Source organism: Streptomyces sp. NPDC088254, from assembly GCF_044740925.1.
Classification (GTDB): domain Bacteria; phylum Actinomycetota; class Actinomycetes; order Streptomycetales; family Streptomycetaceae; genus Streptomyces.
Map to the genome: position 1 here is coordinate 1315915 of NZ_JBIURQ010000001.1, position 82362 is coordinate 1398276.

An 82362-nucleotide genomic window follows, 5' to 3' on the forward strand; every position below is an offset into this window, starting at 1 on the left:
CAGCGGCGCAGCGCCGACTCCATCTCGCCGTCGTCCAGCCCGAAGCGGCTGTGCGGCTGTCCGGGAGAAAGGCGACGCAGCAACGTCCGTGCGGTTCGGCCGAGTTCGCCCGCCAGCGCGAGGACGCGGTCCAGCTCGTCGAGGGCGTCGACCGCGACGAGCGCGCCGTGCAGCACGGCGACGCGCAGCAGATGGTCGTCCTTGGCCGGTCCGGTGACGATCAGGTCCGAACCCCGCACCCCGGCCGCCAGCGCCTCGCGCAGCTCCCCGTGGCTCGCCACGTCCACGCCCAGGCCCGCGACGGCCGCCCGCTCCGCGAAGACGGCGGCCTTGTTGGCCTTCTTGGCGTAGTAGACCCGGCCGTCCACGCCCGCCTCGGCGAACGCCTGCCGGAAAGCGGCGGCGTTCGCGTCGAACCGCTGCGGGAACAGCAGGTGGTAGGGCCCGCCGAGGCCGTGGCGCAGCTCGTGCAGGAGAGCACTGCCGGGCGGGGTGAGGAGCGCGCGCGACTCCTCGGTGGTGTGCGGAGGGAGGGCGGTGCTCACGTCCACAGCGGAACCGCCGTGCCCAGCCCCTGAGCGAGCGCGAGTTGTGCGAACCGGTGGCCGAGGGCGATGTCGGTGACGACGAGGCCGCTGTTGTACGCGAAGATCCGCTGCCCTGGCTCGGTGCGTCCTGCGGCGCGGCCGGCCAGCACCTGAGGCAACTCGGCGTGCACATCACGGAGTTGGCCGTCGGCGTCGGCCATGTCCGTTCCCGTGACGCGCATCTGGGCCTCGCTGGTGGCGACGACCCGGTCGGCGGTGTGCAGGGTGGAGGGGGCGATGCCGTAGCCGATCAGCACGGACAGCGCGGACGGCTTGAGCCATTCGGCCTCGACGGAGGCGGGGGTGCCCGGCCCTGCGGTGGCGAGGACGATGTCCGCGTCCCCGGTGACGGCCCGCAGGTCCGTCACCACCTCCAACTCGCGCTCGGGGAAGTACGCGTGCAGTTGCTCGCGCACGGCGCGGATGCCGTCCGGATGGGTGCCGAAGAGCATCAGCCGCTCCAGGTCCGGCAGCGTGGTCAGCAGGAACGGCAGGGCGAGCCGGCCCTGGGTGCCGGTGCCTATGACGAGGGCGCTGCGACTGCCCGGCGCGGCGAGTTCCCGGGCGAGCAGCGCGGACACCGCCGGGGTGCGCAGGGCTCCGATCCGGCCGCAGTCGAGCATCGCGACCGGCACCCCCGTCTCGTCGTCGTACAACGTCAGGGTCGTGTAGTAGTGCTGCTTGTCGCGGTCCTCGTGGAGTCCGTGCTTGTAGGAGGTTTTGATCGCGACGACCCCGCGCTCCCCGTCCCGGCCGAGCATCGCATAGGCGACGGAGTGGCCGTCCTCGGGCTTCACGGTGAGCTTGCGCGGGTTGTCGGAGCGGCCGTCGGCGAGCGTGCGGTAGGCCTGTTCCACCACGGAGACCACATCGGGCAGTGTGATGTCGATGCCGGCCACGTCGCTGGTGCTGAGGATCCGCAGGGTCCTGTCGTCGGGCATCACGGCCGCCTCCTCCTGGTTGTCGATGCGGGTCATGCGTACGCCTCCACAACGGCCTGTCCGTAGCCGTGCTCCGCCTCCTCGGCGGGCGGTCGGGTGCGGCGGCCCTCCACCCGTACGGAGGACCGCTTCAGCCAGCGGTCCGTGCCGTCGTACCGGGCCTTGAAGGGCACCCGGCCGTGGCTGACCAGGTCGTTGTCCACGACCAGGACCTCACCGGGGTCCAGGACCACCGCCACGCTCACACGGGCGAGCTCCCGCTCCAGTCGGGCGTAGGCCGCGCGGTGGTCCGCGGGCGCCCGGTGCAGCGGGGTGTACGCGGGATCGAAGCGCAGGGTCAGGCCCTCCTCCGACTGCCACAGCGTGGATACGGCCGGGGGTTCGCCCGTGTAGCCCCGGGCCTCCGCGTAGGCGTCGTCGGGCAGGATCGGCAGGACCGGGCGGCTGAGCAACTCGACCTCCGAGGCGGTGAGTTCGACCTTGCGGACGCTGGAGGCGGTGGTGGCGACCGAGTCGTGGTTGCGCATGCAGCCGAGGACCAGGAGGTGAGCCCGACCGGGGTGGAAGGCGTCCTCGGTGTGCGGGCTGAGCAGCACGGCGCTGCTGGCGCCGGTCTGCTCCTCCTCGTGGCCCGCGGACGGCACGATGTTGTGCACGAAGCGGCCCTCCTGCTGGCCCTCCCAGGCGATGGGCGTGCCCATCAGCGTGGAGAGCAGCAGCACGATCACGTCGTGCACGGCGCCGGCGTCACCGGCGGTCGACCAGTGGCCGGGGGTGGGGCCGATCTCGGTGTCGTCGACGGCCAGACCGCGCAGTACGAACAGGCCGTCGGCGGTGTCGACCGGGCGGCAGGCGTGGCGTAACCCGTCGCCCAACGAGGCTGCGACGGCGGGGACTTCGGCCAGCAGGCCGGGGTGGGTGGACGAGCCGTCGAACTCGGCGAGGAGGCTGCGGGCGGCGGCGGTCAGCCTGGCCGCCGAGTCGGGATCGAGCAGGCGTACGGGTGCGGGTCCCGTGGGCATGGGCGATCTGTCCGTTCCAGTGCGGGGGCGTGCGGGGCGCGTTGCAGTGGTCTACGGGCATGGAGGAGAAGACCCGCCGGAGCGAGCCGCGTGATCGGAGCGCGGTGGCCGGGGGCTCTTCGGCAACATAGCCAGCCACCGAAGAATAGGCAAGCCTTACCTAATTAGGATCTAGTCCACGTGGAGGCGGTCTTGTCATGGAGGAGCCCCGCAGGATAGGTAAGGCTAAGCAAATCTCGGCCAACTGCGCGAAAACGAGGGACAAGTGGAGCTGACGCGACGTCATGTGCTCTGGGCGGGCGGTGCGATCGGGGCGAGCGCCCTGCTCAGCGCCTGCGGTGGCGGCGACGAGCCGACCGCATCCGCCACCGGCGGTTCGGCCAAGCCGGTGAAGGGCGGAACCCTCCGGGTCGGCGCACTCGGCCGCGCCGGCGCCCTCACCCGGGACCCGCACGGCACCCAGGCCAACGAGAGCGACTACCTCATCATCAGCCTCGTCCACGACACCCTGACCGTCCCCGGCGTCAAGCCCAACACCGTCCCCCGCCTGGCCGCGAGTTGGAAGGCCTCGCCCGACCTGAAGACCTGGCGGTTCACCCTCGCCAAGGGCGCCGCGTTCCACGACGGTTCCCCCGTCACCGCCGAGGACGTCGTCTTCTCGCTCAAGCGTCTGCGCGCCACCCCGGCCGGCGCCTCCCGGCTGCCCGGCATCCAGGAGAAGAACATCTCCGCCGAGGGCGACGACACCGTCGTCATCGTCTCCGACTACGCGAACGCCGAACTGCCGCTGCTGGTCCGGCTCACCACCTTCGTCATCCCCAAGGGCACCACCGACAAGGACATAGCCACAGCCCCCGGCACGGGCCCCTTCAAGCTCGACTGGTACCGCGGCGGCAACGCCCGCCTCGTACGCAACGAAAACTGGTACGGCGGAGACGTCCTCCTCGACGCCGTCGAGGTCAAGATCTTCGAGAGCCCGCAGGCCATGGCGAGCGCCCTGCTCGCCGGCCAGATCGACCTCGCCTCCAACGTCGGCGCCGTCGCCGCGCGCACCGCCGAGAACCGCAAGGACATCCAGACCGTCCGCCGCCCCAACGACATGGCCATGCCCCTCGTCATGCGCACCTCCGGCGGCCCGTTCGCCGACGCCAGGGTCCGACAGGCACTGCGCCTGGCCGTCGACCGCGAGGCCATGGTCGAACAGGTCCTGTCCGGCTACGGCACCGTCGCCAACGACATCCTCGGCACCGGCGACCCCGCCTACGACAAGAGCGTCCCGCAGCGTGCCCGCGATCTCGCCAAGGCCAGGCAACTGTTGAGGGAAGCCCGGTTCGACACCTCGAAGACCTACGAGCTGTACACCACCGAGGACATCGCCGGTCTCGCCGAGTCGGCCACCCTCTTCGCCACCCAGGTCCGCGAAGCCGGCGTCAAGGTCAAGGTCGTCAAGCAGGAGTCGGCCACCTTCTGGGACAAGACCTGGCTCAAGGGCGACCTCTACACCACCTACTGGGGCACCAACGACTCGGTGGTGTTCTTCGCCAGCAAGACGCTGGTCTCCGACAGCGGCCAGAACGAGGCCGGCTGGAAGGACCAGGCCTTCGACGCGGCTTACGAGAAGGCCATCGGCACCGCCGACGCGAGCGCGCGCACCGACCTGCTGAAGGAACTCCAGCGGATCGAGCACGACAGGTCCGGCTACCTCCTGTGGGGCATGGCCGATGGCATCGACCTCGCCGGGGCCAAGGTCAACGGGCTCCCCAGACTGCCCGGTTACGGCAGGGTCCAGCTCGAGCGCGCATGGCTGGCCCATTGACCGCTGACACGGCCGCGCCCGCGGGGCCTCCTCCCGGCGTGGACAAGGCCCCGCGGGCGCGTGCTCCCGTCACGCTGCTCGCCGCCCGGGCCGGCCTCGTCGTAGTGAAACGTGCGGTGCTGCTCGCGGTGCTCCTGGCGTCGGTCTTCGGCACGGTCGAACTGCTGCCGGGCGACGCCGCCGACGCCACCTCCGAGCGCGGGGAGAGCGCCGCCGACACCGCGGCGCGACGCAGACTGCTCGGCCTGGACCGGCCGGTCGTGGAACGCTTCTGGGACTGGATGAGCGGCCTTCCCGCCGGGGACCTGGGCGTGTCGGCACGCGGCGAGAAGGTCACCGACCTGGTCTCGTCGGCGTTCCCCAACACCCTCCTCCTCGGCGGCCTCGCGCTGCTGCTGACCGCCATGGTCTCCCTGGCCCTCGGCTGCTGGGCCGCGCTCCGGCCCGGCGGGCGCGCCGACGGCCTGATCTCCACCACCGCCACCGCGGTCCTCGCCCTGCCCGAATTCGTGGTCGCCGTCGCCCTGGTCCTGGTGCTCTCGCTGTGGACGGGCTGGCTGCCCGCCGTCACCCTCACCGGCGCCGACGGAACCCCCGCGGACTGGACCATGCTGATCCTGCCCGTGCTCGCCCTGACCATCCCGCAGGCCGGCTGGAACGTACGCATCGTGCGAGCCGCCCTCGCCGACGAGGCCCGCGCCCCGCACGTGGAGGCCGCCGTCCTCGACGGGCTCCCGCCGCACCGCATCCTCACCCACCATGTCCTGCCCGGCGCCCTGCCCACCATCGCCGCCGGCCTCGCCACCTCCACCGGCATGCTCCTAGGCGGCGCCGTCGTGGTCGAAACGATCTTCAACTACCCCGGCGTCGGCTCGGTCCTGGCCTCCGCCGTGACCGACCGCGACAGCCCTGTCATCGCCGGCGTGACGGCCCTGTCGGGCGCGGTCCTCACGGGCGTGCTGCTGCTGGCCGACCTGGTACGGGACCTGACGGCAGGAGTACGCCGATGAGCACCCGGTCACGGGCCACCGCCCTGCGGATACTGCCCGCGATGTTGCTGGTCTGCCTCGCCCTCGCCGGGACCTGGCTCGCTCCGCATCCCATCGACGCCCCCGTCACCGCGCCGTACGCGGAACCCGGCGGGGACGCCCTGCTCGGCGGCGACCAACTGGGCCGTGACGTGCTGAGCAGACTGCTGGCCGGCGGGCGCGAACTGGTCCTGTCCTCGCTGCTCGTCGCGGCGCTGGTCACCGCCGGTGCCGCGGTGCTCGGCGCGATCGGCGCCCTGCGCCCTCGCGCCGGACGCCTGGTGGAACGGACCGCCGACGTGCTGATGCTGCTGCCCGCCGTGCTCGGCATCCTCCTCGTCACCCTGTCCTGGCCGGACGGAGGCCGGCTCGCCGTGATCGCCGCGGCCGTCGTGCTCGGCGTGCCCTACGCGGTACGGCTCGCGGCCGGCGCGGCGGCGCCGGTGGCAGCCTCCGGCTACGTCGAGGCCGCGGCGGCGAGCGGCGAACGACTGTGGCATCTCGTGCTGCGCGAGATCCTGCCCAACCTGCGCGCCACCCTCCTCGCCCTCTTCGGCCTGCGCTTCGTCGCCGCCGTCTACCTCGTCGCCACCGCGGGCTTCCTCCAGGTGGGGCCCCAGCCTCCCGCCGCCGACTGGTCACTGATGATCCGCGAGAACTCGTCCGGCATCATGCTCAACCCCTGGTCCGTCGTCGCCCCCGGTCTCGCCATCGGCTTCCTCGCCCTCAGCGTCAACCTCGCCGCGGCGGCCCTCGCTCCCCAGACCGGCCGGAAGGCGGTGACCGTCCTGTGAGCCACACACCCGACCGGTCAGCCTTGCCGGCCACCGCCGCGGCCCGGGTCACGGACCTCACCGTGGCCGCCCCCGACGGGCGGATCCTGCTCCAGGACGCGCAACTCACCTTGCGACCGGGCCGGCTGGTGGCGCTGACCGGCCCCTCGGGTTCGGGCAAGACCACGCTGCTGCGCGCCCTCACCGGCCTCCTGCCACCCGGTGCCGAGCGCACGTCGGGGAACGTCGAGGTCCTGGGCCGTGACGTCTTCGCTCTGCCCGAACGGGACTTGCGGGCCCTGCGCCGCGAACGGCTCGCCTACGTCGGCCAGGACCCCGCTTCGGGGCTGAACCCCCGGATGCGTGTCCGCTCCCTCCTGCGCGAACTCTCCGGCGACCGCTCCCCGGAGGCGGTACGGGCACTCCTCGCGGAGGTCCGGCTCCCGGACGACGGCCGCCTCGTCATGCGGCGGCCCGCGGCCCTGTCCGGCGGACAGCAGCGCCGCGTGGCTCTTGCCCGCGCCCTGGCCCGCCGCCCCCGAGTCCTCCTCCTCGACGAGCCGACCGCCGGCCTGCACCCCGAACTACGTTCCGACATAGGTGAGTTGCTGTGCCATCTGGTCCGCGAGCACCAGCTGGCCGTCGCGCTGTCCTGCCACGACCCCGAACTCGTCGAGCAGATCGCGGACGAGGTGGTGGAACTGCGCACGCAACCCGTACGACCGCGCGCTTCCCGCGTGACCGCCACACCCCGCACGGACCCGGCGGCGCGTGGGCCGCACGAAAGCGGACCCGCCCACGCACCCGTGCTCGACGTGAGCGACCTCCGGGTCACTTTCGGCCGACGCTCGAACGCCCCGGTACTGGACGGCGTGACGCTGTCCGTCGCCCCCGGATCGGCGACCGGCATCGTCGGCGCCTCGGGCTCCGGAAAGACCACCCTCGTCCGCGCCGTGGTCGGACTCCAACCGGCCGGCGCCGGCGTGATCCGCCTCGACGGCGTACCGCTCAGCACCGGTCTGCGCGGCCGCGCCCGCGAACAGCGACGCCGTATCCAGCTCGTCACGCAGAACCCCCTGGGCGCGCTCAACCCCAGCCGCACGGTGGGCGGCGCGATCGGCAGGCCGCTGCGGCTGCACCGGCGGTGCGCGCCCGGTGAGGTGCGGACCCGGGTCGTCGGTCTCCTCGAACAGGTGCGCCTCGCAACGGATTTCGCCTCCCGCTATCCGCACGAACTGTCCGGCGGGCAGCGACAGCGGGTCGCCATCGCCCGAGCGCTGGCGGCCGATCCCGACGTACTGATCTGCGACGAGGTGACCTCGGCGCTGGACCCCGCCACCGCCGAGGCGATCATGGACCTGCTGGTCCGGCTCCGAGAAGAACGCGGCACAGCCCTTGTGCTCATCAGCCACGACCTCCCTCTCATCGCCGCCCGCACCGAAACGGTCACCGTCCTGGACGCCGGCCGCACCGTGGAATCCGGCCCCACGCCAACTGTCTTCACCGACCCGACCCACCCGGCGACGCGGGCCCTCCTGCAAACCCCGGCCGAGTCCCGCCATGAGGCGGCCACGCACTCCGGACACGACGATCCCCCGTCAAGCGCCTCACCCGCGGCACGACAGCCGACCTCAACCACGTTCGGCTCGCCGAGGACCTGAAGGGGATGCTCCCGTACTGCGCCCCCATGGCGAGTGCAGGCACTCGCGGCCGCTTCCGCTCCACGGCCTGACGTGTCCCGGCCGGACCGAGGGGAATCACGAGCTGCCGACCGCCACCTCCGACACCTCCGCCACCTCCGCCGCCGCGGCCAGATAGGCCAGTACCAAGGGCCGTTCGTCGTCCCGGTGGGCAGCCACCGCGAGCCGGGACGGACCGACCAAGGCGGCGCTGGAACAGCTGTCGGAGGGCCTGGCGGACGAGGTGACCCCGTTCGGCATCGAGGTGCTGATCGTGGAGCCCGGCGCATTCCGCACCAACCCGTTCGCCAAGGGGGCGGCCTACTTCTCCACAGAGCACCCGGCGTACGCGGAGAAGGTCGGCGCCACCAGGAGGCAGGTGTGCGATGGCGACGGCGCCCAGCCCGGGGACCCCGCGAAGGCGGCCGCCGCGATCCGGCTGGCACTGGACGCGGAGCACACCCCACTGAGGCTCGCCCTGGGCGGCGACGCGGTGGACCTCCTGGTAGGACACCTCGGCTCGGTCCGCGCCGAACTCGCCGAATGGGAGAAGGTCTCCCGGGGGACGAACTTCGACACACAGTGACTGGCTGACGCGGCTACCGGAGTATGGCGTCCGTGACCGGCGCCTCGTCTCCTCCGCCGCGCAACGTGTCCGAGCGGCGAAGGCCGGACGAAGCCGCCGATCCTTACGCCGTGACGCGGAGGAAGGGTTCCGACCCGGCGGTCCTTCTTCTTGGCGACGGACTGACCTTACTCAGGCGGTGGTTGAGTACGTGCGCCCATGCCTGGTGCTTCTGGCGCGGGCAGGATTCGTACAGCGGCGCAGCAAGGAGCGCCGGTCTGATGCAGCTGATCCGCTGGGGGTTCCTCGTGTCGCGTCGTGTCGTTCTGTCCCTGACCGCCGGTGTCGTCGTCCTGGGCGGTGCCGGGGCCCTCGCTCTTGCCCACGCCGGGGGCCGGCCCCCGGCGCTGGCGCACAGCACGGCCCGTTACGCCGCCCCCGAAGGCGATCGGGATGGTTCGTTGACCTTCACCGCTGACGTCATGGCGTCCTCCGGTGTGAAGAGCCTGAAGGTCCTGGCCTGGCCGGCGAAGTCGACGTTCGCGAGGAAGGGGCTGACCGCCGAGGACATGGCGGCTGCGGAGGCGGCGGTGTGCAGGCCGGCCGGTGGGGACGTCGTGCGCTGCACCTACAGGGTCCCCGTGGCGCCGGCCGATGCCGAGGGGTCTCCGCGCGGTCTGTGGCACGTCGCCGTCCTGGCCACCGCGAAGGACGGCGACACAACGCTGAACACCAAGGCGGCGGACTTCACCGTGATGTGATCCGCACGCACGCGATCGCGGCACCTGTGCGGTTCAGGCCAATGTGCGCCCGCATGTCCGGGGTCGAGGTCAGGCTGGTGGAAGACTCCTTCGCATGAATCGTCGACGGAGTCGAAACATTTCGAAGCACATCGAGGCGGGGTTCCGCGGCTCGGCAGCCGGGTGTCGCAGGTCAGCGGCGTGCCCTCGGAAGTGGAGAGGCGCGCCGACGAGCCCGGACGTCGGGGGATGTTGACATGCTCGAAGGTCTCTCTAGTATCCGTGACGCCTGACTTTCCGAACGACGCATCGAAAGTGCGAGTACGGAACCCCCATGGGTGTCATGAGCGTGACATCCCCTCCCGTAAAGGAGCCCCGGTGCGCAGACCCAGACGATCAGGCGGACGAGGACTGCTCCAACTCCTCGCGGCCGCCGTGCTCACGGTCACCGCGTCCATGACGGCCTCCGCGCCCTCCGCCGCCGCGCCCGGCAGTCCCGCGCTCACGCCGCCCCTGGGCTGGAACAGCTGGAACAGTTTCGGCTGCGGGATCACCGAGGCCCAGGTGCGCCAGGCCGCCGACGCGATGGCGTCCTCGGGCATGCGTGACGCCGGTTACCGGTACGTGGTGGTCGACGACTGCTGGTTCGACCCGCAGCGTGACGCGGCGGGCAACCTGCGCGCCAACCCGACCAAGTTCCCGAGCGGGATGAAGGCGCTCGGCGACTACATCCACGGCAAGGGCCTGAAGTTCGGCATCTACCAGGTGCCGGGCGAGCGCACCTGCGCGCAGACCAGCGGCGCCTATCCGGGGTCGACGGGCAGCAGGGGACACGAGGCACAGGACGCCGCCACGTTCGCGTCGTGGGGCGTCGACTACCTCAAGTACGACTGGTGTTCCTCCAGCGGCACCCGTGACGAACAGGTCGCTCGCTTCACGCTGATGCGCGACGCGCTGCGTGCCACCGGGCGCCCGATCGTCTACAGCATCAACCCCAACAGTTTCCACGCCATCACCGGCTCCACGTACAACTGGGGCGAGGTCGCCGATCTGTGGCGGACGACCGAGGACCTGCTCGACATCTGGCAGAACGGCAACACCAACAGCTACCCGATGGGCGTCGGCAACGTCCTCGACGTCACCGCGCCGCTGGCCTCGCAGTCGGGTCCGGGACACTGGAACGACCCCGACATGCTGGTCGTGGGCCGGCCCGGCCTGTCACTGACGGAGTCCCGCTCCCACTTCGCCCTGTGGGCACTGCTGGGCGCCCCGCTCATGGCCGGCAACGACATCCGCACCATGTCCGCCGACGTGAGCGCGATCCTGCGCAACCCGCGTCTGCTGGCGGTGAACCAGGATTCCCTGGGCGCCGGCGGGCGCAGGGTGCGCGACGACGGCAGCACCGAGGTGTTCGCCAAGCCCCTGTCCGACGGCTCGGTCGCGGTCGGCCTGTTCAACCGGGGATCAGGCGCCGCCACGGTCACCACCACGGCCGCGCAAGTAGGCCTCACCGGCGGCTCGTTCAGTCTCACCGACCTGTGGACCGGCGGCACGTCGAGCACGTCCGGGCAGATCTCGGCGAGCGTCCCTGCCCACGGTGTGGCGGTGTTCCGGGTGACCGGCGGCAGCCCGCTGGCCGCCACCACCTCGCGGCTGCGCGGCAACGCCTCCGGCCGCTGCATGGACGTCGACAACGCCTCCACCGCGGCCGGGGCGACGGCACTGATCTGGGACTGCCACACCGCCGCCAACCAGCTGTGGACCACCTGGGCCGGCGGCGAGATCCGCGTCTACGGCGACAAGTGCCTGGACGCCTCCAACCAGGGCACCGCCGACGGCACGCGGGTCATCATCTGGCCCTGCAACGGCCAGAACAACCAGAAGTGGACCGTCGGCTCCGACGGAACTGTCCGCAACGTCCACGCGGGGCGGTGCCTCGACGTCAACGGGTCCGGCGCCGCCAACGGAACCCCGCTGGTGCTGTGGAGCTGCAACGGCCAGACCACCCAGAAGTGGACGCGCACATGACCCACGCAGCGCACTCGTCAACCTCACGTCCGCCCGTCGACGCCCTCCGGAGGTCACGATGATCCCGGCTCCGCCGTCGCACGCCACCGGCACCAGGCTGGCCCGGGCAGTCGCCTGGACCCTGGGACTGCTGCTGGCGTTCGCCGTCGTTCCCGCCGCGGTCGGTCCCACCGCCGCCCGGGCCGACAACCCCCTCGTCCAGCACGTCTACACCGCCGATCCGGCCCCGTTGGTCCACAACGGGCGGGTCTACCTCTACACAGGGCACGATGAGGACGGCTCCACCTACTTCACCATGAAGGACTGGCGGGTGTGGTCCTCCGCCGACATGGTGAACTGGACCGACCACGGTTCACCGCTCAGCCTGGCCACCTTCAGCTGGGCGTCCGCCGACGCGTGGGCCGGACAGGCCGTGGAGCGCAACGGCCGGTTCTACTGGTACGTACCCGTGAAGAACCGGGCGACCGGCCGGATGGCCATCGGCGTAGCGGTGTCGAACAGCCCCACCGGCCCGTTCCAGGACGCCCTCGGCCGTCCGCTGGTGGAGAACGGGGAGATCGACCCTACCGTCTTCATCGACGACAACGGCCAGGCATACCTGTACTGGGGCAATCCGAATCTGACGTACGTCAGGCTGAACGCCGACATGACGTCCTACTCGGGCAGCCCCACCAGGATCCCGCTCACCACCGCGGGCTTCGGCGCCCGCACCGGTGACCCCAACCGTCCCACGCTGTACGAGGAGGGCCCCTGGGTCTACAAGCGGAACGGCCTGTACTACATGGTGTTCGCGGCCAAGTGCTGCTCGGAGTTCATCGCGTACTCCACGGCGCCCGGCCCGACCGGGCCCTGGACCTACCGCGGGACGGTCATGCCCACCCAGGGCAGCAGTTTCACCAACCACCCGGGGATCGTGGACTTCAAGGGCGGTTCGTACTTCTTCTACCACAACGGCGCCCTCCCGGGCGGCGGTGGCTTCACCCGCTCGGTGGCGGTGGAGAAGTTCGCGTACAACGCCGACGGCACGCTCCCGGTGATCAACATGACGAACGGCGGCGCCCCCCAGAACGGCACGCTCAACCCGTACGCACGCCAGGAGGCCGAGACGCTCGCCTGGGGATCCGGGATCGAGACCGAACCGGCCGGCGAGGGCGGAATGAACGTCGGCTGGATCGACAACGGCGACCACATCAAGGTCAAGGGCGTGGCCTTCGGGCCGGGAGCGTCCTCCTTCACCGCGCGCGTGGCCTCGGGCAGCGGCGGCGGCACCGTCGAACTGCGCCTGGGTTCGCCGAGCGGGACGGTCGTGGGCCGATGCAGTGTCCCGAACACCGGGGGCTGGCAGAACTGGACGACGGTGACCTGCCCGGTTGCCGGCGCGGCGGGAACCCAGGACCTCTACCTGCGATTCACCGGCGGCAGCGGATACCTGCTCAACATGAACTGGTGGCAGTTCACCCCCAGCACCCCGGGCACCACCGCGAAGGCACCGCGGTAACCGCAGAAGGGCAGTCGCACGATGACAAGGACAAGATCCCTCTTATGGCCCGCCCTGGTCGCGGTGCTGGTCGTCCTGAGCATGGGCGGCACGCCGCTGGGGGCGATGGCCGGGGCGGCTTCGCATCGCCCTGACTCCGGAGCCGCGGGCCCTTGGGACGGCTGGGACGGCTGTGCAGTGGATCTTATCGGTGGTCTACTGGGTGCCTGGTCCGGCAGCAGCCGGCATGAAGCGAGAGAAGAGCATGTCTGCAGGTAGGAACGAACACGGTCAGCCCATCGGCCGACCGCTGCCTGACTGGACGGTGCGTCCGGCGCCCGCCCGGGTCACCCTCGTCGGCCGCTTGTGCCGGGTGGAGCCTCTTGACGTGGACCGCCACGCCGACGACCTGTACCACGCTTACGCCCTGGCGGCGGACGGCAGGGACTGGACGTACATGATGGCCGGTCCGTTCGCCGACCAGGACGACTACCGCAGCCATGCGGTGGCGATGACACAGACAGACGACCCCCTGCACTACGCGGTCGTCGACCTCGCCACCGGCAAGGCGATGGGCACCCTCTCCCTGATGCGCCAGGAGCCGTCCGACGGTGTCGTGGAGGTGGGGAACGTGGCGTTCTCGCCCTTGCTCAAGCAGACCCCCGTCTCGACGGAGGCGCAGTTCCTGCTGATGTCCTACGTCTTCGACGAACTCGGCTACCGGCGCTACGAGTGGAAGTGCGACAGCCTCAACGCGCCCTCGCGCAAGGCGGCACTGCGGCTCGGCTTCACCTTCGAGGGGATCTTCCGCCAGGCCGTGGTGTACAAGGGCCGCAACCGGGACACCGCCTGGTACTCCGTCATCGACTCCGAGTGGCCACAGGTCGGAAAGGCGCTTCGGGAGTGGCTCTCGCCCGACAACTTCGATGCGGACGGCCGGCAGCGGCAGTCCCTGTCCGCTGTACGCGCCGCCGGTGCGAACACCGGCGCGGAGCGGGCGCTCTGAGCTTCGGTGCAGTACTGCGCACCCGGGGCCGGCACGCACCCCGTGTGGGTGGGCCGTCGCGCGGCGGGTGAGGTGGTCGGCGTGGTGGTATCGGTGGATGGAAGGCCCAAGCTGCTCGCGCGGAAGGAGACCGACGCCGCCGTCACTTGCCCCAGATCCTCCGGTACGCCTCGCGGTAGCCCGCTGGATCCCACGTCGTCGCGCCGTCGCTGTTGCCGGCCGTGGTGATGTGGACGGGGGCCACGTAGCCACTGGCGGGTCGGCCGGAGAAGGCACGGTTGAACTCGTCGACGATCTGCCAGCCCTGCTGGGACAGCGGTTCGGGCACGGTGGCGGCCTGGTACAGCCTGTCGTCGATGCGCTGGAAGGCGGAGGGATCGCCGTCGCCTGCGCCGATGTTGAACGGCGGACCGGAGCCCTTCTCGCCGGCCGCTCGGAACGCGGCGGCCGCGTCGGCGAAGTACAGGTCGTTGATGGCGACGGAGTGGGTCCACCTGCTCCGGAAGCGGGAGAGGAGAGAAGCGATCACCTGAGGGGTGCGGCTGCTCGCGTCCGGGATCGGGATGTTCTCGTACGCCAGGAGTTCCACGCCCGAACAGGTGGCCAGCTCCTTTCTGATCAGGTCCGACTTGTGCCTGGCGAAGGGGATGGATGCGTCGGTGATGACGACGACTCCGGCTCGACCGTGGGAGTGCGCGATGATCCACCGCGCGCTGATTCCGGCGACGTCCTCGACCCGAGTGGTGACGTTGGTGAAGAGCTCGGGCCGTCGGCTGGGACCGGGAGCGGCCACGGCGTGCCAGCCGACGAGCGGGATGCCCGCCGCGTCTGCCCGGGAGACCTGCTGTGAGGTCGAGTCGGGGTCGAAGCCGCCGACGACGATGCCGGAGGGCCTGACCGCCACGGCTTGGCTCATGGCTGCCTGGATGCCGGCCGGGGTGCCCCCGCCGTCGATCACCCGGACGTTCCAGCCGATGACCCGCGCCGCTTCCCGTACTCCGTTCGCGGCGCCGGCGACTCCGGGGTTGGTCATGGTCTGGGCGACATAGACGATGGTCTTGCCGGGTGCAGCGGCGGGGCCGGTGGTCGGCCCGTTCCAGAACACTTCTTTCTTCTCCGCCCTGCTCACAGCGGCCTGAGCCCCGGCGAGGACCGCGGGGCAGCCGCTCGGGCCCCCGGTGGACTCGCCGGCTCCGATCTGCGAACCGCGTTCGCAGCCCGCGAGGACGGCTGCCGCGGCCAGCAGGGCGCAGGCGGCGAGCCGTACCCGGTGGCGGGCGATGGTGGCCTTGCGGTTGCCGTCGCTGTGCACGAGAGCTCCTCACGGAGTCATGGGCGGGAGGACGTGGCCGGACAGGGAGGCGTCGCCCGTGGTGTGGGTCATGGGGCGGTTCCTTCACGGCCACCGTCCCGCGTCGGGGGGAACGGCGGGTCCGTCGGTCCGGCGGGCGAGGCGCGGGGGGCCGCAGCGTCGGTGCGCAGTCGACGGCGGGCGGAGTAGCCGGCCAGTCCGACGGCGAGGAGCAGGGTGGCTCCGTGGAACAGCGGGACCGTCCAGAAGTCGGCTCCCATCTGGCCGATGCCGGTGAGGCCGACGGCCAGGACGGCGACGGCGACCACGGTGCCCAGGGCGTTGGGCCGGCCGGGCCTGATCGCCGTGGCGCCGAGCAGTGCGCCGACGAAGGCGGGCAGCAGGTAGTCGAGCCCGACGCTGGGGTTGCCGATCTGCTGCTGCGCCGCGAGCAGCACCCCGGCGAAGCCGACGATCAGTCCCGACGCGGTGAACGCGTAGACGGTGTACCTCGGAGTCGGGATGCCGACCAGGCCGGCGGCGCGCGGATTCGACCCGATGACGTACAGGTACCGGCCGAGCGGCAGCCGTTCCAGCACCAGCCAGAGGACGACCGTGAGCGTGAACACGTAGAAGGCGGGGACGGGCAGGCCCAGGAACGTGGAGTCGTAGACGTCGGTGAACGCCGCGGGGAGGCCTTGCGCTCCGGGGACGATCCGGCCGCCGTCGGTGACCCAGCCCGTCACGGCGTACATCATGCTGCCGGTTCCGAGGGTGGCGATGAAGGAGTCGATCCGGCCGAACACGACGATGACACCGTTGACGACGCCGACGGCCGCCCCTCCGACGATCACCGCGAGACAGGCGAGCGGCCAGGGCCACCCGACCTCGACGATGAGCTGCATCACCATGACGTGTGCGAGCCCCAGGCCGTAGCCGATCGAGAGATCGAACGCGCCGGTCACGACGGGGACCATCGCGGCGAGCGCGAGGACGGCCGGGATCGACTGGTTGGACAGGATCGAGTCGACGGTGGCCGACGTGGGAAACGTATGCGGCAGGGTGAGGGAGAAGATCAGGAAGAGCACGCCGGTGAGGGCCGGCAGGCCGTAGGCCCCGATGAGGTGACCGCCTCGGCCCGTCCTCCTCGGCCCGCCCGGTCGGCCGAGCCGGCTCAGCGCGCGCGCTCGCCGGCGTCGGGGCCGGGGCCGGGGCGAGGAGGGTGACGGCGAGGCGGTCATGGATTCGTCGCGGTTCCGGAAGGCGGCAATGCCGAAGCCGACCGGGTGAGCCCGGCGACGGTGAGGTCCGGTCCGCTCAGCTCCGACGTCACGGATCCGCCGACGAAGACCAGAGCCCGTCCGCACACGTCTGCGACCTCCTCGAAGTCGGTGGAGATGAGCAGGACCGCGAGGCCGTCCGCCAGCGCCTCGTCCAGCAACCGGTAGACCGCGGCCTTGGCTCCCACGTCCACGCTCGCCGTGGGTTCCTCGAGGATGAGCAGGCGCAGGTTCACCCGGAGCCACCGGCTGATCATCACCTTCTGCTCGTTACCACCGGACAGGGTTGCGATGGGAGCCTCACAGTCCTGGGGCTGGATCGCGAACCGCTCCATGAGGGCGGTGGCCTCGGCGCGTTCGCGAGGGGGGTTCATCCACCGCGGTGTCGGCGGGCCGCCTGCATGGGGATTGGCCAAGAGGTTCTCCCGCACGGTCAGCCCGGCGAGACAGCCCTCCCGCTGTCGGTCCCCGGGCACCAGGCCGACACCCAGACCCACGGCGTCGGCGACCGTACGAGGGCGGTACGGTCGGCCGCCGAGGAGTACCGTCCCGGCGAGGATGGGCCGGGCGCCGGCGAGGGCTCGCCCCAGGTCCATGTGTCCGGCGCCCGAGAGGCCGACCAGGCCCAGGACCTCTCCGGCCTTGAGTTCCGCACTGACCGGCCCCGCGCCCGCGGTCCGTACGCCCTCAAGGGTCAGGACGGCGGGGCCGTCGGAGACCACGCGGGCGGGACGGCGCTCCGCCGGTTCCTCGCCGACGATGTCGTGCACCAGGCGGGCACGGCTGCGGTCGGCGAGCCGGCCGTGCACGACGAGGTGTCCGTCGCGCAGAACCGCGAAGGCGTCGGCCACCTCGTACACCTCGTCCAGGCGATGGCTGACGTAGAGGATGGCGTGCCCCCGGTCGCGCAGGGCGTGCAGAACCCGGAACAGCCGGGTGCAGTCAGCGGCCGGGAGGCGGGCGGTCGGCTCGTCGAGGACGATGACCCTCGCCCGCGACGCGAGGGCGCGGGCGATGGCGACCAGGGAGCGTTCGGCGGGGGAGAGGCGGGCGATCGGTGTGTCGGCGTCGAGATGCGCTGCGACGATCCGCAAGGCCCCCGCGCAGTTCTCGCGGGTCCGCCGCCACGAGATCAGTCCGGCGCGGCGCGCGTACCCGGTGCACAGGGCGATGTTCTCCGCGACCGACATCCACTCCACGAGGCCGAGGTCCTGGTGGATGAAGGACATGCTGTGCGATGCGGCGTGACTTCCCAGTGGATGCCCGTCCACCGTGATCTGCCCCTCGTCGGCCCGGTGGACGCCGGAGAGCACCTTGATGAGCGTGGACTTCCCGGCGCCGTTGGGGCCCAGGAGGGCGAGGACGCTGCCGGCGTGGACGTCGAGGTCGACCCCGGACAGCGCGACGGTTCCGCCGAACCTCTTGCGGAGCCCACGGATCCGGACCAGAGGCTCCGCTTCGGGGAGCGGAATCGACTGGTCAGAGGTGTCGGGAGCGTCGTACACGGACATCTCCCCGGGCTCGGCGTGGCACGTTCTTCCCGACTTTCACGAGAGGCACCGACAGATCAGATGATGACATTTCGGCCATCGCATGTGAGGCATTGCCGTCAAACACCGGCGAGCCCGCACTCGGCCCAGATGACCTTGCCCTGCGGGAGGTAGCGCGTCCCCCAGCTCCGTGACAGCTGCGAGACGAGGAACAGGCCACGGCCGCCCTCGTCGGTTCCGGCCGCGCGACGCAGGTGCGGGGCGGTGTTGCTGGCGTCGGAGACCTCACAGATCAAGGTTCGGGCATGGAGGAGCCGTACCCGGATGGGCCCGGCGCCATGGCGGACGGCATTGGTGACCAGCTCACTGATCACGAGCTCCGCGGCGAACGCGGCCTCGTCGAGCCCCCAGTCGGCGAGCTGCCGGACGGCGGCGGCGCGCACTTCGCCGACCAGGGCCGGGTCGGCGGGCAGTTCCCAGGTGGCGATCCGGTCGGGGTCCAGGGCGTGGGTACGGGCGACGAGCAGGGCGATGTCGTCGCAGGGATGAGCGGGCGCGACGGTGTCCAGGACAGCTTGACAGGTCTCCTCCGGCGTGCGGCCCGAGTGGGCCAGGACGCCCCGCAGCTGGTCGAGGACCACGTCGACGTCGCGTCGCCGGTCCTCTATGAGTCCGTCCGTGTAGAGCACGAGCCGGCTGTCCCCGGGAAGGTGGAAGTCGGCGGCCTCGAAGGGCAGGCCGCCGAGACCGAGAGGAGCTCCGGGAGGCAGTTCGGGGAAGGACACCGTGCCGTCGGGGTGGACCACCGCGGGCGGAGGATGGCCCGCGCGGGCCATGGTGCACTGTTGCGAAGTCGGATCGTAGATCGCGTACAGGCAGGTGGCGCCGATGGCGCCACCGCCGTCCGAGGTCGGGTCCTCCCGGTCCAGGCGTCCCACCAGGTTGTCGAGGTGCGTGAGGACGTCCTCCGGAGGGAAGTCGAGTTCGGCGAAGCTGCGTGCGGCGGTGCGCAGTTGGCCCATGGTGGCGGCGGAGAGCATGCCATGGCCGACGACGTCCCCGACGAAGAGGCCGACACGGGTACCCGAGAGGGGAACCACGTCGTACCAGTCTCCGCCGACGTCGGATTCGGCGGGCAGATAGCGGTGCGCGACATCGACGGCACCCTGATCCGGCAGACCGTGCGGGAGCAGACTGCGCTGCAGGGCCAGGACCATGGTGCGTTCGCGCGTGTAGCGCCGGGCGTTGTCGATGGACAGGGCGGCTCGGACGGCCAGTTCCTGGGCCAGTCTGCGATCGTCATCACCGAAGGGCGCGGTGTCCCGCCCTCGGTAGAAGCCGGCGATGCCCAGCACGACACCGCGGGCGACCAAGGGCACCGCGATGAGGGAGTGCAGGTGGCTCAGCAGTTGCTCGGTGAGCTCGGGGTCCTGCGCGAGCCAGCCCGCGGCGGCCTCGAGGTCCGGTTCCAGCACTGCCTGTCCGTCGGTCAGACACCGTAGGTGGGGCGTCGTCGGGCCGTACTCGACCCGCTTGCCGACCGGCCTGAAGGGAAGGCCGTCGCGAACGCCGTGGACCACTGTGCGACGCAGGTCAGTGCCGGCAACGGCGGACTCCGCACCGCGCAGTACGGGCTCGGGCAGGTCGATGGTGACGTAGTCGGCCAGTCGCGGCACCGCCGTCTCGGCGAGTTCCTCGGCGGTGCGACGTACGTCCAAGGTGGTGCCTATGCGGGCGCTGACTTCGGAGAGCAGCTCCAGGCGGCGTCGCGCGGCCAGGGCGTGCCTCCCCACGTCCGGCTCCCCCACCAGGACAAGCCCTCGCACCGGGTACGGAGAGCCGGGACGCCGGTCCGTCGCTTCGCCGGCGTCGGTGGTCGTGCCGCCCCGGTCGGATTCGACCACGCGCAGATGCCGGGACGATGCGTTGACGGAACCGTGTCGGGGCGCCGGGGCAGCATGCAGCGCTGCGGACAGCTCGAGGCCGGAGACGTCGGCAAGCCCAGCGGAGAGGCTCAGCGGCTCGCCGGCCTGATGCGGGGTGGCCCGGGACCTTCCGGAGACACGGTCGGGAAGGAGGGCTTCCACGGCGATGCCCGCCACCCCGGAGGCACTCGTCACCGGACGGCTCACGAGCGTGACCCGCCGGCCGTCGGACAGATGCACGTCGACGGTGGACGGATACCCTCCGGAGATCAGCTCGGTGGCCTTCCCCATGAGGACGGACCTGTCCCGGGGGCGCAGTTCGAGGGCCAGTTCCGTCACCCCGACGCGGTGGGGGAGACCGGCCGCGTTTCCGGCTCCGGCGTCCGACCAGGCCCGCAAGAGAGCGCGGCCCCGCGCGGAACTCTGCCCGAGCAGCCGCCGCTCGATGGCCTCCGCCGCTTCGCGTATCACGGTGGCCAGCGCCGGGTCCTCGGCGCTGCGCGGATAACCGAAGCACAGGACACCCTCGATACGGCCGCTCAGCAGGTCCCGGACGGGGAGCGCGCGGCAGGCGCTCTCCTGGGAACGCTCGGCGAAGTGCTCGGCGCCGTAGACCCGGATGAGCCGACGCTCCGCCAGGGCCAGACCGATGCCGTTGGTGCCGGCGACCCTCTCGGAGAACACGAATCCCGGAACGCGTTGAATCGCCGGGAGCGCTGTGGCCAGAGACGCGTCTCCGAAACGACGCAGGAGGACGGTCCCGTTCGCGTCGGCGACGGAAATGTTCATCGGCCTGCCGGAGAACCGATACTGCAGCCGGTCGAGCACGGGCACGGCCGCGCGCACGATCGGCTTGTCCGGATCGAGATCATCCCGGTACGGAAGGTCGTCCTGGTCCGGCGAGAGCCCCAGGGATCCGCAGCGCTGCCATGATTTCAAGATCGACGCTCGCACGCCCGTCTCGACCGGCTCTCCCTGCAGGAACCGCTCACGAAAACGAGCGAGCCCTGCGCCGTCCATCGCAGGCCCCGTAGGCATCGACTCCCCGCCGGGCAGAACCACGCCGCGCCTCACTCCCGCCTTCAATAACCTGATCTGCGGAGATATCCGGCATTGACGAGAATACGGGACATCGGGGGGAGAGGGGTACGATTCCCAGAGCTCCTCACCCAGAGTAACCGGACGGGGGCGCCGTCACAGGACCGCGACCGGGGTGACGGGTGAGCCGGTCCCGCCCGGGATGTTCAACGGCGCCACCACGAGCATGAATTCATGCCGCCCCGCCTCGGCGGTCGCCGCGGAGAGCGCCTCCAGGTCGAGGTTGTCCAGCAGCGGCACCCCCATCGCGGCCACGGCCAGGGCGTGCACCGGGGAGTGCACGCCGTCCACCGGTGAGGGCCGCACATCGCTGTCGCCGTCTCCTCCCAGCATCGCGACACCGCGTTCGGCCAGCAGCGGTACGGCGTCCACATGGAGGCCCGCGCTCGCTGTGTCGGGGTCCCAGGCACCGAGTTCCCTACGCCGGCGGACCTGTCCGGAGCGCAGCAGCAACGCGTCGCCCTCGCCGATCGTCACATCGAGCGTCTGCTCCGCCGCGATGATGTCGTCCGCGTGGACCGCCAGCCCCGGCTCCAGCCAACGGATCTTCCGGACGGCCGGGAGGTCGAGGAGCACCCCCTTCGTGACGAGGGAGCCGAGCATCGACACCGCTCCGAAGCGGGCGCCGGCGGCGTCGACGACCTCGCCAGCCGTCCGGCCGTCGTAGAGCCGCCCCTGATAAGCGATGTGGCTCAGTGCGTCGAGATGGGTGACGCCCTTGCCGTGGTAGTCGGCTGCGATGAAGTCCTTGTGAGTGGAGGGTTCGGGGGCTTCCACCTCGCCCAGATCGGTCATGTGGTGCAGAGCCGGTCTGCGGTTGTCGGGGCCGGGCCGGGTGTTCCAGGGCAGCGCCATCGGGACGACAGTCCCGGACCGGACCAGGGCCGTGGCCCGCCGGACATGCTCCGAGGTCACCCGGTTCCATGCGCCACGGTCGGCCGGGACCCACCGTCCCCAAGTCCGAACCGCCTCGAAGAGGGCGTCGAACTGCTCACGCGACACGGCAGGACCATTGGGCTCGGGGTCCGGGACCCGGGCGGAAACCGAGCTCATCCGTCCTCACCGATCCCTCCGGGGCCGGCCGCTCGACGCGGCAGAGTCCTTCGAAGGCGTCCTGCCCGAGTCTCCCTGGGGCCACCGCGTCGGCGGCCGCCTCGAAGAGCCGAGCGCGCGCATCCTCGCCTGACTACCGATTGTCGACGAACGTGCAGTTCGTCGCGAACGACGACGCCCGCGTCAGGAGTCGCTCTGTCCGCCGCGCTCATGCGCACGCCGGGGCGCAGGCGCAGCCTGTCCGCCTGGCGTGTGCTGCCGGATCACGTGATGGATGGGTTTGTCTGCCGCGGACCGGGCGAGCGGCGGCTTGCTCCAGCTTGGGAGCAGCGGCATGGTCATTTCTCGTCTGCGCGCCGGGGATGTTTCCTGCCCCGCCACGAGGACGCCCGCCCTCCTGTGCTCGGCGTCAGGTCGCCTCCAGGCCCCCCGGTGTCGGGCCCGCGGCTATCGAGAAGGCGAGCACGAGACCGTCGCTCGTGGCGTACGCGGAAGTGAGCGCGACCCCGTGGGGCAGCCCGGTGAGGGGCACGGTGCGGGGTGCGAGCTTGTCCCGCAGCCCGGAGGCGGCCGGCAGGGCGGCGAGGTCGTCAGCCGTCACACTGCGGTCGAGGACGTTCACCGTCGTGGGCGTGAGAGTGAAGGCGTCCGGCGTCGTGGACAGCACGGCCCGCACACTCACCGGCAGTCCCAGACGGCCGACGCTGCCGCTGAGAATCAGGTCACCGTCCTGGCCGCCGGCTGTCAGGCCGTCACCGAGCGTGCCCATTCGCCGGGTGACTTGGTCGTACCCGACGGTGGCGGTCCCCGTGCCGCCCGCACTGTCACCTTCCGTCGTGACGTCCTTCAAGTGGATGCTCACGTCCACCACCGCGTGCTGACGGTGCACGCCGTCGGCGCTCACCCGTACGTCCCCGACCTCTCCCCCGAGAGTGCGCAGCCCCGCGAGCGGGGTGGTGAGACGGGCTTGCACCGGCCCCTCCGGCTTCAGTCTGCGCGACGCCTGGGCGGCGATGCGGTCCTCGGCCCGGTGTTCGACCAGGAGGTCGGTCGCAAAGACGAGGGTGGTCAGGGCCACGCCCGTCGCGACGAGAAGACGCATCTTCTTGCGGCGGTCAGATGTCACTCGGCTCACTGGCTTCCGATCGGTCGGTGGGGTCGCAGAGTCAGGCGTGCAGGCGGGGGAGTACGCGGTCGAGCCGGCGGGGTATCCACCAGTTGGCCCGGCCCATTAGGAACATGGCGGACGGCACCAGGACCAGGCGCACCACGGTGGCGTCGAGGATCACGCTGATCGCCAGCCCGAGGGCGAACATCTTCACGACCACGGTCGGCGACGCGGTGAAGGAGAGGAACACCGCCGTCATGATGAAGGCGGCGGCGGAGATCACGCGGGCGGTGGCGGACAGTCCCTCTCCCACCGCGAGCCGGTTGTCACCCGTGCGATGCCAGACCTCGGCGATGCGGGAGAGAAGGAAGATCTCGTAGTCCATCGACAGGCCGAAGACGATCGCGAACATCATCATGGGGACGTACGACTCGATGGGCACCGGCTCGGACAGCCCCAGCAGTGAGTCGCCCCAGCCCCACTGGAAGCACGCGACGAGCACACCGTAGGACGCGGCCGTGGTGAAGAGGTTGAGGGCGACGGCCTTGAGGGGGATCACGACGCTGCGGAACACCGTCATCAGCAGCAGGAACGCCAGGATCAGCACCGTGGCGACGATGACCGGCAGCCTGTCGCCGACCGTGTCGCGGAAGTCGGCCTGCCCGGCCACGGCGCCGGTGAGGTAGGCGTGGGCGCCCGTGCCGTGGAGCGCCCTGGGCAGGGTTTGTCCGGAGAGGGTGTCGAGCAGGACGCCGGTCGCGGCGTCCTGCGGGCCCATGGCCGGGATGACGGTGGTGAGGAGGATCTTCTTGTCGGCACTGGCCTTGACGGGGGAGAAGGACGCGACACCGTGCGTGTCCTTCAAAGCGGCGGTCACGTCGTCGCGGATGCGGGCGACGGGCGTGCGCGTGCCGCTGACGTCGACCACGGTGAGAACCGGGCCGTTCGCTCCCGCACCGAAGCCCGGTCCCTCGGCCTGCGTGATCCAGTCGTACGCGGTCCGCGTGCTGCTTCCGGGCCGGTCCGCGCCCGCGTCGACGTGCCCGAGGCGCATCGACAGCGTCGGTACGGAGCAGACGCCGAGGACGGCGAGACCGACGGCCAGGAACGTCCACGGCCGTCGGGAGACGAGGCGCGCGTAGCGTTGCCAGCCGTCGTGCCTCCCGCCGCTCTCGGCGACGGGGCGGCGCAGCCGGAGCCGATCGATACGCCTGCCGACCAGGCCCAGGGCCGCCGGGACCAGGGTCACGGCGGCGCCGGCGGTGACGACGACAGCGAGGGCGCCCGCCAGCCCGATCTTGCCGATGAAGTTCAGCCCTGACGCGTACAGGCTCAGCATGGCGACGGCCACGGTCGCGCCGGCGATGAGGACGGCGCACCCGCTCGTCTGCGCCGTACGGGCCGCGGCGTCGACCGGATCGCGTCCGTCGACGAGGTCCTGACGGAAGCGCGTCGTCAGGAAGAGGGCGTAGTCGATGCCCACGCCCAGGCCGATCATGCCGGCGAGGGTCATCGACGAGGTGGCGAAGGAGAGGACGGCCGCGACGAGGCCCACCAGACTGAGACCGACGCCCACGCTGATCAGTGCGGTGACCAGCGGCAGCAGCGCGGCGAGGACACTGCCGAAGGCCAGCAGGAGGATGACGAGGGCGGTGGCGAGGCCCACGCCCTCGCTCAGCTTGTCGTCGGCCGGTTCCCGGACCACCTGTTCGAGGTCACCGCCGTAGGCGACGCCGAGTCCGGCCGCGCGGGCGGGCTTTGTGGCGGCGTCAAGACGGTCGGTGTAGTCGTGGCCCAGGTTCTTCAGCTGCACGTTGAAGGAGACGGTGGTGTACGCCGTACGCCCGTCGTCACTGGTCACGGGAGGGGAGGCGGCGGTGACGTGCGGCAGGCCGCGCAGGTCGGCCAGCGTCAGGTCGACGGCTGAGCGCCGGTCGGCGAGGGTGCCGCTGTCGGCGTGGAAGACGATCTTTCCGTTGGGCCGGCCCGCTTCGGGCATGGAAGTGGCGAGGAGCTCGGCGCCCCGGTCGGAGGCGGTGCCGGGCAGGTCGACCTGGTCGCTGAAGGTGGGCGCGGCGAGATGCCGCCCCATCAGGGAGGCCATGAGGATCAGCAGCCAGCCGGCGATGACCGCGGCCGGATGCCGGGCGCAGAAGCCACCGAGCCGGCCGAGTGCGCTGGACAGCGGAACGCGGTCCTCCGGTGATCCCGTGCCGGTCGGCGAGACCGTCGGCGCCGAGGGGTGCTGTGCGGGTCCGGGCACGGTGGGCTCCCAGGGAAGGTTCGTCGACAAAGCGCACGCTAGAGCAGAAGTGTCACGGATGACAATTGTCAGTCGTGACATTTTCTCCCCGGCGTCGAGCATCGGCACAGCTCAGCGTGGTGCCGGGCGTCGATTGACAGGGGCGACACCATGGCCGAGGCTTCGATGCATGCCGAGGGAGACCACCGCCGCCGGACTGCGTGAACGCAAGAAGGAGGAGACGCGACGCCTCCTGCTGGAAGGGGCCGCCCGGCTGTTCAAGGAGCGCGGTTTCGAGGACACCACCGTCGCGGACATCGCCGCCCACGCGAACGTGTCGGTCCGTACGTTCTTTCGCTACTTCGAGAGCAAGGAAGCGCTGCTGCTGCCCGACGGCCTCGAGGTCTTCACCTACGTCGAGAACGCGCTGGAGCGCCGTCCGGCGGAGGAGGATCCGCTGGACGCGGTGTGCAACGCCCTGCTGGAAGCGGTCAAGCCGTTCACCGCGTCCACCCTGACCGCCCTCAGCCACCCGCTGGAAGGCCTTGAGCACGTCATCACGACCCGCCTCGTGCAGGCCTTCTCCGATTTCGAGGAGCGGCTGACCGCCCTGGTCCGGCGCAGGCTGCCTCGGGACACGCCGGACGCCGACCTCAAAGCGGCCGTGATCGCCTGCGCAGCGCTGTCCGCGGTGCGTGCGGTGCTGCGGACGCGACGGGCGCGCCGCGCGTCCGGCATCACGGACGACGGCCCCGCGCCATTGCCGCAAGCCTTCGACATCCTGCGCGAGATCGGCTCTCACGACCCGCTGTGAACGACCTCAGGCCGTCGGGCCACAAGGAACCGGCGTGGTGGGCTGCATGAGTTCACAGGCGTGGTAGCCGAGGTCGGCAGCGCGGTTCCCGGCTTCTCCCCGGGCGACCCCGTGGCCGTCGGCAACATCGTCGACTCGTGCGGCAGGTGCCGCATGTGCCAGGCCGGCCAGGAGAACTTCTGCCGTGAGTTCCCGACACTGACCTACGGCGGAGCCGACCGGCAGGACGGGTCGACCACACCGCGCGGGTACTCCCGCGAGTACGTCGTGAGCAATCAGTTTGCCTACCACCTCCCTGCCAACCTCGACACAGCCGCCGCAGCCCCCCTGCTCTGCGCCGGCGTCACCGTCTGGGAACCGCTGCAGGCGCTCGGAGTGGGCCCAGGCAGCACCGTCGCCGTGGCCGGGCTGGGCGGCCTGGGGCACCTCGCGGTCAAGATGGCGACCGGGCTCGGCGCCACGACCTCCGTCATCAACCGGACCCCGGACAAGGCTGACGAAGCGCGCGGCCTTGGGGCGCAGGGATTCGTCGTGTCCACCGACCCGAAGCAGACGGAAGCGGTCCACGACCAGTTCGATGTGGTCATCGACACCATCTCCCCCCATGACCTGGCTTCGTACCTGCGTGTGGTCGCCATGGACGGCACCCTCAGCCATCTCGAGCTCTTGGAGCGCAATGACGTCCGCTACCGCTTCGTGCTCGACATGTCCGACCTGGACCGACCGAGGCGGCGTGTCCAACAAGGCAAGTCCGGCAACACCACGAGAGCCGCCCGGACGCAGTCGGGCGCGAGAGCCACCTGGGGACACCGGGCGCCCGTGACCGCCGCGGAGGATCTACTGTCTGGGTGCCGGGTGCGATGCCGGCCATCTGGTCCCCCCTGCTCATGAGCCGACGATAGGTTCCATTTCTCGGGTGTCCGTAAGAGCGCGGTCCCCAGCGACGCTCTAATCCTGGTCTCAGGTTGATCGGCGACAATGAGCGGCAAAAACATCGACTGGAAGGGGGGCGGGCCGACGTGCGGATCATGATCGCGGATGATGAAGCGGCCATCCGTGAGTCGCTGGAGCGGGTGCTCCAGGTCGAGGGGTACGACACCAGCACGGTCGCCAACGGTCTCGCCGTGCTCGACGGGGTCGGTGGGGCCGACGGCGACACGCTGGATCTGCTGATCCTCGACGTGATGATGCCCCGCCTCGGCGGGTTGGAGACCTGCCGGCGGTTGCGGGCCGCGGGTCGGGATCTGCCGGTGCTGATGCTGACCGCCCGTGACCAGGTCGCCGACCGGGTCACGGGGCTGGACGCCGGCGCCGACGACTACCTGCCCAAGCCGTTCGCCACCGAGGAGTTACTGGCCCGGGTGCGGGCCCTGCTGCGCCGGCGCACGCCGACCGACGAGGAGTCGCAGATCCTGTCGTTCGCCGACGTCCGGCTCGATCCCGACAGGTTCCAGGCGTGGCGGGGCGGGCGGCCGCTGCGCCTGACCCGGACCGAGTTCTCCCTCCTGCAGGTCCTCGTGCGCAACGCGACCCGGGTCCTGACCCGCGACGCGCTGTTCGAGGCGATCTGGGGCTTCGACATGAGCGCCACCGCCAACAATCTCCAGGTATACGTGAGCTACCTGCGCCGCAAGATGGAGGCCGAGGGTGAGCCGCGATTGATCTACACGCTGCGCGGCCTGGGATACACGTTGCGGGAGACTCCTCCGTGAGCAGGCCCGCCGGCCGGGAACCGCGCCGGCTGACCCGATGGTGGCGCCGGCGGTCCCTGCGGACCAGGCTGACGGTGATCGCGGCGACGGCCATCGCGGTCAGCGTGTTCGTGGCCTTCCAGGTGGCCAGCGAGCTACTGGGCTGGGAGCTGCAGGACGCCGCCGAGAATCAGCTACGCGCCGACTCCCGCGTCCTGGCGACGAACGCGGAGCGCGCCGGTCTGGCGCAGGTCCAGCTACCCCCGTATCCCGGCTCCGGTCGGCTGGTGCGGGTCATCCTGCCCGACGGCTCGACCCGGACGCCGGCCGGCCAACCCGCGCTGCCCCCCGTCAGCGAGCACGCCGGGCGCGTGGCGCAGGGTGCGTCGGCCGACCTGATGGAGTCCAACGACAGCGACGAGGACGGCTACCTCGTCTACACGCTGCGGGCAGGCGACGGCGCGGTCCAGGTGGCCCAGGTCGCCGACGACAGCCCGATCAACCGGTTCGGGTTCGGCATGCTGCTGATCGGGCTGCTCTGCGTGGTCGGCGGCGCCCTTGTCGGGCGGACCGTGGCACGGACCGGGCTGGCACCGATCGACCGGCTGACCGCCGCCGCGGTACGTGTCGCGCACACCCGGGATCTCGACGCCGACATCCCGGATGAGGGCGGTGGGGAGATCCGGCGGCTGATCCAGTCGATCAACGACATGCTCGCCGCGCTCCGGGACTCCCGGCGGGCCCAGCGGCTGCTCGCCGAGGACGCCGCCCACGAGCTCAAGACCCCGCTCACCAGCCTGCGCCTCAACGTCGAGCTGCTGATCCGGCTCGATCAGCGCGGCACCCTGGACAGCGCACTGCCGGCGGAGAGCAGGACCCGGCTGCTCAACGATCTCGGCGCCCAGGTGGCCGAGTTGAGCACCCTCGCCGCCGAGCTGACCGACCTGGCGCGCGGTGACGTCAGCGACGAGAGCACCGAGGTGCTCGACCTCGCCGACGTGGTGGTGGCCGCCGCGACCCGGGCGCGTTCCCGCATGCCCGACATCGAGGTCGCGCTCGACGTGACCTCCGTGTGGGTGAGCGGGCGTCCCGCTGCGCTCGAGCGGGCGGTGCTCAATCTCATCGACAACGCCGGCAAGTGGTCCCCCGCGGACCAGCCGGTCCAGGTCCGGCTCCGTCCCGAGGGCGCCTCGGCAGTGCTCGACGTCGACGACGCCGGGCCGGGCATCGACGCCGCCGACGCACCGCGGGTGTTCGACCGGTTCTACCGTGCCGACAGCGCCCGCGCGTTGCCGGGATCCGGTCTGGGGCTGTCGATCGTGCAGCGGGTCGTCGACGCCCACGGCGGCCGGGCCACCGTCGCCCGCTCCGCACGCGGTGGCGCGCTGCTTCGGGTCGACCTTCCGGCCGCGGCCCCGCCCGCCCCGATCGCGCGGCTCACCGCCGGGGATGACACCGTGGTGCACTGACCCGCCCCGGCGGCGCGGCGCAGGACAAGGAACGGCGGCCCTCGGGAATGGCCCCGCGCGGCTCACCGTCGGAGATGACACCGCGATGCGCCGACCCCCGCCCCGGCGCGTGGCACAGGACCAAAGAGCGGCGACCGTCGGGCCCATGAAGAGATCCGGGACGGGCCTGGGTCCCCGTCCCGGATCTCTTCATGGGCCCGAGCCGCCGCGCTCACCGTTGCAGCGCGGGCTCCTCGCCGTCGGCGAGCGGCTGTTGACCGTCCGGCAGCTCCGCCGCTGGACGGGACAGTCGGCTCGGCCACCAGATCCGCCGGCCGATCAGCAGGGTGAGGGCGGGCACCAGGACCGACCGCACCAGCAGGGCGTCGAGCAGCACGCCGAAGGCGACCAGAAACCCGACCTCGATCAGCATCACCAGCGGAAGTGTGGCGAGGACCGCGAACGTGGCCGCCAGGACCAGGCCTGCCGAGGTGATGACGCCACCGGTGGCGGAGAGGGCTCTGAGCATGCCCTCTCCGGTGCCGAGACGCACGGTCTCCTCCCGGGCCCGGCTGGCCAGGAAGATGTTGTAGTCGACGCCGAGCGCCACCAGGAACAGAAATGCCAGCAGCGGCACCGAATAGTCGATCCCCTTGAACCCGAGGATCGTGTCGAAGACGAACACACTGCCGCCGAAGGCTGCGGCGAATGAGACGATCACGGTGGCCATCAGGGCCAGCGGGGCCAGGATCGCGCGCAGGAGCAGCCCGAGGACGATCAGGACGACGGCGAGCACCAGCGGGATCACCAGCTTCTCGTCGCGCTCGGTGGTCACCTCGGTGTCGAGGTTCTCCGCACTCGGCCCGCCGACGATCGCCTCCGCCCCGCTCACCGCGTGCACGGCGGTGCGCACCCGCTTGATCGTGTCGTACTCTGCGACGGTGTCCGGCGCGTCCTTCGGGAACACGGAGATGTCGGCCCAGCCACCGCTGGTCTGCTCCGGGATGGCCAGGGCCACACCGCGAGTGTGCTTGACGACGTCGAGCACCCGCTCCTGGTGCGCCGGCCGCGTGAAGATCGTCATCGGCTGGCCGCCGAGCTCCGGGAAGTGCTGGCGGAGAACGGTGAAGCCGGTGACCGACTCCGGCGCGGACAGGAACTGGTCCTGCTCCCGCAGGGCGCCGGTGTTGCCCGCCAGCCCCAGGGCGAGCACGCCGAGGACTCCGAGCGAGCCGAGCATCGCCACCCACCGGCGGCGGCTGATGGCGGTGCCGAGCCGTCCCCACAGCCCCGGCTTCTCCTCCACGGCCGTGCTGAACCGCGGGATGGCCGGCCAGAAGATCCGCCTGCCGAGCACCACGAGCACCGCCGGGAACAGCGTCAGCATGGCCACCAGCGCGCACAGGATGCCGGCCGCGCCGATCGGGCCCAACCCGCTGGTGCTGTTCAGGTCCGCGACGAGCAGGCAGAGCAGGCCGGCGACCACGGTGGCCGCGGACGCGACGATGGCCGGCGCCGCGCCGCGGAGCGCGTGGACCATCGCGACCCGGACGTTCTCGTGGTGGTGCAGTGCTTCCCGATATCGAGCGATGAGCAACAACGCGTAGTCCGTGCCGACGCCGAACACCAGGATCGTCAGCAGCGCCGAGTTCTGGTCGTTGACCACGATGCCGAAGCCCTTGACGAGCAGGTAGACGGTCGCCATCGCGGTCAGTGCGGCCGCACCGACGGCCACCAGCGGGATGATCCACAACACCGGGCTGCGGTAGGTGAGGATGAGCAGGAGCGTGACGACGACGATGGTGGTGAGGAGGACCTGCACGTCGATGCCGTCGAAGACGGCGTCCATGTCGCCGTCGATCGCGCCCGGACCGGTCACGTCGAGTTCCAGGCCGGAGGGGCGGTCCTTCGCGGCGTCACGCAACGGGCCGACGATGGCCTCCGGTGCGCCGTAGGTCGTGCTCACATCGAGGGTGAACATCATCGCCTTGCCGTCGGTGGAGGGTCTCATCGGTGAGCCCTCGTCGTCCTCGCCGGCCGCCGCCGTCGCCTTCGGCGGATACCGCTCGGCAAGGGTGTTGTAGTGGCGTTCGACCGTCGCGCGGTCGGCGTCGGTCATGCCGCCGGCGCGGTGGTACACGAAGACGAACGTATTGCTGTCACCGCCGGGGAGACTGTCGTCCAGCACCGCCACCTTGGTGGACTCGGCACCGGCCGGCAGGGTGTCCACGGCGCTGTCGGTGGTGACCGAGCTCAACTTTCCGCTCAGCGGCACCATGCCCGCCGCCAGCACCAGCCATAAGCCAATCACCAACCAGGGCACCCACCGGCCTGCCAACCTGCCGGCCGGCGCTTCCCCGGACGGCGCTGCATTGACTGCCATCACTAGCCTCCTACATACGGGCCGCATCGCTTGTCTGGACGCCTACTTCGTACCGAGCGAACCTGAGACGACTGTTAATACGGTGCTCGGGCCGGTTGGCCGAACCGTGTGCCCAGCGCACGCCGACACGCCGCGGGGGAGCCGGATCGGGTCGATCAGCGGGCAGGCGCGCCGCCGGCCGGCGGACTTCCGGCAGCAGTTGCGGGCACAGGGAGCGGGGGAGCATGACCACGGTGCGGGAAGAGGCGCTGCTGGAGACGCGCATCGCGGACATGGCGGGCGTGAAGGTCGACGATGCCCGAGACGTATTCGCCGCACACGGGCTGCCGCTGGTCGTCTCCCCGGCCCGCCCGCGGTCGCTCAGGATGCACCGGCTGCGGGTGGCCGGCGAGCGCACCGGAGACGTGGAGCCGGGCCCGTTCGACGAAACAATGTCCTTCTCCGCAGACCTGACCGCGCTGGTCGCCTCGTACTTCCGGGGCGGGACGTCGGTCCGCACGCGGGCCTCGCCGCAGCCGGCCACCTCGAAGAGGCCGATGTGCGCGAGGATCTCCTGCGGGCCGGGCATCGTGCTTCCGCGGGCCGTTGCGGTGCGCCGGCCGTGGAGGCGGGACGGTCCGACGGGGTTGCCGCGAAGTCCCGCGGTAGCGCGGGCTGTTCCGGCGGCGGGCCCGTGAGGCCGACGGCGACTGCCAGTGCGGCAGCCGCCACGATCGGGTCTGGGTGCCGACGCCTGCCGTCACCCCTGTCGGCCGGCGAAGTGGCGGGCCGTCAGGACGACCGTCACCGTGACCACCCCGGCCGCGCCGGCCCACGCCGGCCACATGCCGGAGGAGTTCGGGGTGACCGCAGCGCCGCTGCCGCCCGCGTCGACGCCCCGGGGGGCCGATGCCATGCCGTTGAACGACCGGGTCGCCAGGGCCAGGTTCTTGTCGTCGGCGCTGCCCCAGGCGTAGACGACGTTGCTGGTGCCCTCCTTCAGGGGCAGTTCGATCGGGCCGATGGCCACGGTGTCCGTCCCGGCGAGCACCACCTCGGCGTTGACTGTGCCCGCATCGACCTCGGCGGTGTCCTGCTTCGGGTTCGTCAGGTCGGTGAAGACGGGTCGACCGCCGGCCCGGACGTCCACTGCGGGAGCAGCCGCAACATGGCGGACCGTCACACGCGCCTTGCCGACGTCGACATCGGAGACGTCGTTGGTGAAGGCCGTCAGCCGGGGCTTGCCGTCGGCGGAGAGGTGCGCGGCGACCGTGGCGTTCCCGCCCTCGGGACCGCCACCTCCCCGACACCCCGCTGAGCTCACCGGCACATCCCCGCGCAGCCTGCTGCACTGGTCGAACTGGCGTGGACACCACCAAGCCACAGACCGGCGCAGCCACTACCGGCGACGACTCGCTGCCCCCGCAACCGGGTGGTTCACGAAGTTGCATGGAGTACTGGGGGGCGTCACCACGACACCTCGCGGACCTCGGCCCGGCTCTGCGGCTGGATCGTGGCGGTGATCTCCGACCGCCGGCGGCTCGCCGAGAACGTCACCGTGAGGGACTGCGCCTCTGTCCGGCTCGTGGTCACAGTGAATCCCCGGTTCGGCACCGCCGAGATCAGGCACACCGCGTCGTCGCCGAACCGCACGGTCGCCTTGCCGCCCTGGGACGGCACCGTATAGACGCCGGCGCCACCTTCCTGGCACCCCGAGCCGTCCGCGCCGGTCGGCACTCCCCGGGGACTGGTCCGCGCGGTGGGCGTCGGCGGTGGCGTCGGGCTGAGATCGGTCACCGGCTCGCTGCTCCGGGGCGGCGGGCTGGGCCTGCGGCTGCTCGCCGACGGACTCGGGGAGGGTTTCGCGGTGGTGGGGCTGGGCCGTGGGGGCTTGAGGGGCTCACTCGGCGCGGACTGCGCGACCGGCGCGGTCGGCCGGGTCGACCCCACCACGAAGTGAATCGTGAGGATCACAGCGGTGACACTGGCTGCCGTGCAGGCCAGCCATATGATCAGGTAGCGCAGGAGGCGGGACACGACACCATACTGACGGACCGGCTAACGTGCCTGCTCATGGCCTCCGTACTTGTCGTCGAGGACGACCCCGTCATCCGGGCCGCGCTGATCGAGGTCCTGACCGGGCACGGCTACGCGGTCAGGACCACCCACCAGGGTTTCGAGGCACTGCGCGAGATCACCCAGAGCCCGCCGGACATCGTGGTGCTCGACCTGGGGCTTCCCGATCTCGACGGCCTCGACGTGCTGCGCATGATCCGGGGCATTTCCCGCCTGCCGGTCCTGGTCGCCACCGCCCGTGACGACGAGAGCGAGATCATCCGGCTGCTCAACGCTGGGGCCGACGACTACCTGGTCAAGCCGTTCTCCGGCGGCCAGCTCGCCGCCCGGCTCGCCGCCGTGCTGCGCCGGTCTGTGCCAGCCGACGTAACTGCGGCCCGGCGGCCCGTCCTCCAGGTGGCGGACCTGCGCATCGACCCGACCGCGCGCACCGCGCACCTGGATGGCCGGGAACTGCCCCTGACCCGCCGCGAGTTCGATCTGCTCGCCTACCTCGCCGACCACGCCGACCAGGTCGTCACTCGGCAGCGCATCCTCGCAGAGGTGTGGCAGCAGCCGTACCTCGAGGACCAGACGGTCGACGTCCACCTCTCCGCACTCCGCCGCAAAATGGGAGAGAAGCCGCGAAATCCCCGTTACTTGCGCACGGTTCGCGGCCTGGGCATCAAGTTGGTCAGCTCCCCATGAGACGTGCCCTCGCCGGAATCGCCCTGGCCGTCACCTCGATGGTGGCCCTGTCCTTCCTCATCCCCCTCGCCCTCCTCGTACGCGAACAGGTACGGGACCGGGCCACCACGGCCGCCGAGCAGCGGGCGTCCGCCCTGTCTCCGGTGCTCGCCCTCACCACCCGGCGCGCCGACGTGCAGCAGGCCGTCGCCGAGCTCGGCTCCTCCGACCAGCTCGTTGTACGTCTGCCCGACGGCGACTTCGTCGGCGCCCCGCACGCGCCCCGGGCCGCACTCGACCGGGCCGTGCGCGGGCGCGAGACGCTGGCTGTGGACACCGCCGGCGGCTGGGTCTACCTCCAGCCCGTCGTCCTGCAGGGCGACCGGGTCGCGGTCGTGGAAGCCTTCGTGCCCGTCGCAGACCTCACCCGGGGCGTGGTCGCTTCCTGGGGCGTCATGGCGCTGCTCGCGCTGGGTCTGGTCGGCGGTTCCGTACTCGTCGCCGACCGACTCGGCGCCCGCGTCGTCCGCTCGTCGCGCAGTCTCAAGCGCGCCTCACTGGCTCTCGGCTCCGGCGATCTGGACGTGCGGGTCGAACCCGACGGCCCGCCCGAACTGCAGGAAGCCGGTGCGGCGTTCAACACCATGGCCGACCGCGTCCTCGACCTGCTCGCCGTGGAACGCGAACTGGTCGCCGACCTCTCGCACCGGCTGCGCACCCCGCTGACCGCTCTCTACCTGGAGGCCGACCGGATGGGGTCGACGCCCAGCGCCCGGCGGGTCGCGGAGGCGGCCGGCCAGCTGGAGAGCGAACTGGACTCGATCATCGCCGCGGCACGTACACCGCTGGCGTCGGCGCAGTCGGCCCGTGCGGCGGCCGGCGCCACGAAGGCGTGCGACGTCGCCGAGGTGGTCGCCATGCGCCTGGACTTCTGGTCGGTCCTCGCTACCCAGCAAGGACGACCCTACGAGCGCTCCCTCACGCCGCGACCGGTGCCCGTAGCCTTCCCCGAGGACGACCTCGCAGCCGTCGTCGATGCCCTGATCGGCAACGTCTTCCGGCACACCCCGGAGGGCACCGCCTTCGCCGTGCGCGTGGAGCGGGCGGATCGGCACGTGTTCCTCACGGTCGACGACGCGGGACCGGGCGTGGCGGACCCCGGCGCAGCGCTCACGCGGGGTGTGAGCGTCGGAGGTTCGACGGGTCTGGGCCTGGACATCGTGGCCCGGGCGTCCCGCGCGGCGGACGGCGAACTGACGATCACCCGGGCGCCCTTGGGCGGCGCCCGGGTGCGGGTGTCGTTCGTACTGGCCCACGCGGGCGGGGCCGGCGGCGGGATACGGTGAGCGGGTCAGCGACGGGCGCCGAAGTCCTGCGTCCACCAGGGGCCGCCGTCGCCGAGGTGGACGCCCACGCCCAGCTCCTTGAAGGAGCAGTTCAGTATGTTCGCGCGGTGCCCGGGGCTGTCCATCCAGGACTTCATCACCGAGGCGGCGTCCGCCTGGCCCCGGGCTATGTTCTCGCCCAGGGTCGACCACTGGTACCCCGCGGCCTCGACCCGGCTCGTCATCGTCGAACCGTCGGGGCCGGTGTGGGACATCACGCCGCTGCTGGCCATGACGTCGCTGTAGTCGTCGGCGGCCCGGGTGAGCCGGTCGTTCGCCGTGACCGGCGAGCAGCCCGCCGAGGCCCGCTCCTTGTTGACCAGCGCGAGCACCTGGGCCTCGGGCCCGCCACCGGACTCCGAACCCGACCCGGAGTCCGGTCCGGTGCTGCCCGGCCGCGTGCCGCCGGTACCGCTCGCCGACCCGCCGCCGCTGCTCTTCGCCGTCGTCCCCGCAGGCGCCTTCGACACGGGGACGGTCGTCTTCCGTGCACGGGTGGTCGGGCTCGCCGATTGCTTCCGCTTCTCCTTCGGCCTCGCGCTCGGCGAGCTGCTCGCCCTGGTGCTCGGGCTCGCCGAAGCAGAGGCGAGCGGCGCCGCACTGTCGGCGGCGTCCCCGGCGCCCGGCGTCCTGTGAGTGCTGTTCGCAACCACCCGGTCCGAGGCGTGGCCGTCCTCGCCGCTGACGACGGCCACGGTGATCCCGACGCCCGCGATCGCAGCGACGGCTCCCACGGCCAGCGCGGGCCCGCGCGTTTTCGGCCCACTGCGGGGGCGGGCGGGGAAGCGGGACGAGCGAGCGGCTCGGCGGGAACCCATGCAGGACACCTCGGTCTGTCGGTCGGATGACTCGGCCCCGCATTCCGGTGGTCGCGATCGCGACCACCGGAATCTGTGGGGGTGTTCGAGAGCCTAGGACCCGGCCGGGGCCGAGACTTCCATTCGAAGGTCATCTTCAAGAAGCCTTAAGAGAGCCGCCAAAGTCCGCTGAGGAACGGCTGGAAGCGTCCCGACCCGTCACGCGCCGGCTCGGTCTCCACCGTTGCCCGGCAGCCAGAATCCCGATGAGCCGTTAGGCCTTCGGACGGCCCCGGCCCCCGGCTCGCTCGCGAGCCCGTGCGCATGCCGCATCTCAGTCCCCGCCACCGCCCGGTGTCGGCCGTGCGGCGTGCCGGGCCGTGGGGTTCATTGCCCGATGTCGCGGGTCGGCCACCCGGTTGATCGCCGACTCGACGGCTGCGATCCGGTCGGCCAGGAGACCGAGGGCCGAGACGGCCCGGGCGATGTGGTCGTCCTCGGGGCCGCCGAGGGACTGGGCTCGGACGTGGGCCGCCTTCAACTCGGTCCAGCGGGCCGACTGCTCGGCGTTGAGAGTGCCGCGCAACTCGGCCAGCTTGAGGAGATTGGCTTCGGCACCGCCGGTGAGGGTTTGGGCCTCGGCCCGGTACTGGTCCTCGATCAGCGCGGCCAGCTCGTCGTCGTTCATGACGGGCTGGACGCGCTGGGCGATCTTGTTCATGGTGCGGTAGGAGCCCTGGAGCCGGAAGGGTGGTTCCGTGCGCGTCGTGTCCGACTGTGCTGCCGAGGCGATGTACGCCGCGTTCACGGCCAGGACCGTCTCCCGGGCGGTCAGCAGGTGACGCAGTACGGCCAGGATTCGCTCCAGCTCTACGGGGGCGTACGGATGCGTCAGGCGGTCCGCTCGTGCCGCCGGGTCGTGCTGCGCGAGGCGGATCAGCAGGTCGAGGTCGGCGCGGTCGCGGCCGGCGAGCGGGGCGAGGACCGGGTTGGCGGTGAGGGCGTTCTCGATGAAGCTGAGCGCGAAGACGTCGTCCTTGCCGGTCAGGACGTCGCCGAGGTTCCACACGTCGGCGCGGTTGGCGAGCATGTCGGGCACCTGGAAGCGGCTGCCGGACTCGGTGTAGGGGTTGCCGGCCATGCAGACGGCGAAGCGTTTGCCCCGCAGGTCGTAGGTGCGCGGTTCGCCGTCCCGCACGCCCTCGATGCGGCGGGTGGCGTCGCAGAGGGGGATGAACTTCTGCAGCAGTTCGGGCGAGGTGTGCTGGATGTCGTCCAGGTGGAGGAGGGTGTTGTTGCCCGCCGCCAGCGCAAAGTTGATCTTCTCGACCTCCTGGCGGGCGGTGGCGTTCGGCGCCTCGGCCGGGTCGAGCGAGGTGACGGTGTGGCCGAGTGCCGGGCCGTCCACCTTGACCAGGATCATGCCGAGCCGGTCGGCGACGTACTCCATGAGGGTCGTCTTGCCGTAGCCGGGCGGGGAGATGAGCAGGAGCAGTCCACCGGAGTCGGTGCGCTTGGACTCGCCCGTGGTGCCGAGCTGCTTGGCGAGGCTGTCGCCGACGAGCGGCAAGTACACCTCGTCGATGAGTCTGCTGCGGACGAACGCCGACATCACGCGCGGCCGGTACTCGCCCAAGCGAAGACGGGCACGTTCGGCGTCCACCAGGGCTGTACGGCGCTGCTGGTAGGCGCGGTGGCCGGGTACGTCTCGGGTGCGGAAACGCCTCGTGCGGGCGAGGAGTTCGTCGACGCGGACCGTGAGGGCACGGCCGGTGATGCGGGGGTGGGTGCCGAGCAGGCCCGTGACGGTCTGCGTGAGCGGCGCGTCGGACTCGTAGCGGGGTAGCCCGGGGCAGAGTTCGGCGGTCACCGCCTCGGCCAGGTCGCCGGGAGTGAGGTCGGTACCGGTGGCGGTGGTGTACGCCGTCAGCCATGCCTCGACCAATTGCTCGCGGGCGGCCGGGGCGGTGAGGGCGGTGAGGTCGTCGTCATAGGCCGAGGTGCCCACGGTGCGGCGGAACTTCTCCAGCAGGGTGCGGGTGCCTGAACTGATGACGAAACCGGGCGGGCCGCTGGTCAGCTCCTCGAAGAGGTACGTGGCCGCCCCTTCTCCGCCCGCTACGTCCGCCAGCTCCCGTTGCAGGTCGGCGATCGCGGGTGCCAGGCCGAAGGTGTCCCGGGCCCGGGCCAGGGACACCGCGCGCCCAGTCCAGCTCCGGCGCTCCCCGTCCGTGGTGCCGTGCTCCCAGAACATCTGGGCGGCTGCTCGCGCGGCCGGCTCGTGGCGCAGCGGACCGGCGCCCTCGCACAGGCGCAGGAGCGCGGTGAGGATCGCTGTCGCGTCGTGGTCGTGGACCCCGCGCTCGTAGCCCTCGTCGTACGCCGTCTCGGCGGCCTGCCGCACGAGGGCGGGCAGGTCGGCCTCCGTGAGGGCCTCGGGGCCGTGTTCGTCGAGCAGGCGGGCGGCGAGGTGTTCGGCGCGGTAGACCTCGGGTGACTCCGAGGGCAGGGGACGGTCCCAGTACGGGCGGGTGGCGGTGAAGGTGGGGTCCGCGACCGGGGAGCGGTAGTCGGTGCCGGTCAGGGCGAAGGCGAGGGTGTCGCCGTGCGGGACGAGGGTGAGGTCGAGGGACTGGGTGTTGACGGCGAAGCGGTGGGTGCCGAGGCGGATCGTGCGGCCGTCGTCGGTGTAGAGCTCGGTGCGGTCGCGCAGGGCGCGCAGCGCCTCCTGACGGGCGGCCTTGAGGCGGCCGTCCAGCTCCTCGGCCCTCACCTGGTCGCCGAGGTCACGCAGTTCGTCGGCGGCGCGGCGGACCTTCGCGGGCATCGGGTCGGAGGTGAAATACGTGCTGACGGCGTCCGTGTCAGGCTGGGCGGCGGCCCGGCGGGCCACGGTCCGCAGCACGCGGGCCGCCGAGTCGGCCAGGCGTTCGGCGCGCCGGGCGCGGGCGTCGGCGAGGGTCTGCTTTCGGGCGGAGAACGCCTCGTGGATCTCATCTCGCTTGTCGGCGAGGGCGGTGAGGAAGTCGTCGAACTCGGCGAACCGGGACTCCAGGTTCTCCACCTGTACGAGCAGGCGGGCGAGCTGCTCGTCGCAAGCCTCCGGGCTGTCGGCGGCAGTGAGCGCGCCGGTGACGGACTGGCCCAGCAGGGCGAGTTCGGCGGAGAACTCAGCCCGCCCCTCCCGGTCGAGGAGCTCGCGGCGACGGCCGTCGAGGGCGGCGCGGGCACGGTTGACGCCGCCGAGGACCTCGGCGATGCGCTCCAGGATCGCGGTGCGGACTGTGGCGTCGCCGATGTCGAGACCGGCGACGACCTCGGTCACCGTGCGCAGCTCGTCGGCGAGTTCGTCCGTGCGGGCTGCGACGGGCGCCGCCTCGGCCACGGTGACGACCGCCTCGGCGTCGGCGACGAGCCGCTCGACCTGCGCACGGTGGTCGACGAAGGCGTCCTCGCGGGCGAGGTGCGCCACGGCACGCCGGCCGAAGGCGACGAGGTCGGACTCGGTGTCGGCGGCCAGTTCGTCGATGCGGGCGGTGTCCGCGTACCGCATGTCCTTGAGGGTGAGCAGATGGCCCTGCGCGCGGCGCAGCTCGGTCAACCCGGTCACCCAGCCTGCCGCACCGCGTGGGGTCTCGCCCCGCAACCGTCGTACGACCTCGGCGACCCGCGCGGCGGCTTCGGCGAGCGCGTCCTCGACCTGCTGGGTGAGAGCCTGGACGGTCTCGAACTCGGCCAGGACCTGTTGTGCCGTGTCGCGGAGTTGAGCCAGTGGCGTGTGGAGGTCGCCGAGTTTGGGGTCGGCCAGCCAGTGGTGGGTGTCCGCCGCCCGGGCGCAGGCGGCCAGCAGCGCCTCATACACCTCGGTCGTGGGTGTCGTACCGGCGACGGCGCCCGTCACGGAGAGGCAGTCGGAGATGCCGCGCACGAGGTCGGCGTTGCCGATGCGTGCCAGGGGACCGGTGCCGACCGGCTGGGCGGCGGCGTGGGTGTCCGAGACGTACGGGGAGTTCCACAGCTGCACAGGGTGGACGCGCTGCGGTTCCCCGGCGTCGGCCCGGAGGATCGCGAGCAAGCCGTCGTCGAAGAGCGCCCAGCCCTGGCAGGGGAGGGGGTTGGCCATCTCCTTGCGGATCGTGTTGTACGGGAGAAGGAGGCCGCGGCCCTGCACGCGTGCGTGGAAGGCGTAGAGCACGTCCTCGCCGTTCGGGGAGCGGATCTCCCGTTCGAACTCGAGTTCCGTCGTGTCGAGTTCGTACGCCTTGTGGCTGCCGGTGGCCAGGCAGCAGCCGCCGGGGAAGACGATCCCCTGGTCCTCGGGCAGGCGGCGGCACGCCCGGCCGATGCCGTCGAGGCGGACCACGGTTCTGGTGAGGGTGTTGAACACCAGGTGACGGTCGGTGTCCTCCTTGTAGGGGCGGACACGCAGCAGGACCAGGGCGCCCACGCACGCGTGGGCGATGTCCGCGTCCGCGAGGGACTGAAGTGGCTCGTCGACGGGCTCGGTGTAAACGCCTTCTGCCGTCTCGGTGTCGTCGTCGACCTTGACGGTCAGCACGCCGCCCACCGTGGAGACGAACACCTTGCCGTGGATGGAGACGAGCGGGTGCCGTCCGAGGACGTGGTCCTCGCGCGTGCTGTCGATCCATTCGACGTCGTGGGACGGGGGGAGGACGTGGTCGCGATCGCCCCGCGCGTCGAGGAAGGTGGCCCGTCCGCCGTCGGAAAGGGCCCAGCGCAGCACCCGCGTGTCGTCCGCCTTCTCGCCGGTCTGGAAGACGGCGAGCAGCTTGCCCTCGGTGCGCCGGAGCCGGAGCAGGTGGGCGTGGCGGTAGTAGCGGTGCAGGGCGGTGAACTCGCGGACGAAGGCGGGGTCGTCGAGCAGGCCGGGGACGGCGTCGTCAGGCAGCCGTTCCAGGTTGCGGTCGTACAGGGCCAGGACGTCGCCGACGCGTGTGTCGGCCTCCCGGCTCGGGACTGCGTTGCAGCTGAACAGCAGCACCTCACCCACCGCGACGACGTCCCGGGGCACCGCCGCGTGCTCGGTGCGCAGTCGCTTCGTGCCGGCGAGCTCGAACCGCGTCGAGCCGAACTCCTCGATGCGGCGGGCGTTGAGCGCCTCGGCGCGCCGGGCCAGTTCGGCGGCCTGGGCGGTGAGGCGGTCGCGCAGCACCTCGTACGTGCCCCCGTCCACGGGGTCGTACGTGCCGGCGTGCGGGACGGTCGTCATGGCATGCCTCTCGGGAAGTGGAGGAAGGTGGTCCGGAGCCGCCGTCCCCTGTGCGGCGGCTCCGGACCGAAAGGGCGGGTCAGGCGTGGACGGCACTGCCGTTCAGGGTGGTGAGCGGCTTGTCCGCCAGGCCCAGCTCGCCGGCCCTGTCGAGCAGTTGCTGGAGCTGCCCAGAGTCGGACCCGTCGGTCTTCATCAGCTTCATCAGCAGCGCCGAGACCGTCAGGTTCTGCACGTCGGCCGTGGTGACCGAACCGAGGATGCGGCCCAGGTCGTCGGTGAAGCTGGAGGTGCCGTCCAGCCAGGGCCGGGCCAGGGCCTGCGCGGTCTCGGAGTGCTGGACGAACCCGTCGACGCCCTTGCCGAGGGCGATCGAGGACATCAGCCGGTCGAAGAAGACCGACTCGCCTCCGACGATGTTGATGTCGGCGCTCTCCAGACCGGTGGCGAGCACTGTGGCCTGCGCCTGGGCGACCTGCCGCTGCACGTCGAGGCCCGCGAGGCGGATCTCCTTGTCCGCCTGCACACGCAGCCGGTACTCCTCATGCCCGCGCGAGGCGTCGTCGAGGGCGGCCATGGCCGCGGCCTTCTGGGTCAGGCCCTCGGCCTCGGCCTTGAGCTTCTCGCCGATGGCCGCGGCGTCCGCGAGTGCCTGGGCCTGCGCGCCTTCGGCCTCTGCCCGCAGCCGGGCCTCGGTGGCGGCGGCTTCAGCCCGGCCGGCCTTCTCGATGACGTCGGCTTCCTTGTCGCGGACCTGGACGGCCGCGAGCCCTTCGGCAGCCGCCTCGGCCTGAATGCCCTCGGCGAGGCGCAGCTTGGCCTGCGCGTCGAGGTCAGCCGTCTTCAACCGGGCCTCCGCCAGCGTCAGTTCCTCGGCCGCGCGGTGGGTGGCGGCCTGCTCGGCGGCTTCGGCGGCCTTGATGTCCTTGACCAGCTTCTCCTGCGCCTCGGCTTCGGCGGCGATGATCACGGTCTGCCGCTGTCGCTCCGCCTCCTCCACGGCCCGCAGCTTCTTGATCGACTCCTCCTGCTCGGCGACCGTGCGGTCCACGGCGACGCGCTCGCGGATGACCTCGGCGATGTCCCGCTTCTCCGCCTCGACCTCCTTCTCGGCGGCGATCCGGGTCAGCTGCGTCTCCCGCTCCCGGCCGATGACTTCGAGGAGCCGGTCCTTCTCGATGCGCTCGTTCTCGATGGCGATGACCCGCTCGCGGTTCTTCGCGGCGACGGCCACCTCGCGGGCCTGGTTCTCGCGCTGCACGCCGAGCTTCTCCTCGGTGGCCAGGAAGGCGCCCTGGGCTCGCAGCCGCTCCTCCTCCACCACCCGCGCCGTCTCGGCCTCCTCCCGGGCCCGCACGGTCGCGATCTCCCGCTTCTGCTTGGTCTCCGCGTCGGCCTGCCGGCGCTCCAGCTCCAGGATGGCCTCGCGGGCGTCGACGTTCTGCCGCGTGATCTCCTTCTCCTCGGTGCGCTGCGCCTCGTTGGTGCGTACGTGCTCGATGACCGTCAACTCGGTGATCTTGCGGATGCCCTGGGCGTCGAGGACGTTGGACGGGTCGAGCTGGGCGACCGGCGTCTGCTCCAGGTAGTCGATCGCCGCGTCCTCCAGGTGGTAGCCGTTGAGGTCGACGCCGATGACGTCGATGATCCGGTACCGCAGTTCCTCGCGCTTGGTGTACAGGTCGGTGAAGTCCAGTTGCTTCCCGACGGTCTTCAGCGCCTCGGAGAACTTCGCGTGGAACAGCTCCTGCAGCGTGTCCCGGTCGCTCGCCCGCGCGGTGCCGACGGCCTGCGCGACCTTGATGACGTCGTCGACCGTCTTGTTGACCTTGACGAAGAACGTGATCCGGATGTCGGCCCGGATGTTGTCCTGGCAGATCAGCCCGTCCTTGCCGGTCCGAGTGATCTCGATCGCCTTCACCGAGATGTCCATCACCTCGGCCTTGTGCAGCACGGGCAGCACGACCTGCCCGGTGAAGGTCACGTCGACCTTCCGCAGCTTGGAGACGATCAGCGCCTTGCCCTGCTCCACCTTGCGGAACAGCAGGGAGACGACCAGCACGGCGAGCAGGGCGACGGCGACGAGCACACCGGCGCCCAGGAGGATGACATTCATGGCATACGTCCTTGAGGCGTGAAGAAAAAGGAAGTGCGAGGGGGACGGCGTCGAGGGCCGACGGGGGTACTGCTCAGGCGGCGTGGTCCACGTGATCGCGTGCCCGGCAGCGATCGGGCAGGCCGGGTTCGTCGGGGAAGAGCCGGTGCAGGGGCCGCACGAACAGGCAGGTCAGTCGCCATGCGACCGGCAGGGCGGCGACGGGCAGGACCATGCGCAGCAGACCGGTGACGGCACACGGCGGCGCGCACACGGCCAGCAGGAGGACGCCCCCGACGCTGAGGAACCAGGCCACGGCCGTCAGCATGGTGACGGCTACCGCCACGGGTACGCCGCCCATCCCCCAGACCCGGAGGTCGGCGTCCGCGTCGAAGGCGCCGACCGAGGTGAGACCCGCGGCGACGAGGAGCCAGAAGCACAGCAGCACGACGAGGGCGGTGGTCAACAGGATCGTGGGCGGGCCGGTGACGACCGGGAGCAACGTCCGCATGCCGTACCCCCTCAGTCCGCACTGCCCGTCAACCGCGCTCCGCGGAGCACCGCTCGCTCAGGGTTCCGGTGCCGGACACCTGCCGGTGTCCGGCACCGCATTCCCCAGCAGTGCTCCCCGCAGCCCATGCTGCACCCCCGGCGCCCGCCCGCGCATTGCCGGTTCCCGGCAGCGTTGTCTAGGGTCTGCATGCCGGTCAGCCGCCAAGAAGTCGTCAGCGGCGCGTCAAGAACTCGGGGGAAGCATGGTGGAGTTGCAGATTCCGGAGCAGTATCTGGAGGGCTACGCCCAGATACTCGGAGAGGTCGCGGCCACAGGTCGGCGCCTCACCCGGGAAGAACTCGCCTTCCGACGGGCACTCGGAGAGCAGGCGGCTGACGCCGGTCACGGGCTACGAGCCCTGGTCAGCGCCCATCTGACCGCCGCACGCGCCGCATGGCCGGCCGGCCATGCGGCAGCCGACGGCCTCCTGGCCGCCATGCAGCAGGCGACGGACGCCTTCGCCGAGGGCTTCGAGCGGGCCCAGCGCCAGGCCGTACGCCAGGAAGAGGCGGCACGCCGCGAGTTCATCGACGACCTTCTCTACGGCCGCAGCGACCTCGGACGCCTCGCCGAACGCGCCGAACGGTTCGGCCTGCGCCTCTCACACGCCCACGCCGTCGCCGTCGCCGAGGGCCCCACCGCCTACGAGGAGGGCGATCCCGTCCCCCGCCAGGTGGAACGCGCCCTCATCGCACGCTTCGGAGACCGCAGCATCCTGCTCACCACCAAGGACGGCCGGCTGCTGTGCATCGCCCCCGGCCCCCAGGACGAGGTCCTCACCCACTTCGCGAAGCAGGCCCATGCCGCCACCGATGGCGGCCGGGTCGCCATCGGCCGCCCCCAGCCTGGCCCCGGCGGGGTCGTCCACTCCTACGAGGAGGCACTCAACGCCCTGGAACTCGCCGAGCGCCTCGAACTGGAAGACCCGGTTCTGCGGGCAGCCGACCTGCTCGTCTATCCCGTCCTCACCCGCGACCGGCAGGCCATGGCCGAACTCGTCATCAACACCCTCGGCCCGCTCACCACGGCTCGCGGCGGTGCCCAGCCCCTCCTGGACACCCTCACCGCCTACTTCGACTCCGGCTGCGTGGCCGCCGAGGCAGCCCGCCGCCTCACCCTCAGCGTGCGGGCCCTGACCTACCGACTGGACCGCATCCACAAGCTCACGGGCGCCAACCCGGCCGAGCCGGCCCACCGGTACATGCTGCAGACCGCGGTGATCGGTGCACGGCTGCTGGACTGGCCCGCCCAGGAGCTCTGACGCGCACCGCGGACGAGGTCAGGTGCGGGCCACTTCGCCGGAGCCTTGGCGGGCCGCCGGATCCTGGGCGCCACCCCTGTGGAACGTCGCGTCCTTCGCCGCCATCGGCGGCGCCGGCCACCCGCAATTCGAAAGGCACACCATCGCCAAGTCGTTCCGGGCGGGCGCCTGGCGCGTCTTCGCCCTGGAGACCGGGTTCAACACGTCGGCCGACAGCCGTACTTGACCATGCGGGGCCATCCCGCGGTGACGTGGCTCGGGAGAGGCAGCAATCCGGTGAACAGCGACGACACTCAGAGTGTGAGCAAGGCCGAGTACGGCTCAAGTGGGACCCGAGTCCCTGGAACCAGCCATCTCACCATCTCGACATCATCGCCACGACCTACTCGGCGAACACCCCCTACGGCCCGCCCGTTTACCACGATCCGGACGCCTTCCAGACCATCCTCCAGGGCGCCTTCGAGGCCGAGGTCGAGGGCGTCGCGGGCGGTGTGATCGGTGCCCTGATCATCGGCTTCCAGCGCGCCGCGTTCTCCAACGAGGCCGGTCTGGGCTCCGCCCCGATCGCCCACTCCGCGGTCAAGACCCACCACCCCGCGAGCGAGGGTCTGGTCGCCCTGCTGGAGCCCTTCATCGACAGGGTCGTCATCTGCACCATGACCGCGCTGACCATCGTCATCGCCAACCCGGCCAGCTGGGGCGAGGCCCGCGCCGGCGAGAGCATCGGCGGCGTCACCATCACCTCCGACGCCTTCGAGACGGCGCAGCCCTGGTTTCCGGCCGTGCTCACCGTCGCGGTGCTGCTCGCTGAACTCCTTCCTGGAGTTCGTCCGCGCCCGCAAGGCCGGCGAGATCAGCGACGGCGACGAAGACCAGGAGTCGGTGAAGACCACCGTCTGACCGCCCCCCGGCGGCCCGGCTCCGGTACGGGCCCGTGCTCACCTCGCGCCTTGGTGGGTACGGGCCCGTACGTCTGCCGCTACGACCGACGGCCTGCGAACAGCCGCCTACGACCGGCCGCCGAGCTCCGCCCTGTCGCGTCGCCGGTCCAGGTAGCCGATGGCCGGGGTGGCCATGACGCCGTGCAGCACCACCGAGATCACCACGGTGAGGGCCACGACGGCCCACAACTCCCGCTCCGAGCCGCCGAAGGAGTCCTGCCCCAGCGCGTAGGACAGGTAGAACAGCGAGCCGATGCCCCGGATCCCGAACAGGGCGACCACGGCACGCTCCTTCTTCCCCATAGCGGTGCGTGCCTGTGCCAGCCACCCCGTGAGCGGCCGTACGACCAGCAGCACCAAAACACCGACGACCGCGCCAGCCCACGTCAGGGCGGACAAGGCGCCGTCCACCAGGTATCCGCCGAGCAGGAAGAGCAGCACGGCCGTGAGCAGCCGTTCGATCTGCTCGGTGAACTCGTGCAGCACCTTGTGATAGCCGTGGCTGCGTTCGGCGGCACGGATGACGCAGGCCGTCACGAAGACGGACAGGAAGCCGTAGCCGTGGAGCACCTCGGCGATGCCGTAGGACACGAAGGTGGCTCCCAGCGCCACGAAGCCCTCCATGTACTCGGACAGCCGCAGCGCCGACGTACGGACCCGGAAGAACAGCCACCCCAGCAGCCGGCCGACGCCACCCCCTACGGCCAGCCCCACAGCGCACTTGCCCAGCAGGTCGGTCAGCGCCCACGAACCGATCCAGTCCGCCGACCACCCCGTCCCTGCTGCCGCGGCGAGGGCGAGGGCCGCGTAGACGAACGGAAAGGCGAGCCCGTCGTTCAGCCCTGCCTCGCTGGTCAGGGCGAACCGCACCTCGTCCTCGTCCCGCTCGCTGCCGAGCGGCTCGCCCACGCGCACCTCACCGGCCAGCACGGGATCCGTGGGCGCGAGCACGGCGCCCAGCAGCAGGGCGGCGGCGGGTGGCCAGTCGAGAAGCCACCAGGCCAGCAGGGCGACGATCGCCACGGTCAGCGGCATCGTGATGCCCAGCAACCGCCACGTCGTGGACCACCGGCGCCATCCGAAGGGCCGGTCGATGGCGAGCCCGGCGCCCATCAGCGACACGATCACACACACCTCGGTGGTGTGTTCGACCCACAGACGATCGCGAACGGGATCCACGGCCGGCACACCCACCGGCAGCAGCTCGATGAGAACCCCTGCGGCGAGGAAGACCATGGGCAGGGACAGCGGCCGCTTGGACACCACCCGGGGCAGCACGGCCGCGCCCAGGGCTCCCAGGCCCAGACAGACGTAGACCACGTCCGAAAGCGTCACTGCGACCTCCTGCCCGACGCGATCAATCCCAGGCCACGTGTGTACCCCGTTCCGCACCGTTGCCTCGCCCGATTGCGCCCCGGGCTCGCTTCCTGCCCGGTTGCGGCAGACGAGGAGGGGGTGGGCCGACCGACCCGCTCCGGTTAGGGTGTGAAGAACGCGTCAATGAGGCGCGGGGTGTGCCGGGAAGTCTGGTCGGCGTCCGTAGGGCCGTGTGCCCTTTTGCCGACACCCCGGAGGTTCGCCGTCGTGGCAGCTGCCCCCCGCTCGCCGTTCCTTGGTCTTCTGTCCTGGCCTGAACGGCAGGCCGTGGCCCAGGCCTTGCGCACTGAGACTGTGGGCGGCCTGGTCCTGCTGGCCGCGGCGGTGGTGGCGCTGGTGTGGGCGAACACTCCGTTCAGCGGCGCGTACACCGCCATCCGCGACTTCCACTTCGGGATACCCGCGCTGGGTTTGGACCTGTCGGTCGGCCACTGGACCTCCGATGGCCTGCTGAGTGTCTTCTTCCTGGTCGCCGGGATCGAGCTGAAGCGCGAACTGGTGGTCGGCTCCCTGCGCACCCCGGCCACGGCCGCGCTGCCGGTCATCGCTGCTGTGTGCGGCATGGCGGTGCCGGCCGCCCTCTATGCCGCAACCGTTGCGGTCGGCGGGGGCAGCATGGAGGGCTGGGCGGTGCCGATGGCCACCGACATCGCCTTCGCCCTGGCGGTCCTTGCGGTCATCTCCACCCACCTGCCGACCGCCCTGCGGGCCTTCCTGCTGACCCTTGCGGTTGTCGACGACCTCGGTGCGATTCTGGTCATTGCCGTCTTCTTCACCTCTGACCTCAACTTTTGGGCGCTGGCCGGGGCGCTCGCCGGGCTGGCCCTCTTCTACGTCCTGCAGCGGCTGCGGGTGCGGGGCTGGTGGTGGTACGTGCCGCTGGGTGTGACGGTGTGGGCGCTGATGTACAGCGGTGGCATCCACGCCACCGTCGCCGGTGTCGCCATGGGCCTGATCCTGCGCGCCACCCGCGACGAGGGCGAACAGGAATCACCCGGCGCACGCACCGGGCATCTGCTGCACCCGCTCTCCGCCGGGATCTGCGTGCCGCTGTTCGCCCTGTTCGCTGCCGGGGTCAGCATCTCCGGCGACGCGCTGGGCAAGGTGTTCACCACCCCCGAACCCCTCGGCGTGATCCTCGGCCTGGTCGCGGGCAAGATCCTCGGCATCTTCGCCGGCACCTACCTCGCCGCCCGCTTCACCCGCGCCCAGCTCAACCCGGACCTGGCCTGGGCCGACGTATTCGGCCTCGCAACGCTGGCCGGCATCGGATTCACCGTAGCCCTGCTCATCGGCGAACTCGCCTTCCCCGGCTCGGCGGTCGGTGAGCACGTCAAAACCGCCGTCCTGATCGCCTCCTTCACCGCCGCAGTGCTCGCCGCCCTGCTCCTGCGGCGCAGAAATGCCGTCTACCGGCGCCTGTGCGAGGAGGAAAACCTCGACCAGGACGGCGACGGTATCCCCGACATCTACCAGCGCACCGAAGGCAGCAGCGCATGACCCGGCCACTGCCGCACCGTCGCCTGCCCCGCGGGGGAATGGCTGCTGGTCTGCGCCGGGGCCACCGTGGGCGCGATCCACACCGCACCGGCCTGGGCAATGACGTTGTGCCTGATAGCCGCCGCCACGGCGCTGCGCACCGCGGCCAAACCCTTTGAGCGGCGGCCCGCCCAGACTGTTCTTCAGGCCGAGGCGCCCTGCTGACGGCGGGCGGCCCCGAGCCGGGCGCGGAGGGTGGCGGCGAAGTCTTCAGCGCGGGCCAGTTGGACGCGCAGGTCCTCGATCTTCTCGGCGGCGGCCTGTTCGCAGGTCTCTATCCGCTCCAGGAGTGCTTCCCGCTCGTCGATGTCGGCCGGCTCGTGGAGTCGAGGCGGTCGATGGCATCCAGGAGGTCGCGCATCTCATCCAGGGTGAAGCCGAGCGGTTTCATGCGGCGGATGACCACCGCTCACTCCACTCCGGCAGCACAGCCTGGACCACCTCGACCGGGGTGAACAGCAGCAGCGGGGTCAGACCCTCCAGAGTGGCCGCGTCCAGCTTGGCGGCCGGTGTGAAGCCTTGATCGCCGCTGACCGGCCCGTAGGCGACCACGTCGATCCGGCCGAAGCGGCCATGGATCGCCTCGACGAGAGCGGGCACCTCAGGGGGCCTGGAAGGATCGGCGCTGAACGCGACCGCCTCGGTACCTTCGCCGGCGAGTACCTCGACGCGGAGAAGATGTGGAGTCCTTGGCCACGACCGTGGCCACGGACTCCACATCTCATCATCAACGCGTAGAGCAGCAGGCCGACCGGGCGGCTGCGACGGAAGGGCCCATCCGACCCGCAACGAGCGGTGAGCATCGTGAAGCTGCAGATCACGGTGCCGGTGCGGACGGTCGGGGCCGTAACCGGCAGGCCCCGGCGGCATGTTTCCTGGGACGCGGATTCACTCAGGCACTGGTGCGCGTTGAAGATCCGGCAACGCGATCACACCGCTCGTCGAGTTGCGCGCAGTACGACGTCGCTGACGTGGTGGGTGCTGGCCGCGCCGGGGGGTCGTTGCCGGGTTTCGTGGGTCTCGACATGCCAGGTGCCGGGGTCGGCGGTGAGTGCGGCGGCGATCTCGTCGACCCCGACGAACGCCTCCGGGTCGTACATCCGGGTCTGGGTCGCCACATCCACCGGGTCGCGCAGGGGGGTGAGGTCGTGGTGCACGACCAGGAGCGTGCCGCCGGGGGCGACGGCGGCGAGCAGGCTGCGCAGGCCGCGGTGGTCGGGCGTGCGCTTGAACGAGCCGTATTGCAGGGAGACCAGGTCGAAGGTCTCGGTGCCGAAGGGTGCTGGATCGTTCGCGTCGCCGCGTACGAGGTCGATGGCGAGCCCGCGGCGTTCAGCCTCGGCGCGCACCCGGGCGAGCGCGTTGCCAGAGATGTCGGTGGCGGTCACCTTCCAGCCGTGCTCGGCCAGCCAGAGGGCGTCGGCGCCCTCGCCGGTGCCGACGTCGAGCGCACGGCCCGTGGCCAGGGGGGCAACCTCGTGGACGAGCGTGCCGTTGGGGTTGCCGCTCCACGCTCGATCGGGGCCCCCGTAGCGGTGGTCCCAGTCGGCCTCCTCGCCCGAGTGCCGGACAGCGGCGCGTAGATCCTCGTCGGCGAGGCTGAAGGCGATCATGGCGCCGACCTGGCTGCCCTGGGCGGCCGCCGGCAGTACCTGCAGGCTCGGGTCGGTGACGTTGCCGGCCGCGTAGATCCCTGGTACGGCGGTCTCGCCGCGCGCATCGACCGCGAGGACGTCCCCGGCGCCGGACGGGTGAGGGGTGGTGGTGAGCCCTACTCCGGCCAGCACGTCGGCGCGTGCTCGGAACCGCGAGCCGACCACGACGGCGTCGGCCTCAAGCACGCGACCGTCGACGAGCTCGACCCCGGACACCTCGCCGCCCGGCCCGGTGAGGACCCGGCCTACCTCGCTGCGCTCGACGGCGACGCCGGAGGCAGCAAGGGCCTCGACGGCTCCCTCATCGAGCCCGGTCGGGTCGTGCAGCACGACGGTCAGCTGGCCGGTCAGATGCCGAAACAGCGGGGTTGGGTGGAGCCCCAGGGGGTTCGTGACGATCTGCACCAGGCGCTGGTCGCGCACCTCGAAGCCGTGGCAGAACGGGCAGTGGATCACGCCGCGGCCCCACCCCTCGGCGACGCCGTCGATCTCGGGGAGCTCGTCGGCCAGGCCGGTCGCGGCGAGAACGCGGCGGGCCACCAGCATGTGCCCACCGGTGAGGTCGAGCCGGAACCTGCCGTCGTCGCGACGGTGCACCCCCACAACTCGGCCGGAGAGAACCTCCCCACCATACGTGCGTACCTCCTCGCGACCGACCTCCATCAGCTCGCCTGGCGCGGCTCCCTCGTACCCCAGGTAGCCGTGCATGTGCGCGGCCGGGGCGTTGCGCGGGGCGCCGTCGTCGACCACGACGACGCCGCGTCGCTGGCGGGAGATCTGCAGGGCTGCGGCGAGACCGGCGGCCGAGCCGCCGATCACGGCGACGTCGCAGTGACGCTCCAGTGTGGGGTACTGGGCGTGGCTGACAGGCTCGGTGGGCTCGGACGGGGCACAGCGTCGGCTGTGTGTGTGGTGATCGCTCATGAATCCGACGGTACAGCGCCCGGCGCCATCCGCAAGGATGCTTGCAGAATCAGCAAGGCGCGGCCAAGATGGGCGCATGAATGAAGTCGCTGACGTCGAAGCCCTGGCACGGTCGCGCCTGCGCAGCATGCGCACCACCCTGGGTTACTCCCTGGATGAGCTGGCCCAGCGCACCAACCTCAGCCCGTCGACCATCAGCCGCGTCGAGACGGGCAAGCGCACGCTCAGCCTCGACGTGCTCGTGCCGCTGGCCAACGCCCTCCAGATGAGTCTCGACCTACTCCTCGAAGTGCCCACCGACGACGACGTCGTCATCCGTCCGGTCGCACACAGCAGCGGCACGCGGACGACGTGGCCGCTGAGCCGCCCGGACGGCCGCACGGTCGCGATGAAGATGCGCCTCGAGCCGTCCGACGCGTCGCCCAGCCAACGGGTCCACCCGGGCCACGACTGGTTCCTCGTGCTCGAGGGGCGCGTGCGGCTGTGGCTGGGTGAGCGGCAGATCGACGTCGACGCGGGGGAGGCGGCGGAGTTCGCGACGATGGTCCCGCACGCGATCACGGCCCTGGACGGTCCGGCCGAGTTGATCATGATCTTCGACCGTGACGGACAGCGCGCGCACGTGCACCAGTGAGCCTCCGTCAACCCGAAGTCGCAGGTCAAAGGGCTGGTGTGACCAGTTCTCGGGATGCTTACCCTGGTCGTGGGCGGCAGTCTGCGGCGTAGATCGTTTGTCAGCGGTTGACTTCGAGGTTCGTCAGGACGAGCAGAGCGCGCAGGAGGTGGGTGGCGCGGGCAGGGTCGGTGCGGAGTTTGGTGAGGGTCCGCCAGTTCTCGAGGTGGGCGAAGCCGTGTTCGACCGGTGCGACCAATGAGCCCGGGATGCCCTCTCGTTGGGTCAGGGGGCTGGCGTGATGGGCCTCTGTAGCACTCAAAGGCTGGCCGTGGGCTGCAGTCTCCGGCGGAGACCGTCTGACCGGGAGGTCGGTCACCGGTTGCTGTTTGTGCCGGGCCGGTCACGCCCTTGGGGGACGTGACCGGCCCGACTTCCGGCGGCAGGATGCCGAGTGGTTGGGGGTCAGCCCGGCAGATCACCGGTGTAGCGGTAGATGTTGCCGGCCGAGTTCACGCCCCAGACGGTGCCGTCCACTCCTGCTCCGACGTCGGTGAGCGCGCCGGGGATCTGCACCCAGGGGCTGGCGTCGTTGTTGGTGTAGCGGTAGATGTTCCCGCCGGAGTTCGCCCCCCAGACCGAGGTGCGGGAGCCTGCTGAGATTGCCTTGAGCCCGCCGTCGATCTGCTTCCAGTGGTCGCTTTCCTGGTCGCCGGTGTAGCGGTAGATGTTGCCGGCGGAGTTGACACCCCAGACGGTGCCGTCCGCGGCTGCACCGATGTCCGTCAGCGCCCCCGGGATCTGCACCCAGGGATTGGCGTCGTTGTTGGTGTAGCGGTAGATGTTGCCGGCCGCGTTGACGCCCCACACGTTGGTCCTAGACCCGGCAGAGATCCGGACGAGCGCACCGCTGATCTGTTTCCAGTGGTCGCTTTCCTGGTCGCCGGTGTAGCGGTAGATGTTGCCGGCGGAGTTGACACCCCAGACGGTGCCGTCCGCGGCTGCACCGATGTCCGTCAGCGCCCCCGGGATCTGCACCCAGGGATTGGCGTCGTTGTTGGTGTAGCGGTAGATGTTCCCGGCCGCGTTGACGCCCCACACGTTGGTCCTGGACCCGGCAGAGATCCGGACGAGCGCACCGCTGATCTGCTTCCAGTCGGCCATTTCACGGGCTCCTTGTCGTCTGTGATGTTGCGTGCAGACCCTCCCGCGACGGAACGATTCAGCATGCAAGCGTGCTTGCGGCGTGATCCTTCCCTTGTCCGTAAAGTCGCGTTTATCTGATGGGTCGCGCCCTTCGAGCTGGGACGGCGCGGTCGGCGGTTGATCCAGGGGTGACCTGAACGGAGCTCCCACTTGCGGGTTATTCGCAATCACCAGGTTGACGCCGACGAGCGAGCGAGAGCGTCCGGAAGTTCCGCGGCTCGCCGGCGGCGGCGTCCAGGGCGTCCCACACCATGTCTTCGACGTGCTCGGGCAGGGTGGCAAGGACCTTCGCGGCCGGGGCGGAGAAGCGGACCGCGTACGGCTGTTCGGTCACCGGCGCCGCCCGCGGAGCCGCCATGTCGATGAACTCGCTGTCGTCATAGCCGGAGGCGACGAACGTGTCGACGGCCGGGGCGGAGGCGAGGCGGCCCTGCCAGCCCTGGACGACCTCGTAGATCCCGGCGAGGGAGAACGTGCGCCGCGATTCCTCGAGGGCGGCGGCCCACCCCGCTCGAAGGCCGGCGCCTACGGGGTGGGCGGCGGCGGTTGCGTCGGGAGCTGTACGCCTTATCTCCGCTGAGATGCCCGGGCGGGTACGAGGACGGCCGGTAGTGAGCCGGGGGACGTGCAGACGTTCCAGCACCGGGATCAGCTGCGGGGCGTCGCCCCACTGGCCCGGGGTGATCAGAAACGCCAAAGGCCGGAGGCCGCCCTCGTCGACCAGATGAATCTTGCTCGTCAGACCGCCCCTTGAACGTCCCATCCCTTCATCTGGCCGATACCGAGAGGGCAGAGCCCGGCGTCCCGGGATGTGCGGGGGTGTCGTGCGCGCGCCAGCCGCGTGCTGATGGGCCGGGCATGAGTTGGAATCGATACCGACCATGCTCCAGTCGATCCGGTCTTCAGCGCCGGCGTGCGCCAGGAGCGAGCGGAGGATCTTGTCCCAAGCACTGTCCGCCGACCAGCGGCGGTGACGCTCGTAGACGGTCTTCCACGGCCCGTACTGCGCAGGCACGTCACGCCAGGGCGTGCCCGTTCGCAGGCGGAAGAGGATTCCGTTGATCACCGTGCGATGGTCGCTCCACCGTCCGCCCGGCAATCCGCCGCCGCGCAGCAGGGGTTGGAGCCGTGCCCGCTCGGCATGTGTCAGATCGTCCCGCCCGACCTCGGGCACGGTGCCCCCGTTCACCCAGACCGGACTACGTGGTCACGCGGTGATCCGCCGGGCGTACACCTCGATCTCGATCTTCATGCGGGGATCGGCGAGGCCGCACATGAGCATGGTGGCGGCCGGCCGGACCTCTCCGAAGGCGCGACGCAGCACCGGCCAGCAAGGCTCGAAGTCGGCCCGGTCGGGCAGCAGATAGCGCACCCGCACCACGTCAGCGAAGGTGCACTCCGCTTCGGTCAAGGCGGCCTCGATGTTGTGCAGGCACTGTTCGGCCTGCTCCACCACGTTGTCCGAGATCGTCATGGTGGTGTAGTCGAATCCGGTCGTCCCGGACACATGAACCCAGTCACCGTCGACCACGGCGCGGGCGTAGCCGATCTGCTCCTCGAACGTCGAGCCCCTGAGGATGGAACGTCGCTCTGTCACTCCGCTTCACTGCCCGATGGCCCTGGACAGATGTGATCACTCGCGCAATCCAGCGACGCGCAGCCTGCCGAACCCCCGGTTGACCAGCGGATCCGATCGTCCCGACGAGCCATAACCACACCCGGAACCGTGGAACCCGGCGCCCACCCGACGCGGCACTCGGGCTGCCGGCCTGCACGGCAGCAGCCACCGAAAGCGAAACGGTCCGCCGACTTCGTCGGCGGACCGTCAAAAAAGATGTGCCGTTCGCTGAGCCGGGGCAGTGACTGCTGCCCCTTCGGCTCCAAGGCAGCCGAACCTCCCTGGCACCAGGTGTGGTGCCACCGCTCCACCGACCGCACGGTGCCCCGAAGGTCAGCCGCGATCACCCTGTTGCCGTCACCCCGTTCGAACCGCTCGGCGGCCTCCAGCCGTACCCGCCCTCGACGCTGTTGCTCCTGGGCAGTGAACCCACCCCCTTGCGCGGATCGCACCCCGAGGTCATGTCGCAGGGGCCAAAGGTCCGTCAGCACCTACGACAAGACGAGTTCAACATGAGTAATCGCATTGCCTACATGGATGGCTTGTCGGAAGCGATGATGAGGCGCTTGTTGCCACCGCCGGTGCTGTCGCCAGGTACGGGCGGGGCAGTGTCATAGACGCCGATAGGGGTCCACTTGACCTGGTCGTTTGGCTGCCAGTAATCCTGAAAGATGTAGTAGAGATGAAATTTATGTGGGCGGCACGGTTCACCAGGTGGACAGGTGATGCCGTCCTTGTAGACCCTGATGCTCTTCCCGATCTCGTCTGGGCCGACCCAGGGAACCCGAATTTCGCTGGTTTTTGTGCTGTGGGCGTCGATTGGGCCGAACCAGGAGTTGGTCTCTCCGGTATAAAGCCATACCGGATAGCCCATTGCGTTCTGCACTTCCGTGATGACGGTGACATTCGCCCTGGCCGTGGTCGCGGATTTGGTGCCGTGCAGGGATCCAGGCGTGGCGGCGTCGGCGGACGGGAGGGCGGTGAACGCGCCGCCAACCGCAAGGACTCCTGCGATGACGGTGCGGAGGGTACGGGAGATTCGCATTGTCGGCCTTCACTTTCCGAGTCATGCAAGCTCTACGGAGAGTAAAGGATTGGATACCCAGAGTCAACCGCGGAAGCCCCGCGTAGCCGCAGTGACATGTGAAGATCCCACCCGGCACCGGCCGGGAAAAACGGATGAACCGATCATCTCAACTGACAGTGATCGCACTTGAAGGGGCGACGCCAATCTCTGCTGATAGCCGCTGGTTCTGGGCCGGGCTCGCGTCGTCCTATGGAGTGATCCCTTTGGCGCGCTTGTGTGTGCGACACGTATTTGACTGTCAACGAGGTCGTCGGCTGCAAGTCGGGCGTGATGTGCACAGTCCCGGGGGCAGTGGCAATATCCCGACTATGTGATAACTGTCGCGCTTCGACTCAACAGCAGGAATTGTCTGGTCGTGCTTTTCTCTCCTGCTGAGGTTGAACTCGTGGAGTCGTAGGGGCTGACGGCTCGTCGCCTGTGCGGTATCACCGGGGCATGTGGCATCCGCAGGGGGGGCTGACCGCCGAACGGCAGCAGTTCCGCGAGGAGTTACGGCCCAAGGCGGCCGAGAGGTTCGCCCGGGGCGAGGCGAGCTCGGTGATCGCCAAGGACCTGCGAGTCGGCGTCCGCTCCGTGCAGCGATGGCGGCAGCTGTGGGACGAAGACGGACCGCGGGCTCTGCGGTCACAGGGGCCGGCGTCACTGCCGAGGCTGAGCGAGAAGCAGTTCGCCCAGCTGGAAGCGGAGCTGGCCAAAGGGCCGGCCGCGCATGGCTGGGAAGACCAACGCTGGACCTTGAGCCGCGTGAAGACGGTGATCGGCCGGCGCTTCCACCCAGGTCGAAGAGCGCACGCCGCGGACCACGGTCACGCCGTCCTCGACGCGCACGGCGGCAGCCCCAAGGCGATCTATCCCCGGGTTTGGTCAGCCTGGCCGCCTTCCGGCCGTCCGCGGCGCCTGTCCCGTGACCACGAGGGTGCATCGGGACGCCGCGTTCGACCGCTTCGTCACTTGCCGGCGACGGAGTGACCACCGACAACGATGTGACTTGACCGGGTGTTACGCGTCGTTCGCAGGGAGACGCGGCGAAACGGACCGCCGACTCAACGAGCGGTGCCACCCCTCGACGTCTTTCGAGTTCGCAAGGTCGCCTCCGGGAGTCATTCCGGTTCACTAGCGGCGGCCGGTTCCAGGTCTGGGCGGGGCTGCCCTTGCTTCGACGGGCGTGGCTCTGGTGTGGGCGACTCGTCGGGGTTCCTGTCCATGGCGAAGCGCTCCTGTACGCCGGGGCTGTCGAGGAGCCGGGCCGGGTAGCCGGGTCCGGTCCGCACCGCGACGTCTTGGTGGTGCAGTGGTTCACCGCAGGAAGAGCAGACGACCTCGGCCTGGGTGTCGTGGTCGCAGGCGGTGTGGTGCATGACCACGGGGATGCCGCCGTCCTCGGTCAGCCACCGGTCGCCCCAGGCGTTGATGGCGGCGAGCACGCCGAAGAAGTCCCGGCCTTTGTCCGTCAGCAGGTACTCGTGGCGGACCGGCTCGCTCTGGTAGGGGCGGCGCTGCAGGAGCCCTGCGTTCTCCAGGCGCCGGAGCCGGTCGGTGAGGGTGTTGCGCGCGATGCCGAGGGAGTCGATGAAGCCGTCGAAACGCGACTCGCCGTAGAAGACCTCGCGCAGGACCAGCAGCGTCCAGCCGTCGCCCAGGATGTCCACGGTACGGGCGATCGAGCAGGGCCAGCTGTCGAACGAGGTCCGTCTCATAGCGACGACCTTATCAGTTTCGTCATGAGATGCACTTGCCCTCGGTGGATCGGCCCGGATAGCGTCCGTGAGTCTCATCATGCAACTTAAGAGGAGGAGTGATGAGCTCCACGTCTGCGAGCACACCGGCGGTCACCGTTGAACGGGACGGGCATGTGCTGTTGATGGGCCTGAACCGGCCCGCCAAGCGCAACGCCTTCACCAAGCAGATGCTCGGCGAGCTGTCGGCCGCCTACGGCCTGCTGGAGTCCGACGACGACCTGTGGTGCGGGGTCCTGTTCGCCCACGGCGACCACTTCACCGGCGGCCTGGACATGCTCGACGTCGGCGCCGAGCTGGCTTCGGGAAAGTTCGAGGCCTCCGAAGGCGGCCGCGACCCCTGGCGCCTGGACGGACCGTGGTCCAAGCCCGTCGTCGCGGCCGCACAGGGCTGGGTGATGACGCTCGGCATCGAGCTGCTCCTGGCCGCTGACATCCGCGTCGCCGCCCAGGACACACGGTTCGCTCAGTACGAGATCCGCCGCGGCATCTACCCCTTCGGCGGGGCCACCTTCCGCTTCCCCCAGCAGGCCGGGTGGGGCAACGCCATGCGCTGGATCCTCACCGGCGAGGAGTTCGACGCCGCCGAAGCCCACCGCATCGGACTGGTGCAGGAACTCGCCGCGGACGGGCCGGCCGCCCTCGCCCGCGCCACCGAGATCGCCACCCTCATCGCCGAGAAGTCCGCGCCTCTGGGGGTGCGCACCGTCTTCGCCTCCGCCCACCTGGCCCACGAGCACGGCGAGAGTGCCGCGATCGAGTGTCTGCGCCCGGACACCGCACGGCTGTTTGCGACCGCCGACGGCGCCGAGGGAATCCGGTCCTTCGTCGAGCGCCGCGATGCCGTTTTCACCGGCCGCTGACCAGCCCGCCCCCATCAGGAGATTTGCCGTGACCACCGCGAAGACGCCTTCCCTGTTCGACCTGCCGCCCGAGATCGCCGAGGCCCGTGAGTGGGCCCACGGCTTCGCCGAGAAGTACGTACGCCCCGTCGCCGCCGAGTACGACGAGCGGGAGGAGATGCCCTGGGCCGTCATCGAGGAAGCCGCCAAGGTCGGCCTGTACACCCCCGAGTTCGCGCTGCAGATGATCGCCGACCCCACCGGGCTCCTGCAGCCCGTGGTCGCTGAGGAGATCTTCTGGGGCGACGGGGGCATGGGCCAGGCCCTGTTGGGCACCTTCCTGCCCGCCGCCGCCCTGTTCGGCGCCGCCACCAAGGAGCAGATCGACACCTGGCTGCCCGCCTTCTTCGGCACCCCCGGCGACCTGGCCGTCGCCGCCCTGTGCGCCAGCGAGCCGAACGCCGGCAGCGACGCCGCCGCTATCCGCACCCACGCCCGCTACGACGCAGCCACCAAGGAATGGGTGCTCAACGGCACCAAGACCTGGGCCACCAATGGCGGCATCGCAAACATCCACGTCGTCAACGCCGTCACCGACCCCGCGCTCGGCGCCCGCGGCCACGCCCTGTTCCTCATCCCGCCCGGCACCCGCGGTCTCAGCCAGGGCCAGAAGTTCTCCAAGCACGGCCTGCGCGCCTCCCACACCGCCGAGGTCGTCCTCGATGACGTGCGCATCCCCGCCGACCTGGTCCTCGGCGGCAAGGACGCGCTCGACCAGCGCCTGGCCGCAGCCCGCGAAGGCACCCGCGTCCGCGTCCCCGCGGCCATGGCCACCTTCGAGACGACCCGGCCCGGCATCGGCGCGATGGCCGTCGGCGTGGCCCGCGCCGCCTACGAGTACGCCCTCGAATACGCCGGTGTCCGCGAGCAGTTCGGCCGGCCGATCGTCGACAACCAGGCCATCGCCTTCTCTCTGGCCGACATGGCCGTGGAGATCGACGCCGCCCGCCTCCTTGTCTGGCGTGCCAGCCACATGATGACGCGCGGCCAGCCCTTCACACGCGCCGAGGGCAGCATGGCCAAACTCAAGGCCAGCGAGGTCGCCGTCCGCACCACCGAACGTGCCGTGCAGATTCTCGGCGGCAACGGCTACACCCGCGACTACCCCGTCGAACGCTGGGCCCGCGACGCCAAGATCTTCACCATCTACGAGGGCACCAGCGAGATCCAGCGCCTGGCCATCAGCCGCGCCCTGTCCGGCCGTCGCATCCAGTAGACACCGTCGCCCGCACGTCCAGTCCCTACCAACTCATCGGAGCATCACATGAGCACCCAGATGCCTGTCCTGGCAGGCAAGGTTGCCGTCGTCACCGGAGGCGGCCGCGGCATCGGCAAGATGATCACCCGAGGACTCCTCGAAGCCGGCTCCAAGGTCTACATCTCCAGCCGCAAGGAAGCCGACCTGAAATCGGCCGTCGAGGAGCTGAGTCCCCTCGGCGAGGTGCACGCGGTGTCGGCCGACCTCGCCACCGCCCAGGGTGTGGAGACCCTGGCCGGCTACCTCAGTGAACGTGAGAGCCGCGTGCACGCGCTGTTCAACAACGCCGGCGCCAACTGGGGGGCGCCCCTTGAGGAGTTCCCCGACTCGGCCTGGGACAAGGTGCTCTCCGTCAACGTCAAAGGCGTGTTCGCCCTCACCCAGGCCCTGTTGCCGATGCTGAAGGCAGCGTCGACACCCGACGACCCCGCCCGTGTCATCAACACCGGTAGCGTCGACGGGCTGCGCGCCCCCGCCCCCGGCTTCAACAACTTCTCCTACAGCGCCAGCAAGGCCGCCGTACACATGCTCACCCGGCAACTCGCGGGCACCCTCGCCCCCGACATCCTCGTCAACGCCGTAGCCCCCGGCCTGTTCGAGTCGAAGATGACCGCGGGCATCCTCAGCCTCGGCACCGGCGCCGTCGCCGACCAGATCCCCCTCAAGCGCATCGGCCGTCCCGAAGACATGGCAGGTATCGCCGTGTTCCTCACCAGCCCCGCCAGCAGCTACATCACCGGAGCAGTCATCCCTGTGGACGGGGGGATCCTCACCACCAACTGAGCCCGGCCGGGATCGCAAGCGGGGACAGCCGGGCGACGAGACGAGCTGTGGGAACGGATCGGGCAGCGTGCTGTCCGCGCAACGGATGGTTTCAGAACGAGCCACAGTCGTCTGAACCGGTGGAGCCAGGCCAGGCCCGCTCGAGGACCCAGTGTGTCTCGTGTGGTCATGGACCGCCTTGGTCGTCGGCGGTGAGCCGCTGTTCCAGGTGGCTGAGCAGGTGGGTGCATTTCCGGACCGTGTCGAGGTCGTCGCCCAGGATAACGGCGAGCTCCTGTGCCCAGGCGGCGCGCAGCACCCGGAGGTTGGCCGCCGCGCGCTCGGTCGGGCGCACGGCGATGCCGCGGCCGTCGGTGGCGGCGCGGGAAACCATCCCCTTGCCCTCGAGGCTGCGCAGCGCCGTGCTGACGTTGGTGCGCTGCAGCCGGGTGCGGCGGGCGATCTCGCTCGGCGCGGCCCCGGGGTACAGGTCGACGACCCGCATCACCTGCCGCTCGGTTTCGGTCAGCGTCACCACCTGCGGGCCTTCCGGAGTCCGGGCACGCACCAGCCGGCCGACGTTGAGGATCAGGTCGGCGAGGTCGGCGAGGTCGGCGAGCGGGCCACCGGCGTCCGTGCCGACGGCGTCTTCTGTGTCGCGGGGCATGGCACCACTCTACTGAATTATGTCACCATAATTATATGTCCATAACTAATGGGGATGCGCAAGATCGGCAGACGGTCGCCACGGCGGAGAGCAGCGACGTCCCGAAGCCGGTGAACCTGGGGCGCCGGGCGCGGCTGGCCCTGCTGCTCGGCTCGCTGAGCGCCTTCGGTGCGCTCACGATCGACATGTACCTACCCGCCATGCCGAGCATGGCCCACCAGTTGCACACCAGCGCGCCGCTGGTTCAGACGACCCTCACGGCGTTCGTCATCGGCCTGGCCCTCTTCCAAGTGATCGTCGGTCCACTGTCGGACTCATGCGGCCGGCGCCGCCCGCTGCTTGCCGGTATCGCGCTGTACCTGGCGGGGTCGCTGTGGTGCGCGCTGGCGCCCACCGTCGGCTACCTGATCGCCGGCCGGATACTGCAGTCGCTGGGTGCGGCCGCGGGCACGGTCCTGGCGCGGGCCATCGTGCGGGACCTGTTCTCCGGCACCGCCATGACCCGGTTCTTCTCCACCCTCATGGTCGTCAACGGCGTCGCCCCGGTCGTGGCGCCCGTCATCGGCGGCCAACTGCTGACGCTCACCACCTGGCGCGCGGTGTTCCTGGTGCTCGCCGCCGTCGGCGCCGTCCTGCTGCTTGCGGTCGTCTTCGCGCTGCCCGAGTCGCTGCCGGACGCCAAGCGGGCGCCGGCCCACCTGCGCGCGACGCTGCGGACCTTCCGGACGCTGGCCACCGACCTCCATTACCTGCGGTACGTGCTCGTCGCGGCACTGATGTTCGCCGCCGTTTTCGCTTACATCTCCGGATCGTCGTTCGTCCTGCAAGACGCCTACGGGCTCACGGCCCAGCAGTTCAGCCTCGTCTTCGGCCTCAACGGTCTGGGCATCGTGCTGCTCGGGCAGGTCAGCGGCTGGCTCGTCGGCCGCGCCGCCGACGAGCACACCCTGCTGCGCGTCAGTCTGACCGTGGCAACCCTCGGCTCCGCCGGCGTCCTGACCTGCGCCGTGCTAGGCCTCCCGCTACCGCTGCTGCTGACCTGCCTTTTCCTGGTGGTGTCCATGCTCGGCATCGTGCTGGCCAACGCCACATCCCTGGCACTGAGCGGCCACGGCTCCGCCGCCGGAGCCGCCTCCTCCCTTCAAGGACTGCTGCAATTCCTCGTCGGCGGCCTCGCCGCCTCCGCCATGAGCCTGCCCGGCCAGGTCACCGCAGTCGCCATGGCCACCACCATGGCCATCTGCGCCGCAGCCGCGCTGGCCGTTCTCAATGCCCGCCGTACGTGAAACACCCGCTCATTTCCGGAGTGCCGAGGCCGGATGCCGGTGCGTTCGGGACCAGCGAGCGCGTGCTGATCTCGACATTCGGGAGTTCCGGTGCCGCCGGAATCAGCACGGACAGCCAACTGATCACTTCAGGATGAGGCACGTAGGCGGCGCAGGCATATGAGGCTGCAGGCCAGTTCGAGCAGGCCTGGTGGAGATCGGCGCGTCGTTCGTATCGGGTGCGGAGCCGTTGGAACTGGTGCAGCCAGGCGAAGGCACGCTCGACCACCCGGCGCACCTTGCCCCGCCCGGAACCGTGGGCGACGCCGCGTCGTGCGATCAACGGCTTGACGCCGCGCCTCCACAGCAGGCGGCGGTACCTGTCGAAGTCGTAGCCCCGGTCGGCATACAGGCGCCGGGGCCTGTGGTGGGGGCGGCCCCGCAGTCCCCGAATCGGCGGGACGGCGTCCAGCAGCGGCAGGAACTGGGTGATGTCGTGCCGGTTGCCGCCGGTGAGCGTGACGGCAAGCGGGGTTCCGTGGCGTCGACGATCAGGTGGTGCTTGGAGCCGGGGCGGGCGCGGTCGACGGGTGAGGGGCCGATGTGGTCCCCCCTTTGAGTGCCCGGACGTCGACCCGTCTACGGAGCAGTCATCCAGGTCCAACAGGCCGGCACGGCGCAGCTCGGTCAGCAGGGCCGCGTGCAGGCGCGGCCATACACCCGCCTCGGTCCAGTCCTGCAGCCGGCACCAGGCCGTCACCCCGGAGCATCCCACCGCGTCCGTGGGGACGGTCACGCCATGCGACACCGGTCCGCAGCACATATATCACACCAGCGAGTGCCACTCGGTCGGGAATGCGCAACCGCCCCCGGGGTAGCGATGGCGACGCTCGGGAGCGGCCGGCACGAGGGGGCCACCCGTTCCCACAGGTCGTCAGGAACAAGATCAGCACGCACTCCGGACACCCTGCCGACCAGGATCGGCGAGCACAAGACCCGCGACTCAACTCATTCTGAAACGACCAGTAAGCCGGCCCAGGTCCTGGCGGCTCGGACGCCTCGAAGCCGACAGATGCGGCTATCGCCCGCCAAAGGATTGAGACAACGCCGCGCCGAGTGCGTATCGCTTGACAAGGAAACCGTAGGCACACGTCTGCGGTCCGGCTCACCAACTGACGACATCGACCCGATCTCCCGCGCTGACAGGCCAGTTCAGCAGATCACTGGAGTGGCCGGCACGCATTCCACGGAGCGCTACGCGGGCCGTGGTGGCGCCCCACCCCGGAGCTGGTTGGTCGAGGAGGACTACCGATGGGATTCGACGAGGCCGAACCGCCACGGGCCCTCAACTGGGGGCGCGAGCCCGCGCAAGAGATCCAAGATTCATTTCAGGCAGTTCTGAACGCCCTGGATGCCGCTCGCGCCGATCTCTACGCGATGGAGGAGCCCCAAGGGTTCGGAAGCCCGTTACCGTCCTTGGACCACCCCAGTGCAACAGCCGGATACGGCAGCGCTGCCCATCCCGCCCCGTCCCTGCCACCAACGCAGCCGGGGACGCAGGGCCCGGGATCCCGGCCCGAGCTGGTTCCGGTCCGTCCGGAAGGCCTCCCACCGTCTGCCGACCCGCCCCAACCCGCTCGGGACCGGCCAGGCGCCGGGAACGCCGTGGTCGAGCCGCTGTGGTCACGCGGTGTGCGGCAGGAGGCGGTCACGCCCCCAGGGGCCGACGCGCCACGGGAGGCAGGACAGCCACCCACTGCGCGCGGCGGGGGCCCGGCGCCGGCCGAACCGTCGGCAGCTTTCCCGCTGCCCCCAGTCGCTCTGCAGGATCGTGCGCGCCGATGGACCGACTCGACTCAGGACTCCCCCCACCAATCGCAGGCCGCGCAGCCGGACCGCTTCGTCGTCCCGCCCTCCCAGACGCCGCTGCGGCCAGAACCGGCCCGCCCCCCTGAGCCCAGGGGAGGCCAAGGACATCGCCGCTTCACCGACCGGCGACACAGCCGGCTCGCCGGAGTATTCGGGCTGGGCGCCGTGAGCGGATTGGTCCTTGCCTCTTCCCTGCTCAGCAACGGCGGCTCCGCACCGGCGAAGCCGCCTGCGTCCTTGGAGCAGCCGGACCGGCCATTGCCGGAGAATCCGGCACCTGCAGCCCCGTCCCCACCGACCGGGCAACCGAACCGGCCGGCTCCCGGCAACGCCTCGCTTCCCGAGATCCCGGGCACCGGGTTGCTGCGCCCAGGCGACATTGGCCACGGTGTTTACGAGTTGCAGGTACGTCTGCTCCAGGTCCCTCACATCTATGACGGCGGCGCCATCAACGGCCGTTACGACACGGAGGTCCGTCAGGCAGTGGCCCGATTCCAGAATGCATACGGCATACATGGAGACGAGACCGGCGTCTACGGGGACAACACCCGACACGCCCTCATGCTGCGGACGAAGTAGCGGCCACAGCCGCATGCCAGACGCTGCGACGACTGCACGGGCTGCTGGAAGTCACCTCATGGAGCAGTTCTGCGTCGGCGCGGAGACTGCGCGTCTGTGAGTTCGGGCGTGCGGCGACTGTCCGGCGCCCAGGTTGCGGTGACGACGGCGGTACGGGCGCCGGCGGCGTGGTGCTGGGCGAGTACGCCGCCGGCCAGGAGGCTCTCGTCGTCCGGGCGCGCGAACGCCCCCAGCAGCGAAGGCAGGTGCGGGACGTTCATGGTGAAGAGTCTCCTGACGGGTGTGGCTCCGGGGCGACGCCAACCGCGCGACGTCCCCCTGTGGAAGGCCGCCGGTCAGAACAGACACCTCACGTTGCTGTGCCGTCAAGCCAAGCGGTCGTGAGGGCTGGGGTCTTCGAACAGTTCTGACTGGGCTCGGAGAGAATCCCGGCCCGACGATGGCACGGCACTGGTACTCCTCTTCGCCCGTCGTGGACGGGCGCCCACTCCCGAACGGAGCTGGCTCTGCGAGGGCGAGCACAGCCCCCGCAAAGTCCCCCTCGGCGACCACCTGCCGCCCCAACAGCGAGCCGTCCTTGAGGCCTGCCTCACCCCCGCTGACGGTGTCCGATTCGTTGGTCACCGAGTTCTGCATCCGGTAGCCGGGGGCGGGGATCAGGGGCGCAGGGTGTAGCAGCGCAGAACGTCGAGGTCGGCAGTCCAGACCGCGGTCCAGCCCGCGGTGAGGATTTCCGCCTGGGCGGGAGTGATGCCGAGGCCCTGCAAAGGGTCGGCAGCGGGGCGGCGCCCGGAGATCTCGGTGACCACCCAGAAGGCCCCGCCCGGGGCAAGGAGGCGGCGGACGCGGTCGAGGAAGGCGGCCTTGTCGTCGATCCACCGGTAGACCAGGCGGCAGGTGACAACCGCGTACGCCGGCTCGGGCAGGGCACGGAGGTCGTCTGTGGTGAAGTCCATGCACCGCCACGCCGGCTCGTGGCCGAGCCCCGCGTCCTGGGCGGCGGCGAGCGCGATGGCGCTGGGGGAGCAGTCGATGCCGGTCGTGCGGTAGCCGAGGCCGGCGAGGCGCCGGGCCAGCGAGCCGTCGCCGCAGCCGATGTCGAGGGCCGGGCGGTCCCCGCCGGAGCCGAGACACTTCTCGAGCAGCCGGTTTTCGGTGTCGTCGAGTTGCCGGTAGCGGCGGCCCTGGGACCAGAGCGGCTCCCGGTAGGTCGCGGCCGCGGTGGACGTGGTGGTCATGACCGCGTGACGTCCAGTCCGCACGGCCGTGCAGCCCGCCCGCGAAGGAGTTCCTTGTGTCGCCGCCTGGCCAGCGCCGGTGCGCTGCTGAAGTTCCCACAGGGACCGGAACAGGCCCGGCCCCCGGGTGAGCTGCGCGTAGGTTCCTTCCTGCACCAGGCGTCCCTGGTCGAGGACGACGATCCGGTCGGCTGCGGCGACGTTGGCGAGCCGGTGCGTGATCAGGAGGATGGCCCGGTCCTTGGCCGGCTCCCGCAGCCCGGTGAAGACGTGGTGCTCAGCTCGGGCGTCGAGGGCGGCCGTGGGCTCGTCCATCACCAGCAAGGCCGCGTCGCGGTGGAAGGCCCGGGTGAGCACGACGCGCCGGCACTGCCCGCCGGACAGCGGCCGGCCGCCGAACCACTCGGAGGTCAACAGCGTGTCGAGGCCGGACCGGAGAGCGGGCAGCATGTCGGCGGCACCGGACGCCGCACAAGCCGCCAGGACAGCGGCGTCACTGCTGTCGCCCTGCCCGAAGGTGATGTTGTCCCGCAAGGTCAGCGGCAGGTACGTGTACCGCTGCGGGGCCAAGGTGACGTGCTTCCCTCAGACCACGGCACGAAAACGGCCCACCAACTCCGTCGGCGGACCGTCACGAAACTTCGAGGCCAAAGGCCTACTGATCGTTTCAGAATGAGTTTGGCTCACAGGCCTGGCAGTTGAGAGTGGCTTCGTGTCGTATCGGGGGGCGACGCCGCGGCCTTGAGCTTGTTGATCAGCCGCTCGACGGTGTTTCCCTCCGTAGAGGTCGGCGTCGTGGCTCACGGCTTTGTCTTGTCGCCGGCCCGGCCAGCTGGGGTGCCCTGGCCGCTGGCCTTCCCTTGCTGCGGGTGGGGTGGGCGTGTCTGAACCGGCCGCGTTCCGGTCCTTGTGCGGCGGGCTTCGGCAAGTCTGTCCCCTGGCGAGCGTGTGCGCCCGCTAGGCTTCCTGCTGTAAGGCGCTGACCAGGTCAGATGTGCGAGAGTGGCGTCCTCGTCGTCGCGCGGAGCATTGTCAATGCCCGACACGCGCGCAGAGGTGTGACGGGGTCTCAGTGGTGTCCCCCTTGTGGCCCAGCCTTGAGTCAAGTCGCTTCCTATTTTGTTTTGTGACGAATCGTCACATGTTCCGTACGGTCTCGTGAACGCCCGATCGGCCCCTTTCTGGGGTCCCTCATGCATCTCTGAAGTGGCGACAGAATTCGGCGTGAGTAGGTTCATTCGTAGGCGGCCGGGTCGGCTGGCATCCCTGAGAGATGGAGAAGCGAAATGCCTGCGAGAGGGAGAAGTGGAATGCGAACGCGTACCGTGGTCGGGATCGCATTGTCGGTGGGCGTCACTGTCGCGGCTGTAACCACCGTGGACTACGCGTCGGCTTCAAATTCCGCGTCCGCCCCGTCGGTGCAAGAGGCTGCTGCCTCCTTGCCTCAAGGAGCAGATGTGGGAGGAAACGGCCAGACGGGCGGCTACGGCCAGACGGGAGGCAGCGGGCAGACGAGGTACGGCGACGGCCAGACGGGAGGGAACGGGCAGACGAGGTACGGCGACCGTTCGGACGACCGCGGACGGGTCTATGTCAACGAGCGAACGTATTCGGTCGAGGGGGGTGAGTGCATCGCTGTAATCAGCAGTCCGGCGACCAGCTTCAACGTCCGGAACGAAACTGACAACAGGGTGGAATTCTTCACCGGGATTACGTGCGACAACGGTGCTGCAATTGCGACTATCGGGCCCGGAGACTCCAGCAACGCAATCCCCGGAACAGTGGTTCTCGATGGAGCCGTGGTGCCGTTCGCGCTTGTCGGCAGCTTCCGGGCAGTCGACAAGCATCACCACTGACCCCGGCTCAGGGGCAGCGGTGTCCCTGAAGCTTCCCCTTGATTTTGGACACCTGGAGACTGGGACGTGAGGTTCCAGAGGAAGTAGTGCCAGGTGGGAAGCAAGAGCGACCGCAGCAGGCGGTACTCGGAGGAGTTCGAGCGCGACGCGGTCGCGCTGGTCCGCTCCTCCGGCAGGACCGTCACCGAGGTGGCCCGGGAGATCGGGGTCAGCGCCGAGGGCCTGCGGAACTGGGTCAAACAGGACACGATCGACCGCGGACAGGGGGCGCCGGGCGAGCTCACCAGCGCGGAGCGGGAGGAACTGCGTCGGCTGCGGCGGCAGAACCGTGAGCAGGCCGAGACGATCGAGGTGCTGCGTAAAGCGGCGGTCTTCTTCGCGAAGGAGAGCGATCGATGAACGACGTGTACGCGTTCATCGAGGCGGAGAAGACCGCCCACCCGGTCGCTCTGTTGTGCCGGCTGCTGAAGGTGGCCCGGTCCTCCTTCTACGCCTGGATGGCCGGCCAGCAGGCCCGCGCCGCCCGCCGGGCCGCCGGGCCGCCGACGACGCCCTGGCCCACGAGATCACCGTCTTGCACACCGCCTCCCGGTGCACCTACGGGGTGCCGCGCGTCCATGCCGAACTGCGCAGGCTGGAGTGGCGGGTCAACCGCAAGCGAGTGGAGCGGGTCATGCGTGAGCGCGACAGCGCCGGGGTCACCCGGCGCAAGCGCCGGTCGCTGACCCGTCCGGCGAAGAAGGCGGTGGCCGCTCACGACCTGATCGGCCGCGACTTCACGGCCGACGCCCCGGGGCAGAGACTGGTCGGTGCATCACCTGCATCCCCACCGACGAGGGCTGGCTGTATCTGGCGACCTGGCTGGACCTGGCGACCCGCGAGATCGTCGGCTACTCGATGGCCGACCACCACCGCGCATCCCTGGTGGTCGACGCACTGACGTTGGCCGCCGGCCGCAGCGACCTCCAGCCGGCTGCATCGTGCACTCGGACCGCGGAGCGGAGTACACCGCTGACGAACTCCGCCGGGAAATAAGCCGGTCGGGGCTGCGGCAGAGCATGGGACGAACCGGCTCGTGCTACGACAATGCCGCCGCCGAGAGCTTCTTCGCGCTGCTGAAAGCGGAGACCGGCACCCCCCGCTGGCCCGACCGGACCACTGCCCGCGCTGAGATCCTCACCTTCATCGAGACCTTCTGCAACCGCAAGCGGCTGCGGAGGCACCCAGTCTGGGGCCACCCCACACCGCGCACTGACGGAGCCGGTCAGGGCCGTCTCCCCGGCCCTGACCGGCTCCCTCAGCAATGGTGACGGGTGCTCAGCCGACCGTGGTCGCGTTCCAGACCTGCGGGGCCCCGGTGTCGGAGGTTCCACTGGATGATCGGGCTGCCCTCATTGGTGGTGTTGGCGTCGTCCAGCGCCTTGCCGCTCCGGACGCAGGCGAACGTGTAGACGGCGCCCGCGAGGACGGCCGGCGTGCCGTTGATTCCGTTCACGCGCGAAAACGTGGTCCGGCAGGCCGACGAGGCCGCCGTGGTCGCGCCGCCTCTCTGCACATGTCCGTCATGCTTTCCCAGCTGCCGTCTGCGTCTGCGTCTGCGTCTGCGTCTGCGCCTCCGCTGCCGCGCGGCCTTGCGTGGCTCTTGCCCGGAGAAGGGATGGATGCGATCGCTATGACGTCGCCCACCTCACGGCGGGGGGCCGGGGCCCGCCTGTCCGTGTGGAGGAAGCGGGCGGGCCCCGGCGTACGGGGGCGCAGGTCAAGCGGTGGTGCAGGCGGTGCCGTTCAGGGTGAAGCCAGAGGGTTTCGCGAAGGCGCCGCCGTAGGTGCCCTGGAACCCGAAGGACGCCTGGCCGCCGGCGGCGATCTGCTCGTTGTAGCCGACGTTGCTCGCCGTGACGGCTCCCGACGAGGGAGAGACGTTCGCGCTCCAGGCACTGGTGATCTGCTGTCCGGTGGGCAGGGCGAACGCCAGTTTCCAGCCATGCACCGGGGAGGAACTGGTGTTGGTGACGGTGACGTCGGCGGTGAAGCCGCCCTGCCAGACGTTCGTGGTGTACGCCACCTTGCAGGCCGCGGGTCCTCCGGGGCCGCCCGGGTCGCCGGAGGAGCCCTTGTTGACGGTCGAGGAGAACGAGGTCAGGGCGAGGCCCGTGCCGTTCTGCCAGGGTTCGAAGCCCGCCTGAACACTGGTCAGGTACCAGTTGCTCTGTGCCAGTCCGCGGGAGACGGCCTGCCGGGCGAAGTCCATCACGTCGAAGGCCCAGCTGCTGATCGCCGACGGTGCGACGAACGACAGCACGTCATTGGAGCCGTTGTTGCCGGACCACACCTGCCACTCGCGCCCGGCCACGCTGGCGGTGCCGACCGGCGAGCCCACGGGTTGGACGGATCCGACCTTGTTGAACCAGATCATGATCTCGGTTCGGTTCACGCCGTCGGTGCGGGGGGTGGGGTCGAGCCAGATGTCGTACGCGGCGTCGTACACCGCGTCGTTCACATAGCTGTACGAGGTGCTCGTGGGCGCGCTGGAGATGGTGCTGAGCTGAGCGGGGAGATTGGTGCCGGGCGAGCAGTTGGTGTAGTGGCAGCCGTTGAAGACGGACGGGTACGACTTCGGAGCGCCGTTCGTGGGGACGGATCCGTCGGCCTGACTGATCCTGAACCCGGAGTCGGTGACGGCGATGCACTGCGCCGCGCTGGTGCCCCAGCGGTTGTTCTGGACGACGTAGCGGCCCTGGATGGTCGTCGACCCGAACTGTTCGCAGATCGTGGTGTCGGCCTGTGCCCCCGACGCGGTGGTCAGAAGCGCGGCGAGAGAGACGAGTGAGGTGAGCAGCGCGCCGAGCATGCCCCGCGCGCTGCGGGCGTGGTGTCGTGAAGGTCGCATGCGGATCCTCTGGGGGAGGGATGGGGGGATGGGCTGTACGGGAGTGCTTCCGTCGCCAAGTATTGGGAGCGCTCCCACCACTCGGTTTCGGCACGGACACTAGAGAATGGTTCAGGTTCATGACAAGGTTCCCGGCGTAAGCGGGGCGAACCGATTTGGGAGCCGCAGGTCGGCAACGGTTCGTGCAGCACAGCGTGCCCGGCGTGAAGAGCTCCCCGGGTATCTCGCCCAGCCACGGTCAGGTGGAGTCGCGCACCATCAGCTCTGTGCGCAGGATGACGTGACGCCAGGCGACGGCGCCCTCCTCCATCTCCTCCAGGAGCAGCCGGACCATGGCCCGCCCCATCGCCTCGATCGGCTGACGCACCGTGGTCAACCGCGGTGTGGTCCGCTGGGCCAACGGGAAGTCGTCGAAACCGATCACGGCGACGTCCTCGGGCACCCGACGCCCAGCCGCGTGCAGCGTCTCCAGAGCTCCCGCAGCCGTGGTGTCCGACGCGGCGAGGACGCCGTCGATCTCCGGATGCCGTCGGAGGAGCTCGGCCATCGCGCGGCGTCCGCTCTCCGTCGTGAAGTCGCCCTCGGCGACGAGGGTCTGCTCGCCTTCCAGGTCCGCCTGCGCCAACGCCTCCTGGTAGCCGCGCAGCCGGCACTGCGTCACGTACATGTCGGCCGGCCCGGTGATGGTGGCGATCGCTCTGCGACCTCGTTGCAACAGGTGGGAGACGGCGCTGCGGGCTCCGCCGACGTTGTCCACGTCTACGTAACTGACGTACTCGTCGCCGGAGCGGCGCCCCAGCAGCACGGTCGGCAACCTGGCCTCGGCAAGCATGTCCGGCAGTGGATCGCCGGCGTGCACGGACATCAGCAGAACACCGTCGACCCGGCCGCCGCGCGCGTACTCGAGGAAGCGCTGCCGCTCGGCGTCCGAGCGGACCAGGGTCAGCATCAGCTGCATTCCGGTGTCGGACAGCGCGTCCCCGAGCGAGCTGACGATCTCGGAGAAGAAGGGCTCCGCGAACTGCCGCCAGTCCGGTTCCGTCATGACCAGGGCGACCGCGTCGGCCCGTCGCCCGGCCAGGGACCGGGCCGCGAGGTTGGGCACGTACCCCAGTTCCTCGATGACCCGCTGCACGGTCCGGCGCGTCGACGCTTTCACACCTGCCGCGTTGTTGATGACGCGGGAGACCGTGCCCCGGCCCACCCCGGCACGGGCGGCCACCTCCTCCAGCGTCGGCGTCCCCGGGCGCCGTCTGCCCATGACCACCTCCCCCCACGAGATCACCGATCTTACGGGGACGGAGGCGCCGAGCACATGGCTTTGCCAGGGGCACGGGCGCCGACGAGCGACCTGGCCGCATGGATCAGGACAGCGTTTCATCTCCCTCCTCGCGGAGCTCGCCGCACCCGTCACCGCTGGTTGAGCCACAGGGTGCTGCACCTGGCCTGCGGGCCTCGACGGTTGTGGCACGGCAGGCAGGGCTGACTGGTCCGTTCGCGGTGGTCCATGGAGCGTGGGAGCCGGGAGCGCTCCCAGCCGAGGTGACCGACACGCCCCAGGGTGGCGGGACGGCCGGGCGGTCCCTTGTGCGGCTGGGGCCGCCCGGCCGGGTGACCCCGTCTCCTTGTGACGGGGTCGCGTACGCGGAGCGTGAGCGTGGGCTATTCGAGTAGCTCCGCGTACGAGCCCATGGCCAGGGCGATGTCCGCCTGGGCCCAGAACCGGTGGTAGGTGAAGACGGGTGCGGCCCCGCCCTTCAGGTAGGCCTCGATCTTCGACCAGGCCGGGTCGTTCTTGTAGAAGGACCTCAGCGAGAGGAAGGTGGACGTGGAGTTGATGGCGTCGCCGTTGGGCATCGTGCCGGTCCAGCCGCTGGGGACGTAGACGTTGTCGTTAAACCTGCTGTAGTCGGTGCGGGTTTCAGGGACGGCGATGCCCAGGCTGTCCTGGTAGTTGTTCCACATGCCGTCCAGCAGCGCTTTGGCCGTGGACTTCGCCGTCGTGTCTCCGGACTTGGCGGCGTAGTAGGTCAGGGTCTTGGCGTACGCGGCGGCCACGCCGACGTCGTCGGTGTAGTCGGCGACGGTGACGTGGAGTCCGCTGTTGGCGCCGGGGCTGGAGGCGTTCCAGGTGTCGGGCTGGCCCGACCACTGGAGGGTGGAGGGGATCCGGTAGGTGCCGTCCGGGTTGATCGTGGTCTTGGACAGCGCCCACTTCACCCACTTGTCGAGGACCGCTTTCGCCTGGGCGTTGCCCGTCTGCTGGTAGAGCTCGGCGACCCGCTCCATCGACCACGCCTGGAAGCCGAACCACTGGTTGGACGGCGGGTCGTGGTAGACGGGCTGCTGGTCGTAGTACATGCCGTAGAAGGTCGACTTGCCCGCCGGCGGGGTCGCGTAACGGCCGGCCCAGCTGTTGGTGGCGCCGCCCGCGATGGCGCCCTCGGACGACTGCAGCCACCGGTAGAACTCCAGCTGCCGGTCCAGGGACTTGTTCCAGTCCGCCGCCCCGGTGGCCGACTTGGGCTTCAGGTCGGCGTAGGAACTGAGCGCGTAGGCGGCCAGCGGGTTCTGGTAGCCGCTGTGGGCGTAGCTGGAGCCGATGCGCCAGGCCCAGCCCCCGCTCGTGTCGTTCGAGCCGCCCCAGGCGTAGTACCAGGACAGCAGGTAGTGCGAGGCGTCCTTGCCGGCGCCGGCCGGGCAGGCGGCCGGGCCGACGCAGTTGCCGATCTTCTTGAAGTACTTGTCGTACATGGCGTAGCGCAGGTAGTCGCCCATCTTCGCGGCCTTGCCCACGGTCGCGGAGACGTCGCCGCCCTTGCCCTGCTGCTTGGCCCACACATCGGCCCAGTACGCGGCCTGCACGGCACGCGCGTCGGCGTCCGGGGCGTCGGTGTACTTCCACTGCTTGGCGTAGCTGGAGTCGCCGGTGAACAGGTCCAGGTAGCCGTTCTTCCCGCCGTACTTGAAGGCGTCGCAGGTCGGCTGCGGGATCGTCTCCCACACCGACTCCTGCGCGCCGCGCTGGAAGGTGTTGATGTACGACGGTCCCTTGGCGGTCGGCCCGCCCTCGCAGGTCCCGCCGGGGGTGTCGCCGTAGCCGTAGACGTTGTCGACGTCCTCCAGCCAGTGCATGCCGTAGACGTCGTCGGTGTTGTACGTCGACTTCAGCTCGCCGGCGAGCGGGTCCGACCCCACGGGCACGGACTGGTCCAGCTTGGTCGGGTACTCGTTCGGCGTGTCCGCTTCCGGCGCGTAGGTGGCGGGCTTGGACGGGTTGTAGAAGGAGTTGGTCGGCTGGTCGGCGTGGGCGGGGATCATGTACTTCTCCATGATCGTCCAGGCCCCGTTGAACTTGGACCAGTCGCCTGTGACCTTGCCGTACATCGCCTGCAGCCACAGCAGGTAGCTGTACGCCTCCGACGTGGTCTCATGACCGTGGTCCGGTGCCTCGACGATCAGTGTCTCGACCGAGTGGTACGGGACGCCCTCGGGGGAGAAGTAGCCGTTCGCCGGGTTGGTGATCTTCCCGTAGAGGTCCAGGAACCGGGCGTCGTACGCCTTGGTCGCCGAGATCTGGGTGACGGTGACCGACGCCTTCGCGAGCCCGGTGGCCGTGGACTCGAAGATCGCCGCGCCGGTGCCGGAGCCTTCGGCGGTGACAGTCACCTTCTGCGGCGTGTTCCAGTTCGACGGCGTGAAGGTGAGCGAGGCGCCGCCGGTCACCGACAGCCCCGAATTGCCGCTCACCCGGGTCGTGGCGACGGTGACGTTCGACGACGGCTGGGTGGACAGCTTCACCTCGTAGGCGCCCGTCTTGCCCTGCTGCACCGCCAGCTGGTTCGTCGAGGCCACCACGGCGGGACCCGAGGCGACCGTGATGCCGACCGGCGTGGACTCCGCGGACGCCCCCAGGCTGTCGTAGGCCTTAGCCACCAGCGAATGACTGCCCACGGTCAAGCTTGAGGCCGAGAGCGAGTACGGCGCCGTCGTGTCCGTGCCCAGCAGCGTGGTGTCGTCGTAGAACTCCACCTTGCTGATCGTCGCGTTGTCGGCCGCCGCCGCGGTCGCCGTGAGCGGGACCGCGTCGCCCTGGGTGTACACCGTGCCCGCTTTCGGACTGGTCAGCACGGTGATCGGCGGCTGGTGCGTGCCCGTGCAGGTGGTGCCGTTGATCGCGAAGCTGGTGGGGGCGGTGTTGGCGCCGCTGTAGCTGAACTGCGCGCCGGCCGACACGGCGGCGCCCGCGACGATCTTGCCGTTGTACCCGGCGTCCTTCACCGTGATCGCCTGGCCGGACTGGGACCAGGCCCCGTTCCAGCCGTTGCTCAGCTGCTGGTTGCCCGCGTAGCTGTACGTCAGCGTCCAGCCGTCGATCGCCGCGGTACCGCGGTTGGTGATGGTCAGGTCGGCGGTGAAGCCGGAGCCCCAGTCGTTGGTCTTGTAGTCGACGCTGCACTGAACGCCCGCCGCCTGCGCGGTGGGTGCGCCTACGGCGAGCATCGACAGAGGCAGGGCGAACGTAGCCGCCACGGCGGTCCACATCCGCCGTACGGCTCTGCGCTTACGTCCGGGATCCATGTGCTGGTTCCTCCTTGATCACGGGACTCGTGGAGAGAGGCCAAGACTTGAAACCGGTGGGAGCGCTCCCATCGTGGGGGCGGAGGTGGGCGCGGTCAAGACGTTGAGGAGTTGAAAGGCCAAAGCGGCACGTCGAACCGAAATGTTTCGCAACACCCCTAGGAAACCAGTCCGGTTGGCGCTACGTTCGTCCGCACCAGTGGGAGCGGTTCCAATCAGTCGACGCGTCCGTCACGGCACGTCAAGCTGCAAGGAGGCGCTCATGCTTCACCCCCGCGTTCAGTACTTTTAGCCGTCGCCAGCACGTCTGCCCTTGTCGGGGCCATGACCGTTGCGGCCCGGGGATCTCCTGCCAGGTCGCCGGCATGCAGGACCTGTGAGCGTCGGCTGCTGGAACTCCACTCGCGCCCCGGTCGCCGTCCGGGTGCCGCTGGCCGCCGGGGAGATCGGCGAGAACACCTGCTCGCGCTCCTTCGCCGACCAGGTCATGAAGTGGTTCGACGATCAGGACCTGTCCGACCTCGGCTGGACCTGCTGATCTCCGCCTACGACGGCACACCCACCGCGTACGGCGTCGGGCTGCGTGACCATCTGCGCGCCCTCAACCCGTAACGCCCCACAGGAAGAAGGAAACCCGCACTCATGAGTCACACCAGGACATCGCTGCTCGCCGCCCTGACGCTGGTCGCCGGGCTGTCGGGGACGGCGCTCGTCGTCGGCCAGGCCGGCGCCGCCACCTCGGCCATCCCCTGCACCGTCGACTACAAGATCCAGAGCCAGTGGGACACCGGCTTCACCGCCGCCGTGACCGTCACCAACAACGCGGCCGCCAGGTCCGGTTGGTCGGTGAAGTGGTCGTACGCCGGAAACCAGAAGATCACCAACGGCTGGAACGCGAAGATCAGCCAGAACGGCGCCGACGTCACCGCCGCCAACGAGAGCTACAACGGCGCCCTCCCGAACGGCGGCTCGGTCAGCTTCGGCTTCAACGGCTCCTACAGCGGCGCCAACGCCATCCCGGGCGCCTTCACCCTCGACGGCGTGACCTGCAACGTCAGCAGCGGCCCGACCGACCCGGGCCCGACCGACCCGGGCCCGACGGACCCCGGGCCGACCGGGCCCCAGGCGGGCAACCCGTACTCCGGCGCCAAGGTCTACGTGAACCCGGAGTGGTCCGCCAAGGCAGCCGCCGAACCGGGCGGCAGCCGCATCGCCAACCAACCCACCGCCGTCTGGCTGGACCGGATCGCCGCGATCAACGGCGTGAACGGCGGCATGGGCCTGCGCGCCCACCTCGACGAGGCACTGAAGCAGAAGGGCTCCGGCGACTTGGTCGTCCAGCTGGTCATCTACGACCTGCCCGGCCGCGACTGCGCCGCCCTCGCCTCCAACGGCGAACTCGGACCGAACGACCTCGACAAGTACAAGTCCCAGTACATCGACCCCATCGCCTCGATCATCTCCGACCCGAAGTACGCGGGCCTGCGGATCGCCACCGTCATCGAACCCGACTCGCTGCCCAACCTGGTCACCAACGCCGGCGGCACTCCCACCACCACCGACGCCTGCGTCACCATGAAGAGCAACGGCAACTACGAGAAGGGCGTCTCGTACGCCCTGGACAAGCTCGGCGCCATCCCGAACGTCTACAACTACATCGACGCCGGCCACCACGGCTGGCTCGGCTGGGACTCCAACCTCGGCCCGGCCGTCCAGGAGTTCGCCAAGGTCGCCACGACCAACGGCGCAAGCGTGCACGACGTCGCCGGCTTCATCGTCAACACCGCCAACTACAGCCCCGTCAAGGAGCCGAACTTCAAGGTCACCGACACCGTCAACGGGCAGACCGTGCGGCAGTCGAAGTGGGTGGACTGGAACCAGTACGTGGACGAGCAGTCCTTCGCCCAGGCGATGCGCGACAAGCTCGTCGCGGCCGGCTTCGACTCCGGCATCGGCATGCTGATCGACACCTCCCGCAACGGCTGGGGCGGCTCCGCCCGGCCCACCGGCCCCGGACCGCAGACCTCCGTCGACGACTACGTCAACGGCAGCCGCATCGACCGGCGCATCCACGCAGGGAACTGGTGCAACCAGAGCGGCGCAGGCCTCGGCCAGCGGCCGACGGCGGCTCCGGCCGCCGGAATCGACGCCTACGTCTGGGTCAAGCCGCCGGGCGAGTCGGACGGGGCCAGCTCCGCTGTCCCCAACGACGAGGGCAAGGGCTTCGACCGGATGTGCGACCCGACGTACGGCGGCAACGCACGCAATGGCAACAACCCGACGGGCGCACTGCCGAACGCTCCGCTGGCCGGGCACTGGTTCTCCGCCCAGTTCCAGCAGCTGATGCAGAACGCCTACCCGCCGCTGTCGTGATCCGCTGACGCGGTGACCCCGCCGGGGCCCCGGCCACTCCAGGCCGTGGCTCCGGCGAATCGCGCGTTCCGGTGCCCTTGTCCTGCCGGAGCCACTCCTGGTCGGTGCCAATGGTGCAGTGGCACTCGCCGAACCAGCAGATAGGAGGAGCCGACCTTGGTCACTGCCACCGCCGTGGGCGTGGACCGGGGCTGATGAACGCCGGCGAGAGGGCCGGAGCCGACGTCGCGTTCGGCTCCTGGCGGGTGGCGGCTCGTTCACCCAGGGCTGGGACAAATGTCAGACCGTGTGCGTTTCCGCTGGAGGACGGTCGGCCTCGTACAGGGTGAAGCCGAGCCAGGGGTGGGCCAGGTCGAGCCGGCCGGTCGGCAGCACGGGGATGCCCCAGTTCCAGTCGTCGCTCTCTCCGGGGGCCGCGGCGGTGAGGTCGTGGGGAAGGACCAGCACCGCCGCCCGGCTCGGGATGGCCTGCTACCTGATACGGATCTCGGTGAGCTGGAGGCGGTACTTGGTGGCCTCGTCCGAGGCGGGCTTGCCGAGCTTCGAGACCGTCAGGCGCACGTAGCGGCCGGTGGCGGAAGTGAGGGTGTAGGTCTGTGCGGCTCCGTTGGGGTTGGGCGCGGCGGTGACGGTGCGGGCGGTGGTGTAGGCGGTTGATCCGTCGGGGCGGGTCTGGACGGTGAAGTCGACGGGGAAGCCCGCGGTGCCGCCGCCGGCAGCGCCGGTGTCCGTGCGGGGGTGGAGGGTGACGGAGCCGATGGCCCGGTCGGCGCCGAGGTCGACCTCGATCCACACCGGGGTGGCGCTGACGTCGGCGGAGGGGAAGTCGATGCTGGTGAAGCCCCTGGTGCCGGTCACGCTGGTGAGGGCGCCGTCGAGGAGGCGTTCCCCGTCACACCGCCGGCCAGCAGTGCGTCCGCCGCCGTATCCAGGTCATGAAGAGGCGCGGTGGGGGGAGCCGGCGGGTGTCGGCGTCGGGACCGGAGTGAGGGGCCGTGGCCGGGTGCCGGCTGCACGGCGTTGGGATGTGGTCTGTTGTTCGGCGCGCTTGTCCAGGAGCCGGGCTCGGCCGTCCTCGACCGTGTGGTCCTCGGTGAGGATCTTGCTGAACGTTCTCATGACGGCGTCCGCGCCGGCGGGCTGGGTGGTGTGAGGGTCTGTGCTCGGCCGTGTGTTCCGGGCTGGGCCACGATGCGCGTGTGACGGGCGCGTGCGAGAGGGTGAGCTTCGGCGAGCGCCAGGCCGCGATCCTGGCGGCGGTGCTGCCCCGGCGTGAGCGGAGTGCCGGGACCCGGCGGAACCGGGCCGGTGCTGCCCGCAGGGGTCTCCCATCGAAGTTGTCGGCCGGTGCGGAGCCCGCCGTGGAACCCCTCGACCAAGCAGGTCAGACCCCTTGACCACGGGGCCGGCCGCTGACCGGCTGAGGCAAGCTGTAGAGCAACTGTCGGCGTTCGCGTGAAAGTGCCCAGCCCGGTACGCGGCTACGTACCCAGCAAGTTCGATACCGCCCGGCACCGGGGCTACCTGATCGCCGGCTCTTTCGAAACGGGTGTGCCGGTCGTGAGAGAGGGGCGCCTCACCCACTTGACCACCAGTCTTTCAACGTCCTGCACAGTTGGTCTCGGTTTGGGCATGCTGATGACGGTGGACCGGGGGGGGCGACGATGCGGCGTAGGCAGGGTGCGTGGGCTGGGTCGGCCGTGACGGGGACTGCTGCAGTCGTGGCGGCGGGGCTGGGGCTGGTGACCAACTACGCCAGTGCCGCCGCGCCAGGATGGGCGGCTCACGCGTGGGTGATCTGGCCGCTGTTCGCCGTGCTGGTGGTGGCCAGCATCGGGCTGATGTTGTGGACCCGACGGCTGGATGTTGCAGCAAGACCGCCAGCGCGGCTGGGGCCGGTGGGCCGACCGGTCAGGGGCCAGCAGGATTCCTTGCGTCCCCCACATGTGGAGCGCGTGCGCGGACGCGAAACCGAGCTGGCCGAGCTGGCCGACATGCTGCGGCGGCCACGAGGACGGTTCGCGGTGTTGTGCGCGGCTGGCGGAATGGGCAAAACAACGGTAGCCGCGCAGTTCGCCTCGCAGGCCAACGCGGCAGGCTGGAGAGTGTTTTGGGTGCGCTGGCGCGATTCCGCCGAGCTGGCGCAGCAGATGGTGCAGACGGCACTGGCTTGTGGGCTGCCCGAGGCAGAGTTGGAGTCCGCGCGGGCCGGGCGGGCGAGTCTGCCCGATGTAGTGTGGCGGCAGCTGGGCCGGGCCCGGCGGTGGCTGCTGGTGTTGGACAACGCCGACGAGCCGCAGAAGATCGGACCGGCAGGGGAACCGTTGGCCGATTACCGCGGTTGGATCCGCCCACACGGCCGAGGCCTGCTGGTGATGACTAGCCGAGATTGCAGCCCGCAGACATGGGGACCGCGTGCCCGGCTAGTGCCCTTGAAGCCGCTGCCCGCACAGCCTGCAGGCCAGATCCTGGTCGACGCTGCTCCCGCAGCTGGCACGGCCGAGCAGGCTCGGGACCTGGCCATGCGGCTGGGCGGGCTTCCGCTGGCGCTGCACGCGGCCGGTGCTTACCTGGCCGGGCCGACCAGCCGTTACCGCACCTTCACCACCTACCGCCAGGCCTTGGAGCATGAACTGCCCCTCCTGCTGGGAGCCGAACACCCGGACGCCTCTCATCCGCGAGTCGCCCGCACTGTGGTGCGGCACACCTGGGAGGTGTCCCTGGACCAGCTCGCCCGGGAAGGCAACACTTTGGCCCGCCCCGTGTTGCGACTACTAGCCGTGCTGGCCGAAGCTCCCGTCCCGCTGTCCCTCATCACCCCGGACCTGCTGTCTGCCGTAACCGGAGACGACGTCACCGTCCCGGCGTTGGAGGCTGCGGTTGCCGGTCTGCACCGGTATGGCCTGCTTGACCTTCCTTACTCTCCCGGCAACGCCGAGCAGGCATCGGGCATCAGCGGCCCGGCGCAGGTGGTGCTGCACCCTTTGATCCGAGAGATCAATGCCGTCGCTTTAGCGGCCGGGGCATCCCATCTCACCACGTGGCACCGAGCCCTTGCCGAGCGGTTGACCGCGGCCGTGCACGAGGTAGACGAGCAGGGGCGCGCCGGTTGGCCTGCCGCCGTACTCCTCGCCCCTCACCTGCCAGTGCTGCTCGACCTCCCGGACCCTTGCTTCGCCACACATCACCGCACCGCTCTCGGCACGCTCGCGCAAGTACTGGAGCTCGCCGGCGCCTTCAGTGCAGCCCGTCTGCTCCACGAACGCCTCCTCGACTTCGAGAGCCGCACCCTGGGCCCCCAGCACCCCGACACCTTGACCAGCCGCAACCACCTGGCCAACGCCTTGTTCGGAATGGGCGAGCCAGTTGAGGCGATACTGCTGCTCCGGCAGACCCTGGAGGACCGTAGCCGTGTCCTGGGCCCCGCGCACCCTGACACTCTGATCAGCCGTCATGACCTCGCCTGTGCCCTAGACGGGACGGGGCAGCATGCAGAAGCGGTGTCTTTGCTGCGGCAGACCCTCGCCGACCGTGCCCGTGTGCTGGGAGTGATGCATCCGCACACCCTGGCCAGCCGTGACAGCCTCGCTCTCGCCCTGGACGGGATGGGCGAACATGCGGAGGCGGTCCGCCTGCACCGGCAGACCGTTGACGACCGCATCCGGGTGCTGGGCCCTGAACACCACCTCACCTTGCTCAGCCGCCACAACCTCGCCAGCGCACTGGCCAGGCAGGGCGAGCATGCGGAAGCGGAACGGCTACTGCAAGAGGTTCTTGATGACCGCGTTCGTGTGCTGGGAGTCATGCATCCGCACACCCTGGCCAGCCGTGACAGCCTCGCTCTCGCCCTGGACGGGATGGGCGAACATGCGGAGGCGGTCCGCCTGCACCGGCAGACC

The 82362-nt window shown here is 70.3% G+C and carries 68 protein-coding genes and 9 pseudogenes (1 of these 77 only partly in view); 36 read left to right on the forward strand and 41 right to left on the reverse strand.

Annotation, left to right across the window (positions count from 1 at the left end):
- The 3 genes in view from ACIOC0_RS05710 to ACIOC0_RS05720 are tightly spaced (each overlapping or abutting the next) and all read right to left on the reverse strand, a layout consistent with a single transcriptional unit that may run on beyond the window.
- Nucleotides 1-545, reverse strand: the 5' portion of a protein-coding gene (locus tag ACIOC0_RS05710; protein ID WP_402152752.1) for an alanine racemase. 817 nt of this gene lie to the left of the window's left edge; 545 of the gene's 1362 nt are visible here — the first part of the coding sequence; it begins with the start codon at nucleotides 543-545; the stop codon falls past the left edge of the window.
- Nucleotides 542-1564: an ornithine cyclodeaminase family protein gene (locus tag ACIOC0_RS05715; protein ID WP_402152754.1), complete on the reverse strand. Its 1023-nt coding sequence runs from the start codon at nucleotides 1562-1564 to the stop codon at nucleotides 542-544. The genes ACIOC0_RS05710 and ACIOC0_RS05715 overlap by 4 nt, the downstream gene beginning before the upstream one ends.
- Nucleotides 1561-2550 (reverse strand): TauD/TfdA family dioxygenase, encoded by a 990-nt coding sequence (locus ACIOC0_RS05720; protein WP_402152756.1) that lies wholly within the window; start codon nucleotides 2548-2550, stop codon nucleotides 1561-1563. Before ACIOC0_RS05720 ends, ACIOC0_RS05715 begins: the two co-directional genes overlap by 4 nt.
- Before the next feature lie 265 nt (nucleotides 2551-2815).
- Here ACIOC0_RS05720 and ACIOC0_RS05725 point away from each other — a divergent pair, with 265 nt between their 5' ends.
- Genes ACIOC0_RS05725 through ACIOC0_RS05740 form a run of 4 tightly spaced genes read left to right on the forward strand, consistent with a single transcriptional unit; the run spans nucleotide 2816 to nucleotide 7828 of the window.
- Nucleotides 2816-4366 (forward strand): ABC transporter substrate-binding protein, encoded by a 1551-nt coding sequence (locus ACIOC0_RS05725; protein WP_402152757.1) that lies wholly within the window; start codon nucleotides 2816-2818, stop codon nucleotides 4364-4366.
- Nucleotides 4351-5376 (forward strand): ABC transporter permease, encoded by a 1026-nt coding sequence (locus ACIOC0_RS05730; protein WP_402152759.1) that lies wholly within the window; start codon nucleotides 4351-4353, stop codon nucleotides 5374-5376. The genes ACIOC0_RS05725 and ACIOC0_RS05730 overlap by 16 nt, the downstream gene beginning before the upstream one ends.
- On the forward strand, nucleotides 5373-6188 hold the full coding sequence (locus ACIOC0_RS05735) for an ABC transporter permease (RefSeq protein WP_402152761.1): 816 nt from the start codon (nucleotides 5373-5375) through the stop codon (nucleotides 6186-6188). The genes ACIOC0_RS05730 and ACIOC0_RS05735 overlap by 4 nt, the downstream gene beginning before the upstream one ends.
- Nucleotides 6185-7828 carry an ABC transporter ATP-binding protein gene (locus ACIOC0_RS05740; protein WP_402152763.1) on the forward strand — a complete coding sequence of 548 codons (1644 nt, stop codon included), beginning with the start codon at nucleotides 6185-6187 and terminating at the stop codon, nucleotides 7826-7828. The genes ACIOC0_RS05735 and ACIOC0_RS05740 overlap by 4 nt, the downstream gene beginning before the upstream one ends.
- Before the next feature lie 96 nt (nucleotides 7829-7924).
- Here the strand turns inward: ACIOC0_RS05740 and ACIOC0_RS05745 are convergent, their stop codons facing one another.
- On the reverse strand, nucleotides 7925-8107 hold the full coding sequence (locus tag ACIOC0_RS05745) for a hypothetical protein (protein WP_402152765.1): 183 nt from the start codon (nucleotides 8105-8107) through the stop codon (nucleotides 7925-7927).
- On the opposite strand from ACIOC0_RS05745, the pseudogene ACIOC0_RS05750 reads away from it, so the two are divergent.
- The 5 genes and pseudogenes from ACIOC0_RS05750 to ACIOC0_RS05770 all read left to right on the forward strand — a co-directional run.
- Nucleotides 8046-8432, forward strand: a pseudogene (locus ACIOC0_RS05750) (short-chain dehydrogenase/reductase); the annotation flags it as partial. The gene ACIOC0_RS05745 and the pseudogene ACIOC0_RS05750 sit on opposite strands and share 62 nt — an antisense overlap.
- Before the next feature lie 260 nt (nucleotides 8433-8692).
- Nucleotides 8693-9172: a DUF5707 domain-containing protein gene (locus tag ACIOC0_RS05755; RefSeq protein WP_402152767.1), complete on the forward strand. Its 480-nt coding sequence runs from the start codon at nucleotides 8693-8695 to the stop codon at nucleotides 9170-9172.
- A gap of 435 nt (nucleotides 9173-9607) precedes the next feature.
- A complete protein-coding gene (locus tag ACIOC0_RS05760; protein WP_402153243.1) occupies nucleotides 9608-11179 on the forward strand; it encodes a glycoside hydrolase family 27 protein in 1572 nt (523 codons plus the stop codon).
- 58 nt (nucleotides 11180-11237) lie between these two features.
- Complete coding sequence (locus ACIOC0_RS05765; protein WP_402152769.1) at nucleotides 11238-12677, forward strand: glycoside hydrolase family 43 protein; 1440 nt, start codon at nucleotides 11238-11240, stop codon at nucleotides 12675-12677.
- Nucleotides 12678-12921: 244 nt separating this feature from the next.
- Nucleotides 12922-13662, forward strand: a complete 741-nt coding sequence (locus tag ACIOC0_RS05770; RefSeq protein ID WP_402152771.1) for a GNAT family N-acetyltransferase — start codon at nucleotides 12922-12924, stop codon at nucleotides 13660-13662.
- Nucleotides 13663-13804: 142 nt separating this feature from the next.
- Here the strand turns inward: ACIOC0_RS05770 and ACIOC0_RS05775 are convergent, their stop codons facing one another.
- The 7 genes from ACIOC0_RS05775 to ACIOC0_RS05805 form a co-directional block, all read right to left on the reverse strand.
- Entirely contained in the window at nucleotides 13805-14974 is a 1170-nt protein-coding gene (locus ACIOC0_RS05775) for a substrate-binding domain-containing protein (RefSeq protein ID WP_402152773.1), read from the reverse strand.
- Between the two features lie 68 nt (nucleotides 14975-15042).
- A complete protein-coding gene (locus ACIOC0_RS05780; protein ID WP_402152775.1) occupies nucleotides 15043-16194 on the reverse strand; it encodes an ABC transporter permease in 1152 nt (383 codons plus the stop codon).
- Nucleotides 16191-17738 carry a sugar ABC transporter ATP-binding protein gene (locus ACIOC0_RS05785; RefSeq protein ID WP_402152777.1) on the reverse strand — a complete coding sequence of 516 codons (1548 nt, stop codon included), beginning with the start codon at nucleotides 17736-17738 and terminating at the stop codon, nucleotides 16191-16193. The genes ACIOC0_RS05780 and ACIOC0_RS05785 overlap by 4 nt, the downstream gene beginning before the upstream one ends.
- Nucleotides 17739-17842: 104 nt before the next feature.
- A complete protein-coding gene (locus ACIOC0_RS05790) occupies nucleotides 17843-20686 on the reverse strand; it encodes a SpoIIE family protein phosphatase (RefSeq protein ID WP_402152779.1) in 2844 nt (947 codons plus the stop codon).
- A 156-nt stretch (nucleotides 20687-20842) separates the two neighbouring features.
- On the reverse strand, nucleotides 20843-21799 hold the full coding sequence (locus tag ACIOC0_RS05795; RefSeq protein ID WP_402152781.1) for a cyclase family protein: 957 nt from the start codon (nucleotides 21797-21799) through the stop codon (nucleotides 20843-20845).
- A 409-nt stretch (nucleotides 21800-22208) separates the two neighbouring features.
- Nucleotides 22209-22925 carry a DUF2993 domain-containing protein gene (locus tag ACIOC0_RS05800; protein ID WP_402152782.1) on the reverse strand — a complete coding sequence of 239 codons (717 nt, stop codon included), beginning with the start codon at nucleotides 22923-22925 and terminating at the stop codon, nucleotides 22209-22211.
- Nucleotides 22926-22965: 40 nt separating this feature from the next.
- Nucleotides 22966-25170: an MMPL family transporter gene (locus ACIOC0_RS05805; protein WP_402152784.1), complete on the reverse strand. Its 2205-nt coding sequence runs from the start codon at nucleotides 25168-25170 to the stop codon at nucleotides 22966-22968.
- A gap of 169 nt (nucleotides 25171-25339) precedes the next feature.
- Between ACIOC0_RS05805 and ACIOC0_RS05810 the strand changes: the two genes are divergently transcribed.
- The 4 genes and pseudogenes from ACIOC0_RS05810 to ACIOC0_RS05825 all read left to right on the forward strand — a co-directional run bounded on the left by ACIOC0_RS05810 (nucleotide 25340) and on the right by ACIOC0_RS05825 (nucleotide 29123).
- Nucleotides 25340-25963 carry a TetR/AcrR family transcriptional regulator gene (locus ACIOC0_RS05810; RefSeq protein WP_402152786.1) on the forward strand — a complete coding sequence of 208 codons (624 nt, stop codon included), beginning with the start codon at nucleotides 25340-25342 and terminating at the stop codon, nucleotides 25961-25963.
- Nucleotides 25964-26008: 45 nt separating this feature from the next.
- Nucleotides 26009-26854, forward strand: a pseudogene (locus tag ACIOC0_RS05815) (alcohol dehydrogenase catalytic domain-containing protein); the annotation flags it as partial.
- Between the two features lie 128 nt (nucleotides 26855-26982).
- Nucleotides 26983-27675 carry a response regulator transcription factor gene (locus ACIOC0_RS05820; protein ID WP_402152788.1) on the forward strand — a complete coding sequence of 231 codons (693 nt, stop codon included), beginning with the start codon at nucleotides 26983-26985 and terminating at the stop codon, nucleotides 27673-27675.
- Nucleotides 27672-29123, forward strand: a complete 1452-nt coding sequence (locus tag ACIOC0_RS05825; protein ID WP_402152790.1) for an ATP-binding protein — start codon at nucleotides 27672-27674, stop codon at nucleotides 29121-29123. The genes ACIOC0_RS05820 and ACIOC0_RS05825 overlap by 4 nt, the downstream gene beginning before the upstream one ends.
- A 211-nt stretch (nucleotides 29124-29334) precedes the next feature.
- Here the strand turns inward: ACIOC0_RS05825 and ACIOC0_RS05830 are convergent, their stop codons facing one another.
- Entirely contained in the window at nucleotides 29335-31485 is a 2151-nt protein-coding gene (locus ACIOC0_RS05830) for an MMPL family transporter (protein WP_402152792.1), read from the reverse strand.
- A gap of 224 nt (nucleotides 31486-31709) precedes the next feature.
- Here ACIOC0_RS05830 and ACIOC0_RS05835 point away from each other — a divergent pair, with 224 nt between their 5' ends.
- Entirely contained in the window at nucleotides 31710-32162 is a 453-nt protein-coding gene (locus ACIOC0_RS05835) for a hypothetical protein (RefSeq protein WP_402152794.1), read from the forward strand.
- A 62-nt stretch (nucleotides 32163-32224) separates the two neighbouring features.
- Here ACIOC0_RS05835 and ACIOC0_RS05840 read toward each other — a convergent pair.
- A pseudogene (locus ACIOC0_RS05840) lies at nucleotides 32225-32755 on the reverse strand (DUF4397 domain-containing protein); the annotation flags it as partial.
- A 176-nt stretch (nucleotides 32756-32931) separates the two neighbouring features.
- The gene (locus ACIOC0_RS05845; RefSeq protein ID WP_402152795.1) at nucleotides 32932-33201 is read right to left on the reverse strand and encodes a hypothetical protein; all 270 of its coding nucleotides are present in this window, start codon (nucleotides 33199-33201) and stop codon (nucleotides 32932-32934) included.
- Nucleotides 33202-33223: 22 nt separating this feature from the next.
- On the opposite strand from ACIOC0_RS05845, the gene ACIOC0_RS05850 reads away from it, so the two are divergent.
- The 3 genes from ACIOC0_RS05850 (at nucleotide 33224) to ACIOC0_RS05860 (ending at nucleotide 35552) form a co-directional block, all read left to right on the forward strand.
- Nucleotides 33224-33424, forward strand: a complete 201-nt coding sequence (locus ACIOC0_RS05850) for a hypothetical protein (RefSeq protein WP_402152797.1) — start codon at nucleotides 33224-33226, stop codon at nucleotides 33422-33424.
- 113 nt (nucleotides 33425-33537) lie between these two features.
- Nucleotides 33538-34227 carry a response regulator transcription factor gene (locus tag ACIOC0_RS05855; RefSeq protein ID WP_402152799.1) on the forward strand — a complete coding sequence of 230 codons (690 nt, stop codon included), beginning with the start codon at nucleotides 33538-33540 and terminating at the stop codon, nucleotides 34225-34227.
- Complete coding sequence (locus tag ACIOC0_RS05860) at nucleotides 34224-35552, forward strand: sensor histidine kinase (protein ID WP_402152801.1); 1329 nt, start codon at nucleotides 34224-34226, stop codon at nucleotides 35550-35552. The genes ACIOC0_RS05855 and ACIOC0_RS05860 overlap by 4 nt, the downstream gene beginning before the upstream one ends.
- 5 nt (nucleotides 35553-35557) lie before the next feature.
- On the opposite strand, the gene ACIOC0_RS05865 is transcribed toward ACIOC0_RS05860, so the two are convergent.
- A complete protein-coding gene (locus ACIOC0_RS05865; RefSeq protein ID WP_402152803.1) occupies nucleotides 35558-35923 on the reverse strand; it encodes a CAP domain-containing protein in 366 nt (121 codons plus the stop codon).
- Here ACIOC0_RS05865 and ACIOC0_RS05870 point away from each other — a divergent pair.
- Nucleotides 35907-36227, forward strand: a complete 321-nt coding sequence (locus tag ACIOC0_RS05870) for a hypothetical protein (RefSeq protein ID WP_402152805.1) — start codon at nucleotides 35907-35909, stop codon at nucleotides 36225-36227. The genes ACIOC0_RS05865 and ACIOC0_RS05870 overlap by 17 nt on opposite strands.
- Before the next feature lie 495 nt (nucleotides 36228-36722).
- Here the strand turns inward: ACIOC0_RS05870 and ACIOC0_RS05875 are convergent, their stop codons facing one another.
- From ACIOC0_RS05875 to ACIOC0_RS05885, 3 genes are all read right to left on the reverse strand, one after another.
- Nucleotides 36723-41618 carry a DNA repair ATPase gene (locus ACIOC0_RS05875; RefSeq protein WP_402152807.1) on the reverse strand — a complete coding sequence of 1632 codons (4896 nt, stop codon included), beginning with the start codon at nucleotides 41616-41618 and terminating at the stop codon, nucleotides 36723-36725.
- 79 nt (nucleotides 41619-41697) lie between these two features.
- Nucleotides 41698-43734 carry a flotillin family protein gene (locus tag ACIOC0_RS05880; RefSeq protein WP_402152809.1) on the reverse strand — a complete coding sequence of 679 codons (2037 nt, stop codon included), beginning with the start codon at nucleotides 43732-43734 and terminating at the stop codon, nucleotides 41698-41700.
- A gap of 73 nt (nucleotides 43735-43807) precedes the next feature.
- The gene (locus tag ACIOC0_RS05885; protein ID WP_402152811.1) at nucleotides 43808-44224 is read right to left on the reverse strand and encodes a hypothetical protein; all 417 of its coding nucleotides are present in this window, start codon (nucleotides 44222-44224) and stop codon (nucleotides 43808-43810) included.
- Nucleotides 44225-44468: 244 nt separating this feature from the next.
- Between ACIOC0_RS05885 and ACIOC0_RS05890 the strand changes: the two genes are divergently transcribed.
- From ACIOC0_RS05890 to ACIOC0_RS05900, 3 genes and pseudogenes are all read left to right on the forward strand, one after another.
- The gene (locus ACIOC0_RS05890) at nucleotides 44469-45527 is read left to right on the forward strand and encodes a PucR family transcriptional regulator (RefSeq protein WP_402152813.1); all 1059 of its coding nucleotides are present in this window, start codon (nucleotides 44469-44471) and stop codon (nucleotides 45525-45527) included.
- Nucleotides 45528-45549: 22 nt separating this feature from the next.
- Nucleotides 45550-45753 (forward strand): hypothetical protein, encoded by a 204-nt coding sequence (locus ACIOC0_RS05895; protein WP_402152815.1) that lies wholly within the window; start codon nucleotides 45550-45552, stop codon nucleotides 45751-45753.
- A 199-nt stretch (nucleotides 45754-45952) separates the two neighbouring features.
- Nucleotides 45953-46333, forward strand: a pseudogene (locus ACIOC0_RS05900) (alanine:cation symporter family protein); the annotation flags it as partial.
- 201 nt (nucleotides 46334-46534) lie between these two features.
- On the opposite strand, the gene ACIOC0_RS05905 reads toward ACIOC0_RS05900, so the two are convergent.
- A complete protein-coding gene (locus ACIOC0_RS05905; RefSeq protein ID WP_402152816.1) occupies nucleotides 46535-47803 on the reverse strand; it encodes a cation:proton antiporter in 1269 nt (422 codons plus the stop codon).
- A gap of 165 nt (nucleotides 47804-47968) precedes the next feature.
- Between ACIOC0_RS05905 and nhaA the strand changes: the two genes are divergently transcribed.
- The gene (nhaA, locus tag ACIOC0_RS05910) at nucleotides 47969-49345 is read left to right on the forward strand and encodes a Na+/H+ antiporter NhaA (RefSeq protein WP_402152818.1); all 1377 of its coding nucleotides are present in this window, start codon (nucleotides 47969-47971) and stop codon (nucleotides 49343-49345) included.
- 182 nt (nucleotides 49346-49527) lie between these two features.
- On the opposite strand, the pseudogene ACIOC0_RS05915 reads toward nhaA, so the two are convergent.
- From ACIOC0_RS05915 to ACIOC0_RS05925, 3 genes and pseudogenes are all read right to left on the reverse strand, one after another.
- Nucleotides 49528-49790: pseudogene (locus ACIOC0_RS05915) on the reverse strand (MerR family DNA-binding protein); the annotation flags it as partial.
- On the reverse strand, nucleotides 49772-49984 hold the full coding sequence (locus tag ACIOC0_RS05920) for a hypothetical protein (protein WP_402152820.1): 213 nt from the start codon (nucleotides 49982-49984) through the stop codon (nucleotides 49772-49774). The pseudogene ACIOC0_RS05915 and the gene ACIOC0_RS05920, both read right to left, overlap by 19 nt.
- Nucleotides 49985-50313: 329 nt before the next feature.
- Complete coding sequence (locus ACIOC0_RS05925; protein ID WP_402152822.1) at nucleotides 50314-51963, reverse strand: FAD-dependent oxidoreductase; 1650 nt, start codon at nucleotides 51961-51963, stop codon at nucleotides 50314-50316.
- 76 nt (nucleotides 51964-52039) lie between these two features.
- On the opposite strand from ACIOC0_RS05925, the gene ACIOC0_RS05930 reads away from it, so the two are divergent.
- Nucleotides 52040-52597 carry a helix-turn-helix domain-containing protein gene (locus ACIOC0_RS05930; protein ID WP_402152824.1) on the forward strand — a complete coding sequence of 186 codons (558 nt, stop codon included), beginning with the start codon at nucleotides 52040-52042 and terminating at the stop codon, nucleotides 52595-52597.
- 100 nt (nucleotides 52598-52697) lie between these two features.
- Here ACIOC0_RS05930 and ACIOC0_RS05935 read toward each other — a convergent pair whose 3' ends face one another.
- The 7 genes and pseudogenes from ACIOC0_RS05935 to ACIOC0_RS05965 form a co-directional block, all read right to left on the reverse strand.
- Nucleotides 52698-52835 carry a hypothetical protein gene (locus tag ACIOC0_RS05935; protein WP_402152826.1) on the reverse strand — a complete coding sequence of 46 codons (138 nt, stop codon included), beginning with the start codon at nucleotides 52833-52835 and terminating at the stop codon, nucleotides 52698-52700.
- A 206-nt stretch (nucleotides 52836-53041) separates the two neighbouring features.
- Complete coding sequence (locus tag ACIOC0_RS05940; RefSeq protein WP_402152828.1) at nucleotides 53042-53740, reverse strand: tectonin domain-containing protein; 699 nt, start codon at nucleotides 53738-53740, stop codon at nucleotides 53042-53044.
- Between the two features lie 199 nt (nucleotides 53741-53939).
- Nucleotides 53940-54140 (reverse strand): hypothetical protein, encoded by a 201-nt coding sequence (locus tag ACIOC0_RS05945; RefSeq protein ID WP_402152830.1) that lies wholly within the window; start codon nucleotides 54138-54140, stop codon nucleotides 53940-53942.
- Between the two features lie 163 nt (nucleotides 54141-54303).
- A pseudogene (locus tag ACIOC0_RS05950) lies at nucleotides 54304-54956 on the reverse strand (IS5 family transposase); the annotation flags it as partial.
- A 33-nt stretch (nucleotides 54957-54989) separates the two neighbouring features.
- On the reverse strand, nucleotides 54990-55379 hold the full coding sequence (locus ACIOC0_RS05955) for a RidA family protein (RefSeq protein WP_402152832.1): 390 nt from the start codon (nucleotides 55377-55379) through the stop codon (nucleotides 54990-54992).
- Nucleotides 55376-55891 (reverse strand): helix-turn-helix domain-containing protein, encoded by a 516-nt coding sequence (locus ACIOC0_RS05960; RefSeq protein ID WP_402152834.1) that lies wholly within the window; start codon nucleotides 55889-55891, stop codon nucleotides 55376-55378. Before ACIOC0_RS05960 ends, ACIOC0_RS05955 begins: the two co-directional genes overlap by 4 nt.
- Before the next feature lie 38 nt (nucleotides 55892-55929).
- Entirely contained in the window at nucleotides 55930-56445 is a 516-nt protein-coding gene (locus ACIOC0_RS05965; RefSeq protein WP_402152836.1) for a hypothetical protein, read from the reverse strand.
- 477 nt (nucleotides 56446-56922) lie between these two features.
- Here ACIOC0_RS05965 and ACIOC0_RS05970 point away from each other — a divergent pair, with 477 nt between their 5' ends.
- Complete coding sequence (locus ACIOC0_RS05970; protein WP_402152837.1) at nucleotides 56923-57456, forward strand: helix-turn-helix domain-containing protein; 534 nt, start codon at nucleotides 56923-56925, stop codon at nucleotides 57454-57456.
- Between the two features lie 131 nt (nucleotides 57457-57587).
- Here the strand turns inward: ACIOC0_RS05970 and ACIOC0_RS05975 are convergent, their stop codons facing one another.
- On the reverse strand, nucleotides 57588-58184 hold the full coding sequence (locus ACIOC0_RS05975; RefSeq protein WP_402152839.1) for a winged helix-turn-helix transcriptional regulator: 597 nt from the start codon (nucleotides 58182-58184) through the stop codon (nucleotides 57588-57590).
- 101 nt (nucleotides 58185-58285) lie between these two features.
- Between ACIOC0_RS05975 and ACIOC0_RS05980 the strand changes: the two genes are divergently transcribed.
- Genes ACIOC0_RS05980 through ACIOC0_RS05990 form a run of 3 tightly spaced genes read left to right on the forward strand, consistent with a single transcriptional unit; the run spans nucleotide 58286 to nucleotide 61166 of the window.
- Entirely contained in the window at nucleotides 58286-59086 is an 801-nt protein-coding gene (locus ACIOC0_RS05980) for a crotonase/enoyl-CoA hydratase family protein (protein ID WP_402152841.1), read from the forward strand.
- A 28-nt stretch (nucleotides 59087-59114) separates the two neighbouring features.
- A complete protein-coding gene (locus ACIOC0_RS05985; protein ID WP_402152843.1) occupies nucleotides 59115-60341 on the forward strand; it encodes an acyl-CoA dehydrogenase family protein in 1227 nt (408 codons plus the stop codon).
- A gap of 48 nt (nucleotides 60342-60389) precedes the next feature.
- Nucleotides 60390-61166 carry an SDR family oxidoreductase gene (locus ACIOC0_RS05990; RefSeq protein ID WP_402152845.1) on the forward strand — a complete coding sequence of 259 codons (777 nt, stop codon included), beginning with the start codon at nucleotides 60390-60392 and terminating at the stop codon, nucleotides 61164-61166.
- A gap of 166 nt (nucleotides 61167-61332) precedes the next feature.
- Here ACIOC0_RS05990 and ACIOC0_RS05995 read toward each other — a convergent pair whose 3' ends face one another.
- A complete protein-coding gene (locus ACIOC0_RS05995; protein ID WP_402152847.1) occupies nucleotides 61333-61812 on the reverse strand; it encodes a MarR family winged helix-turn-helix transcriptional regulator in 480 nt (159 codons plus the stop codon).
- A gap of 35 nt (nucleotides 61813-61847) precedes the next feature.
- Here ACIOC0_RS05995 and ACIOC0_RS06000 point away from each other — a divergent pair, with 35 nt between their 5' ends.
- On the forward strand, nucleotides 61848-63098 hold the full coding sequence (locus ACIOC0_RS06000; protein WP_402152849.1) for a multidrug effflux MFS transporter: 1251 nt from the start codon (nucleotides 61848-61850) through the stop codon (nucleotides 63096-63098).
- Here ACIOC0_RS06000 and ACIOC0_RS06005 read toward each other — a convergent pair.
- Nucleotides 63079-63837: an IS5 family transposase gene (locus tag ACIOC0_RS06005; RefSeq protein ID WP_402152851.1), complete on the reverse strand. Its 759-nt coding sequence runs from the start codon at nucleotides 63835-63837 to the stop codon at nucleotides 63079-63081. The genes ACIOC0_RS06000 and ACIOC0_RS06005 overlap by 20 nt on opposite strands.
- Nucleotides 63838-64514: 677 nt before the next feature.
- Between ACIOC0_RS06005 and ACIOC0_RS06010 the strand changes: the two genes are divergently transcribed.
- Nucleotides 64515-65525 (forward strand): peptidoglycan-binding protein, encoded by a 1011-nt coding sequence (locus ACIOC0_RS06010; protein WP_402153244.1) that lies wholly within the window; start codon nucleotides 64515-64517, stop codon nucleotides 65523-65525.
- A gap of 56 nt (nucleotides 65526-65581) precedes the next feature.
- Here the strand turns inward: ACIOC0_RS06010 and ACIOC0_RS06015 are convergent, their stop codons facing one another.
- The 3 genes and pseudogenes from ACIOC0_RS06015 to ACIOC0_RS06025 form a co-directional block, all read right to left on the reverse strand.
- On the reverse strand, nucleotides 65582-65785 hold the full coding sequence (locus tag ACIOC0_RS06015; RefSeq protein WP_402153272.1) for a hypothetical protein: 204 nt from the start codon (nucleotides 65783-65785) through the stop codon (nucleotides 65582-65584).
- 396 nt (nucleotides 65786-66181) lie between these two features.
- Nucleotides 66182-66763, reverse strand: coding sequence for a class I SAM-dependent methyltransferase (locus tag ACIOC0_RS06020; RefSeq protein ID WP_402153246.1), 582 nt, complete (start codon nucleotides 66761-66763; stop codon nucleotides 66182-66184).
- Between the two features lie 63 nt (nucleotides 66764-66826).
- Nucleotides 66827-67342: pseudogene (locus tag ACIOC0_RS06025) on the reverse strand (ATP-binding cassette domain-containing protein); the annotation flags it as partial.
- Nucleotides 67343-68073: 731 nt separating this feature from the next.
- Here ACIOC0_RS06025 and ACIOC0_RS06030 point away from each other — a divergent pair.
- From ACIOC0_RS06030 to ACIOC0_RS06045, 4 genes and pseudogenes are all read left to right on the forward strand, one after another.
- On the forward strand, nucleotides 68074-68619 hold the full coding sequence (locus ACIOC0_RS06030) for a hypothetical protein (protein ID WP_402152853.1): 546 nt from the start codon (nucleotides 68074-68076) through the stop codon (nucleotides 68617-68619).
- 93 nt (nucleotides 68620-68712) lie between these two features.
- Nucleotides 68713-69018 carry a transposase gene (locus tag ACIOC0_RS06035; protein WP_402152855.1) on the forward strand — a complete coding sequence of 102 codons (306 nt, stop codon included), beginning with the start codon at nucleotides 68713-68715 and terminating at the stop codon, nucleotides 69016-69018.
- A 55-nt stretch (nucleotides 69019-69073) separates the two neighbouring features.
- Nucleotides 69074-69322 (forward strand): annotated as a pseudogene (locus tag ACIOC0_RS06040) (IS3 family transposase); the annotation flags it as partial.
- 119 nt (nucleotides 69323-69441) lie between these two features.
- Nucleotides 69442-69654: a DDE-type integrase/transposase/recombinase gene (locus tag ACIOC0_RS06045; RefSeq protein ID WP_402153248.1), complete on the forward strand. Its 213-nt coding sequence runs from the start codon at nucleotides 69442-69444 to the stop codon at nucleotides 69652-69654.
- Nucleotides 69655-69916: 262 nt separating this feature from the next.
- Here ACIOC0_RS06045 and ACIOC0_RS06050 read toward each other — a convergent pair whose 3' ends face one another.
- From ACIOC0_RS06050 to ACIOC0_RS06065, 4 genes are all read right to left on the reverse strand, one after another.
- Nucleotides 69917-70114 (reverse strand): hypothetical protein, encoded by a 198-nt coding sequence (locus ACIOC0_RS06050; RefSeq protein ID WP_402152857.1) that lies wholly within the window; start codon nucleotides 70112-70114, stop codon nucleotides 69917-69919.
- 264 nt (nucleotides 70115-70378) lie between these two features.
- On the reverse strand, nucleotides 70379-71509 hold the full coding sequence (locus tag ACIOC0_RS06055; RefSeq protein ID WP_402152859.1) for a cellulose binding domain-containing protein: 1131 nt from the start codon (nucleotides 71507-71509) through the stop codon (nucleotides 70379-70381).
- Between the two features lie 238 nt (nucleotides 71510-71747).
- A complete protein-coding gene (locus tag ACIOC0_RS06060; protein WP_402152861.1) occupies nucleotides 71748-72770 on the reverse strand; it encodes a LacI family DNA-binding transcriptional regulator in 1023 nt (340 codons plus the stop codon).
- A 401-nt stretch (nucleotides 72771-73171) separates the two neighbouring features.
- Nucleotides 73172-76090 (reverse strand): glycoside hydrolase family 48 protein, encoded by a 2919-nt coding sequence (locus ACIOC0_RS06065; protein WP_402152863.1) that lies wholly within the window; start codon nucleotides 76088-76090, stop codon nucleotides 73172-73174.
- 388 nt (nucleotides 76091-76478) lie between these two features.
- Between ACIOC0_RS06065 and ACIOC0_RS06070 the strand changes: the two are divergent.
- Nucleotides 76479-76702: pseudogene (locus tag ACIOC0_RS06070) on the forward strand (cellulose-binding protein); the annotation flags it as partial.
- 30 nt (nucleotides 76703-76732) lie between these two features.
- Nucleotides 76733-78463 carry a glycoside hydrolase family 6 protein gene (locus ACIOC0_RS06075; RefSeq protein WP_402152865.1) on the forward strand — a complete coding sequence of 577 codons (1731 nt, stop codon included), beginning with the start codon at nucleotides 76733-76735 and terminating at the stop codon, nucleotides 78461-78463.
- A 279-nt stretch (nucleotides 78464-78742) separates the two neighbouring features.
- On the opposite strand, the gene ACIOC0_RS06080 is transcribed toward ACIOC0_RS06075, so the two are convergent.
- Nucleotides 78743-78910 carry a hypothetical protein gene (locus ACIOC0_RS06080; protein ID WP_402152867.1) on the reverse strand — a complete coding sequence of 56 codons (168 nt, stop codon included), beginning with the start codon at nucleotides 78908-78910 and terminating at the stop codon, nucleotides 78743-78745.
- A gap of 24 nt (nucleotides 78911-78934) precedes the next feature.
- Nucleotides 78935-79321, reverse strand: coding sequence for a discoidin domain-containing protein (locus ACIOC0_RS06085; RefSeq protein ID WP_402152869.1), 387 nt, complete (start codon nucleotides 79319-79321; stop codon nucleotides 78935-78937).
- An 884-nt stretch (nucleotides 79322-80205) separates the two neighbouring features.
- On the opposite strand from ACIOC0_RS06085, the gene ACIOC0_RS06090 reads away from it, so the two are divergent.
- Nucleotides 80206-82362, forward strand: a 2157-nt coding sequence (locus tag ACIOC0_RS06090; RefSeq protein WP_402152871.1) for a tetratricopeptide repeat protein, incomplete at its 3' end; no start/stop codon positions are given.

Bases quoted from the DNA above. Each gene is read 5' to 3' on its own strand.
- ACIOC0_RS05975 (WP_402152839.1), bottom strand. From the start codon at position 58,184: ATGAGACGGACCTCGTTCGACAGCTGGCCCTGCTCGATCGCCCGTACC.
- ACIOC0_RS05720 (WP_402152756.1), bottom strand. From the start codon at position 2,550: ATGCCCACGGGACCCGCACCCGTACGCCTGCTCGATCCCGACTCGGCG.
- ACIOC0_RS05890 (WP_402152813.1), top strand. From the start codon at position 44,469: ATGGTGGAGTTGCAGATTCCGGAGCAGTATCTGGAGGGCTACGCCCAG.
- ACIOC0_RS05735 (WP_402152761.1), top strand. From the start codon at position 5,373: ATGAGCACCCGGTCACGGGCCACCGCCCTGCGGATACTGCCCGCGATG.
- ACIOC0_RS05860 (WP_402152801.1), top strand. From the start codon at position 34,224: ATGAGACGTGCCCTCGCCGGAATCGCCCTGGCCGTCACCTCGATGGTG.
- ACIOC0_RS05780 (WP_402152775.1), bottom strand. From the start codon at position 16,194: ATGACCGCCTCGCCGTCACCCTCCTCGCCCCGGCCCCGGCCCCGACGC.
- ACIOC0_RS06010 (WP_402153244.1), top strand. From the start codon at position 64,515: ATGGAGGAGCCCCAAGGGTTCGGAAGCCCGTTACCGTCCTTGGACCAC.
- ACIOC0_RS05980 (WP_402152841.1), top strand. From the start codon at position 58,286: ATGAGCTCCACGTCTGCGAGCACACCGGCGGTCACCGTTGAACGGGAC.
- ACIOC0_RS05770 (WP_402152771.1), top strand. From the start codon at position 12,922: ATGTCTGCAGGTAGGAACGAACACGGTCAGCCCATCGGCCGACCGCTG.
- ACIOC0_RS05835 (WP_402152794.1), top strand. From the start codon at position 31,710: ATGACCACGGTGCGGGAAGAGGCGCTGCTGGAGACGCGCATCGCGGAC.
- ACIOC0_RS05855 (WP_402152799.1), top strand. From the start codon at position 33,538: ATGGCCTCCGTACTTGTCGTCGAGGACGACCCCGTCATCCGGGCCGCG.
- ACIOC0_RS05795 (WP_402152781.1), bottom strand. From the start codon at position 21,799: ATGAGCTCGGTTTCCGCCCGGGTCCCGGACCCCGAGCCCAATGGTCCT.
- ACIOC0_RS05940 (WP_402152828.1), bottom strand. From the start codon at position 53,740: ATGGCCGACTGGAAGCAGATCAGCGGTGCGCTCGTCCGGATCTCTGCC.
- ACIOC0_RS05830 (WP_402152792.1), bottom strand. From the start codon at position 31,485: ATGGCAGTCAATGCAGCGCCGTCCGGGGAAGCGCCGGCCGGCAGGTTG.
- ACIOC0_RS05790 (WP_402152779.1), bottom strand. From the start codon at position 20,686: ATGCCTACGGGGCCTGCGATGGACGGCGCAGGGCTCGCTCGTTTTCGT.
- ACIOC0_RS05765 (WP_402152769.1), top strand. From the start codon at position 11,238: ATGATCCCGGCTCCGCCGTCGCACGCCACCGGCACCAGGCTGGCCCGG.
- ACIOC0_RS06075 (WP_402152865.1), top strand. From the start codon at position 76,733: ATGAGTCACACCAGGACATCGCTGCTCGCCGCCCTGACGCTGGTCGCC.
- ACIOC0_RS05760 (WP_402153243.1), top strand. From the start codon at position 9,608: ATGACGGCCTCCGCGCCCTCCGCCGCCGCGCCCGGCAGTCCCGCGCTC.
- ACIOC0_RS06000 (WP_402152849.1), top strand. From the start codon at position 61,848: ATGTCCATAACTAATGGGGATGCGCAAGATCGGCAGACGGTCGCCACG.
- ACIOC0_RS05875 (WP_402152807.1), bottom strand. From the start codon at position 41,618: ATGACGACCGTCCCGCACGCCGGCACGTACGACCCCGTGGACGGGGGC.
- ACIOC0_RS06030 (WP_402152853.1), top strand. From the start codon at position 68,074: ATGCGAACGCGTACCGTGGTCGGGATCGCATTGTCGGTGGGCGTCACT.
- ACIOC0_RS05885 (WP_402152811.1), bottom strand. From the start codon at position 44,224: ATGCGGACGTTGCTCCCGGTCGTCACCGGCCCGCCCACGATCCTGTTG.
- ACIOC0_RS05970 (WP_402152837.1), top strand. From the start codon at position 56,923: ATGTGGCATCCGCAGGGGGGGCTGACCGCCGAACGGCAGCAGTTCCGC.
- ACIOC0_RS05810 (WP_402152786.1), top strand. From the start codon at position 25,340: ATGCCGAGGGAGACCACCGCCGCCGGACTGCGTGAACGCAAGAAGGAG.
- ACIOC0_RS06015 (WP_402153272.1), bottom strand. From the start codon at position 65,785: ATGAACGTCCCGCACCTGCCTTCGCTGCTGGGGGCGTTCGCGCGCCCG.
- ACIOC0_RS05990 (WP_402152845.1), top strand. From the start codon at position 60,390: ATGAGCACCCAGATGCCTGTCCTGGCAGGCAAGGTTGCCGTCGTCACC.
- ACIOC0_RS05925 (WP_402152822.1), bottom strand. From the start codon at position 51,963: ATGAGCGATCACCACACACACAGCCGACGCTGTGCCCCGTCCGAGCCC.
- ACIOC0_RS05930 (WP_402152824.1), top strand. From the start codon at position 52,040: ATGAATGAAGTCGCTGACGTCGAAGCCCTGGCACGGTCGCGCCTGCGC.
- ACIOC0_RS05965 (WP_402152836.1), bottom strand. From the start codon at position 56,445: ATGCGAATCTCCCGTACCCTCCGCACCGTCATCGCAGGAGTCCTTGCG.
- ACIOC0_RS05715 (WP_402152754.1), bottom strand. From the start codon at position 1,564: ATGACCCGCATCGACAACCAGGAGGAGGCGGCCGTGATGCCCGACGAC.
- ACIOC0_RS05755 (WP_402152767.1), top strand. From the start codon at position 8,693: ATGCAGCTGATCCGCTGGGGGTTCCTCGTGTCGCGTCGTGTCGTTCTG.
- ACIOC0_RS05730 (WP_402152759.1), top strand. From the start codon at position 4,351: ATGGCTGGCCCATTGACCGCTGACACGGCCGCGCCCGCGGGGCCTCCT.
- ACIOC0_RS05880 (WP_402152809.1), bottom strand. From the start codon at position 43,734: ATGAATGTCATCCTCCTGGGCGCCGGTGTGCTCGTCGCCGTCGCCCTG.
- ACIOC0_RS06060 (WP_402152861.1), bottom strand. From the start codon at position 72,770: ATGGGCAGACGGCGCCCGGGGACGCCGACGCTGGAGGAGGTGGCCGCC.
- ACIOC0_RS05745 (WP_402152765.1), bottom strand. From the start codon at position 8,107: ATGCCGAACGGGGTCACCTCGTCCGCCAGGCCCTCCGACAGCTGTTCC.
- ACIOC0_RS06055 (WP_402152859.1), bottom strand. From the start codon at position 71,509: ATGCGACCTTCACGACACCACGCCCGCAGCGCGCGGGGCATGCTCGGC.
- ACIOC0_RS06065 (WP_402152863.1), bottom strand. From the start codon at position 76,090: ATGGATCCCGGACGTAAGCGCAGAGCCGTACGGCGGATGTGGACCGCC.
- ACIOC0_RS05945 (WP_402152830.1), bottom strand. From the start codon at position 54,140: ATGGCGGCTCCGCGGGCGGCGCCGGTGACCGAACAGCCGTACGCGGTC.
- ACIOC0_RS06020 (WP_402153246.1), bottom strand. From the start codon at position 66,763: ATGACCACCACGTCCACCGCGGCCGCGACCTACCGGGAGCCGCTCTGG.
- nhaA (WP_402152818.1), top strand. From the start codon at position 47,969: ATGAGGCGCGGGGTGTGCCGGGAAGTCTGGTCGGCGTCCGTAGGGCCG.
- ACIOC0_RS05995 (WP_402152847.1), bottom strand. From the start codon at position 61,812: ATGCCCCGCGACACAGAAGACGCCGTCGGCACGGACGCCGGTGGCCCG.